This window comes from Bradyrhizobium ferriligni, from assembly GCF_056837965.1.
Window position 1 is genome coordinate 1 of the sequence record NZ_JBXEJO010000007.1, and the last position, 112,408, is coordinate 112,408.

At 64.4% G+C, this 112,408-nt stretch carries 107 protein-coding genes and 1 tRNA gene (1 of these 108 cut by a window edge); 71 read left to right on the forward strand and 37 right to left on the reverse strand.

The window, feature by feature from the left end; genetic code table 11:
- Positions 1 to 76: 76 nt before the first annotated feature.
- The 4 genes from AC1VNY_RS05355 to AC1VNY_RS05370 all read right to left on the reverse strand — a co-directional run bounded on the left by AC1VNY_RS05355 (position 77) and on the right by AC1VNY_RS05370 (position 3,827).
- On the reverse strand, positions 77 to 946 hold the full coding sequence (locus tag AC1VNY_RS05355; RefSeq protein WP_482404416.1) for an MBL fold metallo-hydrolase: 870 nt from the start codon (positions 944 to 946) through the stop codon (positions 77 to 79).
- Between the two features lie 315 nt (positions 947 to 1,261).
- Positions 1,262 to 1,876 (reverse strand): glutathione S-transferase family protein, encoded by a 615-nt coding sequence (locus tag AC1VNY_RS05360; RefSeq protein WP_028333557.1) that lies wholly within the window; start codon positions 1,874 to 1,876, stop codon positions 1,262 to 1,264.
- A 298-nt stretch (positions 1,877 to 2,174) separates the two neighbouring features.
- Positions 2,175 to 3,017, reverse strand: a complete 843-nt coding sequence (locus AC1VNY_RS05365; protein WP_482404417.1) for a fumarylacetoacetate hydrolase family protein — start codon at positions 3,015 to 3,017, stop codon at positions 2,175 to 2,177.
- Between the two features lie 156 nt (positions 3,018 to 3,173).
- Positions 3,174 to 3,827, reverse strand: coding sequence for a TetR/AcrR family transcriptional regulator (locus AC1VNY_RS05370; protein WP_482404418.1), 654 nt, complete (start codon positions 3,825 to 3,827; stop codon positions 3,174 to 3,176).
- 157 nt (positions 3,828 to 3,984) lie between these two features.
- On the opposite strand from AC1VNY_RS05370, the gene AC1VNY_RS05375 reads away from it, so the two are divergent.
- A complete protein-coding gene (locus tag AC1VNY_RS05375; protein ID WP_482404419.1) occupies positions 3,985 to 4,356 on the forward strand; it encodes a hypothetical protein in 372 nt (123 codons plus the stop codon).
- A 409-nt stretch (positions 4,357 to 4,765) separates the two neighbouring features.
- On the opposite strand, the gene AC1VNY_RS05380 is transcribed toward AC1VNY_RS05375, so the two are convergent.
- Positions 4,766 to 5,614 carry an MBL fold metallo-hydrolase gene (locus AC1VNY_RS05380; RefSeq protein WP_482404420.1) on the reverse strand — a complete coding sequence of 283 codons (849 nt, stop codon included), beginning with the start codon at positions 5,612 to 5,614 and terminating at the stop codon, positions 4,766 to 4,768.
- A 118-nt stretch (positions 5,615 to 5,732) separates the two neighbouring features.
- Here AC1VNY_RS05380 and AC1VNY_RS05385 point away from each other — a divergent pair, with 118 nt between their 5' ends.
- The gene (locus tag AC1VNY_RS05385) at positions 5,733 to 6,146 is read left to right on the forward strand and encodes a DUF3775 domain-containing protein (RefSeq protein ID WP_411780924.1); all 414 of its coding nucleotides are present in this window, start codon (positions 5,733 to 5,735) and stop codon (positions 6,144 to 6,146) included.
- Positions 6,147 to 6,386: 240 nt separating this feature from the next.
- Here AC1VNY_RS05385 and AC1VNY_RS05390 read toward each other — a convergent pair whose 3' ends face one another.
- The 3 genes from AC1VNY_RS05390 to AC1VNY_RS05400 form a co-directional block, all read right to left on the reverse strand.
- Positions 6,387 to 7,376: an NADPH:quinone reductase gene (locus AC1VNY_RS05390; protein WP_482404421.1), complete on the reverse strand. Its 990-nt coding sequence runs from the start codon at positions 7,374 to 7,376 to the stop codon at positions 6,387 to 6,389.
- A gap of 167 nt (positions 7,377 to 7,543) precedes the next feature.
- Complete coding sequence (locus AC1VNY_RS05395) at positions 7,544 to 8,326, reverse strand: SDR family oxidoreductase (protein ID WP_050385630.1); 783 nt, start codon at positions 8,324 to 8,326, stop codon at positions 7,544 to 7,546.
- A 148-nt stretch (positions 8,327 to 8,474) separates the two neighbouring features.
- The gene (locus AC1VNY_RS05400; RefSeq protein ID WP_482404422.1) at positions 8,475 to 8,990 is read right to left on the reverse strand and encodes a CvpA family protein; all 516 of its coding nucleotides are present in this window, start codon (positions 8,988 to 8,990) and stop codon (positions 8,475 to 8,477) included.
- 109 nt (positions 8,991 to 9,099) lie between these two features.
- On the opposite strand from AC1VNY_RS05400, the gene AC1VNY_RS05405 reads away from it, so the two are divergent.
- Positions 9,100 to 9,861, forward strand: coding sequence for an SDR family NAD(P)-dependent oxidoreductase (locus AC1VNY_RS05405; protein ID WP_482404423.1), 762 nt, complete (start codon positions 9,100 to 9,102; stop codon positions 9,859 to 9,861).
- 312 nt (positions 9,862 to 10,173) lie between these two features.
- On the opposite strand, the gene AC1VNY_RS05410 is transcribed toward AC1VNY_RS05405, so the two are convergent.
- Both AC1VNY_RS05410 and AC1VNY_RS05415 read right to left on the reverse strand, forming a co-directional pair.
- Positions 10,174 to 11,781, reverse strand: a complete 1,608-nt coding sequence (locus AC1VNY_RS05410; protein ID WP_482404424.1) for a GMC family oxidoreductase — start codon at positions 11,779 to 11,781, stop codon at positions 10,174 to 10,176.
- Between the two features lie 50 nt (positions 11,782 to 11,831).
- Positions 11,832 to 13,265, reverse strand: coding sequence for a coniferyl aldehyde dehydrogenase (locus AC1VNY_RS05415; RefSeq protein WP_482404425.1), 1,434 nt, complete (start codon positions 13,263 to 13,265; stop codon positions 11,832 to 11,834).
- A 317-nt stretch (positions 13,266 to 13,582) separates the two neighbouring features.
- Between AC1VNY_RS05415 and AC1VNY_RS05420 the strand changes: the two genes are divergently transcribed.
- The 4 genes from AC1VNY_RS05420 (at position 13,583) to AC1VNY_RS05435 (ending at position 15,701) form a co-directional block, all read left to right on the forward strand.
- Positions 13,583 to 13,659 (forward strand) — tRNA-Met (locus AC1VNY_RS05420).
- Positions 13,660 to 14,371: 712 nt separating this feature from the next.
- Positions 14,372 to 14,944, forward strand: coding sequence for an ATP-dependent Clp protease proteolytic subunit (locus AC1VNY_RS05425; protein ID WP_482404426.1), 573 nt, complete (start codon positions 14,372 to 14,374; stop codon positions 14,942 to 14,944).
- A gap of 167 nt (positions 14,945 to 15,111) precedes the next feature.
- Positions 15,112 to 15,261 carry a hypothetical protein gene (locus AC1VNY_RS05430; RefSeq protein WP_482404427.1) on the forward strand — a complete coding sequence of 50 codons (150 nt, stop codon included), beginning with the start codon at positions 15,112 to 15,114 and terminating at the stop codon, positions 15,259 to 15,261.
- A gap of 122 nt (positions 15,262 to 15,383) precedes the next feature.
- Positions 15,384 to 15,701: a hypothetical protein gene (locus tag AC1VNY_RS05435; RefSeq protein ID WP_038385254.1), complete on the forward strand. Its 318-nt coding sequence runs from the start codon at positions 15,384 to 15,386 to the stop codon at positions 15,699 to 15,701.
- A 36-nt stretch (positions 15,702 to 15,737) separates the two neighbouring features.
- Here the strand turns inward: AC1VNY_RS05435 and AC1VNY_RS05440 are convergent, their stop codons facing one another.
- The gene (locus AC1VNY_RS05440) at positions 15,738 to 16,166 is read right to left on the reverse strand and encodes a hypothetical protein (RefSeq protein WP_461191691.1); all 429 of its coding nucleotides are present in this window, start codon (positions 16,164 to 16,166) and stop codon (positions 15,738 to 15,740) included.
- Between the two features lie 403 nt (positions 16,167 to 16,569).
- Here AC1VNY_RS05440 and AC1VNY_RS05445 point away from each other — a divergent pair, with 403 nt between their 5' ends.
- Positions 16,570 to 17,649 carry an AI-2E family transporter gene (locus AC1VNY_RS05445; RefSeq protein ID WP_461191692.1) on the forward strand — a complete coding sequence of 360 codons (1,080 nt, stop codon included), beginning with the start codon at positions 16,570 to 16,572 and terminating at the stop codon, positions 17,647 to 17,649.
- Complete coding sequence (locus tag AC1VNY_RS05450; RefSeq protein WP_028345020.1) at positions 17,649 to 18,086, forward strand: potassium channel family protein; 438 nt, start codon at positions 17,649 to 17,651, stop codon at positions 18,084 to 18,086. The genes AC1VNY_RS05445 and AC1VNY_RS05450 overlap by 1 nt, the downstream gene beginning before the upstream one ends.
- A gap of 8 nt (positions 18,087 to 18,094) precedes the next feature.
- Here the strand turns inward: AC1VNY_RS05450 and AC1VNY_RS05455 are convergent, their stop codons facing one another.
- Entirely contained in the window at positions 18,095 to 18,763 is a 669-nt protein-coding gene (locus AC1VNY_RS05455) for a helix-turn-helix domain-containing protein (RefSeq protein ID WP_482404428.1), read from the reverse strand.
- A 249-nt stretch (positions 18,764 to 19,012) separates the two neighbouring features.
- Between AC1VNY_RS05455 and AC1VNY_RS05460 the strand changes: the two genes are divergently transcribed.
- From AC1VNY_RS05460 to AC1VNY_RS05470, 3 genes are all read left to right on the forward strand, one after another.
- A complete protein-coding gene (locus AC1VNY_RS05460) occupies positions 19,013 to 20,857 on the forward strand; it encodes a sensor histidine kinase (RefSeq protein ID WP_482404429.1) in 1,845 nt (614 codons plus the stop codon).
- A gap of 117 nt (positions 20,858 to 20,974) precedes the next feature.
- Positions 20,975 to 21,607 carry a response regulator transcription factor gene (locus tag AC1VNY_RS05465; RefSeq protein ID WP_080687042.1) on the forward strand — a complete coding sequence of 211 codons (633 nt, stop codon included), beginning with the start codon at positions 20,975 to 20,977 and terminating at the stop codon, positions 21,605 to 21,607.
- 195 nt (positions 21,608 to 21,802) lie between these two features.
- Positions 21,803 to 22,150: a response regulator transcription factor gene (locus AC1VNY_RS05470; RefSeq protein WP_482404510.1), complete on the forward strand. Its 348-nt coding sequence runs from the start codon at positions 21,803 to 21,805 to the stop codon at positions 22,148 to 22,150.
- Between the two features lie 16 nt (positions 22,151 to 22,166).
- Here AC1VNY_RS05470 and AC1VNY_RS05475 read toward each other — a convergent pair whose 3' ends face one another.
- Both AC1VNY_RS05475 and AC1VNY_RS05480 read right to left on the reverse strand, forming a co-directional pair.
- Complete coding sequence (locus AC1VNY_RS05475) at positions 22,167 to 22,748, reverse strand: invasion associated locus B family protein (protein ID WP_482404430.1); 582 nt, start codon at positions 22,746 to 22,748, stop codon at positions 22,167 to 22,169.
- A 27-nt stretch (positions 22,749 to 22,775) separates the two neighbouring features.
- The gene (locus AC1VNY_RS05480) at positions 22,776 to 23,663 is read right to left on the reverse strand and encodes a dienelactone hydrolase family protein (protein ID WP_482404431.1); all 888 of its coding nucleotides are present in this window, start codon (positions 23,661 to 23,663) and stop codon (positions 22,776 to 22,778) included.
- 163 nt (positions 23,664 to 23,826) lie between these two features.
- Between AC1VNY_RS05480 and AC1VNY_RS05485 the strand changes: the two genes are divergently transcribed.
- The 3 genes from AC1VNY_RS05485 to AC1VNY_RS05495 all read left to right on the forward strand — a co-directional run bounded on the left by AC1VNY_RS05485 (position 23,827) and on the right by AC1VNY_RS05495 (position 28,983).
- The gene (locus AC1VNY_RS05485; RefSeq protein ID WP_482404432.1) at positions 23,827 to 25,521 is read left to right on the forward strand and encodes a SulP family inorganic anion transporter; all 1,695 of its coding nucleotides are present in this window, start codon (positions 23,827 to 23,829) and stop codon (positions 25,519 to 25,521) included.
- Between the two features lie 185 nt (positions 25,522 to 25,706).
- On the forward strand, positions 25,707 to 28,457 hold the full coding sequence (locus tag AC1VNY_RS05490) for a decarboxylase (protein WP_482404433.1): 2,751 nt from the start codon (positions 25,707 to 25,709) through the stop codon (positions 28,455 to 28,457).
- A 91-nt stretch (positions 28,458 to 28,548) separates the two neighbouring features.
- Positions 28,549 to 28,983, forward strand: coding sequence for a hypothetical protein (locus AC1VNY_RS05495; RefSeq protein ID WP_482404434.1), 435 nt, complete (start codon positions 28,549 to 28,551; stop codon positions 28,981 to 28,983).
- Between the two features lie 42 nt (positions 28,984 to 29,025).
- On the opposite strand, the gene ppk2 is transcribed toward AC1VNY_RS05495, so the two are convergent.
- Together ppk2 and AC1VNY_RS05505 are read right to left on the reverse strand one after the other, a co-directional pair.
- On the reverse strand, positions 29,026 to 29,826 hold the full coding sequence (gene ppk2 / locus AC1VNY_RS05500) for a polyphosphate kinase 2 (RefSeq protein WP_482404435.1): 801 nt from the start codon (positions 29,824 to 29,826) through the stop codon (positions 29,026 to 29,028).
- Positions 29,827 to 29,848: 22 nt separating this feature from the next.
- Positions 29,849 to 30,304, reverse strand: a complete 456-nt coding sequence (locus AC1VNY_RS05505) for a hypothetical protein (protein ID WP_018270993.1) — start codon at positions 30,302 to 30,304, stop codon at positions 29,849 to 29,851.
- Positions 30,305 to 30,460: 156 nt separating this feature from the next.
- Here AC1VNY_RS05505 and AC1VNY_RS05510 point away from each other — a divergent pair, with 156 nt between their 5' ends.
- From AC1VNY_RS05510 to AC1VNY_RS05565, 12 genes are all read left to right on the forward strand, one after another.
- Complete coding sequence (locus AC1VNY_RS05510) at positions 30,461 to 30,898, forward strand: hypothetical protein (RefSeq protein WP_482404436.1); 438 nt, start codon at positions 30,461 to 30,463, stop codon at positions 30,896 to 30,898.
- Entirely contained in the window at positions 30,891 to 32,123 is a 1,233-nt protein-coding gene (locus tag AC1VNY_RS05515; RefSeq protein ID WP_482404437.1) for an HlyD family secretion protein, read from the forward strand. The genes AC1VNY_RS05510 and AC1VNY_RS05515 overlap by 8 nt, the downstream gene beginning before the upstream one ends.
- Positions 32,124 to 32,147: 24 nt before the next feature.
- Entirely contained in the window at positions 32,148 to 32,561 is a 414-nt protein-coding gene (locus AC1VNY_RS05520) for a hypothetical protein (protein WP_482404438.1), read from the forward strand.
- A 91-nt stretch (positions 32,562 to 32,652) separates the two neighbouring features.
- Positions 32,653 to 33,975 (forward strand): TAXI family TRAP transporter solute-binding subunit, encoded by a 1,323-nt coding sequence (locus tag AC1VNY_RS05525; protein WP_482404439.1) that lies wholly within the window; start codon positions 32,653 to 32,655, stop codon positions 33,973 to 33,975.
- 87 nt (positions 33,976 to 34,062) lie between these two features.
- The gene (locus AC1VNY_RS05530) at positions 34,063 to 35,772 is read left to right on the forward strand and encodes a DUF3300 domain-containing protein (protein ID WP_482404440.1); all 1,710 of its coding nucleotides are present in this window, start codon (positions 34,063 to 34,065) and stop codon (positions 35,770 to 35,772) included.
- Complete coding sequence (locus AC1VNY_RS05535; RefSeq protein WP_482404441.1) at positions 35,769 to 36,701, forward strand: DUF2950 domain-containing protein; 933 nt, start codon at positions 35,769 to 35,771, stop codon at positions 36,699 to 36,701. The genes AC1VNY_RS05530 and AC1VNY_RS05535 overlap by 4 nt, the downstream gene beginning before the upstream one ends.
- 29 nt (positions 36,702 to 36,730) lie before the next feature.
- Positions 36,731 to 37,153, forward strand: coding sequence for a hypothetical protein (locus AC1VNY_RS05540; RefSeq protein ID WP_028345002.1), 423 nt, complete (start codon positions 36,731 to 36,733; stop codon positions 37,151 to 37,153).
- A 188-nt stretch (positions 37,154 to 37,341) separates the two neighbouring features.
- Positions 37,342 to 37,770 carry a universal stress protein gene (locus tag AC1VNY_RS05545; protein ID WP_482404442.1) on the forward strand — a complete coding sequence of 143 codons (429 nt, stop codon included), beginning with the start codon at positions 37,342 to 37,344 and terminating at the stop codon, positions 37,768 to 37,770.
- A gap of 53 nt (positions 37,771 to 37,823) precedes the next feature.
- Positions 37,824 to 38,120, forward strand: coding sequence for an HdeA/HdeB family chaperone (locus AC1VNY_RS05550; RefSeq protein ID WP_038379761.1), 297 nt, complete (start codon positions 37,824 to 37,826; stop codon positions 38,118 to 38,120).
- 23 nt (positions 38,121 to 38,143) lie between these two features.
- Positions 38,144 to 38,437 (forward strand): HdeA/HdeB family chaperone, encoded by a 294-nt coding sequence (locus tag AC1VNY_RS05555; RefSeq protein WP_018271001.1) that lies wholly within the window; start codon positions 38,144 to 38,146, stop codon positions 38,435 to 38,437.
- Between the two features lie 248 nt (positions 38,438 to 38,685).
- Complete coding sequence (locus tag AC1VNY_RS05560) at positions 38,686 to 38,916, forward strand: hypothetical protein (protein WP_038385236.1); 231 nt, start codon at positions 38,686 to 38,688, stop codon at positions 38,914 to 38,916.
- A gap of 212 nt (positions 38,917 to 39,128) precedes the next feature.
- Positions 39,129 to 39,866, forward strand: coding sequence for an outer membrane protein (locus tag AC1VNY_RS05565; protein WP_018271002.1), 738 nt, complete (start codon positions 39,129 to 39,131; stop codon positions 39,864 to 39,866).
- A 103-nt stretch (positions 39,867 to 39,969) separates the two neighbouring features.
- Here AC1VNY_RS05565 and aspD read toward each other — a convergent pair whose 3' ends face one another.
- Positions 39,970 to 41,595 (reverse strand): aspartate 4-decarboxylase, encoded by a 1,626-nt coding sequence (gene aspD, locus AC1VNY_RS05570; protein WP_028344997.1) that lies wholly within the window; start codon positions 41,593 to 41,595, stop codon positions 39,970 to 39,972.
- A 364-nt stretch (positions 41,596 to 41,959) separates the two neighbouring features.
- Here aspD and aspT (AC1VNY_RS05575) point away from each other — a divergent pair, with 364 nt between their 5' ends.
- Entirely contained in the window at positions 41,960 to 43,651 is a 1,692-nt protein-coding gene (gene aspT, locus AC1VNY_RS05575; RefSeq protein ID WP_482404443.1) for an aspartate-alanine antiporter, read from the forward strand.
- Between the two features lie 26 nt (positions 43,652 to 43,677).
- Positions 43,678 to 45,372 (forward strand): aspartate-alanine antiporter, encoded by a 1,695-nt coding sequence (aspT, locus tag AC1VNY_RS05580; RefSeq protein ID WP_482404511.1) that lies wholly within the window; start codon positions 43,678 to 43,680, stop codon positions 45,370 to 45,372.
- Between the two features lie 276 nt (positions 45,373 to 45,648).
- Here the strand turns inward: aspT (AC1VNY_RS05580) and AC1VNY_RS05585 are convergent, their stop codons facing one another.
- Complete coding sequence (locus tag AC1VNY_RS05585; protein WP_482404444.1) at positions 45,649 to 46,251, reverse strand: hypothetical protein; 603 nt, start codon at positions 46,249 to 46,251, stop codon at positions 45,649 to 45,651.
- Positions 46,252 to 46,257: 6 nt separating this feature from the next.
- Here AC1VNY_RS05585 and AC1VNY_RS05590 point away from each other — a divergent pair, with 6 nt between their 5' ends.
- Positions 46,258 to 47,127, forward strand: a complete 870-nt coding sequence (locus AC1VNY_RS05590; protein WP_482404445.1) for a hypothetical protein — start codon at positions 46,258 to 46,260, stop codon at positions 47,125 to 47,127.
- Between the two features lie 59 nt (positions 47,128 to 47,186).
- On the opposite strand, the gene AC1VNY_RS05595 is transcribed toward AC1VNY_RS05590, so the two are convergent.
- Positions 47,187 to 47,315, reverse strand: coding sequence for a hypothetical protein (locus AC1VNY_RS05595; protein ID WP_482404446.1), 129 nt, complete (start codon positions 47,313 to 47,315; stop codon positions 47,187 to 47,189).
- Positions 47,294 to 48,808: a helicase HerA domain-containing protein gene (locus AC1VNY_RS05600; RefSeq protein WP_482404447.1), complete on the reverse strand. Its 1,515-nt coding sequence runs from the start codon at positions 48,806 to 48,808 to the stop codon at positions 47,294 to 47,296. Before AC1VNY_RS05600 ends, AC1VNY_RS05595 begins: the two co-directional genes overlap by 22 nt.
- 364 nt (positions 48,809 to 49,172) lie before the next feature.
- Between AC1VNY_RS05600 and AC1VNY_RS05605 the strand changes: the two genes are divergently transcribed.
- The 3 genes from AC1VNY_RS05605 (at position 49,173) to AC1VNY_RS05615 (ending at position 52,827) form a co-directional block, all read left to right on the forward strand.
- Positions 49,173 to 50,663, forward strand: a complete 1,491-nt coding sequence (locus AC1VNY_RS05605) for a hypothetical protein (RefSeq protein ID WP_482404448.1) — start codon at positions 49,173 to 49,175, stop codon at positions 50,661 to 50,663.
- 2 nt (positions 50,664 to 50,665) lie between these two features.
- On the forward strand, positions 50,666 to 51,226 hold the full coding sequence (locus AC1VNY_RS05610) for a hypothetical protein (RefSeq protein ID WP_482404449.1): 561 nt from the start codon (positions 50,666 to 50,668) through the stop codon (positions 51,224 to 51,226).
- Positions 51,227 to 51,537: 311 nt separating this feature from the next.
- Positions 51,538 to 52,827 (forward strand): MFS transporter, encoded by a 1,290-nt coding sequence (locus tag AC1VNY_RS05615; RefSeq protein ID WP_482404450.1) that lies wholly within the window; start codon positions 51,538 to 51,540, stop codon positions 52,825 to 52,827.
- 59 nt (positions 52,828 to 52,886) lie between these two features.
- Here the strand turns inward: AC1VNY_RS05615 and AC1VNY_RS05620 are convergent, their stop codons facing one another.
- The 3 genes from AC1VNY_RS05620 to AC1VNY_RS05630 all read right to left on the reverse strand — a co-directional run bounded on the left by AC1VNY_RS05620 (position 52,887) and on the right by AC1VNY_RS05630 (position 56,174).
- Positions 52,887 to 54,059, reverse strand: a complete 1,173-nt coding sequence (locus AC1VNY_RS05620) for an OpgC domain-containing protein (RefSeq protein ID WP_482404451.1) — start codon at positions 54,057 to 54,059, stop codon at positions 52,887 to 52,889.
- Between the two features lie 238 nt (positions 54,060 to 54,297).
- Positions 54,298 to 54,912, reverse strand: a complete 615-nt coding sequence (locus tag AC1VNY_RS05625) for a TetR/AcrR family transcriptional regulator (RefSeq protein WP_482404452.1) — start codon at positions 54,910 to 54,912, stop codon at positions 54,298 to 54,300.
- Positions 54,913 to 55,001: 89 nt separating this feature from the next.
- Positions 55,002 to 56,174 (reverse strand): acyl-CoA dehydrogenase family protein, encoded by a 1,173-nt coding sequence (locus AC1VNY_RS05630; RefSeq protein WP_482404453.1) that lies wholly within the window; start codon positions 56,172 to 56,174, stop codon positions 55,002 to 55,004.
- Between the two features lie 89 nt (positions 56,175 to 56,263).
- On the opposite strand from AC1VNY_RS05630, the gene AC1VNY_RS05635 reads away from it, so the two are divergent.
- Entirely contained in the window at positions 56,264 to 56,680 is a 417-nt protein-coding gene (locus AC1VNY_RS05635; protein WP_482404454.1) for an AMP-binding protein, read from the forward strand.
- A gap of 112 nt (positions 56,681 to 56,792) precedes the next feature.
- The gene (locus tag AC1VNY_RS05640) at positions 56,793 to 57,887 is read left to right on the forward strand and encodes an asparaginase (protein WP_482404455.1); all 1,095 of its coding nucleotides are present in this window, start codon (positions 56,793 to 56,795) and stop codon (positions 57,885 to 57,887) included.
- Here AC1VNY_RS05640 and AC1VNY_RS05645 read toward each other — a convergent pair.
- On the reverse strand, positions 57,866 to 58,399 hold the full coding sequence (locus AC1VNY_RS05645) for a sigma factor-like helix-turn-helix DNA-binding protein (protein ID WP_482404512.1): 534 nt from the start codon (positions 58,397 to 58,399) through the stop codon (positions 57,866 to 57,868). The two genes, AC1VNY_RS05640 and AC1VNY_RS05645, sit on opposite strands and share 22 nt — an antisense overlap.
- 185 nt (positions 58,400 to 58,584) lie before the next feature.
- On the opposite strand from AC1VNY_RS05645, the gene AC1VNY_RS05650 reads away from it, so the two are divergent.
- The 5 genes from AC1VNY_RS05650 (at position 58,585) to AC1VNY_RS05670 (ending at position 65,426) form a co-directional block, all read left to right on the forward strand.
- Complete coding sequence (locus tag AC1VNY_RS05650; protein WP_482404456.1) at positions 58,585 to 59,565, forward strand: AraC family transcriptional regulator; 981 nt, start codon at positions 58,585 to 58,587, stop codon at positions 59,563 to 59,565.
- A gap of 60 nt (positions 59,566 to 59,625) precedes the next feature.
- Positions 59,626 to 60,432 (forward strand): MBL fold metallo-hydrolase, encoded by an 807-nt coding sequence (locus AC1VNY_RS05655; RefSeq protein ID WP_482404457.1) that lies wholly within the window; start codon positions 59,626 to 59,628, stop codon positions 60,430 to 60,432.
- A gap of 91 nt (positions 60,433 to 60,523) precedes the next feature.
- Positions 60,524 to 62,386 (forward strand): molecular chaperone HtpG, encoded by a 1,863-nt coding sequence (gene htpG / locus AC1VNY_RS05660; protein WP_482404458.1) that lies wholly within the window; start codon positions 60,524 to 60,526, stop codon positions 62,384 to 62,386.
- A 379-nt stretch (positions 62,387 to 62,765) separates the two neighbouring features.
- On the forward strand, positions 62,766 to 63,974 hold the full coding sequence (gene zigA, locus AC1VNY_RS05665; protein ID WP_482404459.1) for a zinc metallochaperone GTPase ZigA: 1,209 nt from the start codon (positions 62,766 to 62,768) through the stop codon (positions 63,972 to 63,974).
- Between the two features lie 303 nt (positions 63,975 to 64,277).
- Positions 64,278 to 65,426 carry a DUF3095 domain-containing protein gene (locus AC1VNY_RS05670; protein WP_482404460.1) on the forward strand — a complete coding sequence of 383 codons (1,149 nt, stop codon included), beginning with the start codon at positions 64,278 to 64,280 and terminating at the stop codon, positions 65,424 to 65,426.
- Positions 65,427 to 65,482: 56 nt separating this feature from the next.
- On the opposite strand, the gene AC1VNY_RS05675 is transcribed toward AC1VNY_RS05670, so the two are convergent.
- The 3 genes from AC1VNY_RS05675 to AC1VNY_RS05685 form a co-directional block, all read right to left on the reverse strand.
- A complete protein-coding gene (locus tag AC1VNY_RS05675; protein ID WP_482404461.1) occupies positions 65,483 to 65,926 on the reverse strand; it encodes a DUF2147 domain-containing protein in 444 nt (147 codons plus the stop codon).
- A 281-nt stretch (positions 65,927 to 66,207) separates the two neighbouring features.
- Positions 66,208 to 67,593, reverse strand: a complete 1,386-nt coding sequence (locus AC1VNY_RS05680) for an MATE family efflux transporter (RefSeq protein WP_482404462.1) — start codon at positions 67,591 to 67,593, stop codon at positions 66,208 to 66,210.
- A 303-nt stretch (positions 67,594 to 67,896) separates the two neighbouring features.
- On the reverse strand, positions 67,897 to 68,427 hold the full coding sequence (locus tag AC1VNY_RS05685) for a GNAT family N-acetyltransferase (protein ID WP_482404463.1): 531 nt from the start codon (positions 68,425 to 68,427) through the stop codon (positions 67,897 to 67,899).
- 139 nt (positions 68,428 to 68,566) lie between these two features.
- Between AC1VNY_RS05685 and AC1VNY_RS05690 the strand changes: the two genes are divergently transcribed.
- The 14 genes from AC1VNY_RS05690 (at position 68,567) to AC1VNY_RS05755 (ending at position 84,577) form a co-directional block, all read left to right on the forward strand.
- A complete protein-coding gene (locus tag AC1VNY_RS05690; protein WP_016846956.1) occupies positions 68,567 to 69,166 on the forward strand; it encodes a superoxide dismutase in 600 nt (199 codons plus the stop codon).
- A gap of 174 nt (positions 69,167 to 69,340) precedes the next feature.
- Positions 69,341 to 69,727 carry a fluoride efflux transporter CrcB gene (crcB, locus tag AC1VNY_RS05695; protein WP_482404464.1) on the forward strand — a complete coding sequence of 129 codons (387 nt, stop codon included), beginning with the start codon at positions 69,341 to 69,343 and terminating at the stop codon, positions 69,725 to 69,727.
- Positions 69,728 to 70,506: 779 nt separating this feature from the next.
- Positions 70,507 to 71,220 carry a protein TolQ gene (gene tolQ, locus AC1VNY_RS05700; protein WP_016846954.1) on the forward strand — a complete coding sequence of 238 codons (714 nt, stop codon included), beginning with the start codon at positions 70,507 to 70,509 and terminating at the stop codon, positions 71,218 to 71,220.
- Positions 71,221 to 71,254: 34 nt separating this feature from the next.
- Positions 71,255 to 71,722 (forward strand): biopolymer transporter ExbD, encoded by a 468-nt coding sequence (locus AC1VNY_RS05705; RefSeq protein WP_016846953.1) that lies wholly within the window; start codon positions 71,255 to 71,257, stop codon positions 71,720 to 71,722.
- Between the two features lie 34 nt (positions 71,723 to 71,756).
- Entirely contained in the window at positions 71,757 to 72,689 is a 933-nt protein-coding gene (locus AC1VNY_RS05710; RefSeq protein ID WP_482404465.1) for a cell envelope integrity TolA family protein, read from the forward strand.
- A 37-nt stretch (positions 72,690 to 72,726) separates the two neighbouring features.
- On the forward strand, positions 72,727 to 74,085 hold the full coding sequence (gene tolB / locus AC1VNY_RS05715; protein ID WP_092080739.1) for a Tol-Pal system beta propeller repeat protein TolB: 1,359 nt from the start codon (positions 72,727 to 72,729) through the stop codon (positions 74,083 to 74,085).
- Between the two features lie 185 nt (positions 74,086 to 74,270).
- Entirely contained in the window at positions 74,271 to 76,595 is a 2,325-nt protein-coding gene (locus tag AC1VNY_RS05720; RefSeq protein WP_304497227.1) for a putative bifunctional diguanylate cyclase/phosphodiesterase, read from the forward strand.
- 174 nt (positions 76,596 to 76,769) lie between these two features.
- On the forward strand, positions 76,770 to 77,504 hold the full coding sequence (locus tag AC1VNY_RS05725) for an N-acyl amino acid synthase FeeM domain-containing protein (RefSeq protein ID WP_482404466.1): 735 nt from the start codon (positions 76,770 to 76,772) through the stop codon (positions 77,502 to 77,504).
- Between the two features lie 271 nt (positions 77,505 to 77,775).
- A complete protein-coding gene (pal, locus tag AC1VNY_RS05730) occupies positions 77,776 to 78,258 on the forward strand; it encodes a peptidoglycan-associated lipoprotein Pal (RefSeq protein WP_016846948.1) in 483 nt (160 codons plus the stop codon).
- Positions 78,259 to 78,508: 250 nt separating this feature from the next.
- Positions 78,509 to 79,561, forward strand: a complete 1,053-nt coding sequence (gene ybgF / locus AC1VNY_RS05735; protein ID WP_482404467.1) for a tol-pal system protein YbgF — start codon at positions 78,509 to 78,511, stop codon at positions 79,559 to 79,561.
- Between the two features lie 52 nt (positions 79,562 to 79,613).
- A complete protein-coding gene (tilS, locus tag AC1VNY_RS05740) occupies positions 79,614 to 80,648 on the forward strand; it encodes a tRNA lysidine(34) synthetase TilS (protein WP_482404468.1) in 1,035 nt (344 codons plus the stop codon).
- Positions 80,649 to 80,907: 259 nt separating this feature from the next.
- On the forward strand, positions 80,908 to 82,830 hold the full coding sequence (gene ftsH, locus AC1VNY_RS05745) for an ATP-dependent zinc metalloprotease FtsH (protein WP_018268750.1): 1,923 nt from the start codon (positions 80,908 to 80,910) through the stop codon (positions 82,828 to 82,830).
- A 12-nt stretch (positions 82,831 to 82,842) separates the two neighbouring features.
- Positions 82,843 to 83,256 carry a DUF3052 domain-containing protein gene (locus AC1VNY_RS05750; protein ID WP_482404469.1) on the forward strand — a complete coding sequence of 138 codons (414 nt, stop codon included), beginning with the start codon at positions 82,843 to 82,845 and terminating at the stop codon, positions 83,254 to 83,256.
- 121 nt (positions 83,257 to 83,377) lie between these two features.
- Positions 83,378 to 84,577 carry an ABC transporter substrate-binding protein gene (locus tag AC1VNY_RS05755; RefSeq protein WP_482404470.1) on the forward strand — a complete coding sequence of 400 codons (1,200 nt, stop codon included), beginning with the start codon at positions 83,378 to 83,380 and terminating at the stop codon, positions 84,575 to 84,577.
- 186 nt (positions 84,578 to 84,763) lie between these two features.
- Here the strand turns inward: AC1VNY_RS05755 and AC1VNY_RS05760 are convergent, their stop codons facing one another.
- The gene (locus AC1VNY_RS05760; RefSeq protein WP_482404471.1) at positions 84,764 to 86,266 is read right to left on the reverse strand and encodes a hypothetical protein; all 1,503 of its coding nucleotides are present in this window, start codon (positions 86,264 to 86,266) and stop codon (positions 84,764 to 84,766) included.
- 394 nt (positions 86,267 to 86,660) lie between these two features.
- Here AC1VNY_RS05760 and AC1VNY_RS05765 point away from each other — a divergent pair, with 394 nt between their 5' ends.
- Both AC1VNY_RS05765 and AC1VNY_RS05770 read left to right on the forward strand, forming a co-directional pair.
- Complete coding sequence (locus tag AC1VNY_RS05765; RefSeq protein ID WP_026191806.1) at positions 86,661 to 87,335, forward strand: TetR/AcrR family transcriptional regulator; 675 nt, start codon at positions 86,661 to 86,663, stop codon at positions 87,333 to 87,335.
- 83 nt (positions 87,336 to 87,418) lie between these two features.
- Entirely contained in the window at positions 87,419 to 87,847 is a 429-nt protein-coding gene (locus AC1VNY_RS05770) for an OsmC family protein (RefSeq protein WP_482404472.1), read from the forward strand.
- A gap of 77 nt (positions 87,848 to 87,924) precedes the next feature.
- On the opposite strand, the gene pyk is transcribed toward AC1VNY_RS05770, so the two are convergent.
- Entirely contained in the window at positions 87,925 to 89,361 is a 1,437-nt protein-coding gene (gene pyk, locus AC1VNY_RS05775) for a pyruvate kinase (RefSeq protein ID WP_482404473.1), read from the reverse strand.
- Positions 89,358 to 89,966, reverse strand: coding sequence for a DUF1036 domain-containing protein (locus AC1VNY_RS05780; protein WP_482404474.1), 609 nt, complete (start codon positions 89,964 to 89,966; stop codon positions 89,358 to 89,360). Before AC1VNY_RS05780 ends, pyk begins: the two co-directional genes overlap by 4 nt.
- Positions 89,967 to 90,162: 196 nt before the next feature.
- Between AC1VNY_RS05780 and AC1VNY_RS05785 the strand changes: the two genes are divergently transcribed.
- The 3 genes from AC1VNY_RS05785 to AC1VNY_RS05795 all read left to right on the forward strand — a co-directional run bounded on the left by AC1VNY_RS05785 (position 90,163) and on the right by AC1VNY_RS05795 (position 92,830).
- Positions 90,163 to 90,465: a DUF1244 domain-containing protein gene (locus tag AC1VNY_RS05785; RefSeq protein ID WP_482404475.1), complete on the forward strand. Its 303-nt coding sequence runs from the start codon at positions 90,163 to 90,165 to the stop codon at positions 90,463 to 90,465.
- 174 nt (positions 90,466 to 90,639) lie between these two features.
- Complete coding sequence (locus AC1VNY_RS05790) at positions 90,640 to 90,912, forward strand: DUF2312 domain-containing protein (protein ID WP_016841616.1); 273 nt, start codon at positions 90,640 to 90,642, stop codon at positions 90,910 to 90,912.
- Positions 90,913 to 91,066: 154 nt separating this feature from the next.
- Entirely contained in the window at positions 91,067 to 92,830 is a 1,764-nt protein-coding gene (locus AC1VNY_RS05795; RefSeq protein ID WP_482404476.1) for an adenylate/guanylate cyclase domain-containing protein, read from the forward strand.
- 36 nt (positions 92,831 to 92,866) lie between these two features.
- Here the strand turns inward: AC1VNY_RS05795 and AC1VNY_RS05800 are convergent, their stop codons facing one another.
- The 3 genes from AC1VNY_RS05800 to AC1VNY_RS05810 form a co-directional block, all read right to left on the reverse strand.
- Entirely contained in the window at positions 92,867 to 94,465 is a 1,599-nt protein-coding gene (locus AC1VNY_RS05800; RefSeq protein WP_482404477.1) for a peptidoglycan L,D-endopeptidase MepK, read from the reverse strand.
- Positions 94,466 to 94,730: 265 nt separating this feature from the next.
- Entirely contained in the window at positions 94,731 to 96,998 is a 2,268-nt protein-coding gene (locus tag AC1VNY_RS05805; RefSeq protein WP_482404478.1) for a L,D-transpeptidase family protein, read from the reverse strand.
- 307 nt (positions 96,999 to 97,305) lie between these two features.
- The gene (locus AC1VNY_RS05810; RefSeq protein WP_482404479.1) at positions 97,306 to 98,793 is read right to left on the reverse strand and encodes a sigma-54-dependent transcriptional regulator; all 1,488 of its coding nucleotides are present in this window, start codon (positions 98,791 to 98,793) and stop codon (positions 97,306 to 97,308) included.
- Positions 98,794 to 98,935: 142 nt separating this feature from the next.
- Between AC1VNY_RS05810 and AC1VNY_RS05815 the strand changes: the two genes are divergently transcribed.
- The 10 genes from AC1VNY_RS05815 to AC1VNY_RS05860 all read left to right on the forward strand — a co-directional run bounded on the left by AC1VNY_RS05815 (position 98,936) and on the right by AC1VNY_RS05860 (position 108,006).
- Positions 98,936 to 100,867, forward strand: a complete 1,932-nt coding sequence (locus AC1VNY_RS05815; protein ID WP_482404480.1) for a M3 family oligoendopeptidase — start codon at positions 98,936 to 98,938, stop codon at positions 100,865 to 100,867.
- 240 nt (positions 100,868 to 101,107) lie between these two features.
- The gene (locus tag AC1VNY_RS05820) at positions 101,108 to 101,260 is read left to right on the forward strand and encodes an aa3-type cytochrome c oxidase subunit IV (protein WP_016841611.1); all 153 of its coding nucleotides are present in this window, start codon (positions 101,108 to 101,110) and stop codon (positions 101,258 to 101,260) included.
- Positions 101,261 to 101,406: 146 nt separating this feature from the next.
- A complete protein-coding gene (locus AC1VNY_RS05825) occupies positions 101,407 to 102,531 on the forward strand; it encodes a Re/Si-specific NAD(P)(+) transhydrogenase subunit alpha (RefSeq protein WP_482404481.1) in 1,125 nt (374 codons plus the stop codon).
- A gap of 11 nt (positions 102,532 to 102,542) precedes the next feature.
- Entirely contained in the window at positions 102,543 to 102,860 is a 318-nt protein-coding gene (locus tag AC1VNY_RS05830; RefSeq protein WP_016841609.1) for a proton-translocating transhydrogenase family protein, read from the forward strand.
- A 43-nt stretch (positions 102,861 to 102,903) separates the two neighbouring features.
- Positions 102,904 to 104,301 (forward strand): NAD(P)(+) transhydrogenase (Re/Si-specific) subunit beta, encoded by a 1,398-nt coding sequence (locus AC1VNY_RS05835; protein ID WP_018268744.1) that lies wholly within the window; start codon positions 102,904 to 102,906, stop codon positions 104,299 to 104,301.
- A gap of 13 nt (positions 104,302 to 104,314) precedes the next feature.
- Positions 104,315 to 104,485, forward strand: coding sequence for a hypothetical protein (locus tag AC1VNY_RS05840; protein WP_482404482.1), 171 nt, complete (start codon positions 104,315 to 104,317; stop codon positions 104,483 to 104,485).
- Between the two features lie 15 nt (positions 104,486 to 104,500).
- On the forward strand, positions 104,501 to 105,319 hold the full coding sequence (locus tag AC1VNY_RS05845) for an alpha/beta hydrolase (protein WP_482404483.1): 819 nt from the start codon (positions 104,501 to 104,503) through the stop codon (positions 105,317 to 105,319).
- 54 nt (positions 105,320 to 105,373) lie between these two features.
- A complete protein-coding gene (locus AC1VNY_RS05850; protein ID WP_482404484.1) occupies positions 105,374 to 106,471 on the forward strand; it encodes a calcium:cation antiporter in 1,098 nt (365 codons plus the stop codon).
- Between the two features lie 36 nt (positions 106,472 to 106,507).
- On the forward strand, positions 106,508 to 106,792 hold the full coding sequence (locus tag AC1VNY_RS05855) for a cupin domain-containing protein (protein WP_194456620.1): 285 nt from the start codon (positions 106,508 to 106,510) through the stop codon (positions 106,790 to 106,792).
- Between the two features lie 275 nt (positions 106,793 to 107,067).
- A complete protein-coding gene (locus tag AC1VNY_RS05860; protein WP_482404485.1) occupies positions 107,068 to 108,006 on the forward strand; it encodes a hypothetical protein in 939 nt (312 codons plus the stop codon).
- Between the two features lie 48 nt (positions 108,007 to 108,054).
- Here the strand turns inward: AC1VNY_RS05860 and AC1VNY_RS05865 are convergent, their stop codons facing one another.
- Complete coding sequence (locus tag AC1VNY_RS05865; RefSeq protein WP_482404486.1) at positions 108,055 to 108,717, reverse strand: tetratricopeptide repeat protein; 663 nt, start codon at positions 108,715 to 108,717, stop codon at positions 108,055 to 108,057.
- A 113-nt stretch (positions 108,718 to 108,830) separates the two neighbouring features.
- Entirely contained in the window at positions 108,831 to 109,127 is a 297-nt protein-coding gene (gene rpsU / locus AC1VNY_RS05870; RefSeq protein WP_021078544.1) for a 30S ribosomal protein S21, read from the reverse strand.
- A gap of 264 nt (positions 109,128 to 109,391) precedes the next feature.
- Between rpsU and aqpZ the strand changes: the two genes are divergently transcribed.
- Positions 109,392 to 110,114, forward strand: a complete 723-nt coding sequence (aqpZ, locus tag AC1VNY_RS05875; RefSeq protein WP_016840586.1) for an aquaporin Z — start codon at positions 109,392 to 109,394, stop codon at positions 110,112 to 110,114.
- Positions 110,115 to 110,287: 173 nt separating this feature from the next.
- Here the strand turns inward: aqpZ and AC1VNY_RS05880 are convergent, their stop codons facing one another.
- Positions 110,288 to 111,394, reverse strand: a complete 1,107-nt coding sequence (locus tag AC1VNY_RS05880) for a 5-(carboxyamino)imidazole ribonucleotide synthase (RefSeq protein WP_482404487.1) — start codon at positions 111,392 to 111,394, stop codon at positions 110,288 to 110,290.
- Complete coding sequence (purE, locus tag AC1VNY_RS05885) at positions 111,391 to 111,879, reverse strand: 5-(carboxyamino)imidazole ribonucleotide mutase (RefSeq protein WP_028335999.1); 489 nt, start codon at positions 111,877 to 111,879, stop codon at positions 111,391 to 111,393. The genes AC1VNY_RS05880 and purE overlap by 4 nt, the downstream gene beginning before the upstream one ends.
- A 145-nt stretch (positions 111,880 to 112,024) precedes the next feature.
- Between purE and AC1VNY_RS05890 the strand changes: the two genes are divergently transcribed.
- A protein-coding gene (locus tag AC1VNY_RS05890) for a GGDEF domain-containing protein (RefSeq protein ID WP_482404488.1) crosses the window boundary here: on the forward strand, positions 112,025 to 112,408 show its 5' portion. The gene runs 333 nt beyond the window's last position; the window shows 384 of its 717 coding nt (coding positions 1–384); its start codon is at positions 112,025 to 112,027; the stop codon falls past the right edge of the window.

A 112,408-nucleotide genomic window follows, 5' to 3' on the forward strand; every position in this document is an offset into this window, starting at 1 on the left:
CGCTCATTTCATTCGCGTCGACCCTCCCCCTCCAGGGGAGGGTGGCAGAGAGCGACTATCGCGAGTTTGGCTCACGTCACACCGTCTCGCACACAAACCCGCTGCCCTTCCGCCTGATCTTGCCAATCGACGGCGAAGGGAAATGCGCGGGGCAGCACAGCGTGTCGGTGTCGCAATAGCGCTCCAGGAAACCGCGCCGCGTCTTCGCGGCTTGCGCCTGGTCGACATCGAACTTCGCCGACAGCTCCGGATAATGCGTCTGGATCGGCGAGTGCATCAGATCGCCGGAAAAGACCGCAGCATCCTTGCCGCGGCCGAAGGCGAAGGCGACGTGGCCCGGCGTGTGGCCGGGCGTCGGCAGGATGCGGGCGTGGTCGCCGATCGCAAAATCATGGCCGACGATCTCGGCCCGCTTGGCCTCGACCACCGGCAGCACGCTGTCCACGATAGGCGGGACGTCCGCCTTCGCGTTGCTCTCGGTCCAGTAGTCGAACTCGGCCTTGTCGAACACGTAGCGCGCGTTTGGAAAGGTCGGCATCCAGCGGCCGTTCTCCAGCCGCGTGTTCCAGCCGACGTGATCGACATGCAGATGCGTGCACATCACATAGTCGATGTCAGCGACCGAAAAGCCGGCTGACGCCAGACTGCGCAGATAGTTGTCGTCGGTCTTCATGTTCCATTTCGGCCGAGCCGGCCGCGGCTTGTCGTTGCCGATGCAGCTGTCGATCAGGATGGTGTGGTGCGGCGTCTTCACGACATAGGACTGGAACGCCAGGATCAAGGTGTCGCTGTCGTCGAGCGCGCCGGTGGCCTGCATCCAGCCGCGATTCTCGGCGAGCACTTCGGGCGTCAGCCCAGGCAGCATCTCGTGCGCGGGCAGGAATGTCGTCTCCTGCTCGACGATGCGATGAATGGTGAGATCGCCGGCGGCAAACTTCAGGCTCATGGTGATTCCTTGGCGTTAGCGTTTTCGAGCGAAGTGGAGTCCGGTTCGCGTGAAGAAGACGCGTAGGAAAGTTCTAGTGCGCGTCGCGCACGGCGGGAATGATGATGTTGGCGAGGATATCCATCGCCGCAAGGCCTTCCTTCGGCTGGCCGTACTGGGCTGCCGTCGTCATCATCACAAGGTCGAGATCGCGACAATGACGACGGGATATTGTCCGGTCGTGGTTGAGCCCGGCCGGCGATGCACAAGACCTGCGCCGGGAGGTGAGAGGCGGGGAGACATTCGCGCGTCACATGCTCCCCGCTGTTGCCTTGGTTACGCCGCTGGCGGCGCCGAGATCTTCACCGACGGCCGCTCCAGCATTTTCTGGTAGAAGGCGTCGAGCTTGGGATAGGCCTTGCGCCAGCCGCAATCGGCGAAGCGGAAATCGGCATAGCCGAGCACGCAAACGAGGCCGATCTGCGCGATGTCGAACGACGAGCCGTCGAGCACATCCGGTCGGTTCTCGAACCGCGCCATGCCGGCCCAGGCCCTGTTCCAGTGATCGTCGTGCCAGGCCTGCCACAGCGAGCCCTGCGGCCGCACCATCTTCTCGTAGCGGCAGAGCAGCATGGAATCGAGCATGCCGTTGAGCAGGGAGTGATCGGTCTTCAGCTTCCAGCGCCGCGGGCCGTAGCCCGGGATCAGCCGGCCGCCGCCGAGCTCGTTGAGATATTCGACGATGACGTAGGAATCGAGGATGACGTCGCCGTGGTCGAGGATCAGCACCGGCAGCTTCTTGAGCGGCGAGATCTTGGAATATTCGTCGTTGGCCGTGCCGGGCGCGACGGTCGCCGGCACCAGCTCGATCTTGTCGATCAGGCCAAGCTCGATCGCCGCGATGCGCACCTTGCGGGCGAACGGGGAGGCGGGAGAGAAGGTGAGTTTCATTGGGGTTGACCTCGTTTCGCAAACACGATCGTCATCCTGAGAGACCGTGAATGTATGACTCTCGATGACGCAACATACTCGATGTCGTCCCGGCCTAGTGCGCAATTGCGCACGGGAGCCGGGACCCATAACCACCGAAGGTCATTGTTGCGCGACGCTGGGGCCACAGCCTTCTAACAACTCAACCCTGTGGTTATGGGTCCCGGCTTTCGCCGGGACGACGAGGGGAGAGATTGCGCTGTATCCCCGTCATCCCGCGCAACGGCAAAGCCGTTGCGCGGGATGACGATCCCGTAAACTACGCCCCAACGATTTCCTGGCGCTGCTCGCCGAGGCCTTCGATGCCGAGCGTCACGACGTCGCCGACATTGAGATATTGCGGCGGCTTCATGCCGGTGCCGACGCCGGGCGGGGTGCCTGTCGTGACGATGTCGCCGGGCAGCAGCGTCATGAACTGCGAGACGTAGGAGATGCACTTCGCCATCGTGAAGATCATGGTCGAGGTCGTGCCGGACTGGCGGCGTTGGCCGTTGACGTCGAGCCACATCGACAGCTTCTGCACGTCGGCGATTTCATCCTTGGTGGCGAGCCACGGGCCGACCGGGCCGAACGTGTCGTGCGACTTGCCCTTGGTCCACTGTCCGAGGCGCTCGATCTGGAAGTTGCGCTCGGAGACGTCGTTGCAGATGCAGTAGCCGGCGACGTGGTTCAGCGCGTCGGCTTCCGAGACATATTTGGCGCGGGTGCCGATGATGGCGGCGATCTCGACTTCCCAGTCGAGCTTGGTCGAACCGCGCGGCTTCTCGACCGGATCGTTGGGACCGGACAGCGCGGTGTTGGCCTTGAGGAAGAAAATCGGCTCGGACGGGATCGGGTTGCCGGTTTCCTTGGCGTGGTCGGAATAGTTCAGGCCGATCGCGACGAATTTGGAGATGCCGGTGACCGGGGCGCCGAAGCGCGGCTTGCCGGCGACGGCGGGCAGGGAGGCGGGATCGAGGGCAGCAAGCTTCTTCAGCGACTCCGGCGTGTAGGCATCGCCGGTCAGGTCCTTCAGATGGGCCGAGAGGTCGCGGAGCTGGCCGGATTTGTCGATCAGACCGGGCTTTTCCGCACCCTTTTCGCCATAACGAACAAGCTTCATGTCGATCACTCCCTACGATGTCCTGAGGATTGTTACTGGTATACCTCGACACGCTTCATGGAACAGCGCGCCGGGAAATTCAACCGCTTCACGGCCATGGCATTGCAGCCATCACCTTCCGGCGTGGCCGCCTTGGACCGTTCCTTCGATCGCCGGTCATGATCGCGGACGGGGCGCCGCCAGCATCCGCGTGAACATCTCTTCCAGCAGCCGGCATGATGGCTCGGGATCGCGCGTGCCCGCGACGATCGCATCGTCGGCCACGGCATGCATCCCGTCGAACACGATCAGCGCCGCGCTGCGGGCATCCGGGAACGCCCAGACGCCGGCTGTCCTGCCATCCTCCAGCACGGCGACGATCTGGGCGATCACGTCGTCCTTTTCCTGCGACTGCCGCTGATGATGCGGGAAGTCGTGAAACACGACGTCATGCAGCTCGACATTGGCGAGATAGGTTCCGACGGCGCCGCGCAGCCAGGCCGACAGCCGTCCGGGATGATCGTCCGCGGCGGGCTCGGCGATCGCCGCCGCCACCCGGGCGAGGAAGTCCTGCGCGAAGCGCGTGCGCAGGGCGATGATCACATCCGCCTTGGTCGCGAAGTAATGGTAGAAGGTGCCCTTCGCGACGCCGGCCCGGGCGGCGATGTCGTCGATCGTGGTGGCCTCGATGCCTTTCGCGATGAAAAGGGCCGCCGCAGCCGACATCAGGTCGTCGACCCTGACCTCGGCGGGCTGGGTCCGTCTCCAGCGTTGCGCCGCGCCGCGCGTGGCTGCCGCCTGCCGCTTCCCGATCATACCGTCAGAATCCATCCGCACCTGATATCCGATTCTTGGATCGCATATTTAGAATGACTTTGAAATAGCTTAGGCGCATTGACCGACTGTCAGTCGATCGATATTTCTGCCCGCGGCCGTCCGGGTCCGCGCGATCGGCACGGTCTGGCGCCGTCATCATGAGGAAGCTTCCATGAAATTCTTTCGCGAGGCCGAGCCCGGCATCTTCATCGCAACCGGCCATCTGCAGACCGAGCAGGATGGCTGCGACTGGACCGCGGAATACAGCGGGCTTCTCGCCGCAAACCGTCCGATCGCCGTGATCGTCAATGTCAACGATCAGCCGGAGGTCGCCGCCGGCAAGCCGATGGTGCTGTGGATGAAGGCGCGCAAGGCCGAGCTCGGCCGGTTGATCCGGGTCACCGTCTACATCGCTGCTGATGATGAGGAGCGCGCCGAGCTCGAGCGCAACCTGCCCGGACGGGCCAAGGCCTTGCCCTATCCGGCCGCGATCGCCGCCAGCGAGGCGGACGCGCTCTTCCTCGCACGCGCCAGTTTGATCTAGGAAACGAGGCTGGATAAAACTGCGCTCCCCCTCCCGCTAGCGGGGAGGGCTCTCGCATTTCGTGGCGGTGCCCTCGTGGCCATCCTTCGAGACGCCCGCCTTCGGCGGGCTCCTCAGGATGAGGTCTTGTTTTGCGGCACAATAGCAGACCCTCATGGTGAGGAGCGCCGCTTGCGGCGCGTCTCGAACCACGAGGCCAAGCACTTGCGCGGTCGCCAAGGGCATATGCGATAGCCCTGCGCTTGCGGAGGCTCCCTCTCACCCGGATCGCATCTGACGATGCGACATAGCCGAAGCTCCGCTTCGGCGTTCTTGAGAACGGCCGCCGAAGGCGGCCTATGCCTCTCCCCGCACGCGGGGCGAGGTGGAGCGGAGTCCGCCGTTCGATACGAAGTAGAGCCGTGTCGCCCTAGCTCAGCGCGATGAACCTGAAGGCGTCGCCGTCGCGCTTGATGTGGCCGGCATTGAAATGCCCGCCGATCACCAGCGTCGGGGTATCGGCAAAGCGCGAGAACAATTCGCGCCGCGTGGCGGCCGATTGCCTCTGGTCGGAGTCCGCGGTCGACGACCAGTCGAGGTGGTACATCTGGCAGGGATGATGCGCGACATCGCCGGTCAGCAGCCCTTCCGCGCCGCCGGACCTGATGTGGATGCTCATGTGCCCGGGACTGTGACCGGGTGTCGGGATCAGCGTGATCTCCTCGGTCAGGCGGTGGTCGCTCGGCACCAGCTCGGCCTTGCCGGCATCCGCGATCGGCTTCACCGAGTCGGCGAACACGGCCGTATGCGCGGGATCGTCGCTATGGTCGCGCCAGTGCTCGTATTCGGTTTTGCCGAAGATGTAGCGCGCATTGGCGAAGCTCGGCACCCATTTGCCGCCGACGAGCTTCGTGTTCCAGCCGACATGGTCGACATGCAGATGCGTGCACAGCACGGTGTCGATGGTGTCGGGCGCAAATCCGGCGGCGGTCAGTTTTTCCAGGAACGGATCGCTGCGGTTGTTCCAGGTCGGCACGTTGCGGCCCTGCTTGTCGTTGCCGAGCCCGGTGTCGACGATGATGCGGTGCTCGGGCGTCTCCACCAGCAGCGAATGGATCGACATTTTCAGCCGGCCCTCCTCGTTGGCGAAATGCGGGATCAGCCAGGGCAGGCTCTGGATCTCCTCCCGGCCGGCCAGCGGCAGGATGAAGCGCGTGCTGCCGACGGTCTCGAGCTCGACGACCTTGGTGATCCTGACCTTGCCTACGGTCCAGTGCATGCGGCGTGCCCTCTGTTTTTTGTTGCTCTTGCCCGACCATGCGGGTTTCCGCACGCCGGCGCAATGGATCAAGTCGGCGCCTCCTGCGTTACCGCCTCGTTGGAAGAAGGAGTGTGCAATGCCGGAACTCGCAATCTCCCCTGAAAAAGTTGGCTTCTTGATCGAGAAGGCGCGGGAATTCGATGTCAAGGAGGGGATCGTCGATCCCGACTCCGGCTCGAACGGCGCCGACGACGAGATGATCGACGTGCTGGAGGACGACGGCAACGATCCGGTGGCGCGCGAGATCACCGGCTTCATCAACGCGCTCAGCGAGGACGAGCAGGTCGACCTCGTCGCGCTGATGCGGCTCGGCCGCGGCGACGGCACGATCGAGGAATGGGCCGATCTCCGCCGCGAAGCCGCCCGCGGGCGCAACGGCCGTACCGCGAGCTATCTGCTGGGCGAGCCCATGCTCGGCGATTTCCTCGCCGAAGGGCTCGACGAGTTCGGCCTGTCGCCGAGTGACGAGCGCATCACGCCGATCCACTAAGCAGCCGCATTGTTCGCCTGACCGCGCCCCGCACGCGGCAGGGCAATCGCATATCGAATGAACCGATTCTTCCGCGCCGTCATGGCCGGGCTTGTCCCGGCCATCCACGTCTTTTCTTCGCGTGGAAACGAAGACGTGGATGCCCGGGACAAGCCCGGGCATGACGAGTTTGTGGGAACTCCGATCGCCTCAAACGGTCATATGCGATTGCCCTACCGCGTGCGGCAGAGGGAGAAGAGATTAACGCGCGCAGTCGACGATCACGGTGCCGATCTTGTCGCCCTTCTCGACGGCGAGATGGGCGTCGGCGGTCTCGGCCAGCGCGAATTGCCCGGCGATATTGTGCACCCGGGTGCCCGACGCCAGCCATTGGGTGACGTCGGCCTGCGCGGCCGCGAGCAGCGGTGGCGGCAGTGCGAACAGCACCAGCGAGCGCACGGTGATGCATTTCTCCATCAGTTCGCGCACCGGCAACGTCGGCGTGCGGTTGCCGTTGGTGGCGTAGACCGCGATCGTCGAGTTCATCGCCATGATCTTCAGCGTGGTCGCGAGATTGCCGCCGAAATCGACGTCAATCACGCGGTCGACACCGCGGTTCTCGGTGAAGGCCATCACCTTGGAGACGACATCCTCGGTCCGGTAGTTGACGACGGTGTCGACGCCGGCGAGCCGTGCCTCGACGTCCTTGACCTGCGAACTGACGGTCGCAATCACGCGTGCGCCGCCCCATTTTGCCAATTGCACGGCGTAGTGACCGACCGCTCCGGCGCCGCCGGTGACCAGCACCGTCTGCCCGGAGATCGGGCCGTCCGCGAACAGCGCGCACCACGCGGTCATGCAGGGGATGCCGAGCGTAGCACCGGCCGCGAACGACACGTCCTGCGGCAGCGGCGTCACCAGATAGTCGGCAAGCGCGATGTATTCGGCCGCGGTGCCGAAGGCACGGCCGTTGCGCTGGCCGTTGAACAGCCAGACGCGATCACCGACCGCAAAGCGGGTGACGCCTTCGCCGATCTGGTCGATGATCCCGGCGCCGTCGCTGTTCGGGATCACGCGTGGAAATTCCATCGCGCGATAGTTGCCGCTGCGGCGGCCGACGTCAGCCGGGTTGACGCCGGACGCCTCGAGGCGAACCCGGACTTCGCCGGGGCCCGCGTCGGGCGTCGGCATCTCGCCGACGGTGAGCACCGTCGGCGCCGCACCGGTCCGCTCGTACCAGACCGCTCTCATCCAGCGCCCCTTTCCGAAGTTCGTGAACTCGTCCAGCGACCTCTTGCGCGAACCGCGGAAAGCAAGAGGGCTCTGGCAAGATTCATAGGTCTCTAGTGCCGCTTGACCGATTTGAAGTTCCCAATCGGTCTCGCCGCATACAGCGCAGGAGCTTCAAATCGGCGGCACTAGAGGGTGCCCGGGAAGGCGCCGCCATCGAGCAGCAGGTTCTGCCCGGTGATGAAGCCGGCCTTGGCGCCGCACAGGAATGCGCAGGCATAGCCGAATTCGTCGGGATCGCCGAAGCGGCCGGCGGGGTTCAGCTTGGCGCGCTCGGCCAGGACCTGCTCGGCCGAGATGCCGCGCTTCTCGGCCTCGGGCTTTGCGGTGCCGCGGAGGCGGTCGGTCTCGAACGGGCCCGGCAGCAGGCCGTTGATGGTGACGTTGTTGATCACGGTCTTGCGCGACAGGCCGGCGACGAAGCCGGTGAGGCCGGCGCGGGCGCCGTTGGACAGGCCGAGGATCTCGATCGGTGCCTTCACCGCGGCCGAAGTGATGTTGACGATGCGGCCGAACTTGCGCGCCATCATGCCGTCGACGGTGGCCTTGATCAGTTCGATCGGCGTCAGCATGTTGGCGTCGATCGCCTTGATCCAGTCGTCGCGGGTCCAGTTGCGGAAATCGCCCGGCGGCGGGCCGCCGGCATTGTTGATCAGGATGTCCGGATCGGGGCAGGCCTTGAGCACGGCTTCGCGTCCCGCCGCCGTCGTGATGTCGCCGACGATCTCGGTGACGGTGACGCCGGGGTGCGCTTTGCGGATTTCGTCGGCGGTCTGCTTCAGCGCCTCGGCGCCGCGCGCCGTCAGGGTGACATGCACCCCCTCATTGGCGAGCGCGATCGCGCAGGCGCGGCCCAGTCCCTTGCTCGATGCGCAGACGATGGCGCGGCGGCCTTTGATTCCAAGATCCACGGTTCACTCCCTGTGATGTCGGGTAGGTTTGTAAAGGTTTGATGGCGCCATTCTAGCCAAGCTCGGCGGCGCCGATAAGGGACGTGCAATGCATAAGTGCATGCCGGGCAGGAACAGGCGGGTGAGCACGTTGGAGCAGGGCAGGAGGCTAGATGCGTTGCTCGCGCCGCAGCCGCTCGATCGCCATGGTGGCTTCGGGCGGCAGCGAGCGGAATCCGGCCTGTCCGGCCGCGGAGAACATCGGTCGCAATTGCGATCCATTGAGGAACTGCGGCTGCCTGGCGAGCGGCACCAGCTGATCGAACACCAGCACCAGCGTGGTCACGACGAGACCGACCCTGATGGCACCGAGCAGCGCGCCGCCGAGGCGGTCGCCGATCCCGATCTCCGAGCCGATGGTGTCGTCGAGCATCGTCCGCGCCATTTTCCCGAGGATGACGCCGATCAGGAGGAAAAGGCCGAACAGCAGTACGCCATTGGGCGGAAACGGTGACGACGGCAGCATCGCGATGTGGGGCCCGATCATCGCCAGCGCGGCGACCGCGAGCGGCATGGCAACGAGATAGGCCAGGATGGTGACCGCGCTGCGCAACAGGCCGGTCGTGAAGCCGGTCACCACCGCGAACACCAATCCGAGGATGGTGGCAAGGTCGAAGAGGTTCATGGATGAGGAATTCCTGCCCCAATCTCCTACTGTCCCCTGGTTGATCAAACCTGCTTACATCAGGGACAATTGTCGCTATCACTCGTCCGCTTCATCCGGGAACCTGTCGATGTCCGACCTATTCGATGTCAGTAAAGAAATCATCCTCATCACCGGCGCCTCGCAGGGGCTCGGGCGACAATTCGCCCGCGTGCTGGCGGCGCATGGCGCCGCGGTGGTGCTGGCCGCGCGCCAGGTCGCGAAGCTGAAAAGCCTCGAGGAGGAGATCAAGGCCAAGGGCGGCCGCGCCGCCGCGGTGCAGATGGACGTCGCGGATATTTCCGGCATTGCGCAAGCGCTCGACGCCGCCGAAGCCGCGCTCGGTCCAATCACGGTGCTGATCAACAATGCCGGCATCGCGATCGAGAAACTGTCGACCGAGCAGACCGAGGCGGATTGGGACGCCGTGATTGGCGCTAATCTGAAGGGCGCCTACTTCCTCGCGACCGAACTTGCGCGGCGCATGATGGCGCGCAAGCAGCCGGGCAATATCATCAACGTCGCATCCGTGCTCGGACAGGGCGTGCTCAAGGCGGTGTCGCCCTATGCGATCTCTAAGGCCGGCATGATCCAGGGCACCAAGGCAATGGCGCTGGAACTCGCCGGCAACAACATCCGCGTCAACGCGCTGGCGCCGGGCTATATTGACACCGAGATGAACCATGATTTCTGGTCGACGCCGGCGGGCGAGCGATTGGCAAAACGGATTCCACAGCGCCGGGTCGGCGCCGAGTCCGATCTCGACGGCGCGATCATGCTGCTGGCCTCCAACGCCTCGCGCTACATGACCGGGACGGTGGTGACCGTGGATGGCGGCTTTCTGTTGAACTAGCTTTGTAGCCCGGATGAAGCGCAGCGAAATCCGGGGAGCATGCGTGAAGGTCCCGGATTGCGCTTCGCTCCATCCGGGCTACGATTCCAACGCATCAAGTCACGAGCACGGCCCGGGGCAGTCGGCGCGGTTTCTGGATAATAGAATAATGCCGCTGATTTGCCCGACGAGTCAAGTCGTCGTGTCGAAGCCGGCAGCCCCCGGCTCCTTTGCATGGGGTTGTTTTCGATATTTTGGTACTGCGGCCCTGCGACGGCAGCCTCATAGGGTAGGCAAAGGCGCTCTTGCGCCGTGGCCACCCTACGCATTTGGTCACCCCGCCCGCATTTCCGCCCTGATCATATCCGCCGCCTTCTCGCCGATCATGATGGTCGGCGCATTGGTGTTGCCGCCGGTCAAGGTCGGCATGATCGAGGCGTCGACCACGCGCAGGCCTTCGAGTCCGTGCACGCGCAGCTTCGGGTCGACCACCGCGAGCGGACCGGCGGTGCCCATCTTGCAGGTGCCGACCGGATGATAGACCGTGTCGACGCGCTCGCGCAGGATGCTGCGGATGTCGTCGTCGGTGTGCACGTTGGATGTGAATACATCCTTCTGCTGCAGGGCGCGCAGCGCCGGCGCCTCCATCAGCCGCCGTGTGGTCTTGTAGCCCGCCACCATCGATTCGAGATCGTCTTCCTCGCCGAGGAAGTTCGGGTCGATCAGCGGCGCTTGCATCGGGTCACTGCCGGCCAGCGCGACGCTGCCGCGGCTCTTCGGCCGGAGCAGGCAGACATGGCAGGAGAAGCCGGTGCCGCCGTGGCGCTTGCGGCCGTGATCGTCGACCATCGCCATGCCGAAATGCAGCTGGATGTCGGGGATGTCGAGATCGGGCCGCGTCTTCAGGAAGCCGCCGCATTCGGCGAAGTTCGAGGTGAGGGGACCGCGGCGTTCGCGTCGATACTGCATGATGGCGCGGACCAGCCGCGGCATGCCCTTCAGCGAGAGGCCGGCGAAGTTCGGATTGTCGGACATGTAGCCGAAGATGAAATCCGGATGGTCCTGCAGATTTTGGCCGACGCCGGGCAGATGATGCACGCTGGCGAGGCCGTGCTTGCCGAGCGCTGCGGCGTCGCCGACGCCCGACAGCATCAACAGCTGCGGCGACTGGAACGCGCCAGCGGCAAGCAGGACTTCGCGCCGCGCGCGGAGTTGCTTTACTTCCTTGCCCTGCCGGTATTCGACGCCGACCGCGCGCTTGCCCTCGAACAGGATGCGCGTTGCGTGCGCATTGGTCTCGACGCGCAGATTGGCGCGCCTGCCGATATGCGGATGCACATAGGCGCGCGCCGCGCTCCAGCGTTCGCCGTTGCGTTGGGTCACCTGGTAGATGCCGAGGCCCTCATGGTCCTCGGCATTGAAATCCTCGCGGATGCGGAATTGCGCCTCCTGCGCGGCCTGCAGGAAGGTCTGCTGGATCGGATTGCCCGAGCGCAGCTTGTTGACGGCGAGCGGGCCGCCCTTGCCGTGATACTCGCCGTCGAAATCGGAATTGTCTTCCGAGCGCTTGAAATAGGGCAGTACGTCGGCGAACGCCCAGCCGGCATTGCCGAGCGAGGCCCAGTGGTCGTAGTCGGCGCGATGGCCGCGGATGTAGACCATGGCGTTGATCGCCGAGGAGCCGCCGAGCCCCTTGCCGCGCGGCTGGTAGCCGATGCGGCCGTTGAGCCCGTTTTGCGGCACGGTGTTGAAGGCCCAGTTGTTGACGGTGCCCGCGACCATCAGCACCAGCGCGCCGGGCGTGGTGACGACCCAATTGTCATTGGTGCCGCCGGCATCGAGCAGCGCCACCGACGTCGCCAGATCCTCCGACAGCCGGCCAGCCACCGCGCAGCCGCCGGAGCCCGCGCCCACCACCACGAAATCGAATGTGTCAGTCACGTTTTCCCCTGTCTTCATTACCGTCGGTCATTGCGAGCACGGCGTGATTCTTACGACAACAACCGCATCAGCTTCTCCAGCCGCGCGACCTTCGCGCCATAGGGCGGATAGAGATCGGCAAGCCGGTTGAACCGCGAGCGGTAGAACACCGGCTTGAACTTGGTCAGCGTCTTGAATCCCCACTCGCCGTGATAGGCGCCGGTGCCGGAGGCGCCGACGCCGCCCATCGGCTGATAGGCCTGCGCGAAGTGGAACAGGCAGTCATTGATTGTGACGCCGCCCGACACCGTGCGCGCCAGCACAGCATCGCGGACGGCGCTGTCGGTGCCGAACCAGTACAGCGCCAGCGGGCGATCGCGGCTGTTGACGAAGGCGATCGCCTCCGCCGCATCGCGCACGCCGATGACCGGCAACAGCGGCCCGAATATCTCCTCCTGCATCACCGTCATGTCCGGCGTCGCATCGACGATCACGGTCGGCGGAAATTTGCGCCTCGCCTTCCACTCGCGGTCGTTCGACGCTGCCGGCTGCATGATGGTCGCGCCCTTCGCGGCGGCGTCGGCGACCAGCCCCTCGAGCCGTGCATAGTGCCGACCGGAGACGATCGACGTGTAATCGGCGTTATTGGGATCGGTACCGAACATGTGCTGCATGTGACCCTGCAGCCGCATCGCGAAGGGCTGCACCGCGGCCTGCGGCACCAGCACGTAATCGGGCGCGATGCAGGTCTGGCCGGCATTGAGCAGCTTGCCATAGGCGATGCGCTGTGCCGCTTCGTCGATGTCGGCGGAGCCGTCGACGATCACGGGCGACTTGCCGCCGAGCTCGAGCGTCACCGGCGTCAAATTGCGGCCACAGGCTTCGGCCACCAGCCGGCCGACGCGGGTCGAGCCGGTGAAGATCAGATGATCGAACGGCAACGCGGCAAACGCCCTTGCGATTTCGTCGTCGATATCGGTGACCGCGAGCTCGGTGACGTCGAATTTCTTGGCGATCGCCTCGGTCAGCAGCTCGGCGAAGCGCGGCACCAGCTCGCTCGGCTTGATGATGGCGCGGTTGCCGGCCGCGATCGCGGCGACCGCGGGCGCCAGGGTCAGCTGCAGCGGATAATTCCACGGCGCGATGATGCCGACCACGCCGAGCGGCTGCGGCATCAGCCGGTTCCTGGCCGGCGCGAACTGCACCGTGGTCGGGACCTTCCGCGGCGTCATCCAGCCCTTGAGGTGCCTGGCCGCGTGCCTGATCTCGCCGAGCACCAGCGTGGTCTCGGCGATCGCGGTCTCGACGTTGGAGCGGTGGCCGAAATCGGCCGAGATCGCCGCCTCGAATCGCGCCTCATTCTCGGTCAGCGCGGCGCGCAGGCGGCGCAGCCGGTCGAGCCGTGCCTGCAATGTCGGCGCCGGCTCGCTGCGCGACAGCTCGAACTGGCGAAGAAAGGCCTCCTCAAGCGCATGCAGCCCCGGGCTCTTCAATGGCCGGTCCATGGCGTTTCCCCCGCGGATGACGTCTTCTTGACGGATTTGTTGCGCGCCAAGCTCCGCTTTTGCGCGCGGTCTGGCAAGGCCGGGTTCCCGGCGGTAAATTCCGCCGGGACAGCCGGCGATTTCGACGTCACAAAATCCTCAAAAACCCGCATCCGGGGCTTTCCAAACCGGGCTCACGTTGATACATACGCCCCGCACCCGACGGCTTCGGCCCGGGTCGCCTTCTCAGGAAGCCCCCGGACGGATCGATCGGCGCCGTTGAAAAGCGTTGGCCGGCCGGCTCAGGCACCCTTTCTGCAAGGCACGCAACGGTTTAACGCGGGGTGGAGCAGCCCGGTAGCTCGTCAGGCTCATAACCTGAAGGTCATAGGTTCAAATCCTATCCCCGCAACCAAGTTAGAAAAAAGCCCCAGCAATCTCAATGGATTGCCGGGGCTTTGTTTTGCGGCGATGTCGAGCACGATAGTATCAATCACTTTGCTCGCTGGTTCCCAATCACCCCGCAACCATTCGATGACGAACTGCTTAGCTTGCTACTGCACGGCGCGAGGCACTCATATCAACAATTCGTCGCGCGCAACGTGTTCCGAATCGAACTCGGCCTGTGCGAGCGCGCCATGACAATCGTCGTCGCGCCGGAGATTTGATCCGTTTCGCCGGCCAGCAATTCTCATCCGGTCTTGCGGCTTGACCATCATCAACACGCGCGTGCGCGTGAGGGCCTGCGTCCCTCTCTAGAAGTCAACGTCGCTCTCGCCTGCGCGCTTGCTGAATTGGGTTTGATTCAGATCAACCCACGATGCGCTTCAATGCTCTCTCAATCGTGTGAGGTCCCGGGTCAGATGGGGAGCGTCGTGGCAGCCAGGAAGCATGCTTTGAGGGTCCTCCGCGCGACATTTATCGACGCCCGCGCAACGAGCCGGAGCGCCGCGCATGGGGTGCGGCCACCCCGAAGCGATGTCGCAACGGGTCAGCTTCGTTCTCGAGCGCCTGCAGTTCGCTCGATGCGGATTGCAGGATGCGTTTTGAGCATCGCGGTCGTGCTGACGTCGACGAGTTGTCTCGCGATGGAGTTTTCCCGTGTCCCGGGGTGCTTTGGAGATGTCTTGAAGCTCAGTGGAGATATCAGGGATGGGGACTTTGTCCGCTTTCGCGGATATCTGGCGACTGAGCGCCGGATCGTTGGCCTCGATCTCGATTCCCGAGGCGGGTCTCTCTACGAAGGCTTCCGAATCGCCATGCTGGCGCACCAGAGGCAAATCGCAACTTACGTTTCCGGAGAATGCGACTCGGCATGCGCTTTTATTTTCCTGGCGAGCAGGAAGCGCTATGTGGCGCCAAATGCCAAGATCGGCGTCCACTCGGTTTCCAATCTACACGGCAACGAGGACAGTCGAACGATTCGTGACACGATCAAGCTCGCGAGGTTGTCGGCCAAGCTCCGTATTGCTCCGGCGGCCATCGGCAAGATGGTGATGACTCCGCCGGGAAAGATCTCCTTTTTGAGCAAGGAGGAGCTCGCTTCGCTGAAGGTCATGGAGCGGAATCCGTTTGACCGCACCGCGCGCACGGCGACCGCGGAACCGAAGAGTAGCTCCATGTGCGGCGCGGCGCCCTCGAAGAGCGCGTCGGAGCAGGAACGTCCGATGCGGAACGCGACCGGCTCGAAGGGAAGCTAGGACGCTGGTTGAGCGGGCCTTCGGCCGAACCGGCTCGTATGGCCCAATTGGGTCAGTCAAGCCGCCGCACGTGATCCTGACTGCTTGGCACAAGCTGCACTGGTCTCTCCATTCCACCGCGATCTACAATGGCAGTCATGGGGTATGCCAGCGACAGATTTCGGCGAGTGCGTGGCGCAAGCCAGCCGGCTGGCGCTCGCAATTGGCTGCATCGCTGGCTTGAATTGGCCGACGGCGATATTGCCTTCAGGGTCGTGGTCGTGACGGCCGGGATGCTGTCGACCGCGGCGATCGCCTTTGGATTGCTGTCGTCCTGAGCGAGCCTCATGTTGGCCATGCGTGGTGCCGAATTCGTCGTTCTGAGGTGCTTCGCCCGCGAAGCTCTGACAATATGAGCTATCGTCTTCAGCGCGACACGGATCATTCCCAGCGGCAATGAATGCACTTCAAATTGGCTGAAAAGTCGAACGGACGCAGAGACCGTCAGGCGGCCAGGTTGGGCGTCGGGGCCTGCGCCGCGATCTTCCTGTTTTGCTGCGCGCAACAGACGGCTGCGCTGCCGCTGACGCCGTTCCGCTATGAAGCCCAGGCTCAGCGGCATTGCCCCGGCGATAGCGTGGTCTGGCTCGATTTTCGGCGCGGACGCTACTACCTCAAAGGGCAAAGCCGCTATGCCAGGGGCTTCGATGGCGGCTTCGTGTGCAGGAATGAAGCGCGCGAGAGCGGCTACCGGCGTTCGCTGCTCGGCCTTCGGTGACATCACCGAAGGCCGGCCTGGCATCCGATGTCCAGACTACCATCCATAGTAGCGCGGCCGAGCGTAATAAGCCGGTGCATAGCCATAGCCGCCGCCCGGCGGGCAATAGTCGTAGCCATAGCCGCCGCCATAGCCGTATCCACCGCCATAGTAGGGATATCCGCCGTAGTAGGCCGAGCTCGCGATGGCTCCGCCAACGAGCGCACCGGCGGCCGCGGCGCCCCAGCCTCGATAGCCCCATCCACGATAGCCTCCCCAGCCGCCGTAGCCTCGCCAACCGCGATAGCCCCAGCCGCCGCCGCGCCAGCCGCCCCAACCGCCCCAGCGCACCTGAAGGGCGGTGTTGTTCTCGACCATGCCCTTCATGGCCGCGACGTTGGTCGGCAGCGGCGCCGCCTGGCCAGCGCCAATGCCGCCCATGCTCGCAAGCAGGATCAAGGCCGACAGGGTCTTGGTATTCTTCATGACGTCCTCCACATCGGGGTGACACAGGCAGTCGTGATCGAAAGGCAGCCAAATCGAGAGCGGCTTTCCAGTCCATGAGCATGCCGAGCCTGTCAGCCGCGGCCGGCCGAAGCTTGATTTGAATCAAAGTGGCGAGGGGGCGGTGCGGACGATTGATCCTTCGCCTTGGGACAATTGCCGCGGATAGGCAGGCCGCCGCCTCATGGGGGCGCGATCGCGCTCGTGATCCCGACCGCGAACGCATCCCGGCGAAGTTGGAGCGGACCGATTCCTGCCCCCGAACCGGGGCCGCTTCTTCGGCGAAAGTCCGGACGCATCACGCTTGATCTGAATCAAGCCGTGCGCGGCAAGGCGATGGCACCGCTTCCTGCGTAGCAGCTGATGCTCAATCGAAAGCACGCTCTTGAAAACCCTTCGCCAGCTCGTGACCGGAGACGAGTTCATCCAGCTCGCAATTCGCCTCGGATTGCTGGCGCTGTTGATCTACTGGTCGTTCGTCCTGGTCAGCCCGTTCGTGCCGATCCTGGCCTGGAGCGTGGTGCTCGCGGTCGCGCTCTATCCCGTCTTCACCTGGCTCGCAGCAATGCTCGGCGGCCATGCCGGCATCGCGGCGCTCGTGCTGACCTTGATCTCTCTGGGAGTCGTCATCGGGCCGGCGACCTGGCTCGGAATCGGAGCTGTAGAGGGGATGAAGGAGCTCGCCGAACAACTGGGCGCCGGCAACGTTGTCGTGCCGTCGCCGCCGCCGGAGGTCAAGGATTGGCCGCTGATCGGCGGCCCACTCCATGAGATCTGGGATCGGGCGTCGACCAATTTGCGCGCCGTGCTGCGCGAGGTCGTGCCGCATCTGAAGCCATTGGCCGGGACCCTGTTTGCGTTTGCCAGTGATGCCGGGATCGGGATGGTGAAGTTTCTGCTGGCGGTCGTCGTGGCGGGATTTCTGTTTCCGTATGGCTCGCAGCTTGCAGCGGCGTGCCGGAGCTTCCTGTCCCGCATCGTGCCGGAGCAGAGCGAGCACTTCCTCGATCTTGCAGGTGCGACCATCCGGGCGGTCTCCCGCGGCGTGATCGGCGTCGCCGTCCTGCAATCGCTGCTGGCCGGCATTGGCTTCAAGCTGGCGGGGATCCCGAGCGCAGGGCTGCTGGCGTTTGTCGTGATGCTGCTCGCGATCGTGCAGATCGGGGCGGCAATCGTGCTGTTTCCGGTTATCATCTGGCTATGGTCGGCCAAGGACTTCCCGACGGCGCTCGCCCTCACGTTCTTCTTCCTGGTCGTCGGCGTCCTCGACAATGTGCTGAAGCCGCTGGTGATGGGGCGGGGCCTGACCACGCCGGCGCTCGTCATCTTCGTCGGCGTGATCGGCGGCACGCTTGCCCACGGCATCGTGGGCCTGTTCATCGGTCCAATCATTCTCGCGGTCGCCTGGGAATTGATCACGGCATGGATCCGGGACGACCGCGCCCGGCTGGCGGGAGAGCGATGATGCTGTTTCAGCTCCTCGTGGGATCAGCGGTGAGCGCGATCAACATCGCGATCCATTCGCTCTGGACAGTCGCGGCCATCGGGTTGCTTCGCAACGTCGCCTTGAGCGCGGCCGGCCGGGCCGGGCTACAGCTCAGCGGCGTGATGGTCGCCACCGCGCTTGCGCTGATGCTGGCTCACACGCTCGAGATCGTGGTGTGGAGCCTGGCCTATTGGGTGCTCGGCGCCGCGCCCGCCGGCAGCAATCTGCTCTATTTCGCCTTCGTGAACTACACCACGCTCGGCTATGGCGATGTTATCCCGGTCAAGCAGTGGCTGTTGATCGGACCGATGGCGGCCATGAACGGCATTCTCATGTTCGGGTGGTCGACCGCGGTGCTGTTCGAAGTGTTGCAAAAGACCATCGAGCGCCAGGAGGCGCTCACGAAATCCCCCTGACCTCGCGGTCAGTTGTCCAGCCTGGACAGCTGGTCGCGGTCAACCAGCATGATTTCGCGCTGGTTCGAGCCAAGGAAGTTGAGCGCGCCGTAGGCGTGCAGCTTGGACAGCGCACGTGACACGGTTTCGAGCGTCAGCCCGAGATAGTCGGCAATATCGCGCCGGCACATCGGCAAGGCGACGACGCCGACTCCGGTCAGCCGGCGATCCATTTCGAGCAGAAACGCGGCAACCCGCTCCAATGCGGTCTTGCGGCCGAGCAGCAGCATGTGCTCCTCGGCATGCCGCAGGTTGCTGGTGGTCATGACCAGCAGGTTGCGAGCCAGGGCGAAATCGGAATCGGCCACGCGTTCGAGGCTCATCCGCCTGATCAGGTGCACGTTCGTGTCGACGATGGCTTCGGCGGTGAAGCGGTGGGTTTCGGCATTCTCGAGGCCGAAGATGTCTCCGACAAGGTGAAAGGCGCCGATCTGGCGGCGTCCGTCGGAGAGCAGCTTGTAGCTGCGGACTGCCCCCGAAACGACCTGGTAGACGTACTCCGCCGGCTCCTTCTCCCCGTAGATCTCGGTGCCTTTCCTGTAGTGGAATTCGCTGGTGGTGCAGTTGGCGTGCCGGGCGGTCAGCCCACCGAGGATGCTTGGTACATTGGCCGGTCTGACATTGAGGCGAGCGAACATGGACTAACTCTCTTGGGTAACGACTGTTGCAGCGTCCGCGGCGGCTCAAAATGCTTGTCCGCGCGCAATGACTACGACAGGGCCCGGCCAGTCTCTATTGGTCTTGAGGTCATTGTCCTAAAGGACAGGGTGCGCCAAATGCGGCAATTTGTTCGCAATTGATGCGCACCATCTTAGATTACTTTTCAATATTCACGCCGATAACCGGGTGCTATTTTTTGAACCCGTTGGTCTCCGGCTCCGAACGCTATGGGCAAGGCAATTCGGCTCTCTGGACTGGTCATCCTGCTGGCTGCGCTGTTGGCGCCGGCTGTGCTCCGGGCGCAAGCGATGCGCCCGCATTCCATGCTGGTGCTGGACCAGTCTGATCGGCGTGGCCCCTTTTACTACCAGGTGTTCGTTGGCTTAAGGGATGCGGTGAGCGCCCACGGTCACGCCCCGACCACCGTCTACACGGAAAGCCTCGATCTCAATCGTTTCGGTGGCGAAGCCTATCAGGAGGATTTCCGGCGGTTTCTCGAGGCGAAATATCGCGATCGGCCGATCGGCGTGGTGGTCACCATTGGAGCGGCTGCGCTTGAGCTTGCGCTGCGCTGGCGTCCGCAGCTCTGGCCCGATACGCCGATCGTGTTTGCGCTGGTCGAAGAGGCCGATTTCAAGCGATTGCGGCCGCCTGCCAATGTCACCGGCGGCGTCGTGACGTCGAAGCTCAAGGATGCCGTCACGGCTGCTCGCGCCGTCGTGCCGGAGCTCAAGACTGTCGTGCTCGTCGGTGCGGACTGGGAGCGGCAGGTTCTGTTTCGCAATTGGAAGGACCGGGCCGCGGCGGGCATTCCGGGCCTCGACATCATCGAGATCATCGGGCGTCCGATGCCTGATATCGTCGAGCAGGTTGCAGCGCTTCCCGACCATAGCGCGATCATCTACACGGGCCTCTATAGCGACGGGAAGGGCAACTACTATCCGCCCTCGGATGCCCTCACTTTTGTCGCCGCAAGAGCCAATCGCCCTATCGTCGTCGCAGCGGAGACTTTCCTCGATGCGGGCGGGATCGGCGGTTTCGTGATTGTCCCGTCCGCGATCGGCGCCGACGCAGCGCGGAGGGCACTGCGGATACTGGACGGCGAGTCGCCGGAAAGCTTGCCGCCGTCGGCTGTCGATACCGTGAAGCCCATTTTCAACTGGCGGCAGATGCATCGCTGGAACGTCAGCGAAGCCAACCTGCCACCAGGCAGCGAGATTCGCTTCCGCGAACCGACCTTCCTGGAAAAATATCGTTGGCGGGCCGTCGCCCTGGCCACGGCATTATTGGTTCAAACAACTCTGATTGCGTTTCTGCTACATGAGCGTCACATGCGGCGGAGTGCCGAAGTCGAAGCCCGCAATCGCCTGTCTCAGCTCGCCCATATCAATCGGCAGGCGACTGCGGGAGAACTCTCGTCCTCGATCGCTCATGAGCTCAACCAGCCGCTGGGCTCGATCCTGACCAATGCCGAGAGCGCGGAGCTGATCCTCAGTTCGCCGACGCCCGACCTTCAGGAGGTGCGGGAAATCATTTCGGACATCAAGCGCGATGATCTGCGGGCAAGCGAGGTGATCCGCAGGATGCGCAGCCTGCTGAAGCGTGCGCCATTTGAGAAGAAGGAGATCGACCTCAACCAGACCATGCGGGAAGCATTCGATTTCCTCAAGCTGCAGGCCTCGGCGCGCAACGTCGCAATCTACCTGCAGACCTCACCGCAGACCCTGCGGGTGAAAGGCGACCCCGTCCAGCTGCAGCAGGTCATTCTTAACCTCGTGGTCAACAGCATGGACGCGATGGCCAAAATGCCCTACGGGCGCACCATCATCGGTCGTACGGAGGTCAATGGGGACGCATCGGCGGTGATTTCCATCAGCGATTCCGGGCCGGGAATTCCCCAGGACAGGTTGAACGACATCTTCGATCCGTTCTTCACCACAAAGGAGCAGGGCATGGGCATCGGCCTGTCCATCGCGCGGACGATCGTTCTGGCGCATAGCGGTCAGCTCTGGGCCGAGAACCAGTCCGGAGGAGGCGCGGTATTCCACCTCTCACTGCCACTGGCGGCGTAGCGCGTTTGGGTCTTGCTTGCCGAGGTGCAAGGTTCGATTTACGACCAACGCAGTATTTTCAGCCACGGCTGATGGTCATTCAATGAGTAGCGGCGATCGGCAGGCGGTGGAGCAATAATGCACGCTTACGTGCACATAGTCGACGACGATGCCTCGTTTCGTACAGCGCTCGAGCGCCGGCTCAAACTTGCAGGCTATCGGGTTGCTACGTATGCATCGGCCCGGGAATTGCTCGACCAATTGCCCGATGACGAGGAGACCGGCTGTATCCTGCTGGACGTACGCATTCCCGGAATGAGTGGTCCGGAGCTGCAGCGTCGCCTCAACGAGCTGGGGTCGACACTCCCGATCGTTTTCCTGACCGGATATGCCGACACAGCGACGACCGTCCAGGCGATCAAGGCAGGTGCCGAAGATTTTTTGACCAAGCCGATCGCGTCGGAACAGCTGATCGAGGCGATCAATCGCGCCGTTGCGCGGCACGAACTGGCCCGTGGCCAGCGAACCAGGCTCGACTCACTGCGTGCGCTGCTGGCGAAGTTGACCCCACGCGAGCGGCAGGTGTTCGATCTGATTGTGTGCGGTCGGATCAACAAACAGATTGCCCACGAGCTTGGCACGACCGAACGCACGATCAAGGCGCATCGTCACCAGGTCATGGAGAAGATGCAGGTGCAGTCACTTGCCGAGCTGGTTTCGATCGCGGAGCAGCTCGGCACGCGCGCGTCCGGGGGCGAAGTCAAGGCTTGATCTGCCGGACAGCTCTGCCCTCCTGTCCCATGGTACAATATGAAAGCTCTGTGACGCAGCGTATCTCCGATCGTGGCCGCGAGAATATTGCGCGCCGGTAGCCGCTTGACATGCCCTTTATCCATACGCGGGCGAAGGTCATTCAGCGATAGGTAGAGGCTCCAGGATTTGCCGACCGCGAAACTCGTTTTCGTCGTGGATGATAATCCCTCCATGCTCCGTGGAATCGGACGGCTTCTACGGGAGTGTGGATTTGCTTCCAGGCTGTTCGAGACCGGAAGCGCGTTGCTGAGACATGGCAGCTTTGACAGCGCGGTTTGTCTGATATTGGACATCAATCTCAGCGATGGGTCCGGGATCGAACTGCGGCACCGCCTGGCGGATCAGGGCATCGAAATCCCCGTCATCTACATCACCGGCAATGACAACCCGGCGACGCGCATGGCGGCAATGGCATCGGGATGCGCGGCCTATCTGACCAAGCCATTCACGGCCAATTCGCTGATCCAACCGCTTGAGCGGCTGTTGGCTGGCGTGGTCTAGCGGCTGCCGGTCTCGATCATTCATCGATGGCTTGATCGAGTGTCAACGCGGGTGACCCCTTGCGCACGGTCGCAAATCGGTCGAGCGGCACCGATGTCGTCATCGTCAGAATGCTGGTGTCGACCACCTCGATCGAGAGCGTCTTTCCGCCATCCATGTCCTCGAGAAGCTTGGGATCGGCAACATCGGCCGCGATGCACATGTTGGTCGCGCACCAGGTGTAGGGAAGCCGATGAACGGCCTTCTGGTCGACCGATAGCTTGACGCCAGCCTGCAGATACATCCCGACCGGCAGGAACAGCTGGACGCGGTTGCTGCCGTCCTCTCGCTCGATCAGATCGACGCGAACGGCCGTCTGCCCGGTTGGGAAGGTGCCGGTGATCGTCGTCCGGCATAATGTCTTGGCGCCGGCAGCATTGAAGCAGAGCTTTCGCCACTCGCCATACTTGATGTCTCGCACCGGCGCGCGTGTCCCCCGCGGGGCCACTTCGCCACCGTCCTTCACCGCTGCCGGCGGTGAGGGCGTCTGTTGACCGTGGGCAGCACTGATGCCGGTTGCAAGCAGCACCAACTTCGCCAAGGCACCAAGTCGGACCATGGATGCTCCTCCAGCGGGAACGGCCGCCTAGCGAACCTTGTTGAGAAATCGTTCGACCAAAGGCGACCATGTGGGAATGGAATCGGGAGAGCCGATCAGGAAATGCCCTTCGTCGCCGAACGGCGGCAAAAGATGGTACTCGGCACGACCGCCGGCGCGCGAGAAGGCCTCGTGCATTCGCTTTGACAGGGCCGGGCCGAAGAACGTGTCGTTCTCGATGTAGAGCCACAGCATCGGCACCCGCGACGTGTGGCCAAGCGCGCCGGTCGCTTCGACCAGTCTGTCGGGAGCGCAATTGTTGTTGGGCTTGCCGTCGACACGGCCGCCGCGGCCCGCCGCGAAGGTGATGATGGCCTTGACCTGCGGCGGATTGAGGCTCGACAGGGCGATCGCCGCCCAGCCGCCGGCCGACTGTCCGACGACGATGACGTCCTTCGGCAAGGTGCGCTTTTCGGTGGCCATGTAATCAATGATCCAGAGATCGACCTGCGCGACGGCGAGGCCCGGATCGAGGAAATTGGGATTGGTGCATTTCCCGATCTTGGAGAAGAACGGGCCATAAAGACCGCGTTCGGGAACATCGATGGCTGCCGCGCCATAGCCGGTCCCGACCGGCGCCACCACGAGGTGGCCGCGCCGCGCGAACCACATTGCGGCATCGCGGAATTCGACCAGCGGGAAAAAGCTGCGATCCCTGGCGTTCAGTGACACGCCATGGTTCATGATGACCAGCGGGAAAGGACCGTCGCCGAGCGGACGGACCAGATAGGCGAACATTGGCAGCGGCGTCGGCAACACCCAGATCTCTTCCTGGATGCGCTGGGGTGACTGTTGGTCATCGGCACGTGCTGCAGCGGTCAGGCCAAGCAGCAGCAGCGCTGCGGTTGCGAGGGTCCGTAAGCGGTGCTGACGCATGCCATGCGCTCCGGCAGTCATCTGGCAAATGTGCAGGTCACGACGATCGAGCCGCGCAAGATCTGAAGCACATTGAGGGCTGCAAGGCTTGATCTGAATCAACGCGCATCGGACCCGCCGGCGCAACCACATGCGACCATTGTTGCGTCATACGGCGGGCTTGATGTCGATCCAGGCAGAGACGAGTTGGATGCGCTGGTTTCCGCCGGCGAACTGGCTCGCCGACTACCGCGCATCCTGGCTTGGGGCGGACGCAATCGCCGGGGTCACGCTGGCGGCCTACGCGATCCCGGTGTCGCTGGCCTATGCGGGGCTCGCGGGTCTGCCGCCGCAGATCGGCGTCTATGGCTATCTGCTCGGCGGCGTGGGTTACGCCCTGCTGGGCTCGTCCCGGCAGCTCGCGGTCGGACCCACCTCGGCGATCTCGCTGATGATCGCCGGCGCCGTCGGCATATTGGCCGGCGGCGATGCCACGCGTTATGGGCAGATTGCCAGTCTCGTTGCCTTCAGCGTCGCAGTGCTCTGCCTGATCGCCTGGCTGTTCAAGCTCAGCCTGCTGGTGCGGTTGATCAGCGATAGCATTTTGGTGGGCTTCAAGGCCGGAGCGGGCCTCACCATCATCATGAGCCAGCTGCCCAGCCTGTTCGGCGTCGCTGGGGGCGGCCACAACTTCTTCGACCGCGTGATCAAGCTTGTCGGCCAGCTAGGCGAGACCAGGCCGCTGGTGCTCGGCATTGGTGTGGCTGCGACGGTGCTGCTCCTGCTCGGCGAGAAGAGGCTGCCCGGAAAGCCCGTTGGGCTCGCGGTGGTCGCGCTGTCGATCCTCGCGGCCAGCGCATTCGGGCTGGCAGAACTGGGCTTGCCGGTGACCGGAGCGATCCCAACCGGCTTGCCGACACTTTCGCTACCGACATTTGGTCTGCTCGAATTTGACGATCTCTTTCCGATCGCCGCCGGATGCCTCGTGCTGGCCTATGTGGAAGGGGTGTCCGCCGCACGAAGCTTTGCGGCAAAGCACGGCTACCCGCTGGATGTCAGGCAAGAGTTTCTGGGACTCGGCGCGGCCAATCTCGCCGCAGCCTTCGGGCATGGCTATCCCGTCGCCGGCGGGTTGTCGCAGTCGGCCGTGAACGACGCCGCCGGCGCACGCACGCCACTGGCGCTGGTGTTCTGTTCGGCAACCCTCGCACTCTGCCTGCTGTTCTTCACCGGCCTGCTGACCAATCTGCCGAAGACCGTGCTCGCCGCGATCGTTTTCTCAGCCGTCTACAAATTGGTCGATATTTCGGCGCTGGCCAGAATGTGGCGGATCAGCCGGATCGATTTCTATGCCGCAATCATCGCGCTGGTGTCCGTGCTGTTCCTCGGGATATTGCAGGGCGTGCTGCTGGCGGCCGTCGCCTCGATCTTCCTGCTGCTGTTGCGGGCGTCCCAGCCCAATATCGCGTTTCTGGGCCGTCAAGCCGGCAGTGGGCGCTATTCCGACCGGGCGCGACACGATGACGTCGAGCCCTTGACCGGGATCATCGCGTTCCGCCCGGAGACCTCGCTCCTTTATGTCAATGCCGAGACGATCTTCGAAACGGTGCTGGCGGCGCTCCGGGTGTCGCCCGACGTCAAGCTGGTGGCCTGTGACCTGTCGGCCTCGCCGTTCATCGACCTTGCGGGCTCGCGCATGCTGCACGACCTTCACCAGGAGCTCGCAGCGCGCCAGATCACATTCTGCATCGTGGGCGCGCACGCGCAATTGCGGGATCTGCTTCAGGCGGATGGTCTTGCCGACAAGACCGATAGCGGCGACTGGATGCGTACGCTCGACAGCGTATTGAGCAACAGGAAGCCACAGGCAAGCACCTAGGGTGCGCGGCCGTGCGGACTGCTGCGACAATCCAGCCTTGTTGCGTCGCAAGACGTCGCGATCACCCGCGCTTGGGGGGCTGTCTCAATCCAGCTTGCAGCTTGACTTGGATCAAAGGGCGCAGCGGGCCCGGTTTGTACGATTGGACAGAACCAGCGCTGAGATCACGAGATCGGGAGACACTCATGGCCAACGACGCGAAGCCGGCACAGCAGCGCATCGACCAGTTCTTCTCCGGGCCCGGCGGACGAGCCGACAATTGGCGCGATCTGGTTGAGGCGGCGAAGGTATGGAGCAGGGGCGGCAACCGTGCGGCATATGACGCGGCGCTGTCGGCGCTTGCGGTGACGGAGGAGTTCCACGGCTACCCTGGCCTTCGTTTGATGGCGGCGCTGAAGGAAGCCGCGGCGGCGGGCGACGCCGCCACCTCGCATATGCTTGCGACGCGGATCGCGCAGGCACTTCAGACCAAATCCTTCCGCCAGCATGCAGGTGACTGGAGCACGCAGGACGAGGGCAATGGCGACGTTCCCGATCTGCTTCCGCCAACCCTGGGGCAATCGGCGGCGCGCCGTCCTTACTTCGAGACCCTGATCGTGACCGGGGTGCCGGCCAACAACTGGCCCGGGCTCCTGGCGGAATGGCGCAAGCTGCGGCGTCCGGTCGACGCCTTCATCTATGAGCCCGTGGTGGTGGGCAACCTCGAGGACGCCTTCTGTGCGGCAATGCTGAACCCCAACATTGCGGCGGTGGTGATCAATGAAGGCTTCGGGCTGCGCTCGCGCCACGATGCGCCCGTGCTTCGTGCCATGACCGGCGCCATGGGGCTGAACGACGAGTCCGATGCGTCCGCGCTGCGGTTGGCTCATATCCTGAAGCGGGTGCGTCCCGAGCTTGACCTCTATCTCATGTCCAATCGCGACGTCGAGGAGTTGGCCGGCAATCCCGAAGCCGATGTGGTGCGCCGGGTGTTCTACTCGGTCGAGGATATCCTCGAATTGCACCTTTCAATTCTGGAGGGCGTGCAGGATCGGTTCGACACGCCGTTCTTCGACAATCTGAAGAAATATGCGCAGCGGCCGATCGGCACCTTCCACGCGCTGCCGATCGCGCGCGGCAAGTCCGTGTTCAAGTCGGACTGGATCCGCGACATGGGCGAGTTCTACGGGCTGAACCTGTTCCTTGCCGAGAGCAGCGCGACCACCGGCGGGCTCGACAGCATGCTGGAGCCGACCGGCAACATCAAGAAGGCGCAGGAGAAGGCCGCGCGCGCGCTCGGCGCCGACCGCGTCTACTTCGTGACCAACGGCACCTCGACATCCAACAAGATGGCCGTGCAGGCGCTGCTGGGCCCCGGCGACATCGCAATCGTCGACCGCAATTGCCACAAGTCGCACCATTACGGGATGGTGCTGGCCGGCGCGCAGCCGCTCTACGTCGAGGCATTCCCGATGACGGAATACTCGATGTACGGTGCTGTGCCGTTGCAGACGATCAAGCAGGCGCTTCTGAACGCGAAGGCCGATGGCCGGCTCGACCGGGTCAAGATGATCGACCTGACCAATTGCACCTTCGACGGCCACATCTACAACACGCGGCGGGTGATGGAGGAATGCCTCGCGATCAAGCCTGACCTGATCTTCCTCTGGGACGAGGCGTGGTTCGGCTTCGCGCGGTTTTCACCATTCCTGAGGCGGCGAACCGCGATGGGCGCGGCGAACGAGATCGAAGCCTGGATGCGCGATCCCAAGTCGGTTGCGGCCTATGAGAAACAGCAGGCCGAGCTAGGCAAGGATCCGTCCGACGAGGTTCTGCTCAAGACCAGGCTGATCCCCGATCCGCGCCAGATCCGGCTGCGCGTCTACCAGACCAACTCGACTCACAAGTCGATGTCGGCGATCCGCCAGGGCTCGATGCTGGCGGTCAAGGATATCGAATTCCACACCGTCGAAGCGCAGTTCAAGGAGGCCGTATTCACGCACGCCTCGACCAGCCCGAACCAGCAGCTGATCGCCAGCCTCGACGTCTCGCGCCGGCAGATGGAGCTCGAGGGTTACGGTTTGGTGGCCAATGCCATGGAGATCGCGTTCGCCATCCGCAATGCGGTCAACACCAATCCGTTGATTTCAAGATATTTCCGCGTTCTCGGCGCGGATGCCATGGTGCCGGGGCAATACCGCCAGAGCGGATTCACCGACTATCTGGCGGCCGGGACCAACTGGGCGAGCGCCCTGAAGAGCCTGAACGACGACGAGTTCTGCCTCGATCCGACCCGCATGACGCTGGTCTGCGGCACCGCCGGGTACGACGGAACGTCGTTCAAGGGGCTGCTCGCCAGCCGCTACAATATCCAGGTCAACAAGACCTCGCGCAACTCGGTCCTGATCCAGTCCAACATCAACAATACGCGAAGCGACGTCGCGCATCTCGTCCGGGTGCTGGCCGAAATCTCCGGTGAAATCGACCGCGGCCTGGCCAAGGGCGGTGCGAACGCCAGGGTCGACTTCGACATACGGGTCAACAGCCTGATGAAGGATGTACCCGACCTGCCGAACTTCTCGCATTTCCACGACGCCTATCGCGGCGATGCCGGCACGAAGACGAATGAGGGCGACATCCGCGGCGGGTTCTATTCGGCTTATGACGCCGCGGGATGCGAATATATTCGCCTGAACGATCCCGAGATCGACAGGCGCCTGAAGAACGGGCCCGATCTCGTCTCCGCCAACTTCGTGATTCCCTATCCGCCGGGCTTCCCGATCATGGTCCCTGGCCAGGTCATCACGCAGGAGACCATCGATTTCATGCGCAAGCTGGATGTGAAGGAGATCCATGGCTACGACGCGGCCGAGGGCCTGAAGCTCGTGACGACCGAGGCGCTGGCCAGGATGGGCAAGCCGCGAGCGGCCGCGCCGAAGTTCAAGGCTGCATCATAGACCAAGGAGAGCCCGCAAGGCGTCATCGCATTCCTGCGGCGATGAGTCTTGCGCAACAAGTCGTAACGCAACCGGTTTCCGGAGGGACACCATGAGGAAAGTGAGTTTGATCGGAATTCTTGCTATGCTGGCGGTTGGATTGGCCGGCTTCAGCACGCCGTCGCTGGCTGAAACCGGCTCGGTCGCCGTCATCTTCACCAAGGGTGGATTCATCGTTGGTGTCGGAGGCGGCGAGGGCGTATTGACCCTGCGCGGCAAGCACTATCCGTTCACGGTGTCGGGCATGAGCGTCGGCTTCACGATCGGCGCTTCGACCACCAAGCTGGTCGGGCGCGCCCTCAATCTTAGAGGGCCTGCCTCGATCGAAGGCTCCTACAGCGCTGCAGGCGCCGGTGGGGCGATCGCCGCGGGCGCCGGAGGCGTGCAGCTGCAGAACGCCAATGGCGTAATCCTGCAGCTCAGCGGCCCGAAGGTCGGCGCCGAAGTCTCGGCCGCCGTGGGCGGGGTTTCCATCCGCTTGAAATAGATCTAAGAGAGGCCGGCCGCGCGCCCTGCGCGGCCTGTCCTCTCAGTAGCGTTCCTCGACGAACTTCATTCCGCGCAGTCCGGCCTGATCGTTGTAGCGACCCTTGTTGGAGCGCTTGGGCAGCTTGACCTTGTCGCGCCTGACCCGCCCGTGAGGAATTGTCTTCAGCAGGAACGCGATGCAGTTCAGCCGCGCCCGCCGCTTGTCGTCGGAACGGATAACGTTCCAGGGCGCGTGCTTCGAACTCGTCGCCTTGAACATCAGGTCGCGCGCGCGGGAGTAATCATACCAGCGGCTGTAGGATTCCGTGTCCATCGGGCTCAGCTTCCACTGCCGTAGCGGATCGTCGATCCGGGCCCTGAAGCGGCGCTGCTGCTCATCCATCCCGACCTCGAGCCACAGCTTGATCAGGATGATGCCGCCCTCGATGATGTATTGCTCCATCTGCGGGCAGAGCGAGAGGAATCGTTTGTGCTCCGCCGGCGTGCAGAACCCCATCACATATTCGACGCCTGCGCGGTTGTACCAGCTGCGGTCGAAGATCACGATCTCGCCGGCCGCCGGAAACTGCTGCATATAGCGCTGGATGAAGAGCTGGGACTTCTCGCGATCCGAGGGCGCGGGCAGGGCGACCACGCGAAACACGCGCGGGCTGACCTTCTCGGTCAGGGCCTTGATCGTTCCGCCCTTGCCGGCCGCATCGCGTCCCTCGAACAGGATGATGACCCTGAGATTGTTCGCTTTCACCCATTCCTGGAGATGGCAGAGCTGGATCTGCAGCTTGTGCAGTTCTTCTTCATAGTCCTTGCGCTTCATCTTCCCAGCGGGCTTGTCTTTCGCCATGGATATCCGTCCATCGTTTCGACTAGTCGCCCCAGGCAATGACGATTCCGATATCGCCGGGCATGCCGCCGGGGTAATCAACGATCTGATAGCGGATGCGGTAGCCGCGCGGCTGCAAGTAGTCAGCCCAAAGCTGGTATATTTCCTTAGGGATGCCTGTCAGCGTCTTCTCCCAGCCGGCCTCCATCTGATTGATGGCTCGCCCCTTGTCGGTGCACAGCGTATTGGGAAAGCGATAGACCTGCACTTCGCTCAACCCGTTGCGCACCGCCCGCTGAATCACCGTCGACGCCAGTTTGACCTTCTCGTCCTCGCTGAGCCCGGAGGGCTTGCTCAGGCGCTCGATCAACGCGCGCTTCTCGGCTTCTATAGCAGCCGCACGCTTGGCGTGCTCCTCCGCTTTCTCCGCCTCCTTGAGCGCGGCCTGCTTCTGGATCTCGTGTGCCTTGGGGATCAGATCATCGATCTTGTCTCGCATGGCTGGGGACTCCTAAGCCCGATCTTCCACCTTGCCCCCGGAACGGTAGGATTGAGCAGACCGGCTTCCTTGATCCAGATCAAGCAAGCGCGATAGGATCGTCAGCAGTGTCGATCAAGATTCGCTTGCGGTGTTATTGCGACCGGGAGACTTGACTTGAGCGAACAGATGCATCCGGCGGCCCCCCATCATCTGCCGTTTTTCATTCCCGGCGCCGACGGGTCGGACGCCTTGATGGTGGTGATGGGCATCTTCCTCGTGGCCACCGTCTTCTGGGTTGGCACTCTGTACTGGAAGCTGCACAGCCTGCCGGAGCGCATGGCGCACAAGAGCCAGAAACTTCAGTTTGAGATCGTCGCCGTCCTCGGCCTGATATCGCTGTTCACCCACATGCATATCTTCTGGGTGGCCGGCCTGTTGCTGGCACTCATCGACCTCCCGGATTTCGGCACGCCGATGCGCAGCATTGCCGATTCCGTCGAGCGCATAGCAGACGCCACGCCGGGCGCTGCCGAACCGGAAGCCGAATCCGTAGCTGGCGGCAGTCCCGACGTCCGGACGCCCGCGAAGCAAGAGGTGCACAACCATGCTTGAGCTGATGATCTGCTCGCTGGTGACGATCCTGCCGGATTACCTCTACCGCCGCTATTGGCAAGGCAAGCGGTTCGGCAAGGAGATCACGTTCTTCTCTGTCTGGTACGAACTGAGATGGGGGATCACCGGCTGCCTGATGCTCACGATCTCGCTGATCACGATGATCTTCTACTTTCACCCCTCGACAACCTCCGCGGCGATCTACTTCAGGACCGTGCCGATCCTGCCCGAAGGCTCCGGCCGTGTCGTCGAGGTCAATGTCGACTTCACCGCGCCGGTGAAGAAGGGTGACGTTCTGTTCCGGCTCGACAGTTCGAAGCAGGAGGCCGCGCTCGAGACCGCCAAGCGAAAGATCGCCGAGGTCGATGCGTCGTTGATCGCGGCGCAGGCCGACGTCGTCAAGGCGGACGCTCAGGTCGGGGAGGCGAAAGCCTCCTTGCAGCAAGCCAAGGACGAGCTGGAGGTAAAGAGCGAGTTGCAGCGCCGCAATCCGGGCATTGTGCCGCAACGTGACATCGAGAAGCTGCAGGTGCTGGTTGATCAGCGACAGTCCGGCGTCGATGCCGCCAGCGCCGCCAAGCAATCGGCGACGCTACGGGTCTCCACGCTGTTGCCGGCCGAGAAGGCGAGCGCCGAGGCCGCGCGGGCGCAGGCGCAGGTGGATCTCGACAAGACTTTCGTCCGTGCCGGCGTCGATGGCCGCGTCGAGCAATTCCTCGTTCGCCCCGGGGACCTCGTCGCCCAGATCATGCGGCCGGCCGGAATCCTGATACCGGACGAAGCGGGCCGCAACATGTTGCAGGCGGGATTCGGGCAGATCGAGGCCCAAGTGATGAAGCCCGGCATGGTCGCGGAAGCCACCTGCATGTCGAAACCCTGGGTGATCATTCCTCTGGTTGTCACCAGCGTGCAGGATTTCATCGCCGCCGGCCAGTTTCGGGCCAGCGAGCTGTTGATCGACCCGCAGAGCCTGCAAAAGCCAGGTTCGATCCTCGTGTTCCTGGAGCCGCTTTACAAGGGCGGCCTTGACGGCGTGACACCAGGCAGCAGTTGCGTCGTCAATGCCTACACCAGCAATCATGACGCGATCGACGATCCGAAAACTGGCACGTTGAAAGGCTTTGCCCTGCACGCCGTCGACGCGACTGCACTCGTTCACGCTCTGCTGCTTCGGATTCAAGCTCTGCTGCTGCCGATCAAGACGCTGGTGCTCAGCGGTCACTGATGGGCGCGAACAGGGAGACAGCATATGAAACCGGCCTGTAAGCTTCGCGCAATCGTGGTGACGGGCATGATTTTCGGATTGCCGGGTTACGCGCAGGCTTTCGATCTCACGGGCGCCTGGGCCACGAGCGCCGAGCAATGCCGAAAGGTGTTCGCCCACAAGGGCCGGGCGAACCAGCTGACCTTCACGAACTTCTCAGGCGTCCATGGCGGCGGATTCATCGCCGAACCCGATCGCCTCCGGGGCAAGTTCGAGAACTGCAAGATCAAATCGCGCAAGGATGACGGCCAGAACATCAACATCATCGTCGGCTGCGCGTCGGGAATCATGGTATCGAATGTGCAGTTCTTCCTTAAGGCCGTCGACGACGATACCATTACGCGCCAGTTCCCGGGCATCGAGGGGATGGAGGTCAACTATCATCGTTGCAAGATCTAGAGGCGTCCGCTCCCCGCGCTGGCTCAGCGCCGCCGGACCGTTGTCGGCTGACGCCGGACCGATTGGGTAGCGCGCCGTGGATCCCAGCAGGTTGCCGAGGTCATTGCGCATCGCCCTGGTGGCCGGCCTCACCCTTTTGGTTGGGGGCGCAGGCTTGCTGGCCTATCGCTGGTACGAGCGGCCGACGACCTTGACGATCGCGGTTGGGTCGCTGGACGGCGAGGCCGGGAGGCTGGTCTCGGCGATCGCCGGAAAGTTCGCCCAGTCGAAAGCGCCAGTCCGGCTCAGCCTGGTCCAGACGCCGGGACCGCTCGAGTCCGCCAAGGCATTCGCGTCCGGAAAGGTCGACCTCGCGGTCGTCCGTGGAGACGTCGGCGATCTCTCGCAGGCCCAGGCCGTTATCGTGTTGGCCCACGCCACCGTCCTGTTGGTCGCGCCACCCGGCGCTGCGATATCTGATGTGGCGGAGTTGAAACGCGCCACCATCGGCGTGATCGGCGCCGAAGCCAATCAGAAGCTGATCAAGGTGCTGACTGACGAATACGACCTGACGCGCGCAGGCGTGACATTCAAGCCGCTCGCCCCCGCGGACGCGCGCCGGGCGCTCGACACCAAGGAAGTCCGGGCGATCCTGCTCGTCATGCCTCTGACCGAAAAGTATCTTTCGCTGCTGCGCAATGTCTTCTCGCGCACCACGCGAGCCGGCCCGGTGATCATCGCCATCGAGTCCGCCGGAGCGATCGCCGAAAAGGAGCGCGCCTATGAAAGCTTCGACGTACCGAAGGGGACCTTGCGCGGCTCGCCGCCTGTTCCTGCCGACGACCTGACGACGCTGCAGACGTCGTTCTATCTGGTGGCGCAGAAGAAGCTCGGGAATGACCTGATCGGCGACCTGACGCAGTCGATCATGAATGCGCGACGGGATTTGCTTGCCGAGCTGCCGGCACTCTCCCAGATCGCTACGCCCGATACCGACGCAGGCGCCTACATCCCGGTGCATCCGGGAGCGGCGGCGGTCTATGAGGGGACCAGGGAGAGTTTTCTCGACCAGTGGGGCAATGCGATCTTCCTGGCGCCGATGATCGCCGGAGGACTTGCGTCCGTGCTTGCGGCAGCGTGGAAATTCCTTCGACCGGTCGAGACACCGAGCCGCGAGGAGGCGCTCGATATGCTTTACGCGCTGGGGCCTCGGGTCCGCGCGGCCGGGCGTGAGCCGGAGCTGGAAGAGATCGAGCGCGAAATCGACCAGGTGCTGCGAACGCAGCGCGACCAGCCGGTCGAGGACGACAAGGCCGAGCGCGCCGTCACGGCGGTGAACGTTGCGGCCCATCGGCTCGAGAACCTGATTCACGATCGCCGCATCCACCTAGCGTCGCGACAGCCGGGCCAAGCCGAAAGCCAAGCCGGAAGCTGAACGGAAGGGCCGTTTCCTTGATCTTGATCAAGGAGGGGACGGGACCGTGGCCGATGCTGTCGACCGTTGGTGTCGATGGAGGTCGCGATGTTTCGTTGGGGCAAGACTATGCTGGCGGTTTTGCTGGTGTCGGTGACGTCCGTTGCCGCAACCGCGCAGACGGCTGACAAGCCGCCGGCCCAGGCCAGCCAGCCGGCCGCGGCAACAACGCAGCCTGCCGATCAGCTCCTGAAGCCGGAACAGCTGGAAGCCCTGGTGGCGCCGATCGCGCTTTATCCTGACTCGCTGCTCGCCAACGTGCTGGCGGCATCGACCTATCCGCTCGAGGTCGTGCAGGCCGATCGTTGGCTCAAGGAGCGCAAGAGCTTGAAAGGGGATGCGCTGAAGGCCGAGGTCGACAAGCAGGCCTGGGATGACAGCGTGAAGGCGCTCGCGAGCACCGCCGACGTGCTCGCGATGATGAGCGACAAGATCGATTGGACGAAGAATCTGGGCGATGCCGTGCTGGCGCAGCAGCCCGACGTCATGGATGCGATCCAGCGGCTGCGCAGCAAGGCGCAGGCCAACAACAAGCTGGTGACGACCAAGCAGCAGAAGGTCAGCGTCCAGACTCAGGAGAGCAAGCAAGTCATCGTCATCGAGCAGACCGATCCGAACACGGTCTACGTGCCCTATTATGATCCCGCGACGGTCTATGGCGCGTGGCCCTATGCAGACTATCCGCCGTATTATTTCGGCTATCCGTCCTATGTCGGCGCCGGGGTGATCGCGGCAGGTCTTGCCTTCGGCGCCGGATGGGCGATCGGACGCTGGGGTAATTATTGGGGCGGCGGCTTCAACTGGGGTAATCGCAACGTCTATGTGAACAATTTCAACAGGGTCAATAATATCGGGAACAGCTGGCAGCATAATCCGGCGCATCGGCAGGGCGTCCGCTACAACAACAGCAACGTCCAGCAGCGCTTCGGCGGCAACGCCAATCGGGCCGGCGCCGGCGATCGGATGGATTTTCGCGGCCGCGATGGTCAGCAGGTTCTCAAGCCCGGCGGCGATCGCCCGGGCGCAGATCGCGCCGGTGACCGGGCAGGAGACCGCGGTGATCGCGCCGGAGATCGGGCGGGAGATCGGGCTGGAGACCGTGGAGGCGATCGCGGCGGAGACCGTGCGGGCGATCGCGGCAAAGGTGGTGACCGTGCCGGTGCCGCCGATCGCGCCAAGGGTGGCGACCGCGCCGGTGCCGGCAACAAGGCCAAGGGCGGCGGCGATCGCGCAAAGGCCACAAACCGCGGCAATGCCGGTAACCGCGCAGCTGCGGCGAATCGTGGCGGTGGTAGTCGCGGTGGCGCCATGAACGTATCGTCCGGACGGGCAGCTGCGGCGGCATCGGCGCGCGGGCGATCGAGTATGGCCAGCATGCCGCGCGGCGGCGGCGGCGCAAGTTTTGCCGGCCGTGGCGGCGGCGGAGGCGGCTTCCGCGGTGGTGGCGGAGGTGGCGGCTTCCGCGGCGGCGGTGGCGGTGGACGACGCTCCGACATCGCGCTCAAGCACGACATCGAGCTGCTTGGACATCTCGCCAACGGCCTCGGCTACTATCGCTTCTCCTATCTTGGCAGCGACAAGAGCTATGTCGGCGTGATGGCGCAGGAGGTCGAGCAGGTCATGCCGGCGGCGGTGACGCGCGGCGCCGACGGCTATCTCAGGGTCTATTACGAGAAGCTCGGACTCAAGTTCCGCAGGTACAACGACTGGCTTGCCGCCGGCGCGAAGATTCCATCCCCGTCGGAGGCATCACGATGACAGGCCCCTCGTACTCGCGACTGGATCGTATTGCCTGCATCGGCGTGGCCGCGGCAACAGCACTTGCTCTGCTGCTGTCTCCTGCGCGCGCCCAGCAAGGTTTCCCCAATCCGGAAGACGCGGCGTCTGCCTTGGTAACCGCGGTCAAAGCCGGCACCAGTCGGGCCATGCTGAAGGTGCTGGGCCGCGATGCCGCCGATATCATCGAGTCGGGGGACGATGTCGCCGACGCCAATGCGCGAGAGAGCTTTCTTTCGGCCTACGACGCCAAGCATTCGATCAAGGCTGACGACAACAAGAAAGCCACCTTGATTCTGGGGAGGGACGATTTCCCGTTCCCGATCCCGATCGTCAACAACAAGGACGGCTGGAGTTTCGACGCCGCCGCGGGGCGGCGCGAAATCCTCTACCGCAGGATCGGCCGCAATGAGCTGGCCGCGATCCAGACCAGTCTTGCCTATGTCGACGCACAGAACGAATACGCAGAGAAGGATCGCGGCGAGGGTGTGGGCGCCTATGCGCAGCGCATCGTCAGCAGGCCGGGCAAGACGGACGGGTTGTTCTGGCGCGACGACAAGGATCCAAGCCCGCTCGGCGAACTGGCCGCCCAGGCCGCTGCGGAAGGCTACAAGGTCGGCGAGCAGAGCATGCCGTACCACGGCTACTACTATCGGATCCTGAAGGCACAGGGCTCCGACGCCCCGGGCGGCGCGCTGAACTACGTTGTGAAGGGCAAGATGATCGGTGGATTCGCCCTGGTCGCCTATCCCGCCGAATACGGCAATTCCGGCGTCATGACCTTCCTGGTCAACCACGCAGGCACGGTCTATCAAAAGGATCTCGGCCCACGCACCGATTTCCTCGCCAAGCGCATGATCGTTTTCGATCCGGATCACACCTGGAAGAAAGTGGACCCGACAAATCCCTGAGCGAGGAGGGGACCGCAGTGACGCGATCCATGATCCGTTCCGTCATACTGGCGCTTGCGGCGATGGTCCTGTTGGTCGCGCCATGCTTCGCGCAGGCCGTCGGCCATGTTCAGGTCAAGTTCGTGAAGGCGGCTCTCGTCGTGGGCGGCGGCGGCGGCAGCGGCACGTTGACCTACCGCGGGCGGCACTATCGGTTCATCGCGTCCGGCTTCAGCCTCGGCGTGACTGCCGGTGCGTCGGTGACCTGGCTGGAAGGCACCGCCTCAGGCATCAGGGACGTCAACGATTTCGCCGGCAGCTACACGCTGGTCGGAGCCGGTGGCGCATGGGCCGGGGGCGTAGGCGGGGTGAGCCTGCGAAATGAACAGGGCGTTGTGCTCATGCTCAAGGGACCGAAAGCAGGATTGGAATTCGCCGCCAATCTGGGCGGACTGACGATTTCGCTGCGGTGAACTCGCGCTCGATTCGCCCTGCCTCAGATGGGCCGCAGGTCGAAGGCGGCTCCGCCGAGCGACGATCAGCGTCCGGGGTGCGGCGCTGAGCGATGGATTGATCTATCTCAAGGCCAGGCCCGAGGCTCAGGTTCAGCTTGCATTTGGCGGGCGGCGATACGTCATCCAGATAACCGGGAGGTAAAGGCATGTACCGGCACATTCTCATTCCGACAGATGGGTCGGAACTGGCGGAGCAAGGGGTGAAGCAGGGGGTGGCGCTGGCGAAATCCGTCGGAGCCAAAGTATCGGTCATCTTCGTCGTTGAGCCACTCTCGGAAATAGGAGGGCGGTACCGTGATCTGCTCGCGAGATTTGCCGAGATACGCAAGGAAGAGGCCACGAGCGCGTTGGATCGCGCCGCACACGCGGCCAGGGAGGCCGGCGTTCCCTGCGAGACAAGCCAAGTCGAGAGCGGGCAACCGCATCAAGCCATCATCGCAGCAGCCGATGATAAGGGCTGCGATCTCATCGTTATGTCATCGCACGGGCGCAGCGGGCTCTCCAAGCTTCTCATCGGCAGTGTGACAAACAAGGTGCTGGCGCAAGCAAAGACACCGGTCCTTGTCTGTCAGTGAGGGCGCAGATCGCTGGATAGAAATCACCGTGCGCGGAGCTTGGGAGAAATCGAATGAACAAAATCACTGTGTGCCTGGCTCTTGCCGGCGCGGCGTTGTCGGGCCCGCTGCAAGCGCAGACGAGCGTCGATATGGCGCGGATAACTTGCTCGCAGTACCTCGCCATGTCCCCGGGCGATTCTTCCGTATTTTCTGCCTGGATGAGCGGCTGGTTCAATCAAAAGAAGGGATACGTCTTTGTCGATCTCAACGCGTATGCGCGAAATGTCGCAAGCGTGAAGGCGTGGTGCGCGACCAATCCCACTCAGACCGTGATGGCCGGCCTTGAGCGCTCTACGGCCGGCCAGTGATCAAACAGGGTTGGAAGATAACAATGAAACCATCGATTCTTGCCATTGCGACCGTCGCACTCCTTGCCACGAGCGTCGTGGCCAAAGCGCAAGTCGTCGTCGACCTGTCCCTCATTACCTGCAAGCAATTGCTGGAGTCGGACCAGGAACGGCAAACGTTGATCAGCTCCTGGATGTCGGGCTATTTCAGCGCATCGAAGAACCTGACCGTCGTCGATTTTCGCTACGTCGAGCGAAACGGCAAGGTAATCGGCAAGTACTGCAAGTCGCACAAGGCAGACACCGTAATGAATGCGATGCAAAAGAACTGGCGCTGATTATCGTCCTTGCGAACGTGCAGGCATTGGACGGCATCCTTGTCCTTCTCGGGCCGGAGGTGAAGCCCGCGATGCCGACGGTCGGCAGGCTGGTCGCGGTTCACTCGCGCTTCTGATCGAACCGCTTCTCCCTCAACTCGGGCCGCGGCGCCCGTATTTTTACGGTCCGCGCCCTTGACCAAGGTCAAGGCGCGGCCGCCGGCCAGATGGTGTGTCGCTAGGGCTGTTCGCTCTCGCCCGGTGTCGCGGTGTCGGCCATCTGGTATGTCACTTATGAAATTCGCCGACGTGGTCTGCTGGCTCGACGGGCGCGCAGCCCTCGCGAGACCAGGACATTTGCAAGCGAATCGGACGCCAAGGCGTTCGCGCGATCAAAACTGGACGAAGGGCTGGTCGTGTTTGCCGGCACCATCAATCCGCACCTCCCCAGGCAATTGATCCCCTCGCAGAACATTGCCGATTGGCTCGTCGAACAGTGAGCCGGCTCGACGCTGCCTCTCCGGCAGAACGAGCTTCGTGCTGCACCGAAGTTGAAAGCAGAGCCCGAGCATGGTGTTCGTTTGCCCTTGAGTGTTGCCATTTTGGCACGCGCCTATTCGTGACTCACATCTAGGCTTCGACCACTGCCCCGATTGGGCGAGCGCAAGGACTGCTTTTCTCGATTAACGCGAAGAGACCCGGAGATCATTCCATGAAGAGATTTTTGCTTTCTGTCGCCGCGATTGTCGGCATGGCCACGCCGGCGTTGTCTGCTGACATGGCCGTCAAGGCGGCGCCTGTGCCGGTCCCTCCGCCGGTCTACAACTGGACCGGCTTCTATATCGGTGCGAATGGCGGCTGGGGTGAGAGCCGCACCTGCTGGGATTTCCTCCCCGCCCTCGGAGGTGTCGTGGCCGACGGGTGCAGCTCGCGCTCCGGTGGCGTTTTCGGCGGACAACTCGGCTATCGCTGGCAGGCAGGCCAGTTCGTGTTCGGCCTGGAAGGACAGGGTGATTGGGCGGACCTGAAGAGCTCGCGCCTCAGCCTGATCGATCCGAGGTTCTCGACGACAACGAAGACCGACGGACTGGGTCTCTTCACCGGCCAGCTCGGCTGGGCCTGGGATGCCGCGCTGTTCTACGTGAAGGGCGGTGCCGCGGTCACCAGCAATCGCTATGACATCTGGACGACGGTCGGGGGAATTGGGGTGGCGTCGGCGACGTCGACCCGTTGGGGTGGCACCGTCGGCGTGGGCTTCGAATACGGGTTCACTCCGAACTGGTCCGTCGGGCTCGAATATGACCGCCTTTTCATGGGCGATGCGAACAACACGTTCTCGGTGGTCAATCCCATCGTAGCCGGCGCTGCCAACCGGATCGGACAAGACGTGGATCTCTTGACGATACGCCTGAACTATCGGTTCGGAGGGCCGGTCGTCGCGAGATACTGATCTTCGTGATCCCATGTAAATTGAGCCCCGGCACGATCGCCGGGGCTCTTCTTTTGCTTCAGCCCTGCCGGATCAGACGCTCGATGCGCGGCAAGCGCCGCTGTCAGCGCTTTGCGGCTCCGCCCTTCGCTGCTTCGTAGGCGTCGCGATAGCCTCTGGCGATCGTCCGAACGCCGCGTCCGATGTCGTCATAGACATCGTCAGCGAGGTTCGCGAGCGACACGCGAAGCGACCATTCCGGGGCATCGAATCCGCCGCCGTTCAACAGCACGATCCCGTGGGCTTCGGCCAGCCTGAACGCGAGGTCCAGCGGATGGACGTTCTTCTTCAGATATTCAACCGCATCGTCGCCGATGTTCTTTCGGGCCCAGAACTCGAAATCGATCAGGGCGTAGTAGGCATCGTAGTTCGGATTGGGGCTTAGCTTGTCGGCCAGCCCGAGGCCGTCGAGCAGCGACCATAGGCGCTTGTTGACGATCTCCATGCAGGCCGCCTGATAGGCCTTTTTCACGTCCATCATCTCCGCGAGCGAGAACAGGCTCATCATCACCTGCTGCGGCAACGACAATCCCGCGGTGTGATTGAGCGCCACGTCGCGGCTGTCGGCGACGATGCGGTCGATCAGCTTGAGCTTGCGCGGTTCGAGCGTGAGCGGCCCGTAGCGCTTGTCGAGTGCCTTCACGGCGTCGTCCGGAAGCTTGGCGATCATCTTGTCGAAGATGTTGTCCTCGTTGATGGCGATGGCCCCCAGCCGCCATCCCGTGCAGCCGAAATACTTCGAATAGGAGTAGACGCCGATGGTGTTGTGCGGCAGTTCGCCCAGCAGCGAACGGAAGCCGTGTACGAAGGTGCCATAGACATCGTCGGTGAGGATCATCAGGTCGGGGCGCTTGGTCTTGACCAGATTGGCCAACTTGGCAACCGTCTCCTTGCTCAACGCCATCCCCGGAGGGTTGGACGGATTGACCACGAAGAAGGCCTTGATCTTCGGATCTTCCAGCTTCTTGATTTCCTCGTCGGTGAACTGGAATTTGTTCTCTTGCGGAGCCCTGATCTGAACGACCTTCAGGTCGTAGTCTTCCAGGTGCGTCATCTCGATGTAGGGCGTGAAAATCGGCGTCGCCAGCGCGATCGTATCGCCCGGCACCAGCAGCCGGTTGGCCTTCAGCGACTTGAACAGGTAGCACATCGCCGCCGTGCCGCCCTCGACCGCATAGATGTCGAATTTCCCGGCCGGCCGGGGCTCGCCGCAAACCGCCCACATCAGGTATTCGTGCACGATCTTTTCGTTGTGCACCAGCATGCGGTCCGGCACCGGATAATTGTCGCCGATGATCGAATCCACCAGCTCGTGGACGAAGGCGTCCGGGTCGAAGCCGAACTTCTTGACCGCAAAGGGCAGCATCTCGGTCAGGAAGCTCGCGCCCGGCATGTCCTTGTGCTGTTTGAGCCAGGCCTCGAACCGGCCGGCGATGCCGTTTGCCTGAGGCATGCCGCCGATTCCCGCCGGGTGCTCCATCACCCGCTTGCTCTCGGTGATGGCGAACTGTCCGAGCAGGAAGAAACCTTCGCGCGGCGTCGTCGCCACCCAGTTCGGATTGCCCCGCCCGGCGTTCAGGAAAGGCATCTGGCTCCGCTTCGAATTGCTCTTCGCGAGGTTGATCAGTTCGTCCTTGATCTCGAAGGGGCTCAGCGCCTCGAATTTCTTTAAGGTCAGTAGATCGGCCATTTGACACTCCCGGATCGATGCAAGCTGTTGGAATGGAAGCGACAGCTCTGTTGCCCGCGCAATCGCGCGCAGCATGATCGGCGGCCGGTGACGAGCCTTGATCTATGTCAACGGTCGCGCGCTAGCGATGCGATCGCTGCGACGGATTGCCGCTCACGATGCAATGTGCGCGGCACGCGCGTGGTGTCGGCAAGATCATGAAATCGCAAGGCTCTCGCAGCTGCGGTTGACATAGATCAACATCCTGCTCGCCAACCGCCATCTGATGTCGACCGATACGGTTGCTCGCCCTTTTCGGCCACCCCCGCACGAGATCGAAGCGGGCGGACGCCGAAGCCCCGGGACAGCATGAACGGGTGACATCATGATCGATTGGCTCTTCCAGACGCTCCGCACCTATCCCGAAATTGCGATCTTCCTCTCGCTGGCCCTGGGCTACTATTTCGGTTCCTTCACCTACAAGGGTCTTGGACTGGGCGCGGTCACCGCGACACTGGTCGCCGCTGTCATCATCGGCCAGATCGGAATCACCATATCAGGGCCGCTGAAGCCGTTCTTCTTTCTGATGTTCCTGTTTGCAATCGGTTACGGCGTCGGACCGCAATTCGTGCGCGGCATCGCGCAGGACGGCGTCCCGCAGGCCGTTTTCGCGGCGGTGGTCTGCGTCTTCTGTCTGCTGTCCGCGTATCTCGGCGCCAAGCTCGCCGGTTACGATGTCGGATCGGCCATCGGGCTCTATGCCGGCTCGCAGACGATTTCCGCGTCGATGGGGCTCGCGACCGACGCCATCAATCGCCTTGGTCTGCCCGCAGACGAAGCCAAGAAGCTGCTCGATGCCATGCCGGTCGCCTATGCCGTGACCTATATTTTCGGCACGGTTGGGTCGGCGATCGTGCTGGCGCTGCTCGGGCCCGCGCTGCTCGGGATCGATCTCGAGACCGCATGCAAGAAATACGAGGAGGAGCATGGCGGCAAGAAGGAGCTGGGCGGCCCGGGCACGGCCTGGCACCAGTTCGATTTGCGTGCCTACCGCGTCAGCGAGCGTGGGCCGGTCGTCGGCAAGATGGTCGAGCAGGCCGAGGCGCTGATTCCCGATCATCGCGTCTTCGTCCTCCGGCTTCAGCGGGGCGGAAAGATCGTGGAGGCAACCTCCGATACCGTGATTCATGCCGGCGATGTCGTCGCCGTGGCCGGGCGCCGCGATGTGCTGGTGCAGCTGATCGGCGAGCAGGCCGAGGAGGTTGACGATCGCGAGCTGCTGGCAGTTCCGATCGAAGGCGTCGATGTCTACGTGACCAGCAAAGACGTCGACGGCAAGACGCTGGAGCAGCTGGCGAAGGAGCCGGGCGCTCGCGGCGTATTCCTGCGCAGGATCGCCCGGGGCGCGATCGCGACCGAGATTCCGATCCTGCCGAACACCAAGATCAATCGGGGCGACATCCTCACCTTGGTCGGCCGCACGTCCGATGTCGCCGCCACCACGAAGCTGCTGGGCCGGCCGGATCGTGCGACAGACGTTGCCGACGTCGCGTTCATCGGCGCCGCGATCGCGATCGGCGCCCTTGTCGGCGCGTTCGTCTACAAGATCGGAAGCGTGCCGCTGACGCTGTCCACCTCCGGCGGCGCGCTGATCTCCGGCCTGTTCTTCGGCTGGCTCCGGTCCGTGCATCCGACCTTCGGCCGCATCCCGTCACCCACCGTATGGTTCATGAACTCGGTCGGCCTGAACGTCTTCATTGCCGTGGTCGGAATCTCCTCGGGCCCGGGATTTGTCGCCGGCCTGCAAAAGCTCGGCTTCAGCCTGTTCCTTTGGGGCGTCGTCGTGACCACCGTGCCGCTGATCCTGGCGATGTTTGTCGGCAAATACGTGTTCCGCTTCCACGACGCGATCCTGCTCGGATGCTGCTCCGGCGCGCGCACCACGACCGCTTCGCTGGGCATGATCAACGACCGCGCGAAGAGCCAGATTCCCGGTCTTGGCTACACCGTCACCTACGCGGTCGGAAACACGCTGCTGACGATCTGGGGCATGGTGCTGGTGATGATGATGACATAGCCGCGGCGCGGGACCGTGTTGAGACGATGTTGACCTGGCTGGCGCAATTTCTCGTTCGTTATCCGGAGCTCGCGCTGTTCCTGGTGATCGCGGCGGGCTACTGGATCGGGAGCTTCAGGATCGGCGCCTTCAGCCTTGGCCCGGTGACAGGCGCGCTGTTCGCAGGACTCGCGGTCGGCGATTTCGCGCATGTGCCCGTCTCAAGCATGACCAAATCGTTCCTGTTCCTGCTGTTCCTGTTCGGGGTCGGGTATTCAGTCGGTCCGCAATTCGTGCTGGCGATGAAGCGCGACGGGCTGAAGCCGATGCTGATGGCCGTTGTCGTGAGCCTCACCGGCCTTGCGGCGGCGATCGTCGTGGCACGCGTGCTGCGGCTCGACCCCGGCTTCGCCGCCGGGCTCATGTCGGGCGCGCTCAGCCAGAGCGCTGCAATGGGTACGGCGACCGACGCGGTCAATTCCCTGCCAGTGTCCGAGGCACAGCGCGCGTTGTTTGTCTCGCACATCGCGGTGGCGGATGCGGTCTGCTACATCTTCGGCTATGCCGGCGTGATCACGTTCTGCACGATCGTCGTTCCGGCGCTGCTGAAAATCGATCTGAAGGCGGAGGCGCTCAAACTGGAGCAGACCCTTGGCATCACGCGCGCCAAGCCCGGCCTTGCGTCGGCCTGGCGCAAGTTCGAACTGCGCGCCTACCGGCTGGACGCTCACGCTGCGATCGTCGGGCTGACAGTTGCGGCCGCCGAAGCTCGCGTGCCCGGGCAACGTGTATTTATCCACCGTATCCGTCGCGGCGAGCGCATCCTCGAGGCGGAGCCTGCAACGCTGCTCGCGGCAGGCGACGTGATCGCGCTGTCGGCGCCACGCCAGATCATCGTCGAACTGATCGGACCGCGCGGGGAGGAGGTGGAGGACCGGGAGCTCCTCGATATCCCACTGATCTCGGCAGACGTATTCCTGATCAACGCGAAGCTCGCAGGCAGCAGTCTCCAGCAGGCGTCGGAACAAGACTGGACGCGCGGCCTTTATCTGCGCTCCGTGAGCCGGGGCGATGAAGCGCTTCCGATCGCTGCCGGCACGGTTCTGGAGCGCGGCGATATGCTGCGCATCGTGGGTCCTGAGACTGTGGTGCAGAATGCGGCCAAGAGCATCGGCGTCATCGTTGCGCCGAGTACCACGATCGATTTCGTGGTGCTCGGGCTCGCGATTTTCCTCGGCGGCCTGCTTGGCGTTCTCGTGAGTTTTTCGGTCGGTGGCGTCACGATCTCGCTGAGCACCAGCGTCGGTACGCTGCTCGCCGGACTTCTGGTCGGCTATCTCCGCACACGTCTGCCGTATTTCGGCCGGATCCCCGACGGCGCCATCAGCCTGATGACGTCACTCGGACTGGCTGCGTTCGTCGGCCTGACCGGGATTCATGCCGGGCCGATCTTCCTTTCCGCGATACGCGAGTCGGGTATCGGGCTGCTGCTGGGCGGCATGATCGTCACCCTGTTGCCGCAGATCGTCGGCTTCTGCTTCGGCCATTTCGTGTTGCGCATGAACTCGATCCTCTTGCTCGGTGCACTGACCGGAGCACAGACGGTCACGGCCGCGATGGCTGCCATTCAGGAGCGCTCGGGCAGCTCTGTGGTGGTGCTTGGCTACACGCCCGCCTATCCGATCTCCAATATTCTGCTGACAACCTGGGGATCGGTCATGGTCGTCGTTTTCGCTGGATGACAGGATGGGGACGGCCCGCGCTTCCCTCGCCATTGAGAGTCGCGCGCAAGCGAGCCTCCCCCGGGTCCGGACTGGCGAATTCCGCCCGCGGCTTCGTCAGATCACTACGCACACCGGAATCGGTGTTTGCAGCTCCCGCAACCAAAATCCGGACCAACCGGTTCCAATAAAATGGCCCGCATTTCGCGGGCCATTTTTGTTTTGGAGGACAATCGGACCTCGTGTCGTCGACTGATTGGGCCCAGATCGCGGCGTTTCCGCAACGCGGGCCGCTCCCTAGACGATGAAATGGAATTCGTGCCACGCACTCCAGCTGATGCCATCGCTGGCGCGAACCCAGAGGTCGTCAGGCACGGTGCCGCCCTGGAATGTCGTGCTGGCAATTTGAGCCGCGCTGACGTTGATGGCGGTGCCGGTGGGCTGCGCAGTCCCGCCAATGCTCCAGTGGCCGCTGCTTGCCGACGGCGTCGAATCCCAGAATTGGTACTGTGCCATACTGTCGCCGTCGGCATCCGTGACTGAAAACAGGCTTAATGCGGCCACGCTCTGATTGGCCGTCGCGTGGAAGTCGGACGCCGTCACGACGGGAGCGCTGTCAACCGGTGCGGTGACGTGAAATTCCTTCCACGCCCCCCAGGCAAAACCGTCGTAAGCCCTCACCCAGAGATCGTCCGAACCCGAGCCGCTTTGAAAGCTTGTGCTCGAGAGCTGAGCTGCCGTGACATTGATGGCGGCATTGGTGCCTTGGGCGACTCCCCCGACCACCCAGTACCCGCTGCTCGCATCCACCGTCGAATCCCATACCTGATAGTTCGTGATGGTGTCGGCAACGATACGATCACCCAGTACGCCTTCTGGGACACCGGAGGAAACGGCCACTGGGTGGTGAACGGTGTCGCCCAGGCCGCCAACACCGAGATCGATGTGAGCGCGGCGAACCTGTCACAGGTGAGCTACGTGTTCGGACCCGGTGGCTCGCCATCGGATACGCTCTGGGTTAAGGCCAATGACGGCAGCATGTGGAGTTCCTGGAAGAGCTTCACGGCCACCGCAACGAACCAGGCGCCGACAGTCGCGGTCTCAAACGTAACGACGGTCTCGGGGCAGGTCTTCGCGGCTTCGAGCCTGGTCAGCGCGACGGACGCGGATGGCGATACCATAACGAAATATGCGTTGTGGGATTCCAACACGAACGGGCGTTGGAACGTCAACGGAGTGAACCAGTCCGCGAATACGGAGATCGACGTCACTTCGGCACAACTTGCCCAGACGACCTATCAGGCCGGCTCCGGCACCGACCAACTCTGGATCCGGGCGTATGATGGCAGTGCGTGGGGTGTCTGGCAGCCTTTCAACGTAACGGGAGAGAGCCCCAGCAGCGCCACCATCGCAGCAGGCACGACCCTGGAATTGACGGGGGCTTCGAACGCCGCCGTTACGTTCCTGGGCAGCACGGGGACGCTGAAGCTCGACAATTCCGCGAGCTTCACCGGAACCGTCGCCGGGATGACCGGTTCGGACGCGATCGATTTCGCGAATATCAATTTCGCGACCGTTCAGACGCCGACCTTCAGCGGTGACAGCACGCACGGAACGCTCACGGTGACGGACGGCACTGTCACCGCCAGTATTGCGCTGCTGGGCAACTACATGGCTTCCACATTCACGGCCTCGAGCGACGGCCATGGCGGTACCTCGGTTGTCGATCCGCCGGCGATGCAAGTCAGTCAGCTTGCGCAGCCGCAGCATGCGTAAGGGCTTGAGATAGGGCGGCTGTGGAGGGCCTGTTACGGGCCCTCCGCAACCAAAATCGATCAACCGGCAAAGATGAACAGGCCCGCCTCCAGGCGGGCCTTTTTCTTGCCTTGCAGCGCTTCCGCGATGTTGCGCAACACCGAACGCCTGGTTGCCCGGCGCCTGATCACGGCAACGAGCTGTTGCAAGCCGCCTCTGTCGCCTGGTCGTCCACATTCGGGTCGGCCGCGGCCGTGGCCCAGGCGAGCTCGACGAGGGTCACGATCCGCCGGCCGGCACCGTCGAGCTGGCAGACGATCAGGCCTTGTTCCTCGATGTAGGTCAGAAGATGCCGGGCGCGGCGCAGCGAATGCGTGCCGTAGGCGCGAGCGATCGCGGCATCGCTCGGGCAAGGCCAGCCCTCCTTCGCGGCGCGGGCGATCATCATGAAGACGCCCTGCATGTCCTCGGGCAGGAGCGAAGCACGCAGCGAGACATCCTGCCAGACGTCGTCGTCCGCCATCTCGGTGCCGAGCCCGGCGCGGGCGCGCGTCAGCATCCGGCGGAAATCGGTCAGCTCCGGCACAACGGCACCGAGACCCTCGATCCGGCAGCGGACCACGAACTCCTGATAGAGCGCGCCGATGGCGCGGAAGCCGGCGTCGGGCTCGGCGAGGATGGCGCGCAGGATACGGTCCAGCCGCTCACGCCGCTCGGCCAATTGCTCGGCGCTCGGCGGTGGCTCCGCAGCTTCGGGATCTGGCTCAGGTGCCGGCTGCTTGGCGGCCATCAACTGGCTGAGCAGATCCGGCGACGGCGCCCGGCGCTGCGGCCGCACCGCTTCCGGCGGCGGAGCGGCCAGGATGATCGCGCGTGCGTCCTCCAGTGCCGCTTCAGGCAGCGGCATCAACCGCGGCGCCGCGTTGCGCGGCTGGGTGTCGGTCGGACCGATGCGCAACCCCAGCGGACGGCGGGACAGTGCGGGTCCGAGCGCCATGAATTGTCCGCGCTCGAGGTCGCGAAAGGCTTCCGCCTGCCGCCGTTCCATGCCGAGCAGGTCGGCGGCGCGCGCCATGTCGATATCGAGGAAGGTGCGGCCCATTAGGAAGTTTGACGCTTCGGCCGCGACATTCTTGGCGAGCTTCGCCAGCCGCTGGGTCGCGATGATCCCGGCAAGCCCGCGCTTGCGGCCGCGGCACATCAAATTGGTCATGGCGCCGAGCGAAAGCTTGCGCGCCTCGTCGGACACTTCGCCCGCGACCGCCGGCGCGAACAGCTGCGCCTCGTCCACCACCACCAGCATCGGATACCAGTGGTCGCGGGCGACGTCGAACAGCCCGCCGAGGAACGCTGCGGCGCGCCGCATCTGGTTCTCGGCGTCGAGCCCTTCGAGATTGAGCACCGTGGAGACGCGATGGATGCGCACGCGCTCGCCGGCGACCTGCAGGCTGCGCTCGGTGTGGTCCTCGGCGTCGATGACGAGGTGGCCGAATCGTTCCGCCAGGGTGACGAAATCACCTTCCGGATCGATGATGGTCTGCTGCACCCAGGGAGCGCTCTGTTCCAGCAGCCGGCGCAGCAGATGGGATTTGCCGGAACCCGAATTGCCCTGCACCAGGAGGCGTGTCGCCAATAGCTCCTCGAGGTCGATGGCCGCCGAAGCGCCGGCCGTCGTTTGTCCCATCTCGATCGCTACGGTCATGTCCCGACTCAAATTGTCCTTGCGGAGAGGCGGCTTAACAAGCTGATCGCGCCGCGTCGAGCGAACCGCACCATCATCCCCAGGCGCGGCCGGGAGGCGGACAATGCCGATGCTCGCTTGACGAGATGGAGATTGATCGAGCCACTACAACGTGTTTAGCTTGCGTGTCTGATGTAGATTTTTTCGAACAAGTTCCTGTTCAGCTGCGCGATCCGGCCCGGTTCGGACCTGCTCCCATTCAATCAGCCCGTCGAACTCGATGTCTGAGTTCAACTATGACGCATTCATTTCCTACCGCCGCTCCGACGGAATTGCCGTTGCACGGTGGCTCAGGCGCACGCTTGTCGGCTTTCGCCTTCCCGCAGTGCTGCGCGGCGCCTATGCGAAGAAACTGCGCGTCTATCTCGATACGGCCTATGAGCGCGGCACCAGCGACTTCTACCAGCAAAGCATCAAGCCGGCGCTGCTCTCCTCGCGATACCTGATCGTGGTGGCGACGCCGGACGCGATGCGGCGGCCGGGCGGCGTCGAAGACTGGATCGAGCGCGAGATCAGGGATTTCACCGCTGGTCCTGGCGCCGGCAATGTCATCGTGGCCAGAGGCGCAGGCGACTTCGACGGCCCGCTGCCCGGAGGCTTGAAGGAAACCTTCCCGAACATCGAGATCGTCGATCTGAGAGGCGCGGGACCACTGTGGTTCCTGAGCTTCTCGCGGGTGGTCCGCCTGAGCGCGGAAAAGCTGAAGATCGTCGCGCCCCTGCTCAACATACCGCCGGAGGAGATGCCCCGGCTCCGGCAAGAAGAGGAGAGGCGGCAGCAGACGCAGTTAGGCGCGGTCGCGGGCGCAACCCTGGGAACGCTTGTCGCCGTTGGTGGTCTTAGCGTGCTGGCCTTGATCAATCAGTACAAGGCCATCCGCGCCAACGATGACAGCATGTTCGCGGCTTCCAGCATGATTGGCGAGGCGGCCAATCTGAGAGCCGACGATGCCGACACCTTGCGGACACGCCGGCTCATCATCGGCCGCGGTTGCGATCTGCTCGACAAGGCGGATCAAGGGACAGCGAGCGATCCTCCGATCAACGGGATCGTGACCTGTCGGCTCGAGCGCGGCGCCCACCGTGAAGCGCTTCACGAAGACAAGGAGGCGCGGAAGGAATTCGGCGACGCCATCGAGCGCGCGGCGCTCAGTCATCAGGGCCGCGCGCGCATCGATTCGGCGCTGGCACTCCTGCAGGCCCGGCAGGCCTATGCCGAATATCTGGTGCGGCAAAAGGATATGGATGGCGCCGGCCGCGCTTTTGCCGATCTGCTCGATGATTCCAGGCGGCTCGGCAAGGAGCATGATGGGCGCGCTCAGTTCATCCGGTTCGAGGCCGAGGCGCTGGGCCAGACGGGCGACCTGCACGTCGCCGCAAATCGCCACCAGGAGGCGGCGGACAGCTACGACGCAGGTGCCGATGCGTTGAAGCGTTTGCTCGACGCCCGCAGGTCCGACGGTCGCACCGAGGATTATCAGCTCGTCGGATGGCGGGTGCGCCTGTTCCGGCTGGCGGGCCAGCAATATGCCGCGCTGGATCGGCTCGATCCCGCGGCCGAGCAGTTCAAGCTTGCGGTCGGTGCCGGCTCATCCGGTGACGGCAAGGCCGCGGACGCATCTGTCGCGTACGAGGTGGCGATCGCGCAGGCATACCTTGTCCTGATTGAGCGCAAGCGCGGAAATGCCGCCGCTGCCGCAGATGCCAAACAGGCGGCCCTCAACACCATCGACGCGGTCGCCGGCTCCAAGGCGGGGGCCGGCCTCAAGCAGCGTGCCGCCGATCTCAAGCGCTGGATCGAGCAGCAGGGGAGTTGACGATGGATATCCCCGGCAGCGCGCGCCTTGTCACCGCGATGCTGGCATCGTTTGTGGTGAGCGCGACAGTGCTCGGTGGCGCCGGATATTCAGCCTCGCGTATCCTGGTCGCGCCGCAGCGAGACGTCTTCCGGGCCGCGGCGCTCGACATGGAGCTGGCACACGGCTGGTGGTGCGAACAAGACGACACTGAGTTCGTCTGCTCCCCGCCCGGCAAGCCTCCCCGTGCGGCAATCGCGATCATCGCCATGAAGGAACGCAACGAGCAGGACAATCTGCAGGCCTACGAGGACCATCTAAAGCAAAGGCAACGGATCGGGGACGAAAGCGCTGGCAAGCTGTCCGACATCCGGTTTGTAAAGCGCAACGTGATCGGTTCGCACCAATGGGTCGAGGCGCTGCATTCCGGCTCCGAACTGGCAAACTTCGACACCTACTATCTCGCCACCAATACATCCGAGCTCGGCATTCTCGTCACCTTGTCGGTCCACAAGGATTACGCCGATAAATATGTTGCCGAGCTCAAGCAGATGATTGAAACGCTCAAGATCTATCAAAAGTGAGACGTTCCCCAGACACATGCCGAAACACGCTCGCGCGGCGTGGCGTGCGCATTGGCAGATGCCGCCGTAATCACGCCGGGAATGCTCTATCCGGGCGGCGAAGCTGCGCAAGACGCCGGCGCGTCCGCCGGTTGCAACGGCGCAGCCGCCGCGCGTTCGTCCCAGGGCAACACGCGTTAGCGTTCTCGCGGTGACGCCGATGTGATCGGCGTCGCTATTCTTGTGTCGGATACCTCCGTCCCGTTTGCCGGAGATGTCCCGTCGCGCAAACCTCGGCATAGTCCGCGCACAAAAGAAACGTGCGAGGAAACATGACTGAGAGCACCGTCGATACACTTGCGCTGTCGGTCGCGGCGCCTGGCGCAGTGTCGCCGCGAAAAGTGTTTTGGGCGACCTGGTTCGGCTGGATGCTCGATGGCTTCGATTCCTCGATGTACGCTTACATCCTGGTCGGCGCGCTGAGCGAATTGCTGCCGGCCAGCGGCATCGAGCCGAGCAAGGCCAATATCGGCATCTATGGCGGGCTGTTGTTCTCGATCTTCATGCTGGGCTGGGCCTGCTCGATGGTCTGGGGCTGGGCCGCGGACCGTTACGGGCGCGTCCGGATCATGTGCTGGACGGTGCTGGTCTACTCGCTGTTCACGGCGCTGTGCGGGCTTGCGACCGGTATCGTGATGTTCGCATTGTTTCGTTTTGTTGCCGGCTTCGGCATCGGCGGCGAATGGGCCGCGGGCACGCCGCTGCTGCAGGAATCGGTGCCGGAGAATACGCGGGTGCGGCTCGCGGGATGGCTGCACACGGCAACGCCGACCGGTCTGTTCCTCGCCGCCGCCGTGACGCTTGCGATCGGCAGCACGCTCGGCTGGCGCGGCATGTTCCTGCTCGGCATTCTGCCCGCGCTCCTGATCGCGTATCTGCGCAGCAACATTCCCGAACCCGAGCGCAGCGCTGCGCGCGAGCAGCCGTCGGTCGCGGCCTTGTTTGCCGGCGACCAGGCGCGCACCACCTGGGCCGCGGCGCTGATGATGGCCTGCATCATCTTCGGCCTGTGGTCGTCGAACTTCTGGGCCCCGACCGTGATCTCGACCAAGCTGGTCGCCGCGGGCGCGACGCCCGCGCACGCGCAGGAGATGGGCGCGGTGGCCGGGCTGATCACCAATGTCGGCACGCTGATCGGCTGCCTCCTTGTGCCATGGCTCACCACCTGGCTCGGCAGCCGGCGCCGCACCGCGGTGCTGTTCTTCATCGGCGGGCTGATCTCCGTCGTGGTCTCCTATGAGGTCGCAATCGAATGGCTCGACAGCCTGACGCTGTTCATGGTGCTGCTGCCGGTGCTCGGCTTCTTCACCAATGGCGTGTTCGGCCTGTTCACGATTTGGCTGCCGGAGATGTTTCCGTCGGCGCTGCGCGGCTCGGGCTCCGGCTTCGCCTTCAGCATGGGCCGTGTGCTCGGCGCAGCCGGCCCGACCCTGATCGGCGCGCTCGCCGCCCGCACCGGCAGCTTCCCGCTGGCGATTTCGATGCTGTCGCTGATCTATGTGGTCGGCCTGCCGTTGATCGCCCTGGCGCCGGAGACGGCCGGCAAGCCGCTGGCGAAATAGCAGGCTACTTTGCGCGTTACGTGCGGCTTCGGCCGCGCGCCGTCGCGTCAAGAGGTGGCTTATTCCGCCGGCTTCGCGGTCACCGGCGCCTGCGCAGCCGCAGGTACCTTCGCGGGCGCCTTGTCGACCTTCTTCGACCAGGAGCGGTAGTAGGCGAGTGCGGTCATCAGCACGATGCCGACAATGCTGACCGCGATCTGCATCCAGATGCTGCCGGAGACCTCGACCAGCAGCACATGCGCGATGACCGCGAGGAAGACGCCGGTGCAGAACACTTCGAGCGACTGCTGGCCGCATTTGAGCATCGGCTGGAAGATCGGCCATTCATATCCGGGCCATTCGCGCGGCAGGAAGCGGGTGACGAAGAAGGCGAGGACGATGAAGTGCAGGACGCGATAGGGCGCGAGGTTGGTCTTGTCGTTCGGATTGAACGCGTCATAGAGCCAGGCCGGCATCGCCTGTCCGAGCTCCGGGAAGCGGCCCGCCAAGGTCATGACCAACGCAAACAGCAGATAGGCGCCGCCGAGCCAAAGGAAGGCGCGCGAGCGGATGAATGTGATCGATTCGCTCGCGCCGCCAAGCGCGAACCAACCGCCGAACACGAACAGGAACTGCCAGCAGAACGGATTGAAGTACCATGAGCCTGACGGATAGGCCGGCAGGTTCCAGCCGAATTGCCGCGCCGCGAGATAGAGCAGGAACGAGGCCAGCAGCGTCAGATTGAGCTTGCGCAGCATCGCCCACAGCACCAGCGGATAGCACAGCATCAACGCGATGTAGAGCGGCAGCACGTCCATGTTGACCGGCTTGAACGCCAGGATCAGGCCCTGATAGAGCGTCTCGGCCGGATTGTGCATGAAGCCCGCGACGTTGAACTCGTTCTGCAGGTTGGGGTCGTGATAGCGCTGGGAGAGATAGCCGATCTCGGCGATGTAGATCACGAACAGCAGGACATGCGCGACATAGATCTGCCAGGCGCGCTTGATCAGGCGGGTGGCGCCGATCACGGTGCCGCGCTCGAGCATCATGCGCGCATAGACGAAGGATGCGGTGTAGCCGGAGATGAACACGAACAGATCGGCCGCGTCGCTGAAGCCGAAATTCTTCTGCGTGATCCAGTTCACCGCGTTGTTCGGAATATGATCGAGATAGATCGCCCAGTTGGCGAAACCGCGCAGCAGATCCAGGCGATAATCGCGGCCACGGGGCGGCAGAACAGCCTTGACGTCCATCGGTTCGCTCCCATCCCAGTGCCCGCATGTCCGGTCGCGGGTCGCCCTCCGCGTCATACTAGAACAGGATTTCGACGGCTGTGTATTGGTTTTCGGAAAAGGTGGCAGGCAACACTGCCGAACCACGATGAATTTGGATCAAATCGTTCGCGCCGCGAACCGCGCCGGCGGACGGTGCGTAGGATGGGTAGAGCGAAGCGAAACCTATCCCACGAGAACCGGTCGCGAACCGGCGCAGCTAACGCTGCACGAACCCGTTATGCAGCGTGGTGAACAGCGCCTTGCCCTTCTTCACCAGATCGTATTTGCGGCCGTAAAGCAGCCAGACCGCGGTGAGGTGGCACATCCCGCCCATCATCAGCGACATCGCGGTGTAGGGATCGAGATTGCGGCGATAGGTGCCGGCGCGGCTCGCCTGCCTGATCAGCTGCACATAGCGCAGCGCGTATCTGTCGACCGCCTTCTTGATCCGCGGCTCGGCGGCAAGCACGCTCGGCCAGATCTCGAGGAAGAACACCCGGCCCCAGCTCGGGTTGTCCTTGATGTACTGGAAGTTGGTCAGGAAGATGATGCGGAGCTGCTCGACGGGATCGCCACCCTTGACCAGCAGCGGCTCGGTCTTCTGATACAGCGCCTCGAAATTGCCCTCGGGCACATCGAGCACCAGCGCGCGCTTGTCCTCGAAATAATCATAGATGCTGGAGAGCGGTACTTTCGCCGCGGCGGCGATCTCGGTGAGCGAGGTGCCGTCGATGCCTTTTTGGCCGAACAGCTTGGTGGCCGCCGTGAGGATCTGCTCGCGCCGGTCGCGGCTGCGTTGCTGCTTGAGCTTGAGTGTCGTCCCCGAAGCCACTTTCGTCTCCACGCGTCCGGGAAAAAACAGTAAGGCAGCGGGACCGGAACACAAGCGCTATTGCAACGGGATACAGCGTAGGATTGCCATCACACCGGCGTGTTCCGCCGTTCATGGCGACGGAATGCATCGCGGGCAATGATCTGACGCATGATCTCGGAGGTGCCGTCCAGAATGCGGACCACCCGTGTTTCCCGCCAGATGCGCTCGATCGGCAGGTCCCTGGAATAGCCGGCACCACCGAACAGCTGCATGGTCGTGTCGGCGACGCGCTGCACCATGTCGGCGCCGGTATATTTGGAGAGCGCGGCCGCGGCGGTGCGGGCGGCGGCATCGCCCTGGTCGTAGCGCCACGCTGCCTCATAGGCGACAAGGCGCGCGGCATGCAGCGAACTCGCCATGTCGGCGATCTGCCACTCGAGGCCCTGATGGTCGCGCAGCTTGCGCCCGAATGCCTCGCGCTCCGAGACATGGTCGAGGGCGTAGTCCAGCAGCTGGCTCGCCGCGCCGACGCAATAGGCGCCCCAATGGGTGCGCCCGGCATCCAGGCACCGCATCGCGATGGCGAATCCTTCGCCCTCCTGTCCCAGCAGATTCTCGCGCGGAACACGGCAATCCTCGAAGATCACTTCGGCGTGCTCCGAGCCGCGCCCGGCGGCCATCTCGACCAGGCGGCCGATGGCAAGACCCGGCGTCTTTGCGTCGACGACAAAGGCCGCGATGCCCTTGGCGCCGGCGGACGGATCGAGCGTGGCGAACACCGTGAAAACGCCGGCCGCGGGCGCATTGGTGATGTAGGTCTTGCGGCCGTCGAGCACGTAATGATCGCCGTCCCGCCGCGCCCGGGTCTGGATCCGGACGGCATCGGATCCGGCATTCGGCTCGGTCAGCGCGAACGCGCCGATCACCCGTCCGCTGGCGAGCTCCGGCAGCCATCGGTCGCGAACCGCCGGCAGCGCGAAGAACTCGATCGCCTTCGAGCCGATGTGAACGTTGACTCCGCTCAGATAGTAGAAGGCGGTGTGCGCCTTCGCGAGCTCCTCGATCGCGATGCAGCTGCCCAGCATCGAGAGGCCGAGGCCGCCGAATTGCTTCGGCGTGTTGGTGCCGAACAATCCCATCCTGCGCAGGCCGGCCATGGCGCTGTCCGGCACCTCGCCGGTTGCCTCGATCGCGGCATCGTGCGGCTGCAGCTCGCTGCGCACGAATTCGCGCACCCGGTCTTGCAGAACGCGGAGATCGTCGGGAAGCTCAAAATGCATGGTGCACCAAAAGTCGAATAATATTCGAAAAATGTTGCGCCGCCTCCCGGCAGATGTCAAGGTTTTGCGGAAGTTCCGGAGAATACGGCATGCTCGCAGGCTTGATGCAGCAGGTCCCACTCACCCTCAATCTGGTGAGGGAACGGGTCGCGGATCTCTATCCGAACAAGACGGTGACGACGCGGTATTGCGACCGCATCCACGTCATCGGCTACGCGGAGCTGCTCGGCCGCGCGGGCCAGCTCGCCAACTTCCTCGCAGAGAGCGGCGTCGAGCGCGGCATGCGCGTCGCCACGCTGGCCTGGAACTCGCACCGTCACCTCGAGCTTTATCTCGCCGTGCCCTGCATGGGCGCGGTGCTGCACACCATCAATGCGCGCCTGCACGCGCTGGATATTGCAAGGCTGCTCGCCCATGCCGAGGATCGGGTGCTGTTCGTCGATCGTTCGATCTGGCGAGCCGTCGGAACGGAGATCGAGCTGCGCAACGCGTCTGGAGCTCACTAAACGCTTCAACCCGCCTTCCGACCATCGCATCTTCCGCCGCAACTTTGTCCACTTGTTACGGGACAAAACCACGAGTTGTGGACTGGCGACCTGTCGCTTTGGGGAGAAGATCATGCCACGTTCGTTTCAATCCAATTATTCCGTTCGGCTCTTCCTCGGCCTCGCAGCAGCCCTCACGATCGGGCTTACCTCGCCGGTATCGGCACAACAGGCGACCGGCACCACGCTGGCCCGCGTGCTCGTGCTCGGTACCGGCGGCACCATCGCGGGGCAGGCCAATGCCCGCGCCGGCAACGCCTATGACTCAGGCAAGGTCAGTGCGGCCAACCTGATCGCGGCGATCCCGGGCATCGACAAGCTCTCCCAGATCTCGGCCGAGCAGATCTCGTCGATCGGCTCGCAGGACATGAACGACAAGGTGTGGTTCGATCTCGTCAAGCGCATCCGCACCGCGATCGACAGCAAGGAGGTCGACGGCGTCGTCATCACGCACGGCACCGACACGATGGAGGAGACCGCGTTCTTCCTGCAAAACGTGCTCGACACCGACATGCCGGTCGTGCTGGTCGGATCGATGCGGCCCTCGACCGCGATCGGCGCCGATGGTCCGGCCAATCTCTATGAGGCGATGCGGGTTGCGTCCGCGCCGGAATCCCGCGGTCGTGGCGTGCTCGTGGTGCTGAACGACACCATCCATGCCGCGCGCTGGGTGCAGAAGACCAATACCACCAGCGTCGAGACCTTCCGTTCGCCCGATGCCGGCCCGGTCGGCTATGTCGACACCGGCGCGCTGCGTTTCCTGCAGCCGGCTGTTCCGGCCAAGGGTGCGAAGCTGAAATTGCCGGATGCGCCGCCATTGCCGCGTGTCGACATCATCTATTCGCACGCCAACATGGACGCCGCTGAGGTCGAGGATGCGGTCAAGCGCGGCGCCAAGGGCATCGTGCTGGCCGGCGTCGGCGACGGCAATTCATCGAAGGGCGCGATCGATGCGCTGGCGGCCGCGGCGAAGCAGGGCGTCGTGGTGGTGCGTTCGAGCCGGGTCGGTTCAGGTTTCGTGAACCGCAACGTCGAGGTCGAGGATGACAAGCTCGGCTTTGCGGTCTCGCTCGATCTCAACCCGCAGAAGGCGCGCGTGTTGCTTGAGCTTCTGATCGCGAACGGCATCACCGAGCCGTCGGCGGTTCAACAGGCGTTCGCGCGGTAGACCGCCGGTTTTGAGGCGCCTGCTGGCTTTACCTGCGCGGCTTCGTTCGTCGCGCGCCGCGCCGCGAGCAGCAGGGCGCGCGCCTCCGCGATGCGCGACATCACGGTGGTGATGGGGACGCCGGTGACCTCGGCGATCTCCTTGTAGGAGAGATCGATCAACTCGCGCAAGGCGATGACTTCGCCGAGCGGGGCTGGCAGGTCGTCGACCAGTTGCCGGATTGTTGCGCCGTCACGCCGTTCCGCCGTTGCATTTTCGCCGGCGAGTTTTCGGCCGAGACTCTCCTGGCAGACGGCTTTGAGGATCGCGAGCAGCCATGGCCTGACGGCCGGGCCGCGAAAGCTGTCGAACTCACGCGATGCGCGCAGATAACAGTCCTGCACGGCCAGTTCGGCGTCCGCCTCGGTCCGCATCAGCACTTGAGCGAACGCATAGGCATCGTCGAGACACGGCAGCGCCGCGTCGCGAAACTGCTGCGCCGTTTTATTCCCGGCTTTCGCACTTCGCATCATAGGGTTGCATCTCGTGAATAGCTTTACCGGCAATCGGCGCAGTGTTATCAGGCTCCTCGCCGGAGTCGTGGACCGTCGCGCCAAGCGTAGGGACAGGAACGACGTGCGCACACGACATGCGCATATCGGGCAGCAAGCGATCGATCGTGTCAGCCTTGATCGATCGGGCGTTCGGAGCACGGATCATGTCCGAGACACAGGTGACCAACCGGTTCTCGATCTTCCATCATGGGCTGGCGAAAGGGCCGGCCTATGAGGCATGGCGCGAAGGGATTTGCCGCGGCTTCTGCCGGCTCGACGTCGGACCGACCGACGACAACCACATCGACTGCCACAATGAGTTCACGCTGCTGCATACGGTCGCCATCGCGACGCCGCGCGGCGGCTCGGCCCGCTTCGCCCGCACCCGCGCGCTTCTGAATGACGGCTGCGACGATCTTGTCCTGATCTTTGCGACGCGCGGCACGGTGCAGGTCACGCAAGCAGGCAAGGCGATCGAGCTTCAGCGCGGCCAGATGTGCCTCACCGAAATGAATATCGTCGGCACCGCCGATCTCACCCGGTCGGGCAGCTTTACGACGACGCGGTTTCCGCGGCGCCTGCTGCTCCAGATCGCACCCTCGGCGGAGACGCAGCTGGCGCGGGTGCTCGGGCGCGAGCCGGCCTTGGGCGCGATGATCGAGCGCTATTCCGCGCTCTGCACCGAGCTTGCCGGCGATCTGGACGTGCCTGGCCAGCGGGCAGCGGCGCACCATCTCGCTGACCTGGTGGGTCTTGCTCTCGGCAGCAGTGCCGAGAGGAAGGAACTGGCGGCACGGGACGGCATGGCGAAGGCGCGGCTCGATCTGATGAAGGCCGATGTCCTGAAGAATCTCGACAACGGCAAGCTCACGATCGAGGCCGTAGCAAAGGCGAATGCGCTCAGCACCCGCCAGGCGCAACGCCTGTTCGCGTCCGCAGGGACGACGTTCTCGGAGTTCGTCCTCGATCAGCGCCTGCTGCTGGCGCGCCGGTTGCTGCTGCACGAAGAGGGCGCCGGCCGCAAGGTCAGCGACATCGCCTACACGGCCGGCTTCAACGATCTCTCTTATTTCCACCGTTCGTTTCGCAGGAAGTTCGGCGTAGCACCGGCGGAGATGCAGATGGAACTGGGGCGCCGGCATTGAACGCCGCGTGTCGCTGACGTAGATCAGGAGACCGGCTTCATCGCAACGAGGGCGCTGCCAATGCCTCTGTGGACCTGCGAACAATGCGGCGCGCAATTTCCCGAAACCGCGGCGCCACCGCCGGCTTGCCCGATCTGCGAGGACGACCGGCAATATGTGAACTGGAAGGGGCAGGCGTGGCTGACGCGCGAGGAGCTCGCGCAGCGCCACAAGCTGGTCTGGCGCGACGATCTCGGTCTCGTCGGGATCGCGCTCGAACCGTCCTTTGCAATCGGGCAGCGCGCGCTGCTGGTGCCGGACCGCGGCGGCTGCGTGATGTGGGATTGCGTGCCGCTGGCGACGGCGGAGGCGATCGCGCATGTCAGATCGATCGGCGGCCTGAAGGCGATCGCGATCTCGCATCCGCATTATTATGGCGCGGTCGCCGACTGGAGCGCGGCGTTCGACAATGCCCCGGTCTATCTGCACGGCGACGACGCGCAATGGGTGACGCGGCCTTATCCGTCGATCGTGCCGTGGCAGGGCGACAGCCATCGCATCTCCGACGACATCCTGCTGGTGCGCGGCGGCGGGCATTTCGCCGGCGCCACCATGCTGCATTGGCGCAAGGGCGCCGACGGGCGTGGTGCGCTCTTGACCGGCGATATCGCGATGGTGGCGATGGACCGCCGCTCGGTCAGCTTCATGTATTCCTACCCGAATTATATCCCGCTGAACGCACCGGCGGTCCGCCGCGTCGCGCGGGCGGTCGAGCCGCTGGCCTATGATCGGATCTACGGCGCGTGGTGGGGCAAGAACATCGCCTCCGACGCCAAGGCGGCGTTCGACCGTTCGGTGCAGCGCTATATCGCGGCAATCTCGGACTGACGGTTCCGGCCGCTTTTGGCAACCTTGCCTCGCGGCGCGATCGCGCTATATCAGGGCTTTCCCGCCACTTACCGATTGTCCGAGTTTCCGCATGACCACAACTGCCGCTGCCGAATCCCAGCCGTTCCAGGCCGAGGTTGCCGAATTGCTGCATCTGATGGTGCATTCGGTCTATTCCGAGACCGATATCTTCCTGCGCGAGTTGATCTCGAACGCGTCGGATGCCTGCGACAAGCTGCGCTACGAGGCGATCGCCAATCCGTCCCTGATCACCGACGGCACGCCGCCGGAGATCAGGATCGTCCCGAACAAGGCGGCCGACACGCTTGCCGTGGTCGATACCGGCATCGGTATGGAGCGTCAGGAGCTGATCGACAATCTCGGCACCATCGCGCGCTCCGGCACCAGATCGTTCCTGTCGAAGCTGACGGAAGCCAAGGACGGCGCCAATCTGATCGGCCAGTTCGGCGTCGGCTTCTATGCCGCCTTCATGGTCGCCGAGAAGATCGTCGTTACCAGCCGCCGCGCCGGCTCGGACGAGGTGTGGGTGTGGTCGTCGGAAGGCGGCAGCGGCTTCGAGATCGCACCGGCGAGCGAGGAGGCCGCCCAGCGCGTCGCGCGCGGCACCGAGATCGTGCTGCATCTGAAGAAGGACGCCGCCAAATATCTCGAGGCCTACGAGATCGAGCGCATTGTCCGCGAATATTCCGACAACATCCAGTTTCCGATCCTCCTGGTGCCGGAAGAGGGCGAGCCGCGCCAGATCAACTCGGCGAGCGCGCTGTGGCAGCGCTCGAAATCCGAGCTCAAGCCGGAGGATTACGCCCAGGCCTACAAGCAGATCGCCGGTGCCTTCGACGAGCCGGCGATGACGCTGCATTACCGCGCCGAGGGCCGGCAGTCCTACGCCGTGCTGCTGTTCGCGCCGTCGCAAAAGCCGTTCGACCTGTTTCAGGTCGAGCGCAAGGGCAAGGTCAAGCTCTATGTCCGCCGCGTCTTCATCGCCGACGACGCCGAGCTGCTGCCGGCTTACTTGCGCTTCATCCGCGGCGTGATCGACAGCGAGGATCTGCCGCTCAACATCTCGCGCGAGATGCTGCAGAACAATCCGCAGCTCGCGCAGATCCGCAAGGCCGTCACCGGCCGCGTGATCGGCGAATTGGAGACGCTCGGCGAGAAGGAGCCGGAGACCTTTGCAAAGATCTGGGACGCGTTCGGCCCGGTCATCAAGGAAGGCCTGTGGGAGGATTTCGAGCGCCGCGACAAGCTCCTGGCGCTGGCGCGCTTCACCACTACGTCGGGCGAGAACCGCTCGCTGAAGCAGGTTGTCGACGACTTCAAGCCGAACCAGACCGAGATCTATTATCTGGTCGGCGACAGCGTCGAGCGGCTGAAGTCGAACCCGAAGCTGGAATCGGCGCGCGCCCGCGGCATCGAGGTGCTGCTGCTCACCGATCCGGTCGATGCGTTCTGGACCTCGGCGCCGCTCGATTTCGGCGGCAAGCCGCTGAAGTCGCTGAGCCAGGGCGATGTCGATTTCGGCCTGATCCCGCTTGCCGACGACAAGGACGACAAGAAGGACGAACCCGCAGCCGACGCCGCGACCACGATCGCCGTGATCAAGGATGCGCTTGGCGAGCGCGTCTCCGACGTCCGCGCCTCGCAGCGGCTGACCGCGAGCGCGTCGTGCCTCGTCGCAGGCGGCGATGCGCGCGACCGCGCGCTGGAGCGGCTGCTCGCCCAGCAGAACCGCGGCGCGATCACCAAGCCGGTCCTCGAGATCAACCTGCGCCACCCGCTGGTCGCGGCGCTCGCGACCGACACCGCGCAGGCGAAAGACCTGTCGCTGCTGCTGTTCGAGCAGGCGCAAATCCTCGACGGCGAGATGCCCGACGACCCCGCCGCGTTCGCTGGTCGCATGAACCAGCTCGTGCTGCGTGGATTGGGGAAGTAGACGCCACTTATCGTCTGCCGGCCCCGTCATCCTGAGGAGCGCGGAACGCGCGTCTCGAAGGATGCACGGCCGAGCTGCTGCAGCGGAGCCGTACATGCTTCGAGATGGCCGCTGCGCGGCCTCCTCAGCATGACGGACTGGGCAGCCCGTAGCCCGGATGGAGCGAAGCGTAATCCGGGACAGATCCATCCGTGGATAGTGCGGTCCCGGATTTCGCTGCGCTCTATCCGGGCTACGCATTCCTAAAACTGGCAGGCTAACTGCGCCGCATTCCGGCGCTTGACACGCCGTGGCTCATTGATGTTATGTTATAACATAACATAAAGCGAATGCCCCATGTCCCGCCGCCGCCCATCCCTCCAGCAACTGTTTGATCTCGATGCAAAAACTCCCCGTCACCATCTTGTCCGGCTTCCTCGGGGCTGGAAAGACCACTTTGCTGAACCACGTCCTGAACAACCGCCGCGGCCTGAAGGTTGCGGTGATTGTGAACGACATGAGCGAGGTGAACATCGACGCCGACCTCGTGCGCGATGGCGGTGCGAACCTGTCCCGGACTGACGAGAAACTGGTCGAGATGAGCAATGGCTGCATCTGCTGCACCCTGCGCGACGATCTGCTGAAGGAGGTGCGCGCGCTCGCCGAGAGCGGCCGCTTCGATTATCTGCTGATCGAATCGACCGGCATCTCCGAGCCGCTTCCGGTCGCCGCGACCTTCGAGTTTCGCGACGAGGATGGCCAAAGCCTCTCCGACGTCGCGCGGCTCGACACCATGGTCACGGTGGTCGACGCCGCCAATCTGTTGAAGGACTACGCCTCGACCGACTTCCTCAGCCAGCGCGGCGAAGCGCTCGACGGCGACAAGCGCACGCTGGTCGATTTGCTGGTCGAGCAGATCGAGTTCGCCGACGTCGTGGTGCTGAACAAGATCGATGCCGCGACGCAGGCCGAGCGCGAGGCCGCCCGCACCATCGTGCGCGCGCTCAATCCCGAGGCCGACATCGTCGAGGCGAATTTCGCAAAAGTCCCGTTCGACCGCGTGCTCGACACCGGCCGCTTCGACCACGAGCGCGCGCAGCAGCATCCGCTCTGGCACAAGGAGCTCTACGGCTTTGCCGGGCACGTGCCGGAGACCGAGGAATATGGCATCACGAGCTTCGTCTACCGCGCGCGGCGTCCGTTCGATCCGCTGCGCTTCCACGCCTTCCTGCGCGAGAGCTGGCAAGGCGTGATCCGCGCCAAGGGCCATTTCTGGATCGCGACGCGGCCGGATTGGTGCGGCGAGTTGAGCCAGGCCGGCGCGATCGTGCGGACCGAAGGGCTCGGTTCGTGGTGGGCGGCGATCCCACGCGAGCGCTGGCCGGATCATCCGGACTGGCGGCTGATGATGCAGCGGAGCTGGAACGATCTCTACGGCGATCGCCGGCAGGAGCTCGTCTTCATCGGCTCCGGCATGAACGAGGACGACATCCGCCGTCGGCTCGATGCCTGCCTCGTCACCGGTAGACCGGGCATGGACCCGCAGGCCTGGGCAGAGCTGCGCGATCCGTTTCCGCCGTGGAGCAGGGCAGGCGAGGCGGCGGCGTGAAGTGTCAGAGATGCGCGCGCTGTCCCCGTCATCCCCGCGCAAAGGCTTTGGCTTTGTCGCTGGAGGTGCGAGCCTTGCGGCGCAATTGCGCCGCTGGGCGAGCCTCGAAGGATGAATCGGCCCGGATGTCTTCACGGGGCACCATCCGCTCGCGGTGACAGTCGGGCCGTCGACCCTTCGAGACGCGCGCCAAGGCGCGCTCCTCAGGGTGACGGTGAAGGCGCGGCTCCGAGGAAAACCCACCCCAATTTGCCGCGTATCTGCTAGAGAGTCTTGCAGAGGCGGAAACGGCGCGGCGTTGCGATGGCTGGCGGCAGCGAGATCTTTTACGGCGGCATTCCGGTGTTTCGCGGCTTCGCGAAGCTGATGGACCCGGCGCTGTATGCGTCGTTGCCCGATGACTGGACGGTCGGCGTCGCCGACATCGTGGAATCGACCAAGGCGATCGCGGCGCAGCGCTACAAGGCGGTCAACATGGCCGGCGCCGCGGTGGTCGCCGCCGTCACCAATGCGCTGGAGGGCCGCGAATTCCCCTTCGTGTTCGGTGGCGACGGCGCGAGTTTTGCGGTCGCGCCGGCCGATCTCGACAAGGCGCGTGAGGCGCTTGCGGCGACCGCGCGCTGGGTGCACGACGACCTCGATCTGGTGCTGCGGGTGGCGCTGGTGCCGATGGCGGCGATCCGCGCCGCGGGCGCCGATGTCCGCGTCGCGCGTTTTGGGCCGTCGGCCAATTTGTCCTATGCGATGTTCTCCGGCGGCGGTCTTGCTTACGCCGATGCCGCGATGAAGCGCGGCGCGTTCGCGGTCGATCCGGCGCCTCAGGGCACGCAGCCCGATCTGTCCGGCCTGTCCTGCCGCTTCGAGGTGATGCCGTCCGCGCGCGGCGTCATCCTGTCGGTGCTGGTGCTGCCGGCGAGGAACGCCGATCCCGCGTCCTTCCGCAAGGTGATCGAGGATATCGTCGTCCGCATCGAGAAGAGCCCTGATGCCGGACGGCCGGTGCCCGCAGGCGGCCCGCCGCTGCACTGGCCGCCGCAGGGAATGGAGTACGAGGCGCGCGCACGGCGCGGCGGCCCGCTCGCGCTGCGGCGCGCCGTGGTGCTCACATTCGCGCTGTGGGCCTATACGCTGATGCGGTTCAACATCCCGGTCGGCAAGTTCGCGCCGAAACGTTATCTGCAGCAGGTGGTCGAGAATTCAGACTTCCGCAAGTTCGACGACGGCCTGCGCATGATCCTGGATTGCACGCCGGAGCTCTCCGCCGACATCGAGCGGCGCCTCGCTGCCGCGGCTGCGCAGGGCATCGTGCGCTATGGCCTGCACGAGCAAGATGCTGCGATGATGACCTGCTTCACCCCCTCGGTGATGCGCGCCGACCACGTCCACTTCATCGACGGCGCCCGCGGCGGCTACGCCTCGGCGGCGACGGTGCTGAAGGCGCGCGTGGTGTAGCGCTGACCAAGCGGGAGAGGGGCGCAGTCCCGTTGCGGTTGCCGCTCGGCTAAGAATTACCGCCCCACCCGCGTCCAGGTCTCGCCGCCGCACAGCGCGCCGACGCAGCCTTCGACGCGCAGCGTGCTCTCGCCGGTCACCGAGATGCTGCTCGCATAGGTGCCGCCGTCGTCGGCGTTGTAGATCTGGCCCGACCATTTGCCCGCGGCAACCGGATGCATGCCGGAAAACAGCGGCAGCCCGATGATCGGCCGGCTGGACAGCGACGGATTCGGATTCTTGTTGTCGACTTGCGGCTTGCCGGTCATCGGGTCGATCGGGTCGCGCAGGCTCACCACCACGCCGCAGATACCGCCGCCGCATTTGCTGATCTTGACGCGGGCATCGCCGGCCTGGGTCTGCCAGACGCCGACAGGCTCAGGCGCGCCTTGCGCATGCGCGGTGGGCACGGCAAGCGCCGTCGCAATGATGGCGATCATGAATCCGAATCGGCAGGCCATGGCTTATTCCCCAAGAGCATGATCCGGACCGGTACGGCCGCGTTAGCGCAAAGTGCGAAGCGGTTTTCCGAAAAGATCATGGTCAAACAAAGAACTAAAGCGCGATGACGATTCGACTCAATCTCATCGCGCTTTAGAGGTCGGCCTGCATAACAAGTCGATGAATTTCTGCAATGTCATATTCGCGCGATCGAGCGAGCGCGCTCCCAAAAAAATTGGTGCCTGTTTTCGGAGCAGTCATGCTCAGGCAACGCTCCGGTGCGAGGGCGCTGCGTCGTATTTTATCCCCAGCGGGTCAGCCGGATCGAAATGATGGTGGCGAGGCCGAACGCCACCATCGCACCGCCGACCAGTGCAAACAGCGTCCATGCCGGGGCACTCACGGTAGCGAGCCACCAGCCGCCGATGCCGACCAGCAGCAGGCGGATGGTGCCGGCCAGCACCGGCCCGCCGACCTTGGCCGCCCCCTGCGAGGAGAAATAAAGGCAGACGCCGACGCCGAAGAAGCCGAAGCCCGGGCCGGCCAGCGCGAAATAGGACGAAGCCGCGGCGGTCACACCGGGATCGGTGGTGAACAGCGCAATCCACAGCGTCGGCTTCAATGCGACCACAAGTCCGACGAGGCCGACGACAAGTCCGGCGACGGTACCGGCGGTCCACGCCACCTTGCGGGCGCGCGTCACGAGTCCCGCGCCGATCGCCATGCCGACCATCGGCACCGAGGCGACGCCGACCGCGAACGCGATCGGGATCAGCAGGAATTCCAGCCGCGAGCCCATGCCGTAACCGGCCAGCGTTTCGGTGCCGAAGCTGGCCAGGATCTTGGTGAAGATCAGGATGGTCAGCACGCTCTGCAGCGGCGACAGGCAGGAGATCGCGCCCACTTTCAGGATGTCGAGGAACATCGCGCGCTGGAAGCTGAAGGCGGCGAAGTCGAGCTTCAACCGGCTGCGGCCAGAGGCGAGATACCAGGCGAGGAAGATCGCGCCACACGTGAAGGCCGTGAGCTGTCCGGCGGCGACGCCGCGCATGCCGAGACCGGGCATGCCGAACAATCCGAGACCCAGCACGCCGCCGACCGCGATCTGGATCATCGAGACCGTGATCAGCGTCATCGAGGGAATCCGCATGTCGCCGGTGCCGCGCACGACGGAGGCGAGCGTGTTGACCAGCCAGATCGAGATCGCGCCGGAAAACAGCACCTGCGAGTAATGCATCGACTGCTCGAGCACGCCGCCATGTCCGCCGAGCAGCGCATAGAAGTCGCGGCCGAATCCCAGCATCATCACGGTGAAGAACAGTCCGGCGCACCCGCCGATGATCGCGGAATGCAGCGCCAGATCGGCGGCGCGGTCGCGGTCGCCGGCGCCGAGCGCGCGGCTGATCGCCGACGAGACGCCGCCGCCCATCGCGCCGGCCGACATCATCTGCGTCAGCATCGCGAACGGAAACACCAGCGCAATGCCGGCCAGCGGCTCGGTGCCGAGCCGGCCGATGTAAGAGGTCTCGGCCACCGCGACCAGCGTCGAGCCGAACATGGCGATGGTGTTCGGGATCGCCAGGCGAAGCAGCGTCGGCAGGATCGGCGCGGTCAAGAGGTCGTCGACCGGCACGGCAGGCGCAGCCGCGGTGGGGCGGGCGTCGTCGATCGAGGCTTCAATGGTCATGGGTCGGTTGCCCTTCACCTCTCCCGCTCGCGGGGTCGAGACGAGCGAAGCTCGCTCTTAGGTCGGATTGCATCGGAGATGCGATCCGGGTGGGGGCTCTCTCTGCGATGTGACCGGCGGTGAAATCCCCACCCCAACTTCGAGAGCGAGCTTCGCTCGCCTCGGACCCCGCAAGCGGGAGAGGGGGCGCAGTTTGCTCGCAGCCGCGGTTCGAGGTCACTTTGTGAAAGCCTGTCGCCAATAAATGATGACCGACATGCTACGACGCGCAGGCCCCTCGGGCCACCGCCGCCGATGCAGGGGTCACCACGGCAGGCCGCATAGGTCGATCTTGCCCTGGCGCGGCGCGCGAACGATGTCGTTGACGAACGGCGCCATCGCCTCGAAGCGGATCTGCCTGGAAGGCTGTTCGCAATACACTTCGCCACTGAAGGGATGCCAGCCGCGCGCCTGGTAGAACGCGAAATTGTGCGGCTCGCAGAATAAGATTGCAAATTTCACCGCGTCATTGGCACGAATGGTGTGCACGGCGGCATCTAACGCGAGTGACGCATAGCCGCGCCGCCGGCAGTCCGCGCGGGTCGAGACTCCGCCGATGCCGCCGACATGCACCTTGTGGCCATTCCAGGTGATGGTCCGGAAATAGATACCGACATGGCAGGCGAGCCCGCTGTCGTCGGGCGCATCGAGCAGCACGCGCAAATCCGCGTGGGCCCATTTGATGTCCGCCCAGGCTGGTTTCTCGACCGCATCCGGGCTCCAGACCGCCCGGAGCAGCGGCTCGGCGCGCTTCCACGATGCATCTCCGTTGAGAATGTCGATTTCGATGCTCATCGTCTGGGTCCTTGGTCTTGGTTCGGGCTGTGCCGATCTGTCATAGGCGATCCGAAAATGCGGTGTTTCTCTGGGATGGAACCTTCTATAAGGGGGACCCGTTAAGTGTAGTCTCCCACCCTCTGTTGGACATTACCCCATGACCTTCACGCTACCCGATCTGCCCTACGCCCACGACGCCCTTGCGCCCTACATGTCCAAGGAAACGCTGGAGTTTCACCACGACAAGCATCACCAGGCCTACGTCACCAACGGCAACAACGCGATCAAGGGGACCGAATTCGAAGGCAAGTCCCTCGAGGAGATCGTGAAGGGCTCGTTCGGCAAGAACGCGGCCGTCTTCAACAATGCCGGCCAGCACTACAACCACATCCATTTCTGGAAGTGGATGAAGCCGAATGGCGGCGGCAGCAAGTTGCCCGGCCGGCTGGAGAAGAAGATCAACGAGGATCTCGGCGGCTTCGACAAGTTCAAGGCCGACTTCGCCGCCGCCGGCGCCGGTCAGTTCGGCTCCGGCTGGGCCTGGCTGCAGGTCAAGGGCGGCAAGCTCGAGGTCGCCAAGACCCCGAACGGCGAGAACCCGCTGGTTCATGGCGCGGTGCCGATCCTCGGCGTCGACGTCTGGGAGCACTCCTACTACATCGACTACCGCAACCGTCGTCCGGACTATCTGAAGGCGTTCGTCGAAAACCTCGTCAACTGGGACTATGTCGACGAGCTGTTCGGCAAGGCCGGCTAAGCGCACAGGTGGTCAGGGGCAGCCCGCAGGGCTGAACCCGGAATCTCGAGATTCCGGGTTCGATGCTACGCATCGCCCCCGAATGACATTGAGCTAAATTTCGAGGGCGGTAGCCACGGCTGCCGCCCTTTTTGTTGCCTTGCGACGATTGCAGCGTTACGGCACAAAGCGCGCATGGGGCAACTCACAAGCTATCTCCTCGTCTTCTTCGGCGGCGGTCTCGGCGCGACGCTGCGCCAGCTGATCAACGTCACCTGCGCGCGCTGCATCGGCACCGCGTTTCCCTACGGCACCTTCATCATCAACATCACGGGCTCGACCGTGATGGGCCTGATCGCCGGCTATCTCGCCTTCAAGGGCGACGCCTCGCAGCCCTGGCGGCTGTTTTTGATGACCGGCATCCTCGGCGGCTACACCACCTTCTCCGCCTTCTCGCTCGACACCGCGCTGCTCTATGAGCGCGGCGAGCTCGGCCTTGCGGTGCTGTATGTCGCGGGCTCGGTGGCACTCTCGATCGCCGGCCTGTTCTCCGGCCTCGCGATCGTGCGGCATTTGACGTGAGGCTCTCAGTCGTCATTCCGGGAGCTTGCCAACGGGTCGCGCGAACGCGCGCCCGATAACAGGCTCCGCGAGAACTCGGAGTCCATTTCGTGTCCTCCCGCAAAATGCGAAAGCATTTTTGCCGAAGCGGTGACAAACAAGCCCAACCTCACCGGGGAGAACGACGAAGAGCAAAGCTCGGGCGATGATGTCGCGAGAACGTAAGGCTGCGCCCCGACCACAACTGTCATCGCCCGCTCGACCGGGCGATCCAATACGCCGCGGCCTCTGGGCCCAAGCGCTGCTGCCTCTGATGACAGCGCGTGATGAGAACCATTCTCATCGTCGTCCTGGCGAAAGCCAGGACCCATTACCCCAAATCTCGATTGTTGCGCGACGCTGGGGCACGATCCGGTTCATCACTAAAGGCGGTGGTTATGGGTCCTGGCTTTCGCCAGGACGACGCCGGGATGGACTCGACCGCCGCACCCCTCCAAACGAGAGCCTTCATCTGTGGAACCGGCCAACCTCCTTCGCCGGCGGCATTTCCCGCCTCCAAATTTCCCTTTGGTAACCTCGCCTTAACCATGATTAGCGTTTGGTTAGGGTCGGAATGACGCGTGAAAAGCCCTCGTTTTGACATCTTGGCAGGGGAAGCAGGGCCCGGCTTTGGACGGGCCCCCATGCGACAGATGTAAGAGGCTCTCGCGCAGTTTTGCCGCGCCGGGCGCGCGGCCGTGGAAGGCGTGCCGATTGGCGGCCCGCCGAATTGGGACACTTGCGTTGAGAGGATATTGCCGATGAATCCCGCCGATGTGGCTCAGTCAACTCTGCCACTGGCATCGAGCGACGTGTCGCTGATCGCGCTGTTCTGGCAGGCCCATTGGGTCGTCAAATGCGTGATGTTGGGACTTCTGTCCTGCTCGGTGTGGGTCTGGGCGATCGCAATCGACAAGATCCTGCTCTACGCCCGCACCAAGCGGGCCATGGACAAGTTCGAGCAGGCTTTCTGGTCCGGCCAGTCGATCGAGGAACTCTACCGGGCCCTCTCGGCCAAGCCGACCCAGTCGATGGCGGCCTGTTTCGTCGCGGCGATGCGGGAGTGGAAGCGCTCCTTCGAGAGCCAGTCGCGGTCCTTTGCCGGCCTGCAGGCGCGGATCGAGAAGGTCATGAACGTCTCGATCGCCCGGGAGGTGGAGCGGCTGGAACGCCGGCTGCTGGTGCTCGCCACCGTGGGATCGGCCGGCCCCTTTGTCGGCCTGTTCGGTACCGTCTGGGGCATCATGTCGAGCTTCCAGTCGATCGCGGCCTCCAAAAACACCTCCTTGGCGGTCGTGGCGCCCGGTATCGCGGAAGCGCTGTTTGCCACCGCAATCGGCCTGATTGCCGCAATTCCGGCGACTATTTTCTACAATAAGTTCACTTCGGAGGTGAACCGGCAGGCCGCGCGCCTGGAGGGGTTTGCCGACGAGTTCTCCGCCATCCTGTCGCGTCAGATCGACGAGCGGGGTTGAGTTAGATGATGGTCACTTTTGCGGGTGTGCGATCATGGCGATGAGCATGGCAGGGTCCGGCGGTGGCAGACGCCGCCGCGGCGGGCGCAAGCCGGTCATGGCCGAGATCAACGTCACGCCGATGGTCGACGTGATGTTGGTGCTGCTGATCATCTTCATGGTGGCGGCGCCGCTGATGACGTCGAACATCGACATCGACCTGCCGGTGGCGAGCGGCGGCAAGTCGATCTCGTCGAACCAGCCTCCGCTGACATTGTCGGTCAAGCGCACCGGCGGCGGCTGCAACTCGAATGTCGAGCTCTATCTGGGTGACGCGCCGGTCACGGCCGCCGATTTTCCGGCCAAGATCAAGGCGATCGGGGACGCGCGGTCGGATGCCGAAAAGGTGGTCTATCTGCGTGGCGACAAGGACGTCTGTTACACGGATATGATGAAACTGCTCGGGGAGGTCCGGGCCGCGGGATTCAAGGCGAATATCGTCATCATCCCGGAAGGTGGATAGTGCCAATGTACGGCAAGGCACGGGGAAGCCTGATTTGAAGGTCAAGGTCGACAAGACTCTGGCGGCATCGATTGTCCTGCACGTCCTCGTGATCGGGTGGGGCCTCGTGTCGTGGTCGACCAAGGCGTACGTGATGCCCGAAGAGGAATCGGTTGCCGTCGATGTGATCTCGCCCGACCAGCTCTCGCATGTCATGGCCGGTCAGAAGGACGGCAAGAAGGAAAATCCCAAGCCACTGGTCGACAAGGTCGCCGAAGCCAAGCCAGTCGACGACACCGTCGGCAAGGTCGAGGAAAAGAAGCCCCCTGTCGTGACCGACACCGCGCCGCAGCCGGCGCCGAAGGTGGAGAAGCCGGAAGACAAGAAGCCGGATCCGCCAAAGAAGGTCGAGAACAAGCCGAAGGAAGAGCCGAAGCCGGTCGAGAAGAAGCCCGATCCGGTGAAGCCCGACCCGATCGCCGAAGCGATCAAGAAGGAAGAGAAGAAGCCGCCGCCGAAGCCGGTTGCACAGGTCGCCAAGCCGCCGCCGGAGCAGAAGCCGAAGGATCGCGTGTTCGACCAGAGCAAGATCGCAGCGCTGCTCGACAAGCGTGACCCGACGCGCGCCGCGGCGACCGGCGATACGCTCAATGCCAATGCGGCGCTTGGTACCGCAAAGGGCAAGGCTGCCGACAATTCCGCGACCTGGGGCGCGATGTTCCGGCAGCAGGTCGAACGCTGTTGGAAGAAGCCTTACGGTGGAATAGAGGCGCAGATGGCAGAAGCCGTGTTCTCCATCCATTTGAAGCGCGACGGCACGCTGGAAGGCATGCCGGTCGTGGTAGGAAACGCGAAGACGCCTTATCTTCGGGTGTATCAGGAGAGTGGCTTGCGCGCGATCATCGAGTGCCAGCCCTATCGATTGCCTCCAGGTTTCTTTGAGGAATGGCAGTTCTTTGAGCCGGCCTTTACCGAGAGGCAGAGCTGAAATTGCACGCTACCGTTTACGAGCATGAGTTCGAACGATGATTGACAAGACCCGCTTGCCTCACACGCTCTTCCGTCCGAGCCGCCGGCAGATCCTGGCCGGAATGGCGTCCGCCGGCGCGATGCTGGGTGGTCTCACCGGCCCCGCATCCGCTCAGAAGCGGATCACCATCACCGAGGGCGAGTTCGCGCCGGTGCCGATCGCAATCCCGAACTTCGCCGCCGGCACGCCTGGCGACGCTGAAGTCGGCGTCGGCGTCACCCAGGTGATCACCAACAACCTGAAGCGCAGCGGATTGTTCGCGCCGATCGATCAGGCCGCCTATCTCGAGAAGCAGATCAACATCGATGCGGCGCCGAACTTCAACAACTGGAAGAGCATCAACGCGCAGGCGCTGGTGACCGGCCGCATGACGCGCCAGGGCAACGGGCGGGTGAAGGCGGAATTCCGGCTCTGGGACGTCAACACCGGCCAGCAGCTCGCCGGCCAGCAGTACGACACCTCGGCCGAATACTGGCGGCGCATCGCGCATATCATCTCCGACCAGATCTACGAGCGGATGACCGGCGAGAAGGGCTATTTCGACACCCGCGTCGTGTTCGTCGACGAGAGCGGCTCGGCGGATCGCCGCGTCAAGCGGCTCGCGCTGATGGACCAGGACGGCGCCAATGTGCGCTACCTGACCCGCGGTTCGGACCTCGTGCTGACGCCGCGCTTCTCGCCGTCGACCCAGGAAATCACCTACATGGAATTCGGGCAGGGCGACCCGCGCGTCTATCTGCTCAACATCGAGACCGGCCAGCGCGAGATCGTCGGCAACTTCCCGGGCATGTCGTTCTCGCCGCGCTTCTCGCCCGACGGCCAGCGCGTCATCATGAGCCTGCAGCAGGGCGGCAACTCCAACCTGTTCGTGATGGATCTGCGCTCGAAGTCGATGACGCGGCTGACCGACACGCCGGCGATCGACACCTCGCCGTCCTACGCGCCCGACGGCACGCGGCTCTGCTTCGAATCCGATCGCGGCGGCAAGCCGCAAATCTATGTGATGCCGGCAACCGGCGGCGGCGCACAGCGCATCTCGTTCGGCGACGGCACCTATTCGACGCCGGTGTGGTCGCCGCGCGGCGACTACATCGCCTTCACCAAGCAGGGCGGCGGGCAGTTCGCGATCGGCATCATGAAACCCGACGGCTCGGGCGAGCGCATCCTGACCTCGGGCTTCCATAACGAAGGCCCGACCTTTGCGCCGAACGGCCGCGTCGTGATGTTCTTCCGCGATCCCGGCGGCAACAGCGGCCCGTCGCTGTTCACCATCGACGTCTCCGGGCGCAACGAGCTGCGGGTGCCGACCCCGGGCTTTGCCTCCGACCCGGCCTGGTCGCCGCTGTTGTCGTGAGCCGGGTGCAGACTGCTCCTGGGGAACCCCGGCGGCGATCGGCACTTCTCACCTAGCGCACTGAATTTTATGGTGAATTCCGGCCGTCGCCCTGGCGCGGCAAGGACTTGCTAACGATGTTCGCTCAGAAAGACTTCACCTGCGATCAGTAAGAGTGCGAGCTGAAAAGGACGCGCGCTCTCACAATGCAGTTTGCAAGTCAGACGGGTGAACCGGACCGGTCGATGTCGCCGACGATTTCGGCGGCGCTGGTCGATTCCCTGTTCATGAACCCCGCGCCCATGATCTTCGGCGCCTTCGGCCCCGCCATTGCGGGCGCCGTGATTGCGGCTGTCACGAGCAATCTCCTGTGCTGGCTGTGCGTGCCGCTGTTCATCGTGGTGGGGCTGGCGCGCGCGCTGCAGATGTACCGCTACCAGCAGCGCAATTCCCGGCTCACCGTCGAAGAGTCCGTGACCTGGGAGAAGCGCTACCGGATCGGCACCATCGCCTACGGCATTTCGCTCGGCATCTGGGGCGTCACCGTGCTGCTCACGACCAATGATGCCGCCGCGCACATGCTGTGCGTGACCACGGTGGTCGCCTACACCTCGGCGGGGGTAGGGCGGACCTTCGGCCGGCCGCAGATCTTCCACCTGCATCTGTTGATGTCGATCGGTCCCTTGATCCTGGCGCTGATGTATGTCGGCGGCCCCTATCACATCGCCCTTGCGCTGCTCAGCCTGGTGTTCTTCAGCGCCATCCGGCACCTGACCTCCAGTCTGCAGCGCATCTATGTCAACGCCTGGATCGCCAAGGAGCGCGAGGCCGCGCTGGCGGGCCAGTTCGATACCGCGCTGAACAACATGCCGCACGGCCTGTGCATGTTCAGCGCCGACGGCCGCGTTGCGGTGATGAACCACCGCTTCATCGAGATGATGCAGCTGTCGGACGATTTCGTGCAGCGCGGCGCCAGCGCCACCGACATCTGCAACGCCTGCGTCCTGTCCGGCTCGATCTCGGCCGCGGCCGCCCAGCAGATTCTCTACGAGATCGAGAGCTCGCAGCGCGGCGATATCGTCACCAGCGACCCCGATCCCACCAAGAACCGCTCGCTGGACTGGACTTTCCAGCCGATGGCCGGCGGCGGCACGGTGGTGCTGGTCGAGGACATCACCGAGCGCAAGGACGCCGAGGCCCGGATCAGCCATCTCGCGCGCTATGACGAGCTGACCGCGCTGCCCAACCGCGTCAATTTCCGCGACGAAATCGGCCGGCTGCTCGCCATGCAGCACGGCGACCATCGCTCCGCATTGCTGTTCGTCGACCTCGACCAGTTCAAGCAGGTCAACGATACGCTCGGCCATCCCTGCGGCGACCAACTGCTCTGCGCGGTCGCCGAGCGGCTGCGCGAGATGCTGCGGCCGGAGGATTTCGTGGCGCGGTTCGGCGGCGACGAGTTCGTGGTGTTCCAGCAGAACATCCACTCACACGAGGACGCTGCAGCACTGGCGCGGCGCATCGTCGACCGCCTCAGCGAGCGCTACAAGATCGACAACCACCTGGTCGAGATCGGAGCCAGCGTCGGCATCGCGATGACCGCGCCCGGCGTCGGCGCCGACACGTTGCTGAAGAACGCCGACATGGCGCTCTACCGCGCCAAGGCCGACGGCCGCGGCACCTTCTGCTTCTTCCGCGACGAGATGGCGCAAACCGTCGAGGCCCGCCGCATCCTCGAGCTCGACCTGCGCAAGGCGCTCGCCAACGAGGAATTCGAGCTGTTCTACCAGCCGCTGATCAACCTGAAGTCCGGCAAGGTGAGCACCTGCGAGGCTCTGCTGCGCTGGAACCATCCGGCGCGCGGCACGGTCTCTCCGGTCGACATCATCCCGGTCGCGGAGGACATGGGCCTGATCGTCGATCTCGGCCGCTGGATCCTGCGCAAGGCCTGCATGGAATGCATGAAGTGGCCCGAGGCGGTCAGCGTTGCGGTCAACTTCTCGCCGCAGCAGTTCCACCAGCGCGACGTGCTGAGCGAGGTACGCTATGCGCTCGAGGTCTCCGGCCTGCCGGCGCACCGTCTCGAGATCGAGATCACCGAATCCTCGCTGCTGCACAACACCGAGCTGACCCACGACGTGCTCTCGCAACTGCGCTCGCTCGGCGTGCGGATCTCGCTGGACGATTTCGGCACCGGTTACTCGTCGCTCAGCTATCTGCACAATTTCCCGCTGCAGAAGGTCAAGATCGACCGCTCCTTCCTCGAGGGCATCGACAGCGACCGTCCGCTGACCTTGCTGCGCGGGGTGGCGCGGCTGTCGGCGGATCTCGGCATGTCGGTTGTGGTCGAGGGCATCGAGACCAATGAGCAGCTCGAACTGATCAGCGCCGATGGCGCGGTGACCGAAGCACAGGGATACCTGTTCAGCCGGCCGGTTCCCTCGGTCCGCATCCGCCAGCTGCTCAATGCATCGCACGGCCGGCGGACCGACGAGCAACTGCACGTGGTTCCCTCGCGCTCGATCGCTTGAACCCGGCGCAATACCCTCAATCGATAGTTGTGAGAGCCTTCGGCTGCACCATTCGTAGTGTACCCTTGCGGCGAGAGGTTAACTGTATTGCCTCGATTGCTTTGACGGAAATTAAGAAGCTGTTAATCTTTTGGCTCGCGCGTTGAAGTTGTTGAGTTGTTCAGGGAGTACCAAATGAGGTCCGCGGCCGAAGCCATCAAGCCCGCGACAGGAAGGCTTGCGGACCCTCTGGATCAAGTCGATTACCGCCTCGCTCAGACCCCGGAACAGAAAGACGAGATCTACCGGCTTCGCTATCGCGCCTATCTGCGCGAAGGCGCGATCCGGCCCTCGGCGGACGAGCGGGTCGTCGACCGGTTTGATGATGCGCCGAATGCCTGGGTGTTCGGTGTCTATCTGCAAGGCGAACTCTGCAGCTCGATCCGCATCACCGTGGTGACGCCGGAATGGCGCACCTCGCCGACGCTCGAGGTGTTCGGCGACGTGCTGCTGCCGAAGCTTGATCAGGGTCTGGTCTTCATCGACTCGACGCGCTTCGTCGCGGATCCCGAAAAGGCCCGGAACAATCCCGAGCTGCCCTATGTCACGGTGCGCCTCGGCTCGACCGCGGGCGTGCATTTCAATGCCGATTACGGCCTTGCACCGGTTCGGCCCGAGCACATGGCGTTCTACCGGCGCGTGTTCCTGCACGAGACCTGGTCGGAGCCGCGGCTCTATCCCGGGCTGGTGAAGCCGGTCGGCTTGATGGCGTCGCATCTACCGACGGTGCGGGAACGCGTGCTGGCCCGCTATCCCTTCCTGCGCTCGAGCGCTTTCGAGCGGCGAATGCTGTTCGACCGTGACGGCCAGTTGCAGCCCGATGGCGTCGTGCAGCCGTTCGAGCGCGCGTCGATCGTGCCGAATCCCTGAGGGAATCGGCATTCTCATCGAGTCAGTGTCGATCGACTGTTGCGCGCAGGCCAAATTGTCCTGCAAAAGCGGCCGGTTCCCGCGAACCTTGCCTTCCCTTCACCATCGCGCCACATTTGCCACCCATTAACCATCGGGGGCGCTTTTCGCCATTGCCTGGCATTTGATGGGGTTCAGCAAGGTCTCGTCAAGGTTGACGGAACGTTCGCTTAACCATCGCCCTGTAGACCGATTGGGTAGTACGAAGAGCGCGAGCGTGGAGGCTCCGGGAATGAATTATCTCCAGGGTATGAAGCTGGTTGCGGTTCTGGCGGTGGCGCTGTCGATGGGTGCCTGCGCCAACAAGAACCCGTTGGACGCCAATGGCGCAATTGGGGGCGCCGCGACCCCGGGCAGCCAGCAGGATTTCGTGGTCAATGTCGGCGACCGCGTGTTCTTTGAGAGCGATCAGACCGATCTGAGCCCGCAGGCGACGGCGACCCTCGACAAGCAGGCGCAGTGGCTGCAGACCTATAACCGTTACTCCTTCACCATCGAAGGTCATGCCGACGAGCGCGGCACCCGCGAATACAACATCGCGCTCGGTGCCCGCCGTGCCCAGTCGGTCCGCGCCTATCTCGCCTCGCGCGGCATCGATCCGAGCCGCATGCGCACCATTTCCTATGGCAAGGAGCGTCCGGTCGCGGTCTGTAACGACATCTCCTGCTGGTCGCAGAATCGTCGCGCCGTCACCGTGCTGAACGCCAGCTCCTGACGCGATCCGAGATAGCTGCTTTCAAGCCGGCGCCTTCGGGCGCCGGTTTTGTTTTGGCCGCGTGAAAGCCCGGCCCGCCGTCATCAAGATGAACGAAGCTGCGCGCAATTGGCCGCTTGCTTGTTCCAGCGTCCGTACTAAACCGGTATCCCGCGACGCTGACCCGGATTTGAAGCGCCAGTCACAATTCCGGCGTACTCCGTCTTTCAATGTCGCTCGCTTTTCACGTCGATCTCGTCGTCAGGGCAAAATGTCATCCAGGATTCATTTTCTTTCTTCCGCCGCGGCGATCGCGGCGCTCTTCGCCGTTTCCGCGCCAGTGTTTGCCCAATCCGACGATTCCGATGCCGAAATGCGGATCGAGCGGCTCGAAAACCAGCTGCGGCAGCTGACCGGCCAGAACGAGGAGCTGCAATACCGCAACCGTCAGCTCGAGGAGCGTTTGCGCCAGCTCGGCGGCCAGCCGCCCGGCCCTGGTGGACAGGCCCCGGCGGCGCAGCCCGGCGTTGCGGCGGTGCCGCCGGCGCAGCAACCGCAGGCCTACCCGCAGCAGGCGCAGCCGGGCTACGCCCAGCCCCAGCAAGGCTACGGCCAGCCGCAGCAAGGATATGGCAGGCAGCCGCAGGGCGGCTATGACCAGCAGCAACAGATCGCGGCGCCCGCGCCGGTTGTGCAGGAGCCCGCGCCGGCGGCGGCTCCCGGCCGTCGCGGTCGCGGCGATGCCTTCGATCCGACCCAGAACCCGAACGCCCCTGGCGCCCCGCGCGTGCTCGGTGGCGGCGGCCAGATGCCGGTGCAGAGCAATGCGGCGGTCGGTGCCCCCGGCGGCCGCGGGGCGGGCGAGCCGCTCGATCTCGGCAACACCAGCCCGCAGCGTGCCCCCGGCGCGAGCGCGGCCCTGACCACATTGCCGCCGTCGGCCACGCCGAAGGACGAGTTCGACCTCGGCATCGGCTACATGCAGCGCAAGGACTATGCGCTCGCCGAAGAGACGATGAAGAACTTTGCGGTGAAATATCCGAGCGATCCCCTGGTGGCGGACTCGCAATACTGGCTCGGCGAAAGCTATTTCCAGCGCCAGCAATATCGCGACGCTGCGGAAACCTTCCTCGGCGTGACCACCAAGTTCGACAAGTCCGCGAAGGCGCCCGACGCGCTGCTGCGGCTCGGCCAGTCGCTGGCGGCGCTGAAGGAAAAGGAAGCCGCTTGCGCAGCGTTCGGCGAGATCTCGCGGAAGTACCCGCGCGCGTCCGGCGGGGTGAAGGCTGCGGTTGACCGCGAGCAGAAGCGCGTGAAGTGCTAAACCAGGTGCGGGAAGGCCGTTTCCGGCCTCTCCGCCAGCAGCTGGTTTTGCGATGCCCGACGATCAATCCGCCATCCCGGCAAGGGACGCCAAGCGCCTGTTCGCGGGCCTTGCGGGCGCGCCAGCGATCCTGCTTGCGGTGTCCGGCGGTCCCGATTCAGTCGCGCTGATGTGGTTGGCCGCGCGCTGGCGCCGTGCGCTCGCGCAGGGACCGCGGCTGGTGGCGGTCACCGTCGATCACGGCCTGCGTCCTGAAGCGGCTCGCGAAGCGCGCGACGTCAAGCGGCTGGCGCGAAGTCTCGAGCTGCCCCATCACACGTTGCGCTGGACCGGACCAAAGCCTGGAACCGGCGTGCCGGCGGCCGCGCGCGCGGCCCGCTATCGCCTGCTCGCGCAGGCCGCACGCAAGCATGGCGCCACGCATATTTTGACCGCGCACACCCGTGACGATCAGGCCGAGACGCTGTTGATGCGGATGCTGCGCGGCAGCGGCGTTGCGGGCCTCTCGGCAATGGCGCGCGAGACCGAGCGCGACGGCATCTTGCTGACACGGCCGTTGCTCGACATCTCCAAGGCGCAGCTGATCGCGACGCTGAAGAAGGCGCGCATCGGCTTTGCCGACGATCCGACCAACCGCGATCGATCCTTCACGCGTCCGCGGCTGCGCGCGCTGATGCCGATGCTCGCGGCGGAGGGCGGCGACGCGCGGAACCTGGCGCGGCTTGCCGCAAGGATCGCGCGCGCCAACGCCACCCTGGAACTGCTGGTCGACGGCGCCGAGCACTATCTTGCGTTGAAAAGCGAGGATAACTCCGGCGCGGGCTTCGACGCTGCGCTGTTCGCGGTGATGCCCGAGGAGATCCGCGTCCGTCTGCTCAAGCGCGCCATCGACCGCGTCGGACATGAGGGGCCGGCCGAACTCGGCAAGGTCGAAACCCTGCTCGCCGCGATGGACGACGCGTTGGATGGGACTTTGGGACAACGCGAATCCAAGCTGAAACAGACCCTTGCCGGAGCGGTCATCAGCGTCGCCGCCGGCCGTATCAGGATCGGGCCGGCGCCACCCCGCCGGGCGCGCTCTCGCTGAGCCGGGTTCGATTGTTTCAATCGCTGTCATAATCCGGCAAGGAGGCTTAACCACCCCGGAAAAACACCGGATTCAGCGCCATTTTTTGACCGGGAATTGCGCTAGGATGCGGTAAATAGTCGTGCGTGGTTCCCTTGGCATCGACCCCAGCGGCACCTAGATTGTAAGGCATCGACGGGATGGATTCCCTGGGGATTCCCACAGAGCCTGCCCAAGGATTAGAGAGAGGCCGCGATCCGCGCGACCACGAAGGAAGACCATGAACGCCAATCTGCGGAATTTCGCCCTCTGGGTCATCATTGTCCTGCTGTTGCTGGCGTTGTTCACGCTTTTCCAGAATCCTGGCCAGCGCTCGTCGTCCTCGGATATCTCGTTCTCGCAACTTCTGACTGAAGTCGATCAGGGCCATGTCCGCGACGTCGTGATCCAGGGGCCTGAGATTCACGGCACCTTCAACAACGGCACGAGCTTCCAGACCTACGCGCCGAGCGATCCGTCGCTGGTGAAGCGCCTCTACGACGCCAAGGTGCAGATCACCGCGAAGGCGCCCGGCGACAACGTGCCGTGGTTCGTCTCGCTGCTGGTCTCGTGGTTGCCGTTCATCGCGCTGATCGGCGTCTGGATATTCCTGTCGCGGCAGATGCAGGGCGGCGCCGGCAAGGCGATGGGCTTTGGCAAGTCGCGCGCCAAGATGCTGACCGAGGCGCACGGCCGCGTCACCTTCGAGGACGTCGCGGGTGTCGACGAGGCCAAGCAGGATCTGCAGGAGATCGTCGAATTCCTCCGCGACCCCGGCAAATTCCAGCGGCTCGGCGGACGGATTCCGCGCGGCGTGCTGCTGGTCGGCCCTCCCGGCACCGGCAAGACGCTGATCGCGCGCGCGGTCGCGGGCGAAGCCAACGTGCCGTTCTTCACCATCTCCGGTTCTGACTTCGTCGAAATGTTCGTCGGCGTCGGCGCGAGCCGCGTCCGCGACATGTTCGAGCAGGCCAAGAAGAACGCGCCCTGCATCATCTTCATCGACGAAATCGACGCGGTCGGCCGTCATCGCGGCGCCGGGCTCGGCGGCGGCAATGACGAGCGCGAGCAGACGCTGAACCAGTTGCTGGTCGAGATGGACGGCTTCGAGGCCAATGAAGGCGTGATCCTGATCGCGGCGACCAACCGTCCCGACGTGCTCGATCCCGCCCTGCTGCGTCCCGGCCGCTTCGACCGCCAGGTCGTGGTGCCGAACCCGGACGTCGTCGGCCGCGAGCAGATCCTCAAGGTCCACGTCCGCAAGGTGCCGCTGGCGCCCGATATCAACCTCAAGACCATCGCGCGCGGCACCCCGGGCTTCTCGGGCGCCGACCTGATGAACCTCGTCAACGAGGCTGCACTGACCGCCGCCCGCCGCAACAAGCGGATGGTGACGCAGGCCGAGTTCGAAGAGGCCAAGGACAAGGTGATGATGGGCGCCGAGCGCAAGTCGCTCGTGATGACCGAGGAAGAGAAGTTGCTGACGGCTTATCACGAGGGCGGCCACGCCATCGTCGGCCTCAACGTCGTCGCGACCGATCCGATCCACAAGGCGACCATCATTCCGCGCGGCCGTGCGCTGGGCATGGTGATGCAGCTGCCGGAGCGCGACAAGCTGTCGATGTCGCTCGAGCAGATGACCTCGCGCCTTGCCATCATGATGGGTGGCCGCGTCGCCGAAGAGCTGATCTTCGGCCGCGAGAAGGTGACCTCGGGTGCTGCCTCCGACATCGAGCAGGCGACCCGCCTTGCCCGCATGATGGTGACGCGCTGGGGCCTCTCGGAAGAGCTCGGCACCGTCTCCTATGGCGAGAACCAGGACGAGGTGTTCCTCGGCATGTCGGTCTCGCGCACGCAGAACGCGTCCGAGGCGACCGTCCAGAAGATCGACTCCGAGATCAGGCGTCTGGTCGAGGAAGGCTACAACGAGGCGACCAAGATCCTCACCGAGAAGCGCGAGGATCTCGAGGCGCTCGCCAAGGGCCTGCTCGAGTTCGAGACGCTGACCGGCGACGAGATCATCGACCTGTTGAAGGGCAAGAAGCCCAACCGCGAGTCGGTGCTGGAGCCGTCGACGCCGCGCGCATCCGCCGTGCCGCCGGCCGGCAAGCCGCGCCCGCGTCCCGATCCGGACACCGGCATGGAGCCGCAGCCGCAGGCGTAAGCCTCGCCCGCCATGGCCGGCACGTCCGGCAAACCAGTTGTGCAAAAGCTCGGCCTCAAGCCGGGCTTTTGTATTTTTGTCGACGGGTTGTCCGTTCCCTACGGTGACGTTGTCGGCGAACTGCCCGCCGATGTGCTGGTGGCGAAGACCGCACGGGCACCGCTCGATGCCGTGCACCTGTTCGCCGCAAAAGCCCAAGGGCTTGCGGCCAAGCTGCGGCGTTACCGTCAGGCGATCGCGCCCGACGGCATGATCTGGGTGTCGTGGCCGAAGACAAGTTCGGGCGTCGTGACCGACCTTACGGAGAGACAGGTCCGCGAAACCGGGCTCGCGAACGGCCTGGTCGACGTCAAGGTCTGCGCGGTCGATGACGTCTGGTCAGGACTGAAATTCGTGATCCCGGTCAGGGACCGCGGCAAGCGCTGAGATCGCGCCTTGCGAATATCCGTGGCCCCTGCTGCTGCACCGTGGCATCCTCGCGCCAAGCCGTCAAACGGCACGGCCGCGTTGTCTGAGGGCGCGGCACGAAAAAGGGGAGGGGAGGCCGATGCGCAAGGCATTCGGCGCGCTTGGCGCCATTTCGTTCCTGCTGCTGCCCACGTCTTCGATCGCCGCCGAGATGCGCGGCGTCACATCAACCGAAATCAGGATCGGCCAGACCATGCCCTATAGCGGGCCGGTGTCGGCGTTCGGCGCACTCGGCAAGGGCGAAGCCGGCTATTTCAGGATGCTGAACGAGCGCGGCGGCATCAATGGCCGCAGGATCAACTTCATCTCGCTGGACGATTCCTACGCACCGCCGAAGACGGTGGAGCAGACGCGCCGGCTCGTCGAGAGCGACGAGGTCGCGCTGATCTTCTCCTCGATCGGCACCGCGCACAACACCGCGATCGCAAAGTACCTGCAGGGCAAGAACATCCCGCAGCTGTTCCTGGCCTCCGGCGCCTCGAAATTCGGCGACATCGCGCAATTCCCGCAGGCGACGATGGGCGTGCAGGCGCCGTTCCGCTACGAGGCACGGCTGTATGCGCGCTATGCGCTGGCGAAGAATCCGAATGCAAGGTTCGCCGTCATCTCGCAGAACGACGACTACGGCCGCGACTATCTCGCCGGTCTCAAGGACGTGCTCGGCGAGAAGTATGAGTCTCTGGTCACCGTTGCGACCTATGAGATCACGGATCCGACGATCGACTCCCAGATCGTCAAGCTGAAGGCCACCAACGCCGACGTCTTCGTGATCGCGGCGACGCCGAAATTCGCGGCGCAGTCAATCCGCAAGGCCTTTGAGATCGGCTGGCGGCCGATGACCTTCCTGTCCAACACCGCGGTGTGGATCTCGACCGTGATGCAGCCTGCCGGCGTCGAGGCCGGCACCGGCATCATCTCCACGGCCTATGTGAAGGACCCGGACGATCCGGCCTGGAGTGACGATCCCGGCATGAAGGGCTGGCGCGAGTTCATGACCAGATACGTGCCGGAAGGCGACCAGCACGACACCAACTACGTCAACGCCTACAACAGCGCGATGGCGCTGGAGGCGGTGCTGAAGGCCTGCGGCGACGATCTCTCGACCGAAAACATCCTGCGGCAGGCGTTCGCGATCAGGGATCTGGAATTGCCGATGTTGCTGCCCGGCATCAAGGTCAACACCTCGCCGGCCGACCATGTGCCGGTCGACCAGATGCAGCTGATGCGCTTCAACGGCAAGACCTGGGATCGCTTCGGCGAGCTCCAGACGGGGAATTAGATTGAGATTGGTAGCACGTGAACTCGTGCTCCCCCAATGCCCGTCATCCTGAGGAGGCGCGTAGCGCCGTCTCGAAGGATGCACGGCCCGGCCGGTGGCCGTCGATCCTTCGAGACGCGCTACGCGCTCCTCAGGATGACGGAACTGATAGTGCCGTCGCAATTCAGGAGAATACTACGGCGCGAATTATTTCGAGCCTTCGACAACCGCCGCCGCGCCGGCCTTGGTCTCGTCCGAGCGCACATGGATCACGGCGATGTCGTCCTTGTACAGCCGCTTCCAGCCCTTCAGATGATCCAGTGCGTTGCCGGCCGGCGAGTCCGAGCTCAGCAGCGTGGCATCGATCCGGTATTTGTCGAGCAGATCCAGCAGCTGGCCGACGTCGCGGGCATCGAGCGCATCGTAATAGTCGAGCACGAATTGCTCGCCATAGAGCTCGGCGCGGCCGTCGATGAACACCTTCATGTCGCGGCTCACCATGTAGCCGCCGAACGGCGCGGTGCTGAACACGCGCTGCGCCTTGTGCTGCTGCAGCACGTCGACCGCGGCAACGGGCGAGAACATCGGCAGGAATTTGAACTGATGCTGCGCGACAAACATCGCCGTCGTCACCCACGCGCCGATCACCATCGCGATCACAGCCAGGATCGTGACGAGCGGGAATGAGCGCGTTTCACCGAAGCGGGCGGCGGTGGCGCCTGCCGTTCCCCATTGCTCGGCGATCGGCTTGGCGAGCACCAGCGGAGCGATGAACGCGAACACCTCGATGTTGCGGACATGGCTCAGCGCCATCCAGATCAGCCCGAGCAGCAGCAGGATCCGCGGCACCGACAGCGTCAGCCTGCGATAGCAGATCAGGCCGATCAGGCCGAGCAGCGTGGCTTCGAAGAAGCTGGGCTTGCTGAAATCCGCCGGCTTCCATTCCCCGATCAGCGTCAGCAATTTGCCGAGGCTGAGGATCTTGGTCGCGCCCAGCAGGCTATTCCAGCCATAGGGCGTCACGCAGCTCACGGCCAGCGCGGCGAAGCCGAACAGGCCCCATCGCACGACAAGCTGACGGCGGCGGCCGGGCTCCGCGTTCCACACGGCCTCCAGTCCGATCGGCCCGATCAGCGCCAGGCCGAGAACAAAGCCGCCATGCAGATTGGCCCACAACGTCATCAGCGGCAGCAGCCACCATGACGGTGAGGTGCGGCGATCCGCGGCCGCGAGCAGGCCGCCGATGAACGCCAGCAGCACCGGCAGCGCCAGCACATGCGGCCGCGCCAGAAAGTGGATCGTCGACAACAGCAGCGCCAGCGCCGCGATCAGGAGCGCGCGCGCCGGATCGAAATACGGGCTCAACAGATGCAGGAAGATCGCGACCGTCGCGCCGATCGCCATCGACGACAGGATCACCGGTCCGGCCCAATCGCCGCCGTAGACGAGCGCGTACGCCACCTGCGACAGCCACGAGCTCGAGATCCAGGGCTCGCCGAAACGGGTGAACGAGAACACGTCCGATGTCGGCATCGCGCCGTGTTCGAGGATCCACTGTCCGACCCTGATCTGCCACATCGTGTCGGAATCGCGCAGCAGGATTTCGCCGGCCGCGAGATAAAACAGATAGGCGCCCACGGCGGCGCACAGCGGCACCAATTCTCGCGCCGCGCTACGGCTGCTCACGCTGCTGGTGATGGAGAGTGACATGCGCTTTCTTGCTTGTTTCGGCCGAGGCATCCAGAGCCAACGCCACGCGTGACGCCAGCGCGCACTCGACCACGGCTTCCGATAAATTCGGGTAAATGCCGCAGCGGCATCGCGCGCATGCGCAAGATCAGATGTCTCGATTTCGAGCGATCGCCTTAGCCGGCGATTTACCATCGTGGCCCTGATCCGGCCGGGGAGGGGTCGGAGCGCGGCCGGCTCAATCAGAGGTGGTACCAGAGGTTGCAAAAAATCCTTACAATTCCAGCTTGTCATTCAGTCTGAATAGTTGTTCACTTCTTCAGACGATTGCGGGATCAATCGTTCAAAACGTTGAAGACTCGTGTGTTCTGCCGGTGGGCGCCGGCCGGGGCGCACGGCGGGGGGACGGAACGCCATGGTTTACCGGCGAACTCATCAGGTCGTGAAACGGCTGGCCGCGCGGCGCAGCGCCATCCTGTCGGCTGCGCGGGACGCGGCGGCGGCGGGCGGCATGGCGGCGGTCCAGATCGCACCCGTTGCGGTGCGAGCCAATGTCGCGGCCGGAACGGTCTACCGCTATTTCCCGTCGAAGGCCGAGCTGATCTCGGAATTGATCACGGAAGTCTCGCGCGACGAGCTCACCGCGATCCGGCGCGCCGCCGATGCCGCGCCAGGGCCGTCATCGGCGCTCGCCGCCGCGGTGACGACGATCGCGGTCCACGTGCTGTCGCAACGCAAGCTCGCCTGGGGCATTTTGGCCGAGCCGGTCGATGTCGACGTCACCGCCTCGCGCCTCGCCAGCCGCCGCGATATTTCCGGCGAGCTTGCCATGCGCATCGATGCCGCGGTGCGCGCCGGACACCTGCCGGCGCAGGACACGGCGCTGGCCGCCACCGCCTTGCTCGGCGCGCTGCACGAGGCGCTGGTCGGCCCGCTGGCGCCGGCCAATCTCGACGATCCGATCAAGCTGCGTGACGCGGTGCAGACCGTGACGCTGCTTGCGCTGCGCGCGGTCGGCGTGATGGACGCACGCGCGCGTGGCCTCGTGGTGCAGGCAACGACCCCGGCGAAGGCGCTGGTCGGCGCCTGAGGCCAACACGCGCGAAGAACACTTCTGTCGCAATGGCGTTGTAGTTTTGCGGGCTGGGTTCAACCAACCTCACGGAGCAACGCATGACGACGACCCACGGCTCGGCCAAATGGCAGGGCGGCATCAAGGACGGCAAGGGTGCGATCTCGACCAAGAGCGGCGCGCTCTCGGATTACCCCTACGGCTTCGCCAGCCGCTTCGAGGGTAAACCGGGTTCGAACCCGGAGGAGCTGATCGGCGCGGCGTATGCCGCCTGCTTCACGATGGCGCTGTCGCTGATCCTGGGAGAAGCCAAGCTCACGGCGGAGCATCTGGAGACCAAGGCGGATGTGACCCTGGAGAAGGTCGCCGATGGCTTCGCCATCACCGCGGTGCATTTGACGCTGTCGGCGAAGATCCCGGGCGCCGACAACGCGACGTTCCAGGAACTGGCCGGCAAGGCGAAGGCCGGGTGTCCGGTGTCGAAGCTGCTCAACACCAAGATCACGCTCGACGCGTCGTTGCAGGGTTGATTGCCGCGCGGCGGGTTGGCGCGTCTTCGAGCGAAGCGGGCACCGGTTCGCGTGAAGACAACGCGTCAAACAAGAATCTAGAGCTGCGCGTCGCCCCTCGGGCCGACCGAGGCGATGCGCAGCATGTTGGTGGTGCCGGGCGCGCGCAGCGGTACGCCGGCGACGATGATGACGCGCTGGCCGGCCTTGGCAAAACCGTCGCGGAACGCAATCGAGCCTGCGCGGTCGACCATGTCGTCGAGATCGTGCGCGTCCTCGGCGACCACGCAATGCACCCCCCACACCACCGACAGCTTGCGGCCGGTGACGAGGTTCGGCGTGATCGCGACCACCGGCACCTTGGGCCGCTCGCGCGCCACCCGGATCGCGGTCGAGCCTGACGACGTCCAGCAGATGATCGCCGACAGGTCGAGCGTCTCGGCGATCTGCCGCGCGGCGTCGGCAATGGCGTCACCCACCGTCGCTTCGGGATCGACGCGCTGCGCGTTGATCACGTTGCGATAGGTCGGGTCACGCTCCACTTCCTCGCCGATGCGGTTCATGGTCGAGACCGCCTCCACCGGGAATTTGCCGGCGGCGGATTCCGCCGACAGCATGATGGCGTCGGCGCCTTCGTAGACGGCGGTGGCGACGTCGGAGACTTCGGCGCGCGTCGGGACCGGCGCCTGGATCATCGATTCCAGCATCTGGGTTGCGACCACCACCGGCCGGCCGGCGCGGCGCGCCATCCGGATCATCTGCTTCTGCAGGCTCGGCACCCGTTCCAGCGGCAGTTCGACGCCGAGATCGCCACGCGCCACCATCAGCGCGTCCGACGCTTCGATGATGTCGGCAAGGCGGTCGATCGCCTGCGGCTTCTCGATCTTGGCCATCACGGCGGCGCGGCCGCGGATCATCTTCTTGGCCTCGATCACGTCCTCGGCACGCTGCACGAAGGACAGCGCGACCCAGTCGATCCCCTCCGGCAGCGCGGCTTCCAGGTCGGCGCGGTCCTTTGCGGTCATCGCCGACACCGGCAGATCGGTATCGGGCAGGCTGACGCCCTTGCGGTCCGACATCTTGCCGCCGATCACGACGCGCGTGACCGCGCGCTCGGGCGAGGTTTCCTCGGCGATCAGCCGCACCTTGCCGTCGTCGAGCAACAGCGCATGGCCCGGGCGGAGCGCGGCGAGGATCTCCGGATGCGGAAGCTGGACGCGGTTGTTGTCGCCCGGCGTCTTGTCGGAATCCAGAACGAAGCTCTGGCCGTTCTTGAGCTGGGTCGAGCCTTCCGCGAACGAGCCGAGCCGCAGCTTCGGCCCTTGCAGGTCGACCAGGATGCCGATCGGCCGGCCGTAGCTCGATTCGACATTGCGGATGGTCTTGACCAGCTCCCGCATCTTGTCATGCGGGGTATGGCTCATGTTGATGCGGAAGACGTCGGCGCCCGCCTCGAACAGCTTGCGGATCATCGCGCTGTCTGAGGAGGCCGGGCCGAGCGTTGCGAGGATCTTGATTCGACGCAGTCGTCTCATTGTTTGTTTCCGGGTGGTGCGGCTGGCGGCAGACCAGACGCGCCCGGAGGCGCTGCGCCCGGCGGCGGGTTGGGCAGGCCCGGCATCGCCCCAGGACTTCCTGGACCCACGCCGCCCGGCATTCCCGGTACTTTCTGCGGCTGTTGTTCGTTGGCTTCGGTCAGCTGGACGGTCCATGCACGCTGCTCGCCGGTGTCGACCTCGAAGAAGCCGGTGCGGTCAAACCCGCGTGCCAGGCAATTTTCGGTGCCCTTGATGGTGAATTCCTTGTCGCGCGAGCACATGAAGGCCTGGCCGGACCATTCGCCGCCGCGATCATAGTCGAGAGCGTAGATGTAGTAGTAGCGCGCCACAAGGTTGCCGCGCAGCAAGGTCTCGCAGGTGCGCGACGACACGTTCCACCAGCCCTCGGTGGTCCACCCCTCGGCGTCCTTGTAGCCGAGCGCGATGCCGACGCGGCTCGAGGTGTTGTTGCAGAGCCGGAAATCGGCGGCCGCCGGACTCGTCCACAGGCAGGCCGCGACAAGCGCCAGCACCGGCAGGAGGCCGACCAGGATCAGGCGGATATTGCGGGGAGCTAAGGCAAGGGAATCTGTTGGGCTCATGCAGCGAAGCTATATCAAATCATGGACGATTTCGCGTGCCCGGCCGGCACTGTCAACGGGCGGGCGCCCGTCTGCGACGCTGCTGGACCGTGGCCGGGGTGGCCGGACCGGTCCGTTCTGCGCGCGGATATGGCAAAATCTGTGACAATTCCCACCTGATATCAATATGGTGAGCGCGACACACGGGATCACGATCATGAGCATTGACGACAAAACCAGAACGGAACTCGAGGCCGCGGTCTTCCGGCGTCTCGTCAGTCACCTGCGCAACCGCACCGATGTGCAAAACATCGACCTGATGAACCTCGCCGGCTTCTGCCGCAACTGCCTGTCCAACTGGATGAAGGAAGAGGCCGACGCCAAGGGCCTTGCGGTGAGCAAGGACGAGAGCCGTGAGGCGGTCTACGGCATGCCGTATGAGGAATGGAAGGCGAGGCATCAGGGCAGCGCGACGCCGGAGCAGCTCGCGGCGATGAAGAAGGCCCAAAGCGGGCATTGAACCTCAGCTTGTGTGACGTCAGTTCCGCGGCCGTCCGCATCTCCTGTGGGCGCGCTGTGGATGAGCGCGATGTTTCCTTGACGGAACGCGCGCCAAAATCGAGGGTCGCCCGCAGCAAGCGGTGCGCGAGGCGCGTATTCGCGTAACATTTCAATACCTGTTCAGGAGTGCGCGATGGCCACCACGTCTGCCGCCGTCAAGGAAGAGCCCGCAACGCGATTTGCCAAGGACCAGCTCAAGTCCATCATCGAGCGCATCGAGCGGCTGGAAGAAGAGAAGAAGACGATCTCGGACGACATTCGCGACGTCTATGCCGAGAGCAAGGGCAACGGGTTCGACGTCAAGGCACTGCGCGCCATCATCCGTCTGCGCAAGCAGGATCCGAATGAGCGCCAGGAGCAGGAGACGATCCTGGAGACCTACATGCAGGCGCTGGGGATGCTCTGAGGCGGCCCAGCCGCCACTCCTGCCGGGCGTTCGCCAAGGCGCTCCAAGCCCCCCACGGCTCAGGTCGATGCTCCCGGAAGGCCTCCTGTCGAGGCTTGGGTGAAATCCCGGGATTTGCTACACTGCCGGCGAGGTAACCGGGCAGATCGTTCAGATGGACGTGCCAGGACCAGAGCGCCGGCTCGCTGCGGTTCTCGCCGCCGACATGGTCGGCTATAGCCGCCTGATGGAGGCTGACGAGACGGGCACCCTTGCGCGCCTCAAAACCCATCGGATCGAGCTGATCGATCCGGCCATCGTCAAGAATCGCGGCCGCATCATCAAGACCACCGGCGACGGCCTGCTGGTCGAATTCCACAGCGTCGTCGATGCGGTGCTGTGCGCGGCCGAGGTCCAGAGCCGGATGGCGAAGCGCAACGCCGACGTCGCGCCGGCGCGCTGGATGCAGTTTCGCATCGGCATCAACCTTGGCGACGTGATCGTTGACGGCGCCGATATCTTCGGCGACGGCGTCAACGTCGCGTCCCGCCTGGAGACGCTGGCCGAGCCCGGCGGCATCTGCATTTCCGCCGCGGTCCGCGATCAGGTCGGCGACCGCCTGGAAGATCTGAGCTTCGAGGATCTCGGCGACCAGACCGTCAAGAACATTGCGCGCCCGATCCGGGTTTTTCGCGTCCATCTCGAATCCGGTGCCAGGCTCGTTCCGGAGCACCCGGGTGGGGTGGCCGCCCCTGTGGTCGCCAAGAAGCCCTCCATCGCCGTGCTGCCGCTCGTCAACATGAGCGGCGATCCCGAGCAGGAATTCTTCGCAGACGGGCTCACCGAGGACATCATCACCGAGCTGTCGCGCTTCCACGACCTGCTGGTGATCTCGCGCAACTCGACCTTCGTGTACAAGGGCAAGGCCGTGAAGGTGCAGGACGTCGGGAAGGAATTCGCCGTCGACTACGTGCTGGAAGGCAGCGTGCGGAAGGCGGGCGGCCGGATCCGCGTCACGGTGCAGCTGATCGACGCCGTGGCCGACCGGCACGTCTGGGCCGAACGCTATGACCGCGAGCTTGCCGACATCTTCGCCATCCAGGACGAGATGACGCGCGCGATCGTAGCGACCCTGCCGGGGCGCCTCGAGGCTGCCGCGCATGACCGCGTCAAGCGCAAGCCGACCGACAACATGGCGGCCTATGAGTGCGTGCTCGCCGCCAAGGTGCTGCATCATCGCTCGGCACGGGACGACAATGCGGAGGCGCAGCGCCTGCTCGAGCGGGCCATCGTGCTCGACCCGAACTATGCCCATGCCCACGCCTGGCGGGCCTGCGTGCTCGGCCAGACCTGGGTCTACAACTGGTGCACCGACCGCGACGCGACCATGGCGCAGGTCGCCGCCGAGCTCGAGATCGCGCTCAAGCTCGACGACAATGACAGCGACGTGCACCGGATCCTCGCCGCGCTGAACCTCAACCGCGACGACCACGACAAGGCGGCCTTCCACCAGGAGCGCGCGCTCGCGCTGAACCCGAATTACGACCTCGTCGTCGTGCAGCAGGGCGAGCTCCTGACCTGGCTCGGGCGGCCCGAGGAAGGCATCGACTGGATCAAGCGGGCGATGCGCCTCAATCCGTTCCATCCGGAGCGCTTCTGGAGCCATCTCGGCCGAGCCTGCTATTGCGCCGAGAAATACGCCGATGCCGCCGAGGCGTTCTCGCGGATCACACGCCCCGACCACACCCATCACGCCTTCCTCGCGGCGACCTTCGCGCAAATGGGCAACACGGTGGCGGCCTCCGCCCACGCCGCCGAGGTGCTGAAGCGCGAGCCGACCTTCTCGGTTGCCGAGCACCTGACAACCCAGCGCTACAAGTGCGAGCCCGATCGGTCGCGTTACGAGGCGGGCCTGGTCAAGGCAGGGCTGCCGGCCTGAACCGGCGGAAAGCTATCTTGTCGGTGGAAGCGCGGCTCAGCGCAGCGAGGCGGTGCGGAGTACGAAGGACTGGGTCGTCAGGAGGGCGGTCGCCGAGCCCGAGAAGCGGTCGCAGGTCATGCCCATCATCGGATCTTCCGAGAAGGTCATGACGACGGCGGCCTGCGGCTTCACGAAATGAGTCCGCATCATCGTCATGTCGGTATCGCCAAGCACCGTGGTCAGCATGGCATTGCTCGCGCTCGGCGCCAGCATCACCACGCGCATCCAGATATCGTTACCCCTGGCAGCCGAGATCCGCGCGGAGGTGGTGATCACGCCCTGGCTCGGTGCGCCCTTGGCAACGACGGTGTTGATTTCGGTGCTAGGAGCCGCGGCATTGCGCGTCGGGCGCACGTTGCGCGGGATTGGCGCGGTCGCTGCGACGATGTTGGCGCGATCGACCGGTGAGGCCGCCGCCGGCGCATAGGCCAGCGCCTTGTTGAAGTTTTCGGTCGTCGTGCTGGCAGTGGTCTGCGGATCGCTACCGCCGACCGCCTCGCGGGCCTTCAGCGCGGCAATCTGCGCCGCCGACGCCTGCTTCGGCGCCTCACCCTCGTCACCCCAGAAGCCGCGGGCATTGATGATGTCGGCAGGGGATTGCGGCGCGGTGTTCTCGGCCACCTGCACCATTTGCACCGCGGGCTTCGCCTTCGGCATCGGGACGAGTTGGGCGTCGGCGGCGGCGAGCTGGATGGCGGCGGCGAACTGCGGCTTGGCGCGCGGCAGCGGAATCGGATCGGCGGATTTGGCGGGCGCGGCGGCAGCCACCACGGTGTTGGCGGCGGGCTTGTCGTTCACGCTGGCCGCGCCTTCGTCTTCATCGTCACTCGACTTGCCGCCACCGAACAGCTTCGCGAACAGGCTCGGCTTGCCGACGGTCGCGGCATCGTCACCATTGCCGCGGCGCTCGATGTCGGCCTTGGCGAGCTCATAGCCCTTGAGCGGCGTGCCGTCGGTCGGGACATGGACGGTGCGGCCGTCGGGGAACACCCTGACCAGCTGCTCGCGGGTCATGCGCGGCCAGTGGCGGATGCTGCCGGTGTCGAGATGGACGAACGGCGAGCCCGAGGTCGGATAGAAACCGACGCCGCCGCGCTGCAGGCGGAGACCCGCGTAGCGGATCTGCTCCAGCGGCACGCCCGGGATGAAGAAGTCCATCGCATGCCCCAGCATGTGCTGGCTGTGGCGCGCGACGCCCGAGGAGCGGCGGCGGAGCATGGCGTTGGTGGCAGGGGCGCGATAGGCGGAGATGATCTGGATCGGCTGCTTGCCGCCGACGTCGTTATAGACGTCCCACAGGATGTCGAAGAGGTGACGGTCCATCACCGTTTCATCCTGGGAGCGCCAGTCGCGCAGGAAGTGGTTGAGCTGCTTCAGCGCGCCTTCGTCGTAGCGGCCCTCGCGCTTGAAGGTGACGGTGAGGTCTTCGCCGGAATGGGTGTGGTGGAAGGAGAGGGTGCGGGTCTGGTTCAGCGCGGTGGCATCGTGCACCGATCCCGCGCCCGCCAACAGCAATAGCGCAGTCAGGCCGACTTGGTATCCGGCCTTAGGCAACGACAGCGGATTGCAGCGGCGTGCGAAGACAGCCAGCACTATGAGCCCACCCAGTCGACGAGCGTTCGGTCGGCATCTTTCGCAGACCCCCTGCGGAAGACGGTGAACGCTTTCTTAAAGCGGGAGGGTTAACCGAGGTTTACCGACCCGCCCCCAAGTTAGGCTTAACTAACTGGGCGACTGTGGCAAAAGATAGCCCTGCTCCCCAGCCGAGACCCGAAATGGTTAACGTAAACGATCTCGCCTTTTGAGCGAGATCGTTGATTTTGCTTCAAAATTTATCCCAATCGGGCGGAAATGCAGATTAGCGGGTGATCACCCGGCGCTGCTGCTGGGCCTGCCCACGACGGATCGGCTGCGGCTCCGGCTGTCCGAATCCCCCGAACAGGCGCTCGAAGAAGTTTGGTCCGGAGGAGCCAAAGCCGTTGTCGCCGGCGACATTGACGCCGGCGGGCAGGCTGCTGCTCGGCGGACGCGAGTAGCTCGGCTGGGAGTGCGCCACCACGGTCTCGAGATCCTTGCCGCGGCTGTTCCTGAGCAGCGACAGCATGGTGGCGTCGCGGCCGTAAACGTCCCTGCGGAATTGCAGCTTGCCGGCGTCGTCCACGAACGCGGTCTGGTAGGTGATGTTCACCGGGATCGGCGTCGGGAATTTCAGGTCGACCTCGCTCGAGCCGTACATGCTGCGGATTCGCTCCGGCGTGTAGTGCTGGTTCGGCTCGGTGATGTTGAGCAGGACGGCGGCGTACTGATCGGGATTCTGCACGCGCATGCAGCCGTGGCTGAAAGCACGCTCGTCCTTTGCGAACAGGTACTTGTCCGGCGTGTCGTGCTGATAGACCAGGAACTTGTTCGGGAAGTTGAAGCGGATGCGGCCGAGCGCGTTGGCTTCACCCGGCGGCTGCGAGATGTGGATCGAGCCGTCGCGGTTGCGCTCGAGCCTGAGGCCCATGCGCTGCAGCACCGTCGGATCCTGCTGCAGGGCCGGCAGATACTCGTTGTAGATGATCGACGGCGGCACGTTCCAGGTCGGATTGACCGTGATGTACTTCATCGTCTCGGTCAAAAGCGGCGTGGCATGCTGGCCGGGCTTGCCGGTGACGACCCGGGTGGTCCAGACCGGCGCGCCGTTCTGCATCACCTTCAGCGTGTAGTCCGGGATGTTGAGGATCACATAGGCGTTGCCGACACTGGCAGCGCCAAGCTGGCGTGGCAGCCAGCGCCAGCGCTCCATGTTGACGATCACGGTGTCGATCTGCCGATCGCGCTTCGGATTGTTCAGCGCCTTGACCGTGCGCTCGTCGAGAACGCCCGTCGGCTTGAGGTCGACGCTGCTCTGGAACTTCTCCACGGCTCGCGCGACCGTCGCGTCATACTTGGTGCTGTCGGCATCCTCGGTGATGCCGAGCTTGTTGCGCAGGTCCGGCACGCGCGGATCGTCCATCTCAACCGCAGCCTGCTTCTTGCGCGCCGGCAAATATTTCAGCGTCGGGCCGTCCGCGATCGTGATGACCGGACCGTCGCCCTGGCCACGCAGCTCGGCGAGCTTCTTCTTCAGCTCCTTGTAGAGCTTCTGCTGCGGGTTATAGCCGTCGAGCGCGGCGGAGGCGTCCTTGGCGGAGGTCACATTGGCGAACACTTCCGCCGGATCGATCGGGTGCTCAGGATAGAGAATGTCCCCCGACACCTGCGACCAGTGCATGCGGCCGCTCTGGGCCTGGCGGGCATAGTCCAGCATGCCGGCCGCGAGCTTCAGCTCGGCGTCGGCCAGCGCGTCCGGCGAGGTCGCCGCGGCGAAATCCGGCGCCGGATAGTCTGACGCATCGAGGCCGTCGGCGGCCGCGTCTTTCAGGCGTGCGATGACACCCTTGCCGGCGTCGGTGAGCTTGCCGGCCTTGGTGAAGACCGGTGCGTAGTCGCGCGCCGAGTAGAATTTCTCGGCGGCGGCGCGCTCGTTCTTGCGATCGAAGGTGCGCAGCGACTTGCTGGCGAGCAGTTCGCGCAGCTTGTCGGCAACCGGCTGATCCTCGGCGGCAACGTTGCTCGCTGCCTTCGCCGGTTCGCTCGCCGGAGCTGCGGCGGTCGCGGGAGCAGGCGCTGTTGCCGGCGCCGCGGCCGTTGCAGGCGCGGGGCTTGCGGCAGGCGCGGTGGCAGTTGCAGGGGCGGGGGCCGCTGCCGCCGGCGGCGCGACCGCGGTATCGGTCTTCGGCGCATCGGCGGGCTTCGGCTCGACCGCCTTTGCAGTCGCGCTCGGCTCTGCCGGCTTGGCGTCGACCGGCTTTGTCTCAGCAGGCTTGGCCTCGGTGGCTTGCGCATCCGCTGGCTTCACGTCGGCCGGCTTGGCTGCATCGGGCAGCGCTGCGGTGGTGTCGGCCTTGAAATCGCTTGCGGTGGGGGGCGGCACGTTGGCCGGTTCGGGGCGCGGGATCGCCGCGTCGATCGCGAGTTCCGAAGCGCTGGAGTGCGGCGTGTCCTGCGCGAGGGCCGAGGTCGCGGACACCGTGAGGAAGGTTGCCGCGACGGCCATCAATACGCGGTCAAATCCTCGACGGTTGTTCGAACAGTCACGCATCGTCACACCCCCTGGGTGAAACTGCCCCTCGTCAAACCGGAACAGTTCAATTCAGAATTTGGTTTCATAGCTTGCGCGAAGCGCCGGCCTCTCGATCGACTCGCACGCCTGCACACAACGAACGCAGACGATACATTTGCCCCTCTCATGCAGCCAGCGCCATGCGGGGCAACTCACGACAAACTGACCTCGAAGCAGCTGATTTCGCTCCGGGCCGTGCGTTTTTGCCACGCGGCACAGCCTTTGTCTGTCACCGCCACGACACGGTTCAAAAGGTTCCCTGGTATGGCCCTGTCGGCCTTGAGGGTTAAGTGGCGTCGCTTGCGCGCGCGCCGGCCGCAGCTTCGTCGAGCTTGCGATAGAGCGTCGAGCGGCCGATCTTGAGGCGGCGCGCGACCTCCGACATCTGTCCGCGGTAATGCGAAATCGCGAAGCGGATGATCTCGTTCTCGAGATCTTCTAAGGGGCGGACCTCGCCCGCCGCATTGAGCATCGCGAGGCCGCCGGCGGTGGGGAGGGAGGCAGCAACCGGTATTTCATTACCGGAAATCATCGCGGGGGCCGTGGAGGGCGACACCACCAGCGGCTCGCCCTGCAGCGATTTGCCCTCCGGCACCGGATGCGTTCCTTGCGGGAAATCGGCGAGCCCGAGCTGGTCGCCGTCGCTCATCACCACGGCGCGATACACCGTGTTCTCGAGCTGGCGGATGTTGCCCGGCCAGTCGAGCTGCGCGAGGTGCGCCATCGCCTCGCCGCTGATGCCGGTGATGTTGCGGTTTTCCTCGGCGCAGAACCGCGCCAGGAAATGCCGCAGCAGATGCGGGATGTCTTCGCGCCGCTGTCGCAGCGCCGGAATGGTCAGCGGCAGCACGTGCAGGCGATAGAACAGGTCCTCGCGGAACTGGCCGCCTTTCACGAGATCGAGCAGCTTGCGGTTGGTCGCCGAGATGATGCGAACATCGACCTTGACCGGCTTGCGGCCGCCGACCGCCTCGACGGTGCCTTCCTGCAGCGCGCGCAGCAGTTTCACCTGCGTGGCCAGCGGCAATTCACCGACCTCGTCGAGGAACAGCGTGCCGCCATGCGCTTCGACGAATTTGCCCTGGTGGCGCTCCGTGGCGCCGGTGAAGGCGCCCTTCTCGTGGCCGAACAGGATCGATTCGACGAGATTGTCCGGGATCGCGCCGCAATTCACCGCAACGAACGGCCTGGCCTTGCGCTCGCCGCTGCCGTGAATCGCGCGCGCGAACAGTTCCTTGCCGACGCCGGATTCGCCCTCGATCAGCACCGGGATCGTCGAGGACGCGGCCTTTTGCGCGGTGCGCAGCACCCCGGCCATCGCCTCGCTGCGGGTGATGATGTCGGAGAAGGTCAGCCGGCCCTCGCGGCTGTGGCGGATCCGCTGCAATTCGCCCTTCAGCGCCGAGGCGTTGAGGGCGTTGCGCAGGGAAACCTGCAGCCGCTCGAAGCCGACCGGCTTGACGACGAAATCCTGGGCGCCGGCGCGCATCGCCGACACGACATTGTCGATGCCGCCATGCGCGGTCTGCACGATGACCGGGACGGTCAAACCAGTTTCACGAATTTTTGCGAGGACTCCAAGACCGTCGAGGCCCGGCATCACGAGGTCGAGCACGACGGCGTCAATCGCCTGCGTCTCGGATGCGGTCAGGGCCGCGATCGCCGCGTCGCCACTGTCCACGACGAGGGGCTCATAGCCGCACTTCTGCACCATGTTTTCAACCAAACGGCGCTGTACTGCGTCGTCATCGGCGATCAAAATGGTGGCAGCCATGGTTTTCCCCGCACGCTACGTTTATTTGTCTCGAATCGGGGCAATGTCGCCGATGCCGATTAACGCACTCTTAAATGTTGCAAACCCGCATTCATTCCGCCGCCGCCGACATCTTTCCGACTGAACTAAGGTTACGAACAAGATGACCTCGCGCTCCAAAACTGCATCCAACAAGTCTGCCCTCAGCAAGTCTGCTCTCAGCAAGGCCGCCCTCCGCAAGGAAGCCGCGTTGCGCAAGACGGCCGCGCAACGCAAATCGTCCGCAGGCGGCCCGGCGGCGAAAAAGGCAGCCAGCAAGACCGGCAAGCTTCCGGAATGGAATCTGGCAGATCTCTACTCCGGTATCGATGCGCCTGAGGTCGCACGCGACTTGCAGAAAATGGACGCAGATTGCGTCGCGTTTGAGACCGACTACAAGGGCAAGCTTGCCGAAAATACCGCCAAGGAGGGCGGCGGAAAGTGGCTGGCCGAGGCGATCAGGCGCTATGAGGCGATCGACGATCTGGCTGGTCGCCTCGGCTCTTACGCCGGCCTCGTCCATGCCGGCGACAGCGTCGATCCCGCGATCTCGAAATTCTACGGCGACGTCTCCGAGCGGCTGACCGCGGCGTCGGTGCATCTGTTGTTCTTCTCGCTCGAGCTCAATCGCGTCGACGATGATGTGATCGAGCGCGCGATGGCCGAACCCGAACTCGGCCATTACCGGCCGTGGATCGAGGATCTGCGCAAGGACAAACCGTACCAGCTCGAGGATCGCGTCGAGCAGCTGTTTCACGAAAAGGCGCAAAGCGGCTATGCGGCCTGGAACCGGCTGTTCGACCAGACCATCTCCGGCCTGCGTTTCAAGGTCGGCGGCAAGGATCTCGCGATCGAGCCGACGCTGAACCTGCTGCAGGACAAGGCGGGGGACAAGCGCAAGGCTGCCGCGCAGGCGCTCGCCAAGACCTTCAAGGACAATGAGCGCAGCTTTGCGCTGATCACCAACACGCTCGCCAAGGACAAGGAAATCTCCGACCGCTGGCGCGGCTTCCAGGATGTCGCGGACTCCCGCCATCTCAACAACCGCGTCGAGCGCGAGGTGGTCGATGCGCTGGTCGCCTCGGTGCGCGCGGCCTATCCGAAGCTGTCGCACCGCTATTACGCGCTGAAGGCCGGCTGGTTCAAAAAGAAGAAGCTGCCGCACTGGGACCGTAACGCCCCGCTGCCGTTCGCGGCGACCGGCACGATCGCCTGGCCCGAGGCGCGCAACATGGTGCTGTCGGCCTATAGCGGCTTCTCGCCCAAGATGGCCGCGATCGCGGAGCGCTTCTTCGACGATCGCTGGATCGATGCGCCGGTCCGTCCCGGCAAGGCGCCCGGCGCGTTCTCGCATCCGACCACGCCGTCGGCGCATCCCTATGTGCTGATGAACTATCAGGGCAAGCCGCGCGACGTGATGACGCTGGCGCATGAGCTCGGTCATGGCGTCCATCAGGTGCTGGCGGCGAAGAACGGCGCGCTGATGGCGCCGACGCCGCTGACGCTGGCGGAAACCGCAAGCGTGTTCGGCGAGATGCTGACCTTCAAGCGGCTATTGTCGCAGACCAGGAACGCCAAGCAGCGCCAGGCGCTGCTCGCGGGCAAGGTCGAGGACATGATCAATACCGTGGTGCGGCAGATCGCGTTCTATTCATTCGAGCGCGCGGTTCATACCGAGCGCAAGAACGGCGAACTCACCGCCGAGCGGATCGGTCAGATCTGGCTCAGCGTGCAGGGCGAGAGCCTGGGGCCGGCGATCGAGATCAAGCCGGGCTACGAGACGTTCTGGATGTACATTCCGCACTTCATCCACTCGCCGTTCTACGTCTATGCCTATGCGTTCGGCGATTGCCTCGTGAACTCGCTCTATGCGGTCTACGAGCACGCGTCCGAAGGCTTTGCCGAGCGCTATCTCGACATGCTCGCCGCCGGCGGCACCAAGCACTACTCCGAGTTGCTGCAGCCGTTCGGGCTCGACGCCAAGGACCCCAAATTCTGGGACGGCGGCCTGTCCGTCATCGCCGGCATGATCGACGAGCTGGAAGCGATGGGCTGAGGCCTATCCGCCCCATGCTGTCCCTGGGCTGAAGCCGGCGGTTTTGCGCCGGACGGCATGATCTTTCCTTGGCGTCGGCGCTGGGGAGATCAATCCGGCCCGGACGCGGCCGTTGCCGGGCCGCCCGGATCGGGCACGATTTGCGCTTCAAATCGCCCGATCGGGACCGCGCCGTTGCCCTGCCTACCCGTTTGCGGTAATGGCTCGCGGAGGAACGCGAATTTCTGACTGGGGACAGCGATGGCAGACCATAGCGAAGTGGCCTACACGACCGCCGACGGCAACGATTACGTGGCGCATGAGCAGACCTATGAAGGGTTTATCATGCTGGTCAAATGGGGCACCATCAGCGTCGCCATTATTCTCGCCCTGATGGCCTATTTCCTGGTCTGATCCTTAAGATCGGCTAGCGGCGCCGCCGTCCCGCGGCGGTGCCGGAATTCCTGTCGAACCCGGATGTGTAAAAACCGGGTATCCAAATCTGGCGAAAATAACGCTAGTTTGAAGACGCGTGCGCCGCTCGCGCCGCCGGAGGGCCCATGAAGATTGCCGTTGCCAAGGAAATTGATCCGTCCGAGCCGCGGGTTGCGGCCTCGCCCGATACCGTGAAGAAGTTCAAGGCACTCGGCGCTGAGGTCGCGGTCGAGCCGGGCGCGGGCATCAAGTCGGGCCTTCCCGATTCGGAGTTCACCGCCGTTGGCGCCACCGTCAGCGCGGACGCGCTCAACGACGCCGACATCATCATCAAGGTGAAGCGGCCGGAAGCCTCCGAACTCTCCAAATACAAGCGCGGCGCGCTGGTCATCGCGATCATGGATCCCTATGGCAACGAGGCCGCGCTGAAGGTGATGGCCGATGCCGGCGTGTCCGCCTTCGCGATGGAATTGATGCCGCGCATCACCCGCGCGCAGGTGATGGACGTCCTGTCCTCGCAGGCCAATCTGGCCGGCTACCGCGCCGTGATCGAGGGCGCCGAGGCCTTTGGCCGCGCCTTCCCGATGATGATGACCGCTGCCGGCACCGTTCCGGCCGCGAAGGTATTCGTGATGGGCGTCGGCGTCGCCGGCCTGCAGGCGATTGCGACCGCGCGGCGGCTCGGGGCCGTCGTCACCGCGACCGACGTGCGCCCGGCCACCAAGGAACAGGTCGAATCGCTCGGCGCGAAATTCCTCGCCGTCGAGGACGAGGAGTTCAAGAACGCGCAGACCGCCGGCGGCTACGCCAAGGAAATGTCCAAGGAGTACCAGGCCAAGCAGGCCGCGCTGACCGCCGAGCACATCAAGAAGCAGGACATCGTGATCACGACCGCGCTGATCCCGGGCCGTCCGGCACCGAAGCTCGTCACCGGCGAGATGGTGAAATCGATGAAGCCCGGCTCGGTGCTGGTCGATCTCGCGGTCGAGCGCGGCGGCAATGTCGAGGGCGCCAGGCCCGGCGAAGTGGTCGAGACCGACGGCATCAAGATCGTCGGCTACACCAATGTCGCCGGTCGCGTCGCGGCGTCGGCCTCGGGGCTCTACGCGCGCAATTTGTTCTCGTTCATCGAGACGATGATCGACAAGGCCAACAAGGCGCTCGCGGTCAATTGGGACGACGAGCTGGTGAAGGCCACCGCGCTGACCAAGGACGGCGCCGTCATCCATCCCAACTTCCAGCCGAAGTAAGGAGAGAAGCCATGGAGCATCTCGCGCAGGCCGTCGATCCGTTCGTGTTCCGGCTGTCGATTTTCGTCCTCGCCGTGTTTGTCGGCTATTTCGTGGTGTGGTCGGTGACCCCGGCGCTGCATACGCCGCTGATGAGCGTGACCAACGCGATCTCCTCGGTGATCGTGGTCGGCGCGCTGCTCGCAGTCGGCGTCGGCATGGTCTCGAGCGGTTCGGGCTGGGCCCGCGGCTTCGGCTTCGTCGCGCTGATCTTCGCCTGCGTGAACATCTTCGGCGGCTTCCTGGTCACCCAGCGCATGCTCGCGATGTACAAGAAGAAAGCCAAGTGAGCGGCAATCACCTCGGGGTGATGAGGATTTTGGGGGACCTGAGATGAGCGCCAATCTCTCTGCACTGTTGTATCTCGTGGCGGGGGTGCTGTTCATCCTGTCGCTGCGCGGCCTGTCGAGCCCGGCGTCGTCGCGCCAGGGCAACATGTTCGGCATGATCGGCATGGCGATCGCCGTCGGCACCACGCTGGCGAGCCATCCGCCGGCCGACGGCGTGGCCTGGGTGCTGGTCATCCTCGCCGTCGCGATCGGCGGCGGCATCGGCGCCGTCATCGCGCGCCGGGTGCCGATGACCTCGATGCCCGAGCTCGTCGCCGCATTCCACTCGCTGGTCGGCATGGCCGCGGTGCTGGTCGCCGCCGGTGCGTTCTATGCGCCCGAGGCGTTCGACATCGGCACGCCCGGCAACATCCATCCGCAGAGCCTGGTCGAGATGTCGCTCGGCGTCGCGATCGGCGCGCTGACCTTCACCGGCTCGGTGATCGCGTTCCTGAAGCTGTCGGCCCGGATGAGCGGCGCGCCGATCATCCTGCCGTTCCGTCACGTCATTAACATCGTGCTGGCGCTGGCGCTGGTGTTCTTCATCGTCGGCCTCGTGATGAGCGGCAGCGCGCTTGACTTCTGGCTGATCACCATCATCGCGCTGGCGCTCGGCGTGCTGATGATCATTCCGATCGGCGGCGCCGACATGCCGGTCGTGATCTCGATGCTGAACTCGTACTCCGGCTGGGCTGCGGCCGGCATCGGCTTCACGCTCGGCAATTCGGCACTGATCATCACCGGTGCGCTGGTCGGCTCCTCCGGCGCGATCCTGTCCTACATCATGTGCCACGCGATGAACCGCTCGTTCATCTCGGTGATCCTCGGCGGCTTCGGCGGCGAGACCGCGGCGGCCGGCGGCGGCAGCGGCGAGCAGAAGCCCGCCAAGCTCGGCTCGGCGGATGACGCCGCCTTCATCATGAAGAACGCCTCCAAGGTCATCATCGTGCCCGGCTACGGCATGGCGGTGGCGCAGGCACAGCACGCGCTGCGCGAGATGGCCGACATCCTGAAGAAGGAAGGCGTCGAGGTGAAATACGCCATTCACCCGGTCGCGGGCCGCATGCCCGGCCACATGAACGTGTTGCTCGCTGAAGCAAACGTGCCCTATGACGAGGTGTTCGAGCTCGAGGACATCAACTCGGAGTTCGCCCAGGCCGACATCGCCTTCGTGATCGGCGCCAACGACGTGACCAACCCGGCGGCGGAAGAGGACAAGACCTCGCCGATCTACGGCATGCCGGTGCTGCAGGTCTGGAAGGCTGGCACCGTGATGTTCATCAAGCGCTCGCTCGCCTCGGGCTATGCCGGTATCGACAACCCGCTGTTCTACCGCGACAACACCATGATGTTGCTTGGCGACGCCAAGAAGGTCACCGAGAACATCGTCAAGGCGATGTAGGCGGTAGGTAGCGATGACGTTGAACCGGGAGTGGCATCGAGCGCATCGCATGCCGCCCCGGGCAACGCGCGAGCAACGCATCAAGTGGCACGTCGCGCATGCGGCGGCGTGCGCGTGCCGGCGGGTCCCCGACAGCATCAAGGCGGACGTCGAGAAGCTGCGCAAGCTCCGCGGCAAGACATAGCCGCGGCCACCGCTGATGGCACTGGCACTCGCAATCCTGAAATGGCTCCTGATCGCCGCGTTCGTCATCTATCTCGGCGGGCTCGTGGCGCTGTATGTCAGGCAGCGCGAACTGCTGTTTCCGATCCCGCCGGTCGGACGGACCGCGCCGGCAGCCGCGGGGCTTCCCGAAGCGGAAGAGCATGTCCTGACCACTGACGACGGCGAGAAGGTCTTCGTCTGGCACGTGCCGGCGAAGCCGGGCCGGCCCGTCGTGCTGTTCTTCCATGGCAACGGCGATTTCCTTGCCGGGCGCGTGGCGCGCTTCAAGGCCATCACGGCCGATGGCACCGGGCTGGTGGCGCTGTCCTTTCGGGGTTACGCGGGGTCGAGCGGGTCTCCGAGCGAGCAGGGACTGCTGCAGGACGCCGCGGCGGCTTACGCCTTCACCACCGCGCGCTACCGCGCCGAGCAGATCGTGGCCTGGGGATTCTCCCTCGGCACGGGCGTTGCGGTTGCGCTCGCTGCCGAACATCCGCTCGGCAAGCTGATCCTTGAGGCGCCGTATACGTCGACGGCCGACGTCGCCGGCGCGCATTTCTGGTATGTGCCGGTCAGCCTCTTGATGCGCGATCAATTCCACTCCGACCGGCTCATCGCGCAGGTCAAGGCGCCGCTTCTGATCATGCATGGCACCGACGATCCGGTGATCCAGATTCGCTTCGGCGAGCGTCTGTTCGGCCTCGCCCATGAGCCCAAGCAATTCGTGCGACTGCCCGGTGGCGGGCACGACAATCTCGACGATTTCGGTGCGATGGCGACGGCGCGGCGGTTTATCGATGCCGCAAGAGGCTGACGGCGGCGATTGTCTGTCGCATAATCGCGCCATCGAAGTGAGGGGACCCCTACGATGAGCGCACACGGACCGATGCCGCGGTCGGCCTGGCTGTATCCCGTTCTGGCGGTACTGTTGTTTGCCGCGGTCACGGCCACCGGCTACAGCTTCGCGCCGTCGGCCGGGGGCTGGGTGTTTGCGGCGGTGCTGCTGGTCATTCTGTTCGGCACCGTGTTCGCGGCGGTCCACCATGCCGAGATGATCGCCGAGCGGATCGGCGAGCCGTTCGGCACATTGCTGCTGACGCTCGCGGTGACGATCATCGAGGTGGCGCTGATCTCGACGATCATGCTGGGCGATACGCCGGCGCCGACCTTGGCCCGCGACACGGTGTTTGCGGTGGTGATGATCGTCTGCAACGGCCTGGTCGGGCTCTGCATCTTCATCGGCGGCTTGCGCTACAAGGAGCAGGATTTCCAGATCACCGGCGCCAACCTTTACCTCAGCGTGCTGTTCGTGCTCGCGACCATCACGCTCGATATGCCCAATTTCACGCTGACCTCTCCGGGCCCGGTGTTTTCCACGGCCCAGCTCGCCGTGGTCAGCGTCGTGACCGTGCTGCTCTATGCGGTGTTCCTCTACACCCAGACCATCCGTCACCGCGATTATTTCGTCAGCGGCGCCAATGAGGCGGCGGCGCATGGCGAGGTGATGTCGGACCGCATGACGGCGATCAGCGTTGCGCTGCTGCTGATCTCGCTGCTGGCGGTGGTGCTGCTGGCGAAGAAATTCTCGCTGGTGGTCGATGTCGTCACCGTCAAGATCGGCGCGCCGCCGGCCTTTGCCGGCCTGGTGGTGGCGGCCCTGATCCTGCTGCCGGAGAGCGTTGCCGCAGTGTCGGCGGCGCGCAAGAACGACCTGCAGAAGAGCATCAACCTCGCGCTCGGCTCGTCGATCGCCACCATCGGGCTCACGGTTCCCGCGGTGGCCGTAGCCGCCTATGCGCTCGACAAGCAATTGGTGCTCGGGCTCAGCAACCAGCATATGCTGATCCTGCTGCTCACCTTCATGGTCAGCATGCTCACCTTCGGAACCGGCCGCACCAACATCCTGTTCGGGCTCGTTCACATGGTGGTGTTCGCCGTGTTCGTGTTCATGGTTTTCGTGCCGTAGAGCATGATCCGCTCAAAAAACTTGGAGAGAATGACGATGCTCAGCGCCAAATCGGATGTGCAGGTGGATACCGCGGAGGTCCGCGTGACCGAATGGCGCCTCGCGCCGGGCAGCGCCACCGGCCACCACACCCATGAGATGGACTATGTCATCGTTCCGATCACGGCGGGCGAGATGACGATCGTGGCGCCGAACGGCGAGCGGTCGAAGGCGCAGCTCGGAGCCGGCAAATCCTATTTCCGCAAGGCCGGGGTCCAGCACGACGTGCTCAACGAGACGGCCAACGAGATCGTGTTCCTCGAGGTCGAACTCAAGCCCTGACGCGGCGCAAGAACCCTGCAAGCACCCGGCAAGGAACCCTGCACCCGCCGAATGGCAGGTCCGAGCCGGCGCGGCTGTGGAAATTCATAACCCGTTAACGGCTGCGCGATGATCTAGCAGGCGGATGCGGCCTGCGCAGGGGGCGCCTCCGGCTGAAACCAAAGCGACACCAAAGGTGACGTCGGAACGGGGGTTTGCCACCGATCCGACGCAGTTGATCCCTGAATGTGCCTCAAAGTTCCAGCATGTAATACCGGGGTGGGGAGTGGCAGGTCATGCTGAGTTACCTGAAGAAATTTGTGATGGACATCTTACCCTCGGTGGCAGCGACCATCATCGGGGCGTACATCGTTAATCACTACATCGTGGCCAAGCCCGAGGCGCCGGCAGCCGCAGCCGTGACCGCCGCAGTCGATCCCAAGGCAGATCCCAAGGCAGATCCGAAAGCCGCCGCCAAGCCCGCCACCGTCGTCAGCAGCCTCCCTGAAGCCGGCGTGAAGGCCAAGGGCATGTCCGAGCGCACGCTGATCGAGCGGTCGGCGTCCGAGAAGGCCACCGTCACCGAGAAGCCCGCCGAGAAATCGGCCGACCCCAAATCTGCCGATGTGAAGCCTGACGCGCCGGCCGATACCGCCAGCATCCCCGCCGACACCCGCCATCACCCGGCAGCGCCGAAGGCCGTCGCGAAGGTCACGCCAGCCGCGCCGCAGCCGGCCGCGCCTGCGACATCAGCCGCGCCGGTCGAGACTGCTGTGACGCCTGAGGAAAGCCGCGACGCCAACGACCTCGCGCGCGCCGCCATCGAGCGGCTGCGCAAGGAGCGTCCGCAGGAGGCGGCGCGTTCCCAGGACGCCACGCGTTCCCAGGACGCTACGCGTTCCCAGGACGCCACCCGCACCGATCTTGCCCGCCTGCCAGAGGCGCAGCGTCCGGCAGCCGCCTCGGCGATCCGGCCGTTGCCGCCGCCGATCATGGTGTCGAGCCCGTCCACTGACAATGTCGATCAATCCTCGCAGCCGCGTCCGCCCTACGCCGGCGGCCAGGACTCCAACCGGCTGACGCCGCCGGCCGACATTCCGGTCCCGGTGGTGCAGGCCCCGCTCGACCTGCGCGCCGAGGCGATCATGCCGGCGCAGAAGAACGAGCGCACGTCGGTGACCGACGACATGTTCTCCGGCATGAAGTCGATGTTCCACGCCGTCCTGCCGAAGTAGCCGCAACGCCGCTTGATCGTTCCTGACCGGTTGTCTTCACGCCAAGCGCTAGCCGCCGGTGCGCGCCAGCCCGCTGCGCGCGTTGCCGTCGCCTGGCCGCAACGCGAGCGCGCGATTGTAGGACGCCGCCGCCTTGGCCTTGTCGCCGAGCCGTTCATAGGCCTGGCCGCGCGTGCTCCACGCCGCAACGTTGCTTGGATCGGCCTGCACGGCCTCGTCGAGATCGCTGGCGGCCTGCTTGGCCTTGTCGAGCGCGAGGTAGCTGGAGGCACGGCCGACCAGGGGCTCGGCCTTTTGCGGTGACAGCCCGCTGGCCGCGGTGAAATCGTCGATCGCCTGCTGATGCTGTCCGCGGCTCTGGTAGATCAGGGCGCGGCCGTAGAGCGCCTGGATGTTGTAAGGGTCGGCCGCCAGTGCCTGTTCGAACTCCGCCATCGCCTCGTCGAGCTTGCCGGAGCGCGCCAGCACCTGAGCGCGCGTGGTGTGATCCTTGGCGCTGTTGACGTCTTGCGAGGTGATGGTGTCGGCGGCGGGCTTGTCGGCGGTGGCAGCCGGCTTCGGCTTGTCGTCCGAGGAGCCCCATGAACCGAGGTCGAAGGAGCAGCCCCCGAGCGGCAGGCCGAGAACCACTGCAATGATGACGAGATGCGGCGCGCAACGGCGGTGCGCGGGTCCTGGAAAGGGCGGGCGGGCTACCGGATCAGCCGTCATGCAAAATGCTCTTGCCGGTCGTTTTGCATGGGTACCCCGGAACGCGGCGTGCTTCAAAACGACAACGCGGGCCCGTGGCCCGCGCTGTTAGACTTCCATATCGGCAAAACGGTTCAGCGAGGGCCGCGACCAGCGCCTGCACCGCCCGGACGGCCGCCGCGGTCGCCACCGGGGCCAGCGCCGAACACCGGCTTCGGCTTCATCGGCAGCAAGCCTTCGCGCTGCAGCTTCTTGCGCGCCAGCTTGCGTGCGCGGCGCACGGCTTCGGCCTTTTCGCGGGCCTTCTTCTCGGAGGGCTTTTCGTAGTGACCGCGGAGCTTCATCTCGCGGAAAATGCCCTCGCGCTGCATCTTCTTCTTCAGCGCCTTCAGGGCTTGGTCGACATTGTTATCGCGGACGAGAACCTGCACGCGGCATCCTCTTTTGAATTGATCGGTTCGGAATTCTGGCGAGGTGAAGGGGCGGCAAAAGGCCAGCCTCTTAACCCTAGGCGGGCGCATGTATCAGACAAACGCGCAGATGTCCACCAGTCGAGTGACTTTCGGGCCTAGTAAAGCCACGAAATAGGGCGAAAATGCCATTGTGCGGCCCCGATTTGGGTGGTTTGGCGCCCAGATGAGGGCCGCTCCCGGCGTTTTGGATAACCCGGACATTGGAAATAGGGGAGATGCGAGATGGAGATGAAGAAATACGCTGCCGAGGCCATCGGTACGTTCTGGCTCACATTCGCTGGCTGCGGCAGCGCGGTGATCGCGGCCGGCTTTCCGCAGGTCGGGATCGGCCTGGTCGGCGTGTCACTGGCCTTCGGGCTGAGCGTGGTGACCATGGCCTATGCGATCGGCCATATCTCGGGTTGCCACCTCAACCCGGCGGTGACGGTCGGGCTCGCCGCGGGCGGGCGCTTCCCGGGCGGCCAGGTGCTGCCCTACATCATCGCGCAGGTCGTGGGCGCCATCATCGCGGCCTGGCTGCTCTATGTGATCGCGAGCGGCGCGCCCGGCTTCGATGTCAGCAAGGGCTTTGCCTCCAACGGCTATGACGCGCACTCGCCCGGCCAGTACAACATGGTGGTGTGCTTCATCACCGAGGTGGTGATGACCATGATGTTCCTGTTCATCATCATGGGATCGACCCATGGCAAGGCGCCTGCCGGCTTCGCGCCGCTCGCCATCGGCCTTGCGCTGGTGATGATCCATCTCGTCAGCATTCCCGTCACCAACACCTCGGTGAATCCGGCGCGCAGCACCGGGCCGGCGCTGTTCGTCGGCGGCTGGGCGTTGGGGCAGCTCTGGCTGTTCTGGGTCGCGCCCCTGATCGGCGGTGCGCTCGGCGGCGTGATCTATCGCTGGCTCAGCGACGAGCCGGCCGGCATCGTCGCAGGCGCGAAGACGGCGTGATCGGCGAGAGCGTTTTCGAGCGAAGTGGACGCCGCTTCGCGTGAAGAAAACGCGTAAGCAAAAATCCAGAGCATCGGTCCTGATTGAATCAGAACCGATGCTCTAATGGATCGTGGCTGCCACGATCCCATTTCCATCGATGCGTCGAAGGCGGCTTGCAGGCCGCGTGTGAACTAAGGCTTGCGGGCGGGCGTCACTTCGGTGACGTGCCCCATCTTGCGGCCGGGGCGCGGCGTGCCCTTGCCGTACAGATGCACCGTGGCGCCGGGAACGGTGAGCCACTGCTCGTAGCTCAGGATATCGTCGCCGATCAGGTTGGTCATGACGACATCGCCGTGACGCACCGGCTTGCCCAGCGGCCAACCGGCGATCGCGCGGATGTGCTGCTCGAACTGTGAGATCGAGGCGCCGTCGAGCGTCCAGTGGCCGGAATTGTGCACACGCGGCGCGATCTCGTTGACCAGCACCGTCGCCTTGCTGCCGTTGCCGGGCACCGCAAACATCTCCACCGCGAGCACGCCGACATAATCGAGCGCCGAGGCGATCTTTTCGGCGATCGCGCGCGCCTGCGCGGCAAGCTCATCGGGGATTGCGGCCGGCGCGCGGGAAATTTTCAGAATGTGGTCGCGGTGCTCGTTCTCGGTGACGTCGAAGCATTCGACTTCGCCGGACGCGGAGCGGGCGGCGATGACCGAGATCTCGCGCTCGAACGGCACGAAGGCTTCGAGGATGGCCGACTTGGTGCCGAGGTCCTGCCAGACCTGTTCGAGATCGTCGCCGGCGCGGATGATGGCCTGGCCCTTGCCGTCATAACCGAAGCGGCGGGTCTTGATCACCGCGGGCAGGCCGATGCGTTCGATCGCGGTGCGCAGCGTACCGACCGAGGAGACGTCGGCGTAGTCGGCGGTGCCGATGCCGAGCTTGCTGATGAAATCCTTCTCGATCAGCCGGTCCTGCGTGGTCTCCAGGATCTTGTAGGCCGGCAGCACCGGGCGCCGCGCGGCGAGCACCATCGCGGTCGCGGCCGGGACATTCTCGAATTCATAGGTCACGACGTCGACGTCGTTGGCGAACAGTTCGAGCGCCTCCACGTCGGCATATTCCGCGCAGGTCGCGTTCTGCACCACGTCGAACGCCGGGGAGTCCGGATCCGGCGAAAACACCTGGCAGCGGAGCCCGAGGCGCGCCGCGGCCATGGCCAGCATCCGGCCCAATTGCCCGCCGCCGAGGATTCCAATGGTATCGCCCGGCTTCAGCTTCACTGCGTTCGAAGCCGTCACGCCGCGCCCTCCGGATGCTCGTTGACCGCGTCGGTCTGCTGCTTGCGCCAGGCCGCAAGGCGGGCCGACAGAGCCGGATCGTTGAGCGCGAGCACGCTCGCCGCGAGCAACGCGGCATTGATCGCGCCGGCCTTGCCGATTGCCAGCGTCCCGACCGGGACGCCGGCCGGCATCTGCACGATCGAATAGAGCGAATCGACGCCCGACAGCGCCTTCGACTCGACGGGAACCCCGAACACCGGAAGTTCGGTTAGCGCGGCCGTCATGCCCGGTAGATGGGCGGCGCCGCCGGCGCCGGCAATGATCACCTTGTGGCCGGCCGCCTTGGCGCCCTTGGCAAAGGCGTAGAGCCGATCCGGGGTGCGGTGGGCCGAAACGATACGCGTTTCGCAGGCCACACCGAGCGCAGCAAGCGTCTCGGCGGCATGGCGCATGGTTTCCCAGTCGGACTGACTTCCCATGATGATAGCGATCGGAGCGGTCATCTCTTCAATTCTGTGCAGGAATCCAAAAGCATAGGCCGATTATAGGGGCGGCCCGGGCGTCATCCAAGGCGTGGCAAGGGAGTTAGAATGGACTATCCTGTCTTGGTGAATCCCGGCAAGCCTTCATAAGCAGGCCTCAACAAGGATGCGCATGAAGAAGACGACGACGGCGGCCGCCTCCGGGGCCGCGAAACGACGCAAAGGCGCGCCCGCCGCGCGCAAATCCGGGCCGGGCAAGACTGGAGCCAAGCGGGCTGGAACCAAACGGGTTGGAACCGCAGCTTCCACGCGAGGCGCGGTCGCATCCGGCGACAAATCGACGATCCGCAGCTTGCGGGCGCAGCTGGCGCGGGCGCAGGCCCGGATCGAGGAGCTGCAGGCCTCCGCCGAGACCGACTTCCTGCTCGACATCCTGAACCGGCGCGGATTCGAGCGCGAGCTCGCCCGTTCGCTCTCCTTCATCAAGCGCTACCAGGCCTCCGGCGCGCTGATCCTGCTCGACGTCGATCGCCTCAAGCCGATCAACGAT

Bases quoted from the DNA above. Each gene is read 5' to 3' on its own strand.
- AC1VNY_RS05355 (WP_482404416.1), bottom strand. From the start codon at position 946: ATGAGCCTGAAGTTTGCCGCCGGCGATCTCACCATTCATCGCATCGTC.
- AC1VNY_RS05360 (WP_028333557.1), bottom strand. From the start codon at position 1,876: ATGAAACTCACCTTCTCTCCCGCCTCCCCGTTCGCCCGCAAGGTGCGC.
- AC1VNY_RS05365 (WP_482404417.1), bottom strand. From the start codon at position 3,017: ATGAAGCTTGTTCGTTATGGCGAAAAGGGTGCGGAAAAGCCCGGTCTG.
- AC1VNY_RS05370 (WP_482404418.1), bottom strand. From the start codon at position 3,827: ATGGATTCTGACGGTATGATCGGGAAGCGGCAGGCGGCAGCCACGCGC.
- AC1VNY_RS05375 (WP_482404419.1), top strand. From the start codon at position 3,985: ATGAAATTCTTTCGCGAGGCCGAGCCCGGCATCTTCATCGCAACCGGC.
- AC1VNY_RS05380 (WP_482404420.1), bottom strand. From the start codon at position 5,614: ATGCACTGGACCGTAGGCAAGGTCAGGATCACCAAGGTCGTCGAGCTC.
- AC1VNY_RS05385 (WP_411780924.1), top strand. From the start codon at position 5,733: ATGCCGGAACTCGCAATCTCCCCTGAAAAAGTTGGCTTCTTGATCGAG.
- AC1VNY_RS05390 (WP_482404421.1), bottom strand. From the start codon at position 7,376: ATGAGAGCGGTCTGGTACGAGCGGACCGGTGCGGCGCCGACGGTGCTC.
- AC1VNY_RS05400 (WP_482404422.1), bottom strand. From the start codon at position 8,990: ATGAACCTCTTCGACCTTGCCACCATCCTCGGATTGGTGTTCGCGGTG.
- AC1VNY_RS05405 (WP_482404423.1), top strand. From the start codon at position 9,100: ATGTCCGACCTATTCGATGTCAGTAAAGAAATCATCCTCATCACCGGC.
- AC1VNY_RS05415 (WP_482404425.1), bottom strand. From the start codon at position 13,265: ATGGACCGGCCATTGAAGAGCCCGGGGCTGCATGCGCTTGAGGAGGCC.
- AC1VNY_RS05435 (WP_038385254.1), top strand. From the start codon at position 15,384: ATGCACTTCAAATTGGCTGAAAAGTCGAACGGACGCAGAGACCGTCAG.
- AC1VNY_RS05440 (WP_461191691.1), bottom strand. From the start codon at position 16,166: ATGAAGAATACCAAGACCCTGTCGGCCTTGATCCTGCTTGCGAGCATG.
- AC1VNY_RS05450 (WP_028345020.1), top strand. From the start codon at position 17,649: ATGCTGTTTCAGCTCCTCGTGGGATCAGCGGTGAGCGCGATCAACATC.
- AC1VNY_RS05455 (WP_482404428.1), bottom strand. From the start codon at position 18,763: ATGTTCGCTCGCCTCAATGTCAGACCGGCCAATGTACCAAGCATCCTC.
- AC1VNY_RS05460 (WP_482404429.1), top strand. From the start codon at position 19,013: ATGGGCAAGGCAATTCGGCTCTCTGGACTGGTCATCCTGCTGGCTGCG.
- AC1VNY_RS05465 (WP_080687042.1), top strand. From the start codon at position 20,975: ATGCACGCTTACGTGCACATAGTCGACGACGATGCCTCGTTTCGTACA.
- AC1VNY_RS05475 (WP_482404430.1), bottom strand. From the start codon at position 22,748: ATGGTCCGACTTGGTGCCTTGGCGAAGTTGGTGCTGCTTGCAACCGGC.
- AC1VNY_RS05480 (WP_482404431.1), bottom strand. From the start codon at position 23,663: ATGCGTCAGCACCGCTTACGGACCCTCGCAACCGCAGCGCTGCTGCTG.
- AC1VNY_RS05485 (WP_482404432.1), top strand. From the start codon at position 23,827: ATGTCGATCCAGGCAGAGACGAGTTGGATGCGCTGGTTTCCGCCGGCG.
- AC1VNY_RS05490 (WP_482404433.1), top strand. From the start codon at position 25,707: ATGGCCAACGACGCGAAGCCGGCACAGCAGCGCATCGACCAGTTCTTC.
- AC1VNY_RS05495 (WP_482404434.1), top strand. From the start codon at position 28,549: ATGAGGAAAGTGAGTTTGATCGGAATTCTTGCTATGCTGGCGGTTGGA.
- ppk2 (WP_482404435.1), bottom strand. From the start codon at position 29,826: ATGGCGAAAGACAAGCCCGCTGGGAAGATGAAGCGCAAGGACTATGAA.
- AC1VNY_RS05505 (WP_018270993.1), bottom strand. From the start codon at position 30,304: ATGCGAGACAAGATCGATGATCTGATCCCCAAGGCACACGAGATCCAG.
- AC1VNY_RS05515 (WP_482404437.1), top strand. From the start codon at position 30,891: ATGCTTGAGCTGATGATCTGCTCGCTGGTGACGATCCTGCCGGATTAC.
- AC1VNY_RS05520 (WP_482404438.1), top strand. From the start codon at position 32,148: ATGAAACCGGCCTGTAAGCTTCGCGCAATCGTGGTGACGGGCATGATT.
- AC1VNY_RS05530 (WP_482404440.1), top strand. From the start codon at position 34,063: ATGTTTCGTTGGGGCAAGACTATGCTGGCGGTTTTGCTGGTGTCGGTG.
- AC1VNY_RS05535 (WP_482404441.1), top strand. From the start codon at position 35,769: ATGACAGGCCCCTCGTACTCGCGACTGGATCGTATTGCCTGCATCGGC.
- AC1VNY_RS05540 (WP_028345002.1), top strand. From the start codon at position 36,731: ATGATCCGTTCCGTCATACTGGCGCTTGCGGCGATGGTCCTGTTGGTC.
- AC1VNY_RS05545 (WP_482404442.1), top strand. From the start codon at position 37,342: ATGTACCGGCACATTCTCATTCCGACAGATGGGTCGGAACTGGCGGAG.
- AC1VNY_RS05550 (WP_038379761.1), top strand. From the start codon at position 37,824: ATGAACAAAATCACTGTGTGCCTGGCTCTTGCCGGCGCGGCGTTGTCG.
- AC1VNY_RS05555 (WP_018271001.1), top strand. From the start codon at position 38,144: ATGAAACCATCGATTCTTGCCATTGCGACCGTCGCACTCCTTGCCACG.
- AC1VNY_RS05565 (WP_018271002.1), top strand. From the start codon at position 39,129: ATGAAGAGATTTTTGCTTTCTGTCGCCGCGATTGTCGGCATGGCCACG.
- aspD (WP_028344997.1), bottom strand. From the start codon at position 41,595: ATGGCCGATCTACTGACCTTAAAGAAATTCGAGGCGCTGAGCCCCTTC.
- aspT (WP_482404443.1), top strand. From the start codon at position 41,960: ATGATCGATTGGCTCTTCCAGACGCTCCGCACCTATCCCGAAATTGCG.
- aspT (WP_482404511.1), top strand. From the start codon at position 43,678: ATGTTGACCTGGCTGGCGCAATTTCTCGTTCGTTATCCGGAGCTCGCG.
- AC1VNY_RS05600 (WP_482404447.1), bottom strand. From the start codon at position 48,808: ATGACCGTAGCGATCGAGATGGGACAAACGACGGCCGGCGCTTCGGCG.
- AC1VNY_RS05610 (WP_482404449.1), top strand. From the start codon at position 50,666: ATGGATATCCCCGGCAGCGCGCGCCTTGTCACCGCGATGCTGGCATCG.
- AC1VNY_RS05615 (WP_482404450.1), top strand. From the start codon at position 51,538: ATGACTGAGAGCACCGTCGATACACTTGCGCTGTCGGTCGCGGCGCCT.
- AC1VNY_RS05620 (WP_482404451.1), bottom strand. From the start codon at position 54,059: ATGGACGTCAAGGCTGTTCTGCCGCCCCGTGGCCGCGATTATCGCCTG.
- AC1VNY_RS05630 (WP_482404453.1), bottom strand. From the start codon at position 56,174: ATGCATTTTGAGCTTCCCGACGATCTCCGCGTTCTGCAAGACCGGGTG.
- AC1VNY_RS05635 (WP_482404454.1), top strand. From the start codon at position 56,264: ATGCTCGCAGGCTTGATGCAGCAGGTCCCACTCACCCTCAATCTGGTG.
- AC1VNY_RS05640 (WP_482404455.1), top strand. From the start codon at position 56,793: ATGCCACGTTCGTTTCAATCCAATTATTCCGTTCGGCTCTTCCTCGGC.
- AC1VNY_RS05645 (WP_482404512.1), bottom strand. From the start codon at position 58,399: ATGATGCGAAGTGCGAAAGCCGGGAATAAAACGGCGCAGCAGTTTCGC.
- AC1VNY_RS05650 (WP_482404456.1), top strand. From the start codon at position 58,585: ATGTCCGAGACACAGGTGACCAACCGGTTCTCGATCTTCCATCATGGG.
- AC1VNY_RS05655 (WP_482404457.1), top strand. From the start codon at position 59,626: ATGCCTCTGTGGACCTGCGAACAATGCGGCGCGCAATTTCCCGAAACC.
- htpG (WP_482404458.1), top strand. From the start codon at position 60,524: ATGACCACAACTGCCGCTGCCGAATCCCAGCCGTTCCAGGCCGAGGTT.
- zigA (WP_482404459.1), top strand. From the start codon at position 62,766: ATGCAAAAACTCCCCGTCACCATCTTGTCCGGCTTCCTCGGGGCTGGA.
- AC1VNY_RS05670 (WP_482404460.1), top strand. From the start codon at position 64,278: ATGGCTGGCGGCAGCGAGATCTTTTACGGCGGCATTCCGGTGTTTCGC.
- AC1VNY_RS05675 (WP_482404461.1), bottom strand. From the start codon at position 65,926: ATGGCCTGCCGATTCGGATTCATGATCGCCATCATTGCGACGGCGCTT.
- AC1VNY_RS05680 (WP_482404462.1), bottom strand. From the start codon at position 67,593: ATGACCATTGAAGCCTCGATCGACGACGCCCGCCCCACCGCGGCTGCG.
- AC1VNY_RS05685 (WP_482404463.1), bottom strand. From the start codon at position 68,427: ATGAGCATCGAAATCGACATTCTCAACGGAGATGCATCGTGGAAGCGC.
- AC1VNY_RS05690 (WP_016846956.1), top strand. From the start codon at position 68,567: ATGACCTTCACGCTACCCGATCTGCCCTACGCCCACGACGCCCTTGCG.
- crcB (WP_482404464.1), top strand. From the start codon at position 69,341: ATGGGGCAACTCACAAGCTATCTCCTCGTCTTCTTCGGCGGCGGTCTC.
- tolQ (WP_016846954.1), top strand. From the start codon at position 70,507: ATGAATCCCGCCGATGTGGCTCAGTCAACTCTGCCACTGGCATCGAGC.
- AC1VNY_RS05705 (WP_016846953.1), top strand. From the start codon at position 71,255: ATGGCGATGAGCATGGCAGGGTCCGGCGGTGGCAGACGCCGCCGCGGC.
- tolB (WP_092080739.1), top strand. From the start codon at position 72,727: ATGATTGACAAGACCCGCTTGCCTCACACGCTCTTCCGTCCGAGCCGC.
- AC1VNY_RS05720 (WP_304497227.1), top strand. From the start codon at position 74,271: ATGCAGTTTGCAAGTCAGACGGGTGAACCGGACCGGTCGATGTCGCCG.
- AC1VNY_RS05725 (WP_482404466.1), top strand. From the start codon at position 76,770: ATGAGGTCCGCGGCCGAAGCCATCAAGCCCGCGACAGGAAGGCTTGCG.
- pal (WP_016846948.1), top strand. From the start codon at position 77,776: ATGAATTATCTCCAGGGTATGAAGCTGGTTGCGGTTCTGGCGGTGGCG.
- ybgF (WP_482404467.1), top strand. From the start codon at position 78,509: ATGTCATCCAGGATTCATTTTCTTTCTTCCGCCGCGGCGATCGCGGCG.
- tilS (WP_482404468.1), top strand. From the start codon at position 79,614: ATGCCCGACGATCAATCCGCCATCCCGGCAAGGGACGCCAAGCGCCTG.
- ftsH (WP_018268750.1), top strand. From the start codon at position 80,908: ATGAACGCCAATCTGCGGAATTTCGCCCTCTGGGTCATCATTGTCCTG.
- AC1VNY_RS05750 (WP_482404469.1), top strand. From the start codon at position 82,843: ATGGCCGGCACGTCCGGCAAACCAGTTGTGCAAAAGCTCGGCCTCAAG.
- AC1VNY_RS05755 (WP_482404470.1), top strand. From the start codon at position 83,378: ATGCGCAAGGCATTCGGCGCGCTTGGCGCCATTTCGTTCCTGCTGCTG.
- AC1VNY_RS05760 (WP_482404471.1), bottom strand. From the start codon at position 86,266: ATGTCACTCTCCATCACCAGCAGCGTGAGCAGCCGTAGCGCGGCGCGA.
- AC1VNY_RS05765 (WP_026191806.1), top strand. From the start codon at position 86,661: ATGGTTTACCGGCGAACTCATCAGGTCGTGAAACGGCTGGCCGCGCGG.
- AC1VNY_RS05770 (WP_482404472.1), top strand. From the start codon at position 87,419: ATGACGACGACCCACGGCTCGGCCAAATGGCAGGGCGGCATCAAGGAC.
- pyk (WP_482404473.1), bottom strand. From the start codon at position 89,361: ATGAGACGACTGCGTCGAATCAAGATCCTCGCAACGCTCGGCCCGGCC.
- AC1VNY_RS05780 (WP_482404474.1), bottom strand. From the start codon at position 89,966: ATGAGCCCAACAGATTCCCTTGCCTTAGCTCCCCGCAATATCCGCCTG.
- AC1VNY_RS05785 (WP_482404475.1), top strand. From the start codon at position 90,163: ATGAGCATTGACGACAAAACCAGAACGGAACTCGAGGCCGCGGTCTTC.
- AC1VNY_RS05790 (WP_016841616.1), top strand. From the start codon at position 90,640: ATGGCCACCACGTCTGCCGCCGTCAAGGAAGAGCCCGCAACGCGATTT.
- AC1VNY_RS05795 (WP_482404476.1), top strand. From the start codon at position 91,067: ATGGACGTGCCAGGACCAGAGCGCCGGCTCGCTGCGGTTCTCGCCGCC.
- AC1VNY_RS05805 (WP_482404478.1), bottom strand. From the start codon at position 96,998: ATGCGTGACTGTTCGAACAACCGTCGAGGATTTGACCGCGTATTGATG.
- AC1VNY_RS05810 (WP_482404479.1), bottom strand. From the start codon at position 98,793: ATGGCTGCCACCATTTTGATCGCCGATGACGACGCAGTACAGCGCCGT.
- AC1VNY_RS05815 (WP_482404480.1), top strand. From the start codon at position 98,936: ATGACCTCGCGCTCCAAAACTGCATCCAACAAGTCTGCCCTCAGCAAG.
- AC1VNY_RS05820 (WP_016841611.1), top strand. From the start codon at position 101,108: ATGGCAGACCATAGCGAAGTGGCCTACACGACCGCCGACGGCAACGAT.
- AC1VNY_RS05825 (WP_482404481.1), top strand. From the start codon at position 101,407: ATGAAGATTGCCGTTGCCAAGGAAATTGATCCGTCCGAGCCGCGGGTT.
- AC1VNY_RS05830 (WP_016841609.1), top strand. From the start codon at position 102,543: ATGGAGCATCTCGCGCAGGCCGTCGATCCGTTCGTGTTCCGGCTGTCG.
- AC1VNY_RS05835 (WP_018268744.1), top strand. From the start codon at position 102,904: ATGAGCGCCAATCTCTCTGCACTGTTGTATCTCGTGGCGGGGGTGCTG.
- AC1VNY_RS05840 (WP_482404482.1), top strand. From the start codon at position 104,315: ATGACGTTGAACCGGGAGTGGCATCGAGCGCATCGCATGCCGCCCCGG.
- AC1VNY_RS05845 (WP_482404483.1), top strand. From the start codon at position 104,501: ATGGCACTGGCACTCGCAATCCTGAAATGGCTCCTGATCGCCGCGTTC.
- AC1VNY_RS05850 (WP_482404484.1), top strand. From the start codon at position 105,374: ATGAGCGCACACGGACCGATGCCGCGGTCGGCCTGGCTGTATCCCGTT.
- AC1VNY_RS05855 (WP_194456620.1), top strand. From the start codon at position 106,508: ATGCTCAGCGCCAAATCGGATGTGCAGGTGGATACCGCGGAGGTCCGC.
- AC1VNY_RS05860 (WP_482404485.1), top strand. From the start codon at position 107,068: ATGCTGAGTTACCTGAAGAAATTTGTGATGGACATCTTACCCTCGGTG.
- AC1VNY_RS05865 (WP_482404486.1), bottom strand. From the start codon at position 108,717: ATGACGGCTGATCCGGTAGCCCGCCCGCCCTTTCCAGGACCCGCGCAC.
- aqpZ (WP_016840586.1), top strand. From the start codon at position 109,392: ATGGAGATGAAGAAATACGCTGCCGAGGCCATCGGTACGTTCTGGCTC.
- purE (WP_028335999.1), bottom strand. From the start codon at position 111,879: ATGACCGCTCCGATCGCTATCATCATGGGAAGTCAGTCCGACTGGGAA.